Annotated in this window: 74 protein-coding genes, 1 tRNA gene and 2 pseudogenes (2 of these 77 cut by a window edge); 46 read left to right on the plus strand and 31 right to left on the minus strand. The window is 56.9% G+C overall.

Features of this window, described 5'->3' with window-relative positions; translation table 11 throughout:
- From Q363_RS03495 to Q363_RS43670, 6 genes and pseudogenes are all read right to left on the minus strand, one after another.
- Positions 1-1,223 carry the 5' portion of a carboxypeptidase-like regulatory domain-containing protein gene (locus Q363_RS03495; protein WP_035347918.1) on the minus strand. 2,044 nt of this gene lie to the left of the window's left edge, so 1,223 of the gene's 3,267 nt are visible here — the first part of the coding sequence; its start codon is at positions 1,221-1,223; its stop codon lies beyond the left edge, outside the window.
- Positions 1,224-1,358: 135 nt separating this feature from the next.
- Positions 1,359-2,456, minus strand: a complete 1,098-nt coding sequence (locus Q363_RS03500; RefSeq protein WP_035347919.1) for a YeiH family protein — start codon at positions 2,454-2,456, stop codon at positions 1,359-1,361.
- A 710-nt stretch (positions 2,457-3,166) separates the two neighbouring features.
- Positions 3,167-5,017: a phosphoenolpyruvate carboxykinase (GTP) gene (locus Q363_RS03505; RefSeq protein ID WP_035347920.1), complete on the minus strand. Its 1,851-nt coding sequence runs from the start codon at positions 5,015-5,017 to the stop codon at positions 3,167-3,169.
- A gap of 170 nt (positions 5,018-5,187) precedes the next feature.
- Positions 5,188-6,264 carry an AI-2E family transporter gene (locus Q363_RS03510; RefSeq protein WP_051978303.1) on the minus strand — a complete coding sequence of 359 codons (1,077 nt, stop codon included), beginning with the start codon at positions 6,262-6,264 and terminating at the stop codon, positions 5,188-5,190.
- Between the two features lie 476 nt (positions 6,265-6,740).
- A complete protein-coding gene (locus Q363_RS43665) occupies positions 6,741-7,193 on the minus strand; it encodes a glycoside hydrolase family 130 protein (protein WP_342667381.1) in 453 nt (150 codons plus the stop codon).
- 170 nt (positions 7,194-7,363) lie between these two features.
- Positions 7,364-7,858 (minus strand): annotated as a pseudogene (locus tag Q363_RS43670) (glycoside hydrolase family 130 protein); the annotation flags it as partial.
- Positions 7,859-8,012: 154 nt separating this feature from the next.
- Between Q363_RS43670 and Q363_RS03520 the strand changes: the two are divergent.
- Positions 8,013-8,291 carry a type II toxin-antitoxin system Phd/YefM family antitoxin gene (locus tag Q363_RS03520; RefSeq protein WP_051978304.1) on the plus strand — a complete coding sequence of 93 codons (279 nt, stop codon included), beginning with the start codon at positions 8,013-8,015 and terminating at the stop codon, positions 8,289-8,291.
- Positions 8,288-8,680, plus strand: a complete 393-nt coding sequence (locus Q363_RS03525; RefSeq protein ID WP_035347921.1) for a type II toxin-antitoxin system VapC family toxin — start codon at positions 8,288-8,290, stop codon at positions 8,678-8,680. The genes Q363_RS03520 and Q363_RS03525 overlap by 4 nt, the downstream gene beginning before the upstream one ends.
- Before the next feature lie 852 nt (positions 8,681-9,532).
- On the opposite strand, the gene Q363_RS45825 is transcribed toward Q363_RS03525, so the two are convergent.
- The 6 genes from Q363_RS45825 to tilS form a co-directional block, all read right to left on the minus strand.
- The gene (locus tag Q363_RS45825; protein ID WP_342667379.1) at positions 9,533-9,847 is read right to left on the minus strand and encodes a hypothetical protein; all 315 of its coding nucleotides are present in this window, start codon (positions 9,845-9,847) and stop codon (positions 9,533-9,535) included.
- A 131-nt stretch (positions 9,848-9,978) separates the two neighbouring features.
- Positions 9,979-11,901 carry a hypothetical protein gene (locus Q363_RS03530; RefSeq protein ID WP_169746913.1) on the minus strand — a complete coding sequence of 641 codons (1,923 nt, stop codon included), beginning with the start codon at positions 11,899-11,901 and terminating at the stop codon, positions 9,979-9,981.
- 350 nt (positions 11,902-12,251) lie between these two features.
- Positions 12,252-13,511 carry a DNA polymerase III subunit delta gene (holA, locus tag Q363_RS03535; protein ID WP_035347922.1) on the minus strand — a complete coding sequence of 420 codons (1,260 nt, stop codon included), beginning with the start codon at positions 13,509-13,511 and terminating at the stop codon, positions 12,252-12,254.
- Positions 13,511-14,029 (minus strand): LPS assembly lipoprotein LptE, encoded by a 519-nt coding sequence (lptE, locus tag Q363_RS03540; RefSeq protein ID WP_035347923.1) that lies wholly within the window; start codon positions 14,027-14,029, stop codon positions 13,511-13,513. The genes holA and lptE overlap by 1 nt, the downstream gene beginning before the upstream one ends.
- Before the next feature lie 168 nt (positions 14,030-14,197).
- Positions 14,198-16,117, minus strand: a complete 1,920-nt coding sequence (gene ftsH / locus Q363_RS03545; RefSeq protein WP_035347924.1) for an ATP-dependent zinc metalloprotease FtsH — start codon at positions 16,115-16,117, stop codon at positions 14,198-14,200.
- 370 nt (positions 16,118-16,487) lie between these two features.
- On the minus strand, positions 16,488-17,564 hold the full coding sequence (gene tilS / locus Q363_RS03550) for a tRNA lysidine(34) synthetase TilS (RefSeq protein ID WP_035347926.1): 1,077 nt from the start codon (positions 17,562-17,564) through the stop codon (positions 16,488-16,490).
- A 121-nt stretch (positions 17,565-17,685) separates the two neighbouring features.
- On the opposite strand from tilS, the gene ispD reads away from it, so the two are divergent.
- A complete protein-coding gene (gene ispD / locus Q363_RS03555) occupies positions 17,686-18,411 on the plus strand; it encodes a 2-C-methyl-D-erythritol 4-phosphate cytidylyltransferase (protein WP_035347927.1) in 726 nt (241 codons plus the stop codon).
- Entirely contained in the window at positions 18,408-19,025 is a 618-nt protein-coding gene (ispF, locus tag Q363_RS03560; RefSeq protein WP_035347928.1) for a 2-C-methyl-D-erythritol 2,4-cyclodiphosphate synthase, read from the plus strand. Before ispD ends, ispF begins: the two co-directional genes overlap by 4 nt.
- 52 nt (positions 19,026-19,077) lie before the next feature.
- On the opposite strand, the gene Q363_RS03565 is transcribed toward ispF, so the two are convergent.
- Positions 19,078-19,752, minus strand: coding sequence for an O-methyltransferase (locus Q363_RS03565; RefSeq protein WP_035347929.1), 675 nt, complete (start codon positions 19,750-19,752; stop codon positions 19,078-19,080).
- A gap of 82 nt (positions 19,753-19,834) precedes the next feature.
- Here Q363_RS03565 and Q363_RS03570 point away from each other — a divergent pair, with 82 nt between their 5' ends.
- Positions 19,835-21,715, plus strand: coding sequence for a M14 family metallopeptidase (locus Q363_RS03570; protein WP_035347930.1), 1,881 nt, complete (start codon positions 19,835-19,837; stop codon positions 21,713-21,715).
- A 56-nt stretch (positions 21,716-21,771) separates the two neighbouring features.
- Positions 21,772-23,727: a CocE/NonD family hydrolase gene (locus Q363_RS03575; protein WP_035347931.1), complete on the plus strand. Its 1,956-nt coding sequence runs from the start codon at positions 21,772-21,774 to the stop codon at positions 23,725-23,727.
- A gap of 90 nt (positions 23,728-23,817) precedes the next feature.
- On the opposite strand, the gene Q363_RS40060 is transcribed toward Q363_RS03575, so the two are convergent.
- Entirely contained in the window at positions 23,818-24,144 is a 327-nt protein-coding gene (locus Q363_RS40060; protein WP_157466503.1) for a hypothetical protein, read from the minus strand.
- Positions 24,145-24,165: 21 nt separating this feature from the next.
- Here Q363_RS40060 and Q363_RS03585 point away from each other — a divergent pair, with 21 nt between their 5' ends.
- Positions 24,166-25,239, plus strand: coding sequence for a ScyD/ScyE family protein (locus Q363_RS03585; RefSeq protein ID WP_157466504.1), 1,074 nt, complete (start codon positions 24,166-24,168; stop codon positions 25,237-25,239).
- Between the two features lie 84 nt (positions 25,240-25,323).
- Here the strand turns inward: Q363_RS03585 and Q363_RS03590 are convergent, their stop codons facing one another.
- A complete protein-coding gene (locus Q363_RS03590) occupies positions 25,324-27,384 on the minus strand; it encodes a M13 family metallopeptidase (RefSeq protein ID WP_051978307.1) in 2,061 nt (686 codons plus the stop codon).
- Between the two features lie 363 nt (positions 27,385-27,747).
- Positions 27,748-29,076 carry a M24 family metallopeptidase gene (locus Q363_RS03595; RefSeq protein ID WP_035347933.1) on the minus strand — a complete coding sequence of 443 codons (1,329 nt, stop codon included), beginning with the start codon at positions 29,074-29,076 and terminating at the stop codon, positions 27,748-27,750.
- A 207-nt stretch (positions 29,077-29,283) separates the two neighbouring features.
- Here Q363_RS03595 and Q363_RS03600 point away from each other — a divergent pair, with 207 nt between their 5' ends.
- From Q363_RS03600 to Q363_RS03615, 4 genes are all read left to right on the plus strand, one after another.
- Positions 29,284-30,405 carry a purine-nucleoside phosphorylase gene (locus tag Q363_RS03600; RefSeq protein ID WP_051978308.1) on the plus strand — a complete coding sequence of 374 codons (1,122 nt, stop codon included), beginning with the start codon at positions 29,284-29,286 and terminating at the stop codon, positions 30,403-30,405.
- Between the two features lie 77 nt (positions 30,406-30,482).
- The gene (gene fbp, locus Q363_RS03605) at positions 30,483-31,499 is read left to right on the plus strand and encodes a class 1 fructose-bisphosphatase (protein ID WP_035347934.1); all 1,017 of its coding nucleotides are present in this window, start codon (positions 30,483-30,485) and stop codon (positions 31,497-31,499) included.
- Positions 31,496-31,744 carry a hypothetical protein gene (locus Q363_RS03610; protein WP_035347935.1) on the plus strand — a complete coding sequence of 83 codons (249 nt, stop codon included), beginning with the start codon at positions 31,496-31,498 and terminating at the stop codon, positions 31,742-31,744. Before fbp ends, Q363_RS03610 begins: the two co-directional genes overlap by 4 nt.
- Before the next feature lie 106 nt (positions 31,745-31,850).
- A tRNA-Ala gene (locus tag Q363_RS03615) sits at positions 31,851-31,926 on the plus strand.
- 446 nt (positions 31,927-32,372) lie between these two features.
- On the opposite strand, the gene Q363_RS37760 is transcribed toward Q363_RS03615, so the two are convergent.
- Positions 32,373-34,118 (minus strand): malectin domain-containing carbohydrate-binding protein, encoded by a 1,746-nt coding sequence (locus Q363_RS37760; RefSeq protein WP_084079932.1) that lies wholly within the window; start codon positions 34,116-34,118, stop codon positions 32,373-32,375.
- Positions 34,119-34,734: 616 nt separating this feature from the next.
- On the opposite strand from Q363_RS37760, the gene Q363_RS03630 reads away from it, so the two are divergent.
- Both Q363_RS03630 and Q363_RS03635 read left to right on the plus strand, forming a co-directional pair.
- A complete protein-coding gene (locus Q363_RS03630) occupies positions 34,735-40,602 on the plus strand; it encodes a malectin domain-containing carbohydrate-binding protein (protein ID WP_035347938.1) in 5,868 nt (1,955 codons plus the stop codon).
- A gap of 160 nt (positions 40,603-40,762) precedes the next feature.
- A complete protein-coding gene (locus Q363_RS03635; RefSeq protein ID WP_035347939.1) occupies positions 40,763-42,373 on the plus strand; it encodes a WD40 repeat domain-containing protein in 1,611 nt (536 codons plus the stop codon).
- A gap of 461 nt (positions 42,374-42,834) precedes the next feature.
- On the opposite strand, the gene Q363_RS03640 is transcribed toward Q363_RS03635, so the two are convergent.
- Positions 42,835-45,603, minus strand: coding sequence for a TonB-dependent receptor (locus Q363_RS03640; protein WP_169746915.1), 2,769 nt, complete (start codon positions 45,601-45,603; stop codon positions 42,835-42,837).
- A gap of 1,736 nt (positions 45,604-47,339) precedes the next feature.
- On the opposite strand from Q363_RS03640, the gene Q363_RS46055 reads away from it, so the two are divergent.
- Positions 47,340-47,738, plus strand: a complete 399-nt coding sequence (locus Q363_RS46055; protein WP_084079956.1) for a LysR substrate-binding domain-containing protein — start codon at positions 47,340-47,342, stop codon at positions 47,736-47,738.
- Positions 47,739-47,966: 228 nt separating this feature from the next.
- A complete protein-coding gene (locus tag Q363_RS03650; RefSeq protein ID WP_035348027.1) occupies positions 47,967-48,923 on the plus strand; it encodes an aldose epimerase family protein in 957 nt (318 codons plus the stop codon).
- Between the two features lie 154 nt (positions 48,924-49,077).
- On the opposite strand, the gene Q363_RS03655 is transcribed toward Q363_RS03650, so the two are convergent.
- From Q363_RS03655 to Q363_RS03665, 5 genes are all read right to left on the minus strand, one after another.
- On the minus strand, positions 49,078-50,214 hold the full coding sequence (locus Q363_RS03655; RefSeq protein WP_245632015.1) for a LacI family DNA-binding transcriptional regulator: 1,137 nt from the start codon (positions 50,212-50,214) through the stop codon (positions 49,078-49,080).
- 206 nt (positions 50,215-50,420) lie between these two features.
- A complete protein-coding gene (locus tag Q363_RS37775; protein WP_084079934.1) occupies positions 50,421-50,546 on the minus strand; it encodes a hypothetical protein in 126 nt (41 codons plus the stop codon).
- A 75-nt stretch (positions 50,547-50,621) separates the two neighbouring features.
- Positions 50,622-50,885, minus strand: a complete 264-nt coding sequence (locus Q363_RS46060; protein WP_084079936.1) for a galactokinase family protein — start codon at positions 50,883-50,885, stop codon at positions 50,622-50,624.
- 115 nt (positions 50,886-51,000) lie between these two features.
- A complete protein-coding gene (locus tag Q363_RS03660; protein ID WP_084079938.1) occupies positions 51,001-52,431 on the minus strand; it encodes a sugar porter family MFS transporter in 1,431 nt (476 codons plus the stop codon).
- Positions 52,416-55,823: a DUF5107 domain-containing protein gene (locus tag Q363_RS03665; protein WP_051978309.1), complete on the minus strand. Its 3,408-nt coding sequence runs from the start codon at positions 55,821-55,823 to the stop codon at positions 52,416-52,418. The genes Q363_RS03660 and Q363_RS03665 overlap by 16 nt, the downstream gene beginning before the upstream one ends.
- Before the next feature lie 365 nt (positions 55,824-56,188).
- Here Q363_RS03665 and Q363_RS03670 point away from each other — a divergent pair, with 365 nt between their 5' ends.
- The 19 genes and pseudogenes from Q363_RS03670 (at position 56,189) to Q363_RS03755 (ending at position 90,488) form a co-directional block, all read left to right on the plus strand.
- A complete protein-coding gene (locus Q363_RS03670; protein ID WP_035347942.1) occupies positions 56,189-59,728 on the plus strand; it encodes an outer membrane beta-barrel protein in 3,540 nt (1,179 codons plus the stop codon).
- A gap of 173 nt (positions 59,729-59,901) precedes the next feature.
- Entirely contained in the window at positions 59,902-61,896 is a 1,995-nt protein-coding gene (locus Q363_RS03675) for a glycoside hydrolase family 97 protein (RefSeq protein ID WP_035347943.1), read from the plus strand.
- Between the two features lie 107 nt (positions 61,897-62,003).
- Entirely contained in the window at positions 62,004-64,199 is a 2,196-nt protein-coding gene (locus tag Q363_RS03680) for an alpha-galactosidase (RefSeq protein WP_051978310.1), read from the plus strand.
- A gap of 244 nt (positions 64,200-64,443) precedes the next feature.
- Entirely contained in the window at positions 64,444-66,786 is a 2,343-nt protein-coding gene (locus Q363_RS03685; RefSeq protein WP_051978337.1) for a glycoside hydrolase family 95 protein, read from the plus strand.
- A gap of 228 nt (positions 66,787-67,014) precedes the next feature.
- A complete protein-coding gene (locus Q363_RS03690) occupies positions 67,015-69,486 on the plus strand; it encodes an alpha-galactosidase D (RefSeq protein WP_051978311.1) in 2,472 nt (823 codons plus the stop codon).
- A gap of 307 nt (positions 69,487-69,793) precedes the next feature.
- Positions 69,794-70,960 carry an alkaline phosphatase family protein gene (locus Q363_RS03695; RefSeq protein ID WP_051978312.1) on the plus strand — a complete coding sequence of 389 codons (1,167 nt, stop codon included), beginning with the start codon at positions 69,794-69,796 and terminating at the stop codon, positions 70,958-70,960.
- The gene (locus tag Q363_RS03700) at positions 70,960-72,180 is read left to right on the plus strand and encodes a hypothetical protein (RefSeq protein ID WP_051978313.1); all 1,221 of its coding nucleotides are present in this window, start codon (positions 70,960-70,962) and stop codon (positions 72,178-72,180) included. Before Q363_RS03695 ends, Q363_RS03700 begins: the two co-directional genes overlap by 1 nt.
- A gap of 842 nt (positions 72,181-73,022) precedes the next feature.
- Entirely contained in the window at positions 73,023-77,468 is a 4,446-nt protein-coding gene (locus tag Q363_RS03705; RefSeq protein ID WP_281175964.1) for a beta strand repeat-containing protein, read from the plus strand.
- 372 nt (positions 77,469-77,840) lie between these two features.
- Positions 77,841-78,071, plus strand: a pseudogene (locus Q363_RS46065) (Wzz/FepE/Etk N-terminal domain-containing protein); the annotation flags it as partial.
- Between the two features lie 258 nt (positions 78,072-78,329).
- On the plus strand, positions 78,330-80,189 hold the full coding sequence (locus Q363_RS03710) for a GumC family protein (RefSeq protein WP_245632017.1): 1,860 nt from the start codon (positions 78,330-78,332) through the stop codon (positions 80,187-80,189).
- Between the two features lie 37 nt (positions 80,190-80,226).
- Positions 80,227-81,192, plus strand: coding sequence for a polysaccharide biosynthesis/export family protein (locus Q363_RS03715; RefSeq protein ID WP_035347946.1), 966 nt, complete (start codon positions 80,227-80,229; stop codon positions 81,190-81,192).
- 12 nt (positions 81,193-81,204) lie between these two features.
- A complete protein-coding gene (locus Q363_RS03720; RefSeq protein WP_035347947.1) occupies positions 81,205-82,368 on the plus strand; it encodes a glycosyltransferase in 1,164 nt (387 codons plus the stop codon).
- Positions 82,365-83,534 (plus strand): glycosyltransferase family 4 protein, encoded by a 1,170-nt coding sequence (locus Q363_RS03725; protein ID WP_035347948.1) that lies wholly within the window; start codon positions 82,365-82,367, stop codon positions 83,532-83,534. Before Q363_RS03720 ends, Q363_RS03725 begins: the two co-directional genes overlap by 4 nt.
- 80 nt (positions 83,535-83,614) lie before the next feature.
- Positions 83,615-84,469 (plus strand): glycosyltransferase family 2 protein, encoded by an 855-nt coding sequence (locus Q363_RS03730; protein ID WP_035347949.1) that lies wholly within the window; start codon positions 83,615-83,617, stop codon positions 84,467-84,469.
- A gap of 135 nt (positions 84,470-84,604) precedes the next feature.
- Positions 84,605-85,912, plus strand: coding sequence for a hypothetical protein (locus Q363_RS03735; RefSeq protein ID WP_157466506.1), 1,308 nt, complete (start codon positions 84,605-84,607; stop codon positions 85,910-85,912).
- Between the two features lie 27 nt (positions 85,913-85,939).
- Positions 85,940-86,962 carry a DUF6625 family protein gene (locus Q363_RS35635; RefSeq protein ID WP_157466507.1) on the plus strand — a complete coding sequence of 341 codons (1,023 nt, stop codon included), beginning with the start codon at positions 85,940-85,942 and terminating at the stop codon, positions 86,960-86,962.
- Between the two features lie 34 nt (positions 86,963-86,996).
- The gene (locus tag Q363_RS03745; protein WP_035347951.1) at positions 86,997-88,166 is read left to right on the plus strand and encodes a glycosyltransferase; all 1,170 of its coding nucleotides are present in this window, start codon (positions 86,997-86,999) and stop codon (positions 88,164-88,166) included.
- Positions 88,163-89,635, plus strand: a complete 1,473-nt coding sequence (locus tag Q363_RS03750) for a lipopolysaccharide biosynthesis protein (RefSeq protein ID WP_084079944.1) — start codon at positions 88,163-88,165, stop codon at positions 89,633-89,635. Before Q363_RS03745 ends, Q363_RS03750 begins: the two co-directional genes overlap by 4 nt.
- A gap of 52 nt (positions 89,636-89,687) precedes the next feature.
- Entirely contained in the window at positions 89,688-90,488 is an 801-nt protein-coding gene (locus Q363_RS03755; protein ID WP_035347953.1) for a hypothetical protein, read from the plus strand.
- Positions 90,489-90,547: 59 nt separating this feature from the next.
- Here Q363_RS03755 and Q363_RS03760 read toward each other — a convergent pair whose 3' ends face one another.
- A complete protein-coding gene (locus tag Q363_RS03760) occupies positions 90,548-91,675 on the minus strand; it encodes an acyltransferase family protein (protein ID WP_157466509.1) in 1,128 nt (375 codons plus the stop codon).
- Positions 91,676-91,780: 105 nt separating this feature from the next.
- Entirely contained in the window at positions 91,781-92,929 is a 1,149-nt protein-coding gene (locus Q363_RS03765; protein WP_051978316.1) for an acyltransferase family protein, read from the minus strand.
- 356 nt (positions 92,930-93,285) lie between these two features.
- On the opposite strand from Q363_RS03765, the gene Q363_RS03770 reads away from it, so the two are divergent.
- Together Q363_RS03770 and Q363_RS03775 are read left to right on the plus strand one after the other, a co-directional pair.
- Positions 93,286-94,419, plus strand: coding sequence for an acyltransferase family protein (locus tag Q363_RS03770; RefSeq protein ID WP_035347955.1), 1,134 nt, complete (start codon positions 93,286-93,288; stop codon positions 94,417-94,419).
- Positions 94,420-94,477: 58 nt separating this feature from the next.
- A complete protein-coding gene (locus Q363_RS03775; RefSeq protein WP_035347956.1) occupies positions 94,478-95,611 on the plus strand; it encodes a glycosyltransferase family 4 protein in 1,134 nt (377 codons plus the stop codon).
- A gap of 23 nt (positions 95,612-95,634) precedes the next feature.
- Here Q363_RS03775 and Q363_RS03780 read toward each other — a convergent pair whose 3' ends face one another.
- The gene (locus tag Q363_RS03780; protein ID WP_157466510.1) at positions 95,635-96,756 is read right to left on the minus strand and encodes an O-fucosyltransferase family protein; all 1,122 of its coding nucleotides are present in this window, start codon (positions 96,754-96,756) and stop codon (positions 95,635-95,637) included.
- Between the two features lie 386 nt (positions 96,757-97,142).
- On the opposite strand from Q363_RS03780, the gene Q363_RS03785 reads away from it, so the two are divergent.
- The 3 genes from Q363_RS03785 to Q363_RS03795 all read left to right on the plus strand — a co-directional run bounded on the left by Q363_RS03785 (position 97,143) and on the right by Q363_RS03795 (position 101,419).
- On the plus strand, positions 97,143-98,609 hold the full coding sequence (locus Q363_RS03785) for a right-handed parallel beta-helix repeat-containing protein (RefSeq protein WP_157466511.1): 1,467 nt from the start codon (positions 97,143-97,145) through the stop codon (positions 98,607-98,609).
- A gap of 688 nt (positions 98,610-99,297) precedes the next feature.
- The gene (locus Q363_RS03790; protein WP_035347959.1) at positions 99,298-100,461 is read left to right on the plus strand and encodes a glycosyltransferase family 4 protein; all 1,164 of its coding nucleotides are present in this window, start codon (positions 99,298-99,300) and stop codon (positions 100,459-100,461) included.
- A 181-nt stretch (positions 100,462-100,642) separates the two neighbouring features.
- Positions 100,643-101,419 carry a WecB/TagA/CpsF family glycosyltransferase gene (locus tag Q363_RS03795; RefSeq protein WP_051978317.1) on the plus strand — a complete coding sequence of 259 codons (777 nt, stop codon included), beginning with the start codon at positions 100,643-100,645 and terminating at the stop codon, positions 101,417-101,419.
- A 109-nt stretch (positions 101,420-101,528) separates the two neighbouring features.
- Here Q363_RS03795 and Q363_RS03800 read toward each other — a convergent pair whose 3' ends face one another.
- A complete protein-coding gene (locus Q363_RS03800; RefSeq protein ID WP_245632020.1) occupies positions 101,529-103,022 on the minus strand; it encodes a capsule assembly Wzi family protein in 1,494 nt (497 codons plus the stop codon).
- Positions 103,023-103,627: 605 nt separating this feature from the next.
- Between Q363_RS03800 and gmd the strand changes: the two genes are divergently transcribed.
- The 4 genes from gmd to Q363_RS40070 all read left to right on the plus strand — a co-directional run bounded on the left by gmd (position 103,628) and on the right by Q363_RS40070 (position 106,704).
- A complete protein-coding gene (gene gmd / locus Q363_RS03805) occupies positions 103,628-104,713 on the plus strand; it encodes a GDP-mannose 4,6-dehydratase (RefSeq protein ID WP_035347961.1) in 1,086 nt (361 codons plus the stop codon).
- Between the two features lie 290 nt (positions 104,714-105,003).
- Positions 105,004-105,546: an outer membrane beta-barrel protein gene (locus Q363_RS03810; RefSeq protein WP_035347962.1), complete on the plus strand. Its 543-nt coding sequence runs from the start codon at positions 105,004-105,006 to the stop codon at positions 105,544-105,546.
- A gap of 216 nt (positions 105,547-105,762) precedes the next feature.
- Complete coding sequence (locus Q363_RS40065; RefSeq protein ID WP_281175965.1) at positions 105,763-106,155, plus strand: helix-turn-helix domain-containing protein; 393 nt, start codon at positions 105,763-105,765, stop codon at positions 106,153-106,155.
- 9 nt (positions 106,156-106,164) lie between these two features.
- Complete coding sequence (locus Q363_RS40070; protein WP_051978319.1) at positions 106,165-106,704, plus strand: IS630 family transposase; 540 nt, start codon at positions 106,165-106,167, stop codon at positions 106,702-106,704.
- A gap of 13 nt (positions 106,705-106,717) precedes the next feature.
- On the opposite strand, the gene Q363_RS03820 is transcribed toward Q363_RS40070, so the two are convergent.
- Together Q363_RS03820 and Q363_RS03825 are read right to left on the minus strand one after the other, a co-directional pair.
- Entirely contained in the window at positions 106,718-107,596 is an 879-nt protein-coding gene (locus Q363_RS03820; RefSeq protein WP_035347963.1) for a hypothetical protein, read from the minus strand.
- Between the two features lie 140 nt (positions 107,597-107,736).
- Positions 107,737-109,068 (minus strand): sugar porter family MFS transporter, encoded by a 1,332-nt coding sequence (locus Q363_RS03825; protein ID WP_035347964.1) that lies wholly within the window; start codon positions 109,066-109,068, stop codon positions 107,737-107,739.
- 99 nt (positions 109,069-109,167) lie between these two features.
- On the opposite strand from Q363_RS03825, the gene Q363_RS03830 reads away from it, so the two are divergent.
- A complete protein-coding gene (locus Q363_RS03830; RefSeq protein WP_035347965.1) occupies positions 109,168-110,079 on the plus strand; it encodes an N-acetylglucosamine kinase in 912 nt (303 codons plus the stop codon).
- A 108-nt stretch (positions 110,080-110,187) separates the two neighbouring features.
- Here Q363_RS03830 and Q363_RS03835 read toward each other — a convergent pair whose 3' ends face one another.
- Entirely contained in the window at positions 110,188-111,666 is a 1,479-nt protein-coding gene (locus Q363_RS03835; RefSeq protein WP_051978320.1) for a glycoside hydrolase family 125 protein, read from the minus strand.
- A gap of 149 nt (positions 111,667-111,815) precedes the next feature.
- Here Q363_RS03835 and Q363_RS03840 point away from each other — a divergent pair, with 149 nt between their 5' ends.
- Positions 111,816-114,140, plus strand: a complete 2,325-nt coding sequence (locus tag Q363_RS03840; protein ID WP_035347966.1) for a GH92 family glycosyl hydrolase — start codon at positions 111,816-111,818, stop codon at positions 114,138-114,140.
- Complete coding sequence (locus tag Q363_RS03845; RefSeq protein ID WP_051978321.1) at positions 114,140-114,871, plus strand: copper homeostasis protein CutC; 732 nt, start codon at positions 114,140-114,142, stop codon at positions 114,869-114,871. The genes Q363_RS03840 and Q363_RS03845 overlap by 1 nt, the downstream gene beginning before the upstream one ends.
- A gap of 11 nt (positions 114,872-114,882) precedes the next feature.
- Here Q363_RS03845 and Q363_RS03850 read toward each other — a convergent pair whose 3' ends face one another.
- Positions 114,883-115,343, minus strand: the final stretch of a protein-coding gene (locus Q363_RS03850) for a ThuA domain-containing protein (protein WP_035347967.1). Its footprint extends 472 nt past the window's final position; only the last 461 of its 933 coding nucleotides appear in the window; its start codon lies beyond the right edge, outside the window; its stop codon occupies positions 114,883-114,885.

Consider the following 115,343-nt stretch of genomic DNA (forward strand, 5'->3'; position numbering starts at 1 on the left):
GTGCCGAAGTCCTCGCGGATGTGCTGCATCGGGTTCGAGTAGGCGAGTGCGATGCCCGTCGGATTGCCCTTGGCGTCGAGCAGCGCGGGCCCGTTCTGCGTGGGCCACAGGTTGAAGAGCGGCGCAACGCCGGCGGCGACGCCATAGTTCTTACGCGGGCCAGAGGGGCTGGCAGGATCAGGCAGGTATCCCTGACGAGCCTGTGTGTCGGGGACGAAGGTCACGTTGGAGAGGCCGAGGTTCTGGCGGTAGCCCTCGTAGTTGCCAAAGAGAAAGAGCTTGTCGCGCCGGATGGGGCCGCCGAGCGAGCCGCCGAAGTTATTGCGCTGGAACTCGGGGATATGCGCCTGGTCGAAATAGTTTCGCGCGTCGAGCGCAGAGTTGCGAAGGAACTCATAAACCGAGCCGTGCAGATGGTTGGTGCCGGACGCGGTGACGATCGAGATCTGCGCGCCCTGACGCTTGCCGTAGCTGGCCGAGTAAGTGTCGGTGACAACGTTGAACTCGCGAACAGCATCGACGCCGAGCAGCTGGCCGCTGGTTCCGCCCGGAGTAACGTTGATGAGCGAGGCTCCCGTGTACTCGACGCCATTGAGCAGGAAGAGATTGTCCTGCGGGCGGCGGCCGGAGATGGCGAACATATTGCCCACTGATGAGTTCGACGTGCCGATGGAGCCCGAACGCTGGCCGGTGTAGTTGACGACGGCAGGATTGAGCGTGATGAGCTGATCGTAGCTCCGGCCGTTGAGCGGAAGCTGTTTGATCTGGCGTTCGTCAACGAGTCCCGAGGTCTGTTGCGTCGAGAGATTCACGATAGCAGGCGTGTCCTCGACGGTGACCTGCTGCTGGACAGAGTCCACTGTGAGCTCAAGGTCGATCTGCTTGCTCTGGCCGATCGTGAGCGGGATGCCGGTGCGGCGCTGCGCGGTGAAGCCCGGGTGCTCGGCCGTGATGGTGTAGGTGCCGACAGGGATGGAGGGCGCTGAGAAGCGGCCGTCGGGGCCGGTCGTGAGGCGGCGCTCGTTGCCTGTCTCATCGTTGTGAACAAGGATGGAGGCGTCAGAGAGAGCAGCTCCGGTGGGGTCAGTGACCAGGCCGGACAGCGTTCCGCCGACGACCTGCGCATGCAGGTGACGCGCGGTGAGCGCGAAGAAGGCGAGGAGTGCGGCGACGAGAAGGATCTCGGCGGGAGAGAGTGAGAGTTTGCGTGTGCGGCCTTGCATGAGGGGCTCCGGAGTGTTGTAGCGCTCACCTTGCGTGGGATGGGTGAGCTGCTCTGCCTGTCGGTGAGGACGAAGGGGCTGGGTTCTCGCGCTACGGGCGACAACAACAGCGGACCGGAGTGAAGAAGGGAAGAGTCATCGCGCGACTCCGTGGCTATAGCTCCAATAGACAAGGCCCAGCGTGACGAGGGCGATGAAGATCTCACCGAGGATGCCGACGATTAGCGGACGCCAGCCCTGGCCGGTGAGGTCGCGTAGGCTCGTGCGCAGGCCGACGCCCGCGAAGGCAGGCAGGAAGGCCCAGCGCGAGAGGTTCGCCAGGCTGGTAAGCTGCGTGTGATTGAAGAAGCCCGAGGTCGCCAGGACCGAGAGCGCAATGAAGCCCAGGATGAACTTCGGAAACTTGCGCCAGAGGAAGAGTCCTTTGTGTTCGACGTCAGGAGCGAGCCCGCGCGACGACCAGTAAACCGCGTAAGCGAGAACGACGAAGCCGATGAAGCCGGAGCGCGCCGTCTTGGCGAGAACGGTCCAGCGCCCGGCTTCTTCGCCGTAGAGCGCGCCGGTGACGAGCGACTCGGCCGTATTATCGACCGCAAGTCCCGCCCACATGCCGTAGCCCTGCTGACTCATGTGCAGAGCGTGTCCGATGGCAGGGAAGGTGAAGAGCGCAATGGCGCCGAGAGTGAGGATCGCGGCGATCGCCGTGGAGGTGTCCTCTTCCTCGGGCTCGATGGCTCCCTGGGCTGCCATAATGGCCGTGACGCCGCAGATGCTGGAGCCGATCGCAAGAAGGCTGGTGAGCTTTGGCGGCAGGCGGAAGACGCGGCCGAGAAGATGCATCACCGAGAGCGAAAGAATCAGCTCAACGGCAACCAGCGCTAGCGACAGTCCTCCGATATGAAGGACGTCCTGCAGGACGAAACGGGCGCCCACCAGCACAATGCCGAGCTTAAGCCACAGCTCGTAGGTCGCGACGCCGGCGCGGAAGATTGGCGCAACACCGAAGACGTTGCCAATCACAAGCCCGAGAACGATGGCCCACAGGACGTACTCGAGGTGAGGAAAGGGAATCGCCGGATGGGCCGCACGAAGCTGCGTGGAGGCCTGTTCCAGCAGCTTACCCAGAAGACCGATTCCGAAGAGCAGGCCAACGCCCGGCAACACGCGCAGGAATCGTGTTGCGAGCGAGGGTGATTCGATGGCGGCCGGACTCGGAATCGTGTGGGCGGACATGGAAAGAAGCGCGGTTAGAAGGAGACCGGCGGAAGGATGTTAAAGCGGATGAGCGCTGCCAGCGTGAGCGCAATGGCGACGGCGATAAAGTCGACGTTGATGCGAGTCTGGGTCGAGTGAGGTGCGGCCATGCTTGCCTCGATTTCTTGAAGATCAACTTGAAGGTGAGGGATAACGCGGGCAACAGAAAACCCACGTAGGCGACTGGCGCTGTTACGTGGGTCCTGAGATCCTCTAAGACTGATCGTTCAGCTTAGGTGAGGGAGAGTCCGACGCAGCAGCAACACGTGCCCATACAACAAAGGCAACAGGTGCTGCTGGCGATGTGCTTCGATCCCATGGAAAAAGGGTAATGGGTTCGGGGCGGATGAGTCAAGCGAAGAGGTTTGGGGCTTAAAGAGGAAACCCACGCAGCGCGGTGGGGGCTGTTGCGTGGGTATTCCGGTAAAGCAACGAAGTGGGTGGACTTCGTTATGACCGACTCAACCCGAAGGGAGTCCTGTCACTTCGGTTAAGATAACGAGAATCGCGGGCGGAGTCAAGGGGCTTGCCAATCGACATGAGGTTCGTCCCGGTTCGGGAAAGCCTGTCTGGAGCGCAGTAACACTAAATCAATTTAAATCAGCAAGTTGACCGGTTCTCCGGTCTGCCGCAATAGCCATAGTTCTGTTCCGGCGGAGCAGGAGAAATCCAGATAAAACAGCGATTTGTCACAGCCGGCAGATCAGCAGCTCGCGCTCGTAGATCATCTCCGGCGGAAGATGGTCATGCAGTGCCAGAAAGAGCTCCTCGTGGTCCATCACCTCACGCCGCCAGGCCGCCCGATCGACGCTCTGAAGCTGGTCAAAGAGCTCCCGCAGTTTCTCCCGCGGAATCTTCAAGCCCTCCCAGTTAATGTCTTCAAAGTGAGGCGTCCAGCCGACCGGCGTCTCCTTACCCTGAGCGCGGCCCCGTACACGGTCGACGATCCACTTCAGCACTCGCATGTTCTCCGAGTATCCGGGCCAAAGAAACTTTCCATCCTCGCCCTTGCGGAACCAGTTGACGTGGAAGATGCGCGGCGTGGACGACAGCGTTCGCTGCATCTTGATCCAGTGCCGGAAGTAGTCGCCCATGTGATAGCCGCAGAAGGGAAGCATCGCCATGGGATCGCGCCGCACCTTGCCGAGCGCCCCACCGGCCGCGGCCGTCGTCTCCGAACCCATCGTGGCTCCGGTGTAGACGCCGCCTGACCAGTTGAAGGACTGGTAGACGAGTGGCATCGTCGTCGAGCGGCGGCCTCCGAAGATGATCGCCGAGATGGGCACGCCCCCGGGAGCCTCCCAATCCGGATCGATCGTCGGGCACTGGCTGGCCGGCGCCGTGAAGCGGCCGTTCGGGTGCGCCGCGGGCTGACCGGTCTGCTTGCCGATCTCGGGCGTCCAGAGATTGCCGCGCCAGTCAAGGCACTCGGCCGGCGGCGTGTCGGTCATTCCCTCCCACCACACTCCACCGTCGGGTGTAAGCGCGACGTTGGTAAAGATGGTGTTCTTCGCCAGCGTCGCCATCGCATTGGGATTGGTCTTCGCCGACGTTCCCGGTGCCACGCCGAAGAAGCCTGCCTCAGGATTGATGGCGCGCAGCTGTCCCGTCGCATCGGGCTTGATCCAGGCGATGTCGTCGCCCACCGTCCACACCTTCCATCCGTCAAATCCGGCCGGAGGAATCATCATGGCGAAGTTCGTCTTGCCGCAGGCCGAGGGGAACGCGGCGGCGACGTACGTCTTCTCCTTGGTGGGAGATTCCACGCCGAGGATAAGCATATGCTCGGCCATCCAGCCCTCATCGCGCGCGATGTTGGAGGCGATGCGCAGCGCGAAGCACTTCTTCCCCAGCAGCGCGTTGCCGCCGTAGCCGGAGCCGTACGACCAGATCTCGCGCGTCTCCGGGAAGTGGACGATGTACTTCTCGTCGTTGCAGGGCCAAGGGACGTCCTGCTCTCCAGGCCCGAGCGGCGCGCCTACGGAGTGCATGCAGGGAACGACGCGCTTGATATCTTTGTCGATCTCGGCGAACACCGGAAGGCCAATCCGCGCCATGATTCTCATATTAACGACGACGTACGGCGAGTCCGTAAGCTGGACGCCGATCTGCGACATCGGCGAGCCGACCGGGCCCATCGAGAAGGGAAGCACGTACATCGTGCGCCCGCGCATCGAGCCGCGGAACAACTGCTTCAGCTTGCGCCGCATCACGAAGGGGTCTTCCCAGTTGTTTGTCGGGCCAGCGTTGTCCTTCGAGAGCGAGCAGATGAAGGTGCGGTCCTCCACCCGGGCGACGTCGTTCGGAGTGGAACGCGCGTAGAAGCAGCCCGGCCACAGCTTCTGGTTCAGCGTGGTAAAGGTTCCGGAATCAATCAGCTGCTGGCAGAGGGCGTCGTATTCCGTCTTGGAGCCGTCTACCCAGTGGATCGAGTCGGGCTGGGTCAGGTCGGCCATCTTTTCTACCCAGCGGATGAGATGCTTGTTTGTTGTGGGGGGCGATGCGGGGAGGACCGCTGTTGCGCTCTTCTCAATCTTCATAGTCTGGGTGTTTCCCTGCTTCCTAGATTAAGTCTTCGCCTCTCATGACGGCCTGTCAACTTTGGGTGGGCGATCATCGGCGCATGTCGTCGGCAGCCTGGTCAGAGTCAGGTCGCCCCGATATCGTCGGTTAGCCGGGAGCAACAGCCTCGGGTTCGCCCGATGTTCAGCTACCGCAAGCGGCTGGCCATTGGATCTAGATCTTTATTTGTGTCCCGTTGCGCGGTACGTGTCTTCCATATCTCCAGCAGAGTGGACGCTGCGGCGAAGGCGAGCGGGCCAAGAATAATTCCGGTAATTCCAAACAGCGCGATGCCTCCGAGGATGGAGAGCAGGACTGCTACGGTGTGTTGGCGAAGATGCGGACCGACCATCACCGGATAGAGAAAGTTATCGATGGTGCTGACGACGCCTCCGCCCCATGCGGCGAGAAGTGCGGCCTTGCTCCAGTGTCCGCTGAAGCCGAGGAAGAGGGCGATCGGTATCCAGACAAGAAAGGCTCCAAAGGCCGGAACCATTGCCATGATTGCTGTCAGGATTCCCCAAAGAAAGGCGTTCGGAACGTCAAGTACCCCGTACGCCAGGCCTCCCAGCGTTCCTTGTATCGCGGCGATGGCCAGGCGGCCGAGGGCCGTGGCGTAGATTGTGCCGCGAAGTCGATCCATCAGCACGCTGGCTTCGTCGTCGTCCAAAGGCAGCAGCGAACGAGCGAAGGCTCCGGCGAGTGCGCGGTCGCGGTAAAGGAAGAACAGGATAAAGAGCAGGATGACGATCTGAGTGATCGCACCGATGGAGCTGCCGATAATGCCTGCGACCTTAGCGCCGAAGAATGCAGCAACGGATTTCGTCGTATTTGGCAGATCGATGCTGTTGCTGATCGCCAGAATTCGCGACGCCAGCGCTGGATGCCGGCTGAAGTAGTCGGCGATCTTCTGGTGCGTGGTCTCGCTGCGAAGAGCCGTGACCACGTTGGCGACCTGCTGGCCGACGCTCTGCGCGAGGAAGAACGTCGGCACGATGATGCTAATGACGATCAGGAGGAGCGCAACGGTGGCGCAGAGATTCGGACGGCCGATCTTTCCAGCCAGCCATTGATAAGGACGCTCGGTGACGACCGCGATAACGATCGCTCCTACGATGGCTACGAGGAACGGCTTGAGAAGAAATGCGGTGACGACGAGAACGCCGAGCGTCATGAGGAAGAGAGCGATCTGTCTCCACGGCGTCGCTTCACTGTCTGGCTGCATGAGACCTCGTCAGGATCGATTTCCGATAAAGGCTACTCCATTATGGTGCGCCAGTGGGGGGAGGGAACGGACTTCTCCTGGCAGGGGGCGGCCGAGCCCCTGGAGGGGTGCCGTGGGTTGTGGTTATCCTCAGTGTTCGCACTGTGCAGCGGATACCATCCCCCGCACTCAAGTGTGCAAAGTCTTCGATCGAGAGACTTTAGGTTGGTACTTCGGTATTCGGCTGCTGATGCAGAAAGCCCGGCCATATATGGCCGGGCTTTTTCTTTGCTTCTTTAAGTTAAGTGTAGCAGGGGGTGTCAAGAGTCCTTGGTGTGGATATCGCTGGAAATGGCCGGTTGGCGCGGGGTTTTGGAGCACGCCCCAGATCTCAGAATCGAGATGTGGGGCGCTGGCACCGGAAGTCATGGCAGCACGGCCAAAATGCGGGGGTTCTTCGCTTCGCTCAGAATGACACTCTATTTTGAGCACGAGCGCTACGGGGCGGTGACTACTCCTACGGCTGAGTCGGCGCAGCCGTAGTAGAGGAACCAGCGGTTGCGGAAGCGGACGAGGCCTTCGGCGAAGGTGGTTCCGGCGACGTACTGGCCGGTTTTTTCGTAGGGGCGCTCGGGTTTGAGGGCGGGGGCTTCGGCGCGGGCGATGAGGTGAGCGGGGTCGTGGGCGTCGAAGATGGCCTCGCCCGCGGCGTAGGCGTTGGCTCCGAGAGCGGGGTCGCCGTGGTCGGGGTCGTTTTTGCCGTTGTAGAGGACCACGATTCCTGCGTCAGTGAGGACGGGCGGCGGGCCGACCTCGGGGAAGCCGCTGTCGAAGTGGCCGGGGCGTTTGGTGAGGACCTCGATGGGGTTTCCTGCGGCGTCCTCGACGGCGGTCCAGTGGATGAGATCGGGCGAGGTGGCGAGGCGAACGATGATCTCGCCCCAGTACATCCAGTATTTGCCGTTGATCTTTGCGGCGACGAGGCGGTCACCTTTGAGCTGGGTGACGATGCCTCCAGATTTGTATTTGAGCGAGTCGTACTTGCCGTTGGCGGAACCAGGAAGATGGGGCCGTGCTTGGTCCAGTGCTCGAGGTCGGGGGAGGTGGCGAGGCCGATGGAGTAGGTCTGGCGGTTCCACTGGGTGTAGGTGAGGACGTATCTCTGGTCGGCGGGGGAGTCGTCGGATTCGACGATGCGGGGATCTTCGACGCCGCCGGGCAACTCGCGGGATTTTTGCGCGTCTTCAGCTGGGTAAAAGACGGGCTGGGGCTGGCGGGTGAAGTGGATGCCGTCGGTCGAGGAGGCGAGGCCGAGGCGCGAGGTGTGGTTGCCGATCTCCATCTTGCCGGTGTCGTCTTCGGCGCGATAGAGGACGATGATCCTGCCGTCGCGGACGATGGCGGCGGGGTTGAAGGTGTGAAGCGACTCCCAGTGGATGGGTGTTTTGGCGATGGGATCGTTGAAGAGAGAGGCTTTGTTGGGGGTGATGACGGGGGTGTCGAGGGGGCGGGTGAAGGGGCCGATCTGCCAGGCGTCGTTTGTGGGTTTCGCTGCGGCCAGGAGGGTGAGGGCGAGGGTGGTGGTGATAGCGAGGTAGGAGTTGGGGATTCGCATCAGGAGGTAAGTATGCCTCAGGCATGGTTTCGGATGCTAAGGAGTGTGGTCGTCCTTCGGACGATGTCCCACATCTCAGAATCGAGAAGTGGGGCACCCGCATTATGGTTGACCAAGTTGACCAACGGAGGCGATACTGAGCAGGGGAGCGGTCATGGCGACTTACAACATCTACGAGGCGAAGACGAACTTCTCCCGGCTGGTGGAGGAGGCTACGCATGGCGAAGAGGTTGTTATCGCCAAGGCGGGGGAGCCGGTCCTGCAACTTGTGCCGATTAAGAAGAAGAAGGCGGGCGCGAGGCGGAAGTTTGGGCAAAACGTACTGGGCATTACTTACATTGCGCCTGACTTCTATGACGATCTGCCGCTGGACATGTTCGAGGTGATGCGCGACGACAGTCCCGAGAGCAAAGGCAAGGGTAAGGGTGAATGAGCGATACAGGGAGCTCTTATCTGCTCGATACGAATATGGCGATCTGGCTGGACAGGGATATAAAGCGAGTGTCGCTTGCTGTACTCAAAGTTCTGCAGGAGAGTGACTCTAGACTCTATGTGAGCGCAGTCTCGTTCTGGGAGTTGTCGATCAAACAGGGTCTGGGAAAGATCGATGGCGACATTCGTCTGGAACGGTCCTTGGAGACGTACGGGATGCAGGAGCTGGGCATCAGTTCGAAGTACACCGATACCGTGAGAGGTCTGCCGATGCTGCATGGCGATCCGTTCGATCGGATGCTGGTGGCTCAGGCGATGGTGGAGGGGATGGTGCTGGTGACGGGCGATCGTCGGCTGGCCGGGTATCCGGTGGCGGTGTTGCAGGTTTAGGGGGCGTGCTTCGGGCGATGGCCCACATCTGAAGATGTGGGCACCGGCTAGATACGCATGGTTCATTTGTCATCGGGGAAATTCGTCTTCGGGGAAGGGGTCCGCTGTTGGCAGCAATTCTCTCCCGTCTTTGCACCCTTTGTATTTCCAGAAACAACTGTAGTTGAAGGCGGTATAACGCCGCCTATCCTCAGCCGACGTTCTTGGCGTCATGTGTACCCCAAATTGGTAGAGGCATTCTCCCGGTAACCATTCTTCTCGAAATAACTAATCCCCCAGCCTTTCTGGGTCGGTGGTTCTATGTAGTCTCGACGCGGTCGATACCACCGCTCTTTCTCTCCGATCGATACCATGGACGGAGTGAATGTATAAGGATCTATTCCAATAGCGTACCAAGCGCCTTTACCCACGACTATGGAATTCTCCACGTGAAAAGTCGATAGAGAAGGTTACACCGGAACCTCGCCACCATTGAGGCAGTTGTACATTGTTAACATCCGCGCTCCAGTAGCAATACGATCGGTCACAAGGACTGAGATTGCTTGGCTTAGCACCGAGCTTCTTGGCTAGCCGCTGTGCGTCCTCAAAGGTGGAGTTACTTAGTTGAAGAGATCCAAGCTCGTAAAAGAGATAACGAGCACGGATCGATGGACCGAGCAGATAGGCTCCGCATAGCAAGATCATCAGAGCGAGCAGGGCGATAAGGATGGAAGGACGGCGCAGGGATCCCATCTGGTTATATGGAATTTATCTGTTGAATCAGGGCGGTGTGAAGAGATTTGATTGCGATCGTCCTTCGGACGATGTCCCACATCTCAGAATCGAGATGTGGGGCACCCGTATTCGTGGACGTTACAGTTCCATTGCGAATTGCATCGATGGATCGAATGCGCTGGGCTTGGGTTCGGTGGCGAGGTCGAGGACGAGGCGTTCGAGGACGAGGAGTTTGTTGGCGGGGGAGCTGCGGAGTTCTAGGTCGGCTTGGGCTACGAGGCGGAGGGCTCGGGTGAGTTCGCGGCGGGATTTGTAGCGGCGGGCCAGTTCGATTTGGCTGCACCGAGGAGGGCAATCGCCAAGAATGCTAAGGTGATTTTTTTGTCTGGCCAGGGGTTGGAACTTCGGTGCAGAGTAGGTTGAAGACGATCCGACCCTGTGCGGCTGATGCATCCTAATCCCCCAACTAAAGGAAAGTGTACTCAGGCCCTCAAGGAGAAGCCCGGCATGATGCCGGGCTTCTCGTTCTTACCTGAGAGATTGTAACAAGGGCCCTCAAGCGTGCTGGATCTGTGGAGGTACCGCTATGGTGTGACCTTGACGATACGTGTCCCCCAGTTCCCCAAGGCGGCGCGGGTGTTGCCACAGGTTCCCAATGGTGAGGAGGAGATGTATTGCGACAGGGTGCAGGTCTGTCCGATGTACTCCTGCCCAAACCAGATCGAGTTGCCGTCGACCGCGGCGGCTCCATAGTCTCCCCAGCGGGTGCCGAAGCCCTCTACCCGATAGCCTGTGAAGCCATCCTGCGCGCCAACGCCGGCGGCCGCGATTTGAATATCGCCTGCGCCTGCGAGGGCGTCCAGACTGGCAAACCCAACGCTGGGATAGTTCGCAGGTCCGGTCGCAGTAAAGGAGAGAACGCCTCTTCCGCTCTGCGTTACGGCGACGGTCCCGTAGGTTACGTCCAGATTCGGGTCTGCAAGGTAGCCCTGGTTGTCGACGGTCGCTACTGGAGTTCCTCCGTCCGCTTTTGGATGGAGTACGAAGTAGGCTAGTCCTGAGCTTCCGTAGGTCACTCCGTCGAAGGTGATGCCGGTTCCAAGCGCGCTCCAGAGTCTTCCGTTGGCGTAGTAGACCTGCCCCATGCGTGAATCGTTCGCAGCGAGTGGGCTAATCACCTCTGTGAAAGGATCCGCAACTCCGATCAGGAGGTTCGAGCAGGCTGGGAGATTGAAGCATTGCCCCAGAGGAAAGTCGATGTTACCTCCTCCGGGAGCCATACCGACGCCATTGGTTCCTACTCCCGGCTGACGAGCAAAATCGGGAATGGCATAGGCCTGGGTATTGACGATGGAGCTGGTGAGAGTGGGCGCACCTCCGCGGGAGAGAGCCTTGGTATTGGTCAGGGACCACAACTGCAGCCGGTTATCTACGCCGCTGTCCTGAAAGACAGCGAGGGAGCTGAGGAAGTATTCGGTTCCACCGAACTCAGACGGCGATGGGCCGGCGGAGATCGCTGGCCATACCGTGAAGCCCGGCAGACCGGATGCGGTGTTGGTTGATGGATCTCCCGTGTTGTATTGGACGACGGTGATGCTGGCACCATTGGAAGCAATGGCCTGCTTGGAGATGGCGTAGATCTGGGCTCCGATAAAGCCGCCCGCGAACAAGGGGAATTCGTTGGTGGTAAGGTATATCCCGTTTCCGTCAGCGCCGATATGGGGGTAGTCTCCCAGGCATGCGCCTCCGGGACAGTGATGGTTGGGCGTACCGTCGGTTCCGTCATCCTGCGCGGGGATGCGGTAGATGGTCCAGGTGCCGAGCGGATCGGCGCTCTGGCTCACGGCCAAATCAAGATGATTCTTGCCGGAGAGTGCAGATGTCGTTCCCGTTCTGTCGAGGGTGAGAGCAAGGTGGAACCAGCGTTGCGTGTCCTGATCGAAGTAGCAGCTTGGGTCGGTAATTTGGGGACCGAAAGCGCCGGTTGTGCGATCGATGGCATGAGGATAGCCGTAGAACTGATTCAGAGAGACGACTCCCCTGACGATATTGCCCGATGAGTCGAAGACACGAAGAACATCGTTGGTCGATTCGAGAACAAAGCCGTTTCCGGCGCACAGGCCCTGATCCGGAGGCTCGACGGAGAACTGATTTCCGCCGTCGGCGAAACGTTGCTGGAAGAAGCTGAGCCCGTCGACGCTGAGATTCACTACTGGATTCGACTTCGAATGAGATTTGCCGGACATGTTTACGCCCGGTCCCTTGGGGTGATTGTCGATTCGGCGGTTTATGTGGACAGCGCCCGTTGCGTCGTTGCCGTTATCATGCTCGACGGCGGATAGAGCAGAGTCAAGCTCCGGGCCGGAGCCGATGTCCACGCCAAGGGAAGATTCGCTGAACGACCCAGTCCCGCTGGAGGAAATCTGACGTGTTTGTGCGGCTGCTGTTGCTGCCGTGAAGGCAACGATGCAGGCAAATGTAAGGAACCCAATTGGTTCCATTCGCATAAAGAGCTTCATTTTTTAGCCTCGTTGAACGTTGTGACAAAGTCTTCAGGTCGATTGTTGCTGGATGGTGGAGAAGAGGGCGCGAACCAACCAGCCACAGATTGGTGCACAAGGCGCAAGTAATTTAGGGGTAGTCCCGCTGATGGTCGTGGCGTGATTCCGGCCGCCAGCCGGCACTCATCAACTCTGAGTCCGTCGAAGACATAGGTGTCCTCCAGACTGGTTCCTAACGAGGGTTCGATTGCTGTCGTCGAAAACGCCTACTTATACCCCGATTCGCGACGGTAATGCAATGCGCAAATGTTTGCGGGGGTTCAGTTAGGCGGCAGCAGCAACAGCGGCAGTAGTGACTAGAGCTCCATCGCGAACTGCAACGCTGGATCGAATGCGGTGGGCTTCGGTTCGGTGGCGAGGTCGAGGACGAGTCGTTCGAGGACGAGGAGTTTGTTGGCGGGGGAGCTGCGGAGTTCGAGGTCGGCTCGGGCTACTAGGCGGAGGGCTCGGGTGAGCTCGCGGCGGGATTTGTAGCGGCGTGCCTGGCGGATGAGGTCGTCGGCGGCGAAGGGGGGCATGCGGAAGCCCTGCCAGAGGACCTGCCAGATGGCGCGTGAGTCGCGGACGTTCTTCTCGAGGATGATGAGCATCTGGCGGAAGGTGCGGGCGAGCATGTAGAGGTGGCCGATGGCGGCGTCCTCGCCACCGTCGGAGGCGTTGAGGAGGCCGTGGAGGAGGGCGAGGGCGCGGGGGCGGTCCTTGGAACTGATGGCGTCGGTGAGCTCGTAGAGGGAGCGCTGCTTGGCCGCGAGGACCATGGTCTCGACGTCGCCGAGGGTGACTCGGTTGCGGGCGAGGGACTCTACCGGGGGATGCTGTGGCGCTTCGGACGAAATGCGGGGGTTCTTCCCCTTCGGCTCGCTTTGCTCGCTCAGGGTCAGAATGACGGAATTTGGGACAGCGGGGGCGGAGACGTAGAGGAGGAGCTTTTCGAATTCGGAGGCGATGAGCATCATGTCGGCTCCGAGGGAGTCGACGAGCTCGCGGGCGGCGTCGGGGTCGAAGCGGACGTTGCGGGACTCGGCGGTGGAGGTGACCCAGCGGATGGCGTCGTTTTCGTCGACGCGGGCTAGCTCGACGATGCCGCACGAGTCGCCGAGGGTCTCGCGGATGCGCTCGAAGCGCTCCTTGTCCTGGTAGTCCATCTTGCGGATGTCGGTGGGGATGCGGAGGTGGTCGGCGACGAAGAGGATGAGCGCCTGGGGGTTGGGCGAGCGGAAGTAGGCGTCGATGGCGGCGAACTCTTCTTTTTTGGAGCCGCGGCCGTAGAGGGTCTTGAGGTTGCGGAGGAAGAGGACCTGGAAGGGCGCCATGAGGGATGGGGTCTGGGCGCGGTCGAGGGCCTCGAAGATGGAGGTCTCGGAGAGGTCGAGGTCGTGGAGGGCGAAGTCGCGGGAGCCCTCGGGGATGAGAGTGGAGAGGACGGCCTTACGGCAGCGGTCGTAGAGGAAGATCTCGTCGCCGAGGAGGACGTAGCCGGGGCGGAGGGAAGACGGCGAGGCGATGTCGGCGATGAAGCGGTCGGTCGGGGCGAAGCTTCGCAGGGACGTGGCCATTAGAACGACTCCAGCATATCGCTGACGATGGTCTGGGCGAAGTCTCGTGACATGCGCGAGATGGCGGGGGAACCTTCCTGGATAAATAGGCTGAGGTCCTGGGTGGACTGGTATTGCTCACGGAAGGTGATGGCGTCGTTGCGGTAGAGGACGGTGCCGTCGTGGGCGATGAGGACGACACGGGCGGTGACGGCGACGAGGTAGCTGGAGGTCTGGCTTGTGGTGGCGTCGTAGGTGAGCGGCGTGATGGTCTGGGTGAGGATGGTGCCGCGGAGGGTGGCGTCGGCGTCGGCGGAGTCGGAGTTGAGGACGCGATAGCTGGTGCGGGTGTTGAGCTCGCGGACGACGGCCTGGGTGAAGGCCATCTCGGTGCGGTAGGCCTGGACGCGGGTGGCGAAGATGGGAACGGAGAGGGTGCGGACGTTCGCAGGGATGTGTGTGGCCGAGCCGGCGGTGTGGTAGCCGCAGCCGGTGAGCAGGGTGGAGAGGACGACTAGGGTTGCGGCGCGGAGCTTCATGCGGTTGGTTCTATTGTCGCATTGGGCGCGGTTGTGGACGGCTGTGGGAGAGAAGCGGGTTTTCTCCGCTGCGCGGCTGCGGTCGAAATGACACGGATGTGAAGTGAGGGGAAAAAAGAAGAGGCAGCCACGGGGGCTGCCTCTTCTTCGATGCTGGGTTAGACGTCGTTATGCGGGGGAAGGCTGGCCCTCGTTGAAGCCGGGCTTGCGGGCTCCTTCGGGCTTGAGGACCTTCTGGGCTTCGCCTCCCGGGCCTGAATCAACGCCGGAGAGAGCCGACTTGGTGGCCGGGAGCTCCTTACCTTCGATGATCAGCTTGATCTCCGCGGCGTCCAGGGTCTCACGCTCCAGCAGTGCCGCAGCCATGCGATGCATGATGTCCTGGTTCGTGTTGAGGAGATTGTAAGCCGACTGGTAGGCCGCATCGACGAAGCGGCGGACCTCGATGTCGATCTGCTTGGCGGTCTCCTCGGAAAAGTCGCGGTGCTGTGCGATCTCGCGTCCGAGGAAGATCTGCTCTTCCTTCTTGCCGTAGGTCATCGGACCGAGTCCGCTCATGCCGAACTCGCAGACCATCTTGCGGGCGAGCTCGGTGATGCGCTCGATGTCGTTGCCGGCGCCTGTGGTCATCTTGCCGAGGAAGATCTCTTCGGCGCAGCGGCCGCCCATGAGGGTGGCGAGGCGCGTCTCGAGGTACTCCTTGGTGACGGTGTGCTGGTCTTCCTCGGGGAGGTAGACGGTGACACCGAGAGCCATTCCGCGGGGGATGATGGTGACCTTGTGGAGCGGGTCGGAGTGCTCGCGTAGCGCGGAGACAAGGGTGTGGCCGGCCTCGTGATAGGCGGTGACCTTCTTCTCTTCGTCGGTGAGGAGCATCGACTTGCGCTCGGCTCCCATCATCACCTTGTCCTTGGCTACTTCGAAGTCGTACATGTGGACCGACTTGCGGTTGTAGCGGGCGGCGGTGAGGGCGGCCTCGTTGACCATGTTTGCCAAGTCGGCTCCGGAGAAGCCCGGGGTTCCACGAGCGAGGACGTTGAGGTCAACGTCTTCGGCCATGGGGACCTTCTTGGAGTGAACCTTGAGGACCTCTTCGCGGCCACGGATGTCGGGACGATCGACGACGACGCGACGGTCGAAGCGGCCGGGGCGGAGAAGCGCGGGATCAAGTACGTCGGGCCGGTTGGTGGCCGCGACGAGGATGACTCCGTCGTTGGACTCGAAGCCGTCCATCTCGACGAGAAGCTGGTTTAGGGTCTGCTCGCGCTCGTCGTGTCCGCCGCCGAGGCCAGCGCCACGGTGACGGCCGACGGCGTCGATCTCGTCGATGAAGATGATGCAGGGGGCGTTCTTCTTGCCCTGCTCGAAGAGGTCGCGGACGCGCGATGCGCCGACGCCGACGAACATCTCGACGAAGTCGGAGCCGGAGATGGAGAAGAAGGGCACATTCGCTTCGCCGGCGACTGCGCGGGCCAGAAGGGTTTTGCCGGTTCCGGGAGGTCCGACGAGCAGGACGCCCTTGGGGATGCGTCCGCCGAGGCGCTGGAACTTCTGGGCCTCGCGGAGGAACTCGATGATCTCCTTGAGCTCTTCCTTGGCCTCGTCAACGCCGGCGACATCCTTGAAGGTGATTTTCTTCTGCTGCATGGAGAGCAGGCGGGCGCGCGATTTGCCGAAGCTCATCGCCTTGTTTCCGCCGGACTGCATCTGGCGCAGGAGGAAGAACCAGAGGCCCAGCAGGAGGGCGAACGGCGCAAGCTGGATAAGGAAGCCGAGCCAGGCGTTGGAGTTCTGGTCCTTGATGCTGATGTTGACGCCGTGGTCGCGGAGCGTCTTGTACATATCCGGGTAGTTGGCCGGGATCGTCGTGTGGAACTGAGTCTTGTCGTCGCGATACTTGCCGGTGACTTCAGAGCCGTTGACGGTGACTTCGGCGATCTTGCCTGCGTCGGCGTCGTTCAGCAGCTGGCTGAGAGAGATGTTCTTTTCCTGACCGGCTCCGGTTCCCTTGACGACGAACTGCCACAGGAAGACCAGACACGTAATCATGAAGACCCAGATCAGAATTTGTTTGACGGTCGAGTTCAATGCGTGTTCCTCATTTTCCGGCCTGCATTGCCTTGTGCTGCGCGGTTGGCTATGTCAGCCCCGGGCCACTCTCGCGGCCGAAGCCTTGAGAAGAGCCTACATCGTTAGACGATATCGATAAAGGAATGTTCCCTGGCAGTCGCCAGGAAATACCCGGCACCACAGTAACGGTCCTATCCCCGTCAACTAATTAAGATTCTACTCTCTGGTTGAAAGATTCAGGGGCCGGAAGAACGAAGTCGATGCAACTAAGGGGTGAGGGGTCCTGGGGCGGGCTTGGGTGTTAGAGAAGCAGGTTTCTCCACTCCGCCCCATTCGACTCGGCTCGGCTGCTCAGGGGCTCGGGTCGAAATGGCAGACATTTTCAGGCTCAGGAGAGATCGAGGAAGAGGCGGATCTCGCGGGCGGAGCGTTCGGCTCTGAGGCCCTGGGCGAGATGGACGGAGGCTCCGGTGCGGGCGGCGACCGTGGGCACGGTTGCGAAACCGCCGAGGGCGAGCAGACGGGTGGTGTCGTCGAAGCTGAGGCGTGATCCGAGCTGGCGGGCGGCGGCACGGAGGATGCGGCGGCGGAGGGCGGGGTCGAGCGTGCGGAGGCGTTCGAGCTCGATGGAGATGGAGGAGGAGCCGGATGTCGTTGAGACGGCACGGCCGCCGCCGCGGACGGGCTTGCCGGGGAGGAGCAACTGGGGGAGGAGACGGGCTAGTTCGGCCTGCCATCTGGACTCCTCTTCGCGGGCGAGTTCGGCGAGGTTGGCGAGGGTCTGGTCGATGGAGGGGTTGAAGGTGCGGAGCTGGGGGAGGAGCTCGTGGCGGATGCGGTTGCGGGTGTAGGCGGTGTCGGTGTTGGTGGAGTCGATGCGCCAGGCCTGGTTGCGGGTGCGGAGGAAGGATTCGACCTCCGAGCGGCGGGTGGCGAGGAGCGGACGGAGGATTCGGCCGGAGCGCTGCTGGGGGAGGTCGACCTGGACGACGGGATGGATGGCGGAGAGGCCTTCGGTCCAGGCTCCGCGGAGGAGCTTCATGAGGACGGTCTCGGCCTGATCGTCGAGGGTGTGGGCGGTGAGGACGGCGTCGGCGTGTCCGGAGGCGAGGAGGGTACGGAAGAAGGCGTAGCGCTCTTCGCGGGCGGCCTCCTCGATGGTCTCGCGATTCTGGGCAGCGCGGGCGGGGACGTCGGCGCGGTGGATGTGGAGGGGGATGTCGAGCTGGATTGCGAGGTCCTGGACGAAAGCGACGTCGGCGTCGGACTCGGCGGCCTCGCGGATGCCGTGGTGGACGTGGACGGCGGAGAGGCCGACGCCGAGCGAGTCGCGGGCCGCGGTGTTGGCTTCGAGCAGGGCGAGCAGGAGAGCGACGGAATCGGCCCCGCCGGAGACGGCCACGCAGAGGCGATCGCCGGGGCGGATGTTTTCGCGGTTGAAGGGAAGTGGTGAGAGAGCGGGCATGGAGCTTCCATCTTAGTTGCCCGCATGTTGTAGCGCTGTCGTAGTTGTTGAAGCTGCTGCCTTGATGACAATGCGGTGCGGTGAAGGATTTCGTTCGTCAATCTTGTATACTTCGCAGGTTATGCGAGTTTTTGTGATTCTTCCGGCAGCAGGGATGGGCACGCGTATGGCGGCCGGATCTCATGCCGCGGCTCCGAAGCAGTTTCTGTCGATTGGCGGGGTTCCGGTTCTGGTGCGCTCGGTGAAGGCGTTCCTGGATGTGCCGCGTGTGGATGCGGTTTGCGTGGCAGTGCGGAGTTCGGAGCGCGAGCGAGTTGAGGCGCAGTTTCAGGAGTTCCGGCTGGGGCCGCGCGTCCACATGGTGGAGGGCGGCGACAATCGGCAGGAGTCTGTGGGCAACGCGCTGGCGGCGCTGGAGTGCGACGACGACGATGTGGTTCTGGTGCACGACGCGGTTAGGCCACTGATCGACGCAGGGACGATCGAGAGGACGATTGACGCGGTGGCACGACACGGCGCGGCGATTGTGGGCCTGCCGGCGGTGGACACGATCAAGCAGGTAGAGCGGACCGCGGACGGCGCGATCATTACGGCGACGATTCCGCGGGAGCTGATTGTGTTGGCGCAGACGCCGCAGGGCGCGCGCGTGGGACTGCTGCGGCGAGTGTTTGCCGAGGCGGCGGCGGATGGCTTTACGGGGACCGATGAGGCGAGCCTGTTGGAGCGCGCCGGGGTAGAAGTGGCCGTGGTGGCGGGCTCGGCGCGGAACTTCAAGATCACGCAGCCGGGAGATATCGAGCTGGCGGAGTTTTATCTGCACCAGGCAGCAGTGGCAGGTGCGCGATGAGCATGAGGATTGGGTACGGGTTCGACTCGCATGCGTTCAAGCCAGGCGTTCCGTTGATCATCGGTGGATTGCCGATTGAACATCCGGAGGGGCTGGCAGGGCACTCGGATGGCGATGTGCTGCTGCATGCGATTACGGATGCTCTGCTGGGCGCGGTTTCGGCGGGGGATATAGGCACGTTCTTTCCGCCGAACGATCCGCGGTGGAAGGGCGCTGCTTCGAAGGTGTTTCTGGAGACCGCACTCGAAGAGGTAGCGACGGCGGGATACAAGATCGTAAATGTGGACACGGTGCTGGTGCTGGCGAAGCCGAAGATCGTTCCGATTGCCGGCGAGTTGCGCGAACGCGTGGCCGAACTGCTGGGCGTGAAGCCGGGCGAGGTTGGAATCAAGGCCAAGACGCCGGAGGGGTTGAACCAGGATGGCGTGGCGGTGGCGCATGCGACGGTTCTGCTGGAGAGCGTGAAGCTAGTGGATGCTCCGGCGCGCATGGTGGCTGCAGCGGAGGTAGAGGACGAGATCGACAAGGTGGTGAAGGGGCTGGTGGGCGACGCTCACGATATCTCGGCGCTGGGACGGAAGCGGCCTCCGTTCGACACGGACGATATCACTTAGAAGGAAGCAGAGAGGAACGCGGAGGCTTTGGGTCTCTGCGCCGTTTCTGTTTTTAAGCCTCGGCTTTGACGACGGCCATGGCGAAGCCGTCGTAGCCCTTGGTACTGACGGTCTGGATGGCGGTGGCGTCGAGCTGCGGGTGGCTGCCGAGGCGCTCGAGGAAGGTGCGGGTTCCGATGACGCGGGCGTCGTCGCTGCGGTCGTTGATGATCTCGCCCTCGCGGATGACGTTGTCTGCGATGATGACGGTTCCGGGACGCGCGAGCTTGAGGGCCCAGTCGAGGTAGACGGGGTTGTTGGGCTTGTCGGCGTCGAGGAAGATGAAGTCGAAGGGCGCGGGCCTCTCGTCGTGGAGTTTGGCGAGGGAGTCGAGCGCGGGGCCGACGCGGATGTCGACGAGCGAGCTGAGGCCGGCGCGGTGGATGTTGGCCTGGGCGACTGCGGCGTGTTTGGGATCGAGTTCGAGGGTGACGAGCTGGCCGTCGGAGGGGAGCGCGCGGGCAAGCCAGATGGTGGAGTAGCCGCCGAGTGTGCCGACCTCGAGGATGCGGCGCGCGCCCTGGACGCGAGCGAGAAGGTGCAGCAGCTTGCCGTGGCTGGGCGCGACGTCGATGGCGGGAAGACCGGCGCAGGCGTTGGCTTCGAGGGCCTCCTCCATGCGGTGGTCGGAGGAGATGAGGTTGTCGGCGAGGTAGCGGTCGACAGCGATCCAGAGGTCTTGATCCATGCAGCCAAGATAGAGTCTTGCGGTGCGAGGGGCAAGCGGATGCTAGCGTGTTGAGATAGAGCTTTCTGCTTGAGGAGATGGGATGCGGACTGGGTTGGGTGTGTTGGCGGCGTTGGCTTGCTTGTGCGGAGCGGGACATGGGCAGACGGTGGCTTCGCCACATCTTATGGATGCACCGAAGGCGGCAGAGTGCAAGGTGACGGACGAGTGGGCGACCCCGGCGGAGAACGCGTGTTATGCGACGACTCCGGACTATGCGGAGACGATGAGCTATCTGAAGCGAGTCGAGTCGGCGGCACCAACGCAGGTGAAGATTGAGGCGTTTGGCAAGACGGGCGAGGGGCGCGATCTGGATATTGTGATTGTGTCGCGGGATGGAGTGTTCGATCCGGCGGCGCTTCACCGGGCGAAGCGGCCGGTGGTGCTGGTGCAGAACTCGATCCATGCTGGCGAGATGGACGGCAAGGACGCTTGTATAGCGTTGCTGCGCGACATGGTGGTGACGAAGTCGAAGGCTGCGTTGCTGGAGCGGGCGGTGTTTGTCTTCATCCCGATGTACAACGCCGATGGGCACGAGCGGCGCAGCAGGCACAACCGCATCAACCAGGATGGGCCGCTGGAGATGGGCTTTCGCGGGAACGGGACGAATCTGAATCTGAACCGCGACTACCTGAAGGCGGAGGCGCCGGAGACGCGCGCGTTCATGGCGATGTTTCATCGCTGGCTGCCGGACTTCTTTGTCGATGACCATGTGACTGATGGCGCGGACTATCAGTACGACGTGACGTTTACGATCGACGATGGTCCGAACCTGCCGAATGGCACGGCGAAGTGGATCGATGACGTCGTGACTCCGGGCCTGGAGAAGTATGTGGATGCGCACGGGCACCTGGCTTCGCCGACTTATATCAATCTGGTCAACGATAACGATCCGGCGCAGGGGCTGGCGTTCAACGACGATCTGCCGCGCTTCTCGACGGGCTACATGATTCTGGAGGGGCGTCCTTCGATGCTGGTGGAGCTGCACATGCTGAAGGATTACAAGACGCGCGTGACGGGGAACTACGAGATTCTTGCAGGACTGATGGAGCTGGTGAATCGCGATGCGGACAAGCTGATCGCGCTGAACGCGGCGGCTGACAAGGAGGCGGAGGCGATGGGCGCGCATCCGCTGAGCAACGTGAGGTATCCGCTGGCGCTCGGGTGGGGTGGTCAGACGACGCCATTCCTGTTTCGCGGCTACAAGTACACGCGCGAGTTGAGCGCGGTCTCGGGCGCGATGTGGGTGAGGTACAGGCATGAGCCGTGGAACGTCTCGTTGCCGATGCAGACGGGATTCAAGGTGACGGCGGAGACGACGCTTCCGGCGGCTTACATTATTCCGGCGCAGTGGACGAAGGTGATTGATGTGCTTGCGGCGCATCAGGTGGAGATGTCGCGGACGACCGCCGCTTGGTCGGGCGATGTCGAGACCTATCGCTGCGCCGGAATGGCGTGGCAGGAGCCGCCGTTCGAGGGAAGGCATCCGACGTTCAACGGTGAGGCGATGCACGATCCGGGGAGGTTTGGCAGCTGCGCACTGGTGCGGGAGCGGACGAGCTTTCCGGCTGGATCGGCTGTGGTGCGGCTGAATCAGCGGCTGTCGAAGGTGGCTGTCGAGTGGCTGGAGCCTGCGGGTCCGGATTCGGCGATGCAATGGGGCTTCTTCGATACGATCTTCGAGCAGAAGGAGTACGGCGAAGCGTATGTGCTGGAGGAACTGGCTCGGGAGATGATGGCGAAGGACCCAAAGCTGAAGGCGGAGTTCGAGAAGAAGGTGGCGAGCGATCCGGCGTTTGCGGGGAATCCATATGCGCGGCTGGAGTTCTTCTACGAGCGCTCGCCTTGGTATGCGGCGAATCGGGTCGGATTGTATCCGATTGGCCGGCTGGGAAGCGTAGACGGGATTCCGGTGGCGAAGTGAGAGAGCTGCTGTAGACTGCGGTACATTCAGTTCATTTCCTCTTGAAGGTGAGTTCAATGAAGGCAGGGTTTTGTGTTGCTGCAGGACTTTTGTGTAGCGGGATAGCGGCTTTGGCGCAGGCTCCGGCGGCTGCAGCTCCGGACGATTTCGTCAGAACGCACTATGCCAAGTTTGAGTACCGGATTCCGATGCGTGATGGGGCGAAGATGTTCGCCGCGGTGTATGTGCCGAAGGCGGGCGCGTTCAAGGATGCGGGGCCTTATCCGTTTCTGATGACGAAGACGCCTTACAGCTGCGGGCCTTATGGCGTGGACAAGTTTCCTCCGCGCGTTGGGCCGAGCGCGGAACTGATGGAGTCGGGTTACATCTTTGTATGCGAGGACGCTCGCGGACGCTATGCGAGCGAGGGCGTGTTTCAGGAGATGAATCCGCATATCGTCGACAAGAAGGGGCCGAAGGATGTGGATGAGTCGAGCGATATGTACGACACGGTCGAGTTCCTGCTGAAGAACGTGCCGAACAACAACGGCAAGGTCGGGATTACGGGCATCAGCTATCCGGGCTTCTACACGTCGGCGAGCATTATCGATTCGCATCCGGCGATCAAGGCGGCGAGTCCGCAGGCTCCGATGACGGACCTGTTCTTCAACGATGACGGCTATCACGGCGGCGCGTTCATGCTGGGGGCGAACTATGGTTTCTATCGCAGCTTCAGGCCACAGAAGAATCCACTGATTCCGTCTGCTCCATCGCCGCGTGGTGTTTCGAACTCGGAGAATCCGGATACGTACGCGACGCTGCTGGCTGCGGGGCCGACGACGGATCTCGACAAGGGTAAGGAGTATCTGAACGGCGAGAACTGGCTGTTTCACGACCAGGTGATGCATACGACGTACGACGACTACTGGCGAAAGCGCGATCTGTCGCGGCACATGAAGGGCGTTCATACGGCCGTGATGGTGGTCGGCGGATGGTTCGATGCCGAGGACCTTTCGGGGCCGTTCAAGACGTTTCATGCGATCGATCAATACAATCCGGGCGCGGTGAATACGCTGGTGATCGGGCCATGGACGCATGGCGGCTGGGCGCGGACGGACGGTGATCGGCTGGGCGATGTGACGTTCAATGCGAAGACCTCGCTGTTTTACAGGGAGAAGATCGAGCTCCCGTTCTTCGAGTTCTACCTGAAGGGCGTTGGCGTTGATAAGAGCGGCAACCGCATTGGTCCGCTGCCGAAGGCTTATGTCTTCGAGACGGGGACGAATGTCTGGAAGACGTATGAGGCGTGGCCTCCGAAGCAGGCGGCGGCGAAGACGCTTTATTTTCATGCGGACGGCAAGCTGAGCTTCGATGCGCCTTCAGAGAAGACGGGCGTTGATGAGTATGTGAGCGATCCGGCGCATCCGGTTCCGTTCGTCGGGTATCCGACGGACACGGTTCCGCAGCGGTATATGGCGGATGATCAGAGGTTCGCGGCGACTCGGCCGGATGTGCTGGTGTATGTTTCGGAGCCGTTGACCGAGGATCTGACGATTGCCGGGCCGGTGAAGCCGAAGCTGAAGATTGCTTCGACGGGGACGGACTCGGACTTTGTGGTGAAGATGATCGATGTTTATCCGTACGACTATCCGCTGTCTCAGGGCACGGATGCGGGCAACAAGCGGATTGTGGGCGCTGCTCCCGTGGTGATGGGAGGGTATGAGCAGCTTGTTCGCGGCGAGCCGATGCGGGCGAAGTTCCGCGATAGCTGGGAGAAGCCTACGGCGTTAGTGCCCGGCAAGATGGTTACGCTGAACGGCGAGATGCCGGATGTGAACCACACGTTCCGCGCAGGGCACCGCATTATGGTGCAGGTGCAGAGCTCGTGGTTCCCGCTGGTGGACCGCAATCCGCAGACGTTTGTCGATATTCCGCTGGCGAAGCCGGAGCAGTTTGTGAAGGCTACCGAGAGCGTGTATCGGAGTGCGGACGCGGCTAGCGGGGTTGAGGTGCTGGTGCTGCCTCAGCCGTAGGGGTACCCCTCCCCCCCCTGATTTTCGTAAAATCTTTTGATTCAGTGGTTTATGTAAATTTGGGCGCGTAAAATATTGGATTGATTGGGTTTATGGGTCAAAATATTGATTATAAAAGAGATAAGCCGGAGGGTTTCCCTCCGGCCTTTTTCTATCTATTTCTATTTTAGGGAATTGGGTGGAATAGATCGGCGCTTTTTGAGGATTTATTTTTTGGGGTGGAAGTTGTTTGGTTTGTTGGTGTTGGGTGGATTTTGGGATGGAGTCTGTGGGGTCTGGGTCTTGACAGGAATTGAGGCATTTTCCGAGGTTGACCGGCCCGAAGTCGGGGGCGTAGAGTTCCAGTCCGTTCGTCGCCGCATCCGCTTTTGCGAGGCGAAACCCACGATTGGCGGGCCCCTCGGCTTGTTTTTTCACTCTGCATGAAGGAGCGCTGCGATGAACCCCTATTACAGAATGGTAAGGATCTGCTGTGCGGTGATGGTGTTAATGCTGTCGTGCGCAGCATGGTCGCAGTCGGCAAACGTGTCGGTGTTTGCCGAAGGTCTAAACAACCCTCGCGGACTGCAGTTTGGCCCGGACGGGAACCTGTATGTCGCAGAAGGCGGCGCAGGTGGTGGCTTATCGAGTGTCGGATTGTGCGACCAGGTTCCAATGGTTGGCCCATATACCGGCGGATTTACAGCTCGGATTTCCAAGATCAGCCCGGACGGGACACGCACAACCGTCGCGGATCTTTTGCCTTCAAGCCAGACTTCTCTGGCGACGGGCAGTTTGGTGAGCGGTGTTGCGGATGTAGCTTTCATTGGCGACACGCTGTACGCGATTTTGGCGGGGGCGGGCTGCTCCCATGGCCTTGCCGGTACGGATAACACCGTGCTTCGCGTGAATGCAGATGGCACCACGACGATGATTGCCGATCTGTCGGCCTTCCAAAAGACGCACCCGGTCGAGAATCCCGAACCTGATGACTTCGAGCCCGACGGTACGTGGTTCAGCATGGTCGCGGTCCGTGGTGCGTTGTATGCGGTAGAACCAAATCACGGCGAACTGGACATGATCAGCACCGATGGCCAGATCCGCCGCATTGTGGACATTTCCGCGACGCAGGGACATATTGTCCCTACAGCGGTTGCCTATGACGGCAACTTCTTTGTTGGAAACCTGAACACCTTTCCCATTCAGGAAGGATCATCGAAGATCCTGAAGATTACACCTTCTGGTCAACTGAAGACGTTTGCTACCGGGTTTACGACCATCCTCGGACTTGCCTTCGATCATCAGCACAGGCTGTATGTGCTGGAAAACACCACGGGCAATCCAAACCCTACGCCAGGTACGGGAAAGGTGCTGCGTATCGAGCATAACGGGGATGTGCAAGAGATCGCGTCGGGACTGTCCTTGCCTACGGCGATGACGTTCGGGCCAGATGGGAACCTTTATGTGTCCAACGTGGGGTTCGGTCCGCCACCGATTGGCCTGGGGCAAGTTGTGAAGATCGTAGTGCCGTAGCAAGAGGGCTTGCTTCGACTACGGGGTCCACGATAAGACGTGGACCCCTTCGCTCACGATGATGAGTTTCTTCCGGGTGTGCGATTACCAGATGCGGACGCGGTCGTTGGGGGCTAGATAGAGTTTGTCGGTGGGTTTGATGTTGAAGGCGGTGTACCAGCCTTCGATGTTGCGGACGGTGGCGGCGCGGTACATGCCGGGGGCGTGGGGGTCGGTGAGGACCTGCTGGCGGAGGGTGTTGTCGCGGACCTTGGAGCCCCAGTTCTGGGCGTAGGCGAGGAAGAATTGCTGGTCGCCGCTGAGGTTGCCGACGACGGGAGCGGGCTTGCCTTTGAGTGAGGCGTGATAGGCATCGAATGCGGCGGAGACTCCGGCTACATCGGCGATGTTTTCAGAGAGTGTCTGGCGGCCGTTGACGGCGACGTCGGGGAAGGGGTGGTAGGTGTCGTACTGGGCGGCGAGGGCGTCGGTGGCTTTTTGGAAGTGGGCGAAGTCCTCGGGGGTCCACCAGTTTCGGACGCGGCCGCGGTCGTCGAAGGCGGCTCCCTCGGAGTCGAACGTGTGGGAGACTTCGTGGCCGATGACGGTGCCGATGGCTCCGTAGTTGGCGGCGGCGGGAGCCTTGGGATCGAAGAAGGGCGGCTCGAGGATGGCGGCGGGGAAGTTGAGGGCGTTGTGGAGGGGCAGGTTGACTGCGTTGACGGTCTGCGGCTCCATGGTCCACTCTTTGCGGTCGGTGGGGGTGCCGATGCGGGCGACCTCGTAGTGGTAGTCGAAGAGATCGCTGCGGTAGACGTTGCCGACGAGATCGTCGGGCTTGACCACTAAGCTAGCGTAGGAGCGCCAGTGCTCGGGGTAGCCGACGGAGACCTGGAGGGCGTCGAGCTTGGTGATGGCCTCTTTCTTGGTGGAAGGAGCCATCCAGGTGATGGTCTGGAGGCGGGTCTTGAAGGCTGCCTTGAGGTTGGCGACGAGGGCTTCGACCTGGGCCTTGGACTCGGGGGTGAAGTACTGCTTCGCGTAGATCTGGCCTACGGCGTCGCCGAGGATGCCGTTGACGAGGGTGACGCCCCGGATGTCGCGCGGGCGCATCTGAGTGACTCCCTGGAGGACGGTGCCGTTGAAGGCGAAGCGCTCGTCGGCGATGGATTTGGGGAGTGTGCCACCGTAGGCCTCGAGGAGGTGGAAGGCGAGGAGGTCCTTCCAGGCGTCGATGGACTCGGATTTTACGAGTGCGGATTCGCCGGTGAAGGCGGTGGGCTGCCAGACGATGAAGGACTGCTGGTTGTCGAGGCCGGCGGCGCGGAAGAACTCGGGCCAGTCGAGGCCGGGGGCCTTGGTGGAGAAGTCGGCGGGGGTCCAGACGTTGTTGGCCTTGTGGATGTCCTCGGATTCGGCGAGGGAGAGCTGGTTTTCGGCGATGGCGTGCTCGAGGGCTAGGACTCGGGCGGCACGGTCAGGGCCGTCGGGGATGCCGGCTAGCTCGAAGATCTTCGCAATGTGGGCCTGGTATTTCTCGCGGATGTCCTTCATGTGTGGCGAGTCGGTGAGGTAGTAGTCGCGGTTGGGGAGCTGGATGCCACCTTGGAGGAGGTAGGCGGCGTAGTGGTCGGGGTCGTTGAAGCCGGGGGCGACCCAGAGGCCAAAGATGTTAGCGGTGTGGAAGTTGGTGTTGTTGAGGGCGTCGACGTCGGCGCGAAGGGAGAGGCCGAGGGCGTGGGCTAGCTCTTTCTGGGTGTGGACGGCGGCGATTTCGTCGAGGAGAGGCTTGATGGGGGTGAGGCCGTGATCTTCGATGGCCTGCTCGTTCATGTAGGAACGGTAGAGATCGGCGATGCGGCGGGCGTCGGTGTTGGGGGCGGCGTTGGATTGCGCGGCCTGCTCGATGATGGCGGCTACGCGCTTGTTGGAGCGGTCGACGAGGAGGTTGAAGGCGCCGAGGGAGGCGCGGTCGGCGGGGAGCTGGGTGCGGTTGATCCAGGAGCCGTTGGCGTAGTGGTAGAAGTCGTCGCCGGGGCGGACGGAGGTGTCGATGGAGGTGACGGCGATGCCGTGGGTGGCTGGGGTGGTGCGGGTGTCTTCGGCGTGTGTGAAGAGGATCGGGAGGGTGAGGAATAGGGTGAAGAGGGTCTTGCGGAAGGGCATAGGTGCTCCGTTGATTTTTGGTGCGGCTGGGCCGCTTTTGTTTAACGCAGAGTATGAGGGTACATGAAGGGGGTGCGGTGGAGGAGGGTTTGGTGATGAGTGGGGGGGTGGGGTGTGACGAGGGGGGTGATGGGTTGAACCGCAGATCCTTCGACTACGCGCTGCGCACTCCGCTCAGGATGACACGTGTTTTAGGGGCGAGCGGTGGGCGGCACAGGCAAAATGCGGGGTTTCTCGACTGCGCGCTTCGCTCGGAGGACACTTCACTCTTTTGTGCTTCGTACTTCGCTCGGAATGATGCGTCATCTTTTGATGCGGGTGGTGTGCAGGTGCTCGCGAGAGGGTGCGAGCACCTTCCACTTTTCAGCCTTTGGCGAAGGGTTGTTCGAGGGAGGGGCTTTGGGGGGTGAACATGTCGCCTCCGTTGGGAGTGGAGACCCAGTCGTCTTCGAGGCGGATGCCGAACTCGCCGACGATGTAGATTCCGGGCTCGTCGGAGAAGGTCATGCCGGGCTCGAGGATGGTGTTGTTGCCGCGGACGAGGTAGGGCCACTCGTGGCCGTCCATGCCGATGCCGTGGCCGAGGCGGTGGGTGAAGTGTTTGTAGTCGGGGCCGTAGCCGGCGTCGGTGATGACTTTGCGGGCGGCATCGTCGACGGCGTGACAGGGTGCTCCGGCGCGGCCAGCGGCGAGGGCGGCGGACTGGGCTTTGTGGACGATGTCGAAGACCTGCTTCTGCTTGTCGGTGGCCTTGCCGAGGACGAAGGAGCGGGAGATGTCGGACTGGTAGCCTTCGACGGTGCAGCCGTCGTCGAGGAGGATGATCTGGCCCTCTTTGATGACCTGAGGCTGGAGGGAGCCGTGGGGCAGGGCGGAGTACTCGCCGACCTGGCAGGAGGCGTCGCCGGGGAAGCCGGTGCGCTGATAGGCGGCGGCGATGAACTGGGAGACCTGGCGGTTGGTCATGCCAGGCTCGAGGGACTTCCAGGCGGCCTCGTAGACGTTGAGGGTGTTGTCGTTGGCTAGGCGCATGAGGGCTAGTTCCGCCGGGGATTTGACGGCGCGGCAGCCATAAGTGACGGGGGTTGCGCTGACGGCGGTGAGGGTGGGGCTGGCGTGAGCGATGCCGTCGGCGAAGGCAAACTGGGTGCGCTCCTCTATACCGATTCTGCCGCCGGCGCTACCGATCTTGCCGGTGGAGATGCCGGCGTCTTTGAGGGCTTTGGCGAGGAGGGTGTAGGGGCTTTCGTCCTCGTTCCAGGTGTAGACCTTCGTGACTGATGCTTCGGGAAGGGTTGGAGGCTTTGCCTCCATGCGCTCGCGGACGCGGCCCTCTTCGAAGACGGGGCAAACGACGAAGGGCGCGCCCTTGACGGGGAGGACCCAGGCGAAGAAGCGCTCGGACTGCCCCCAGCGGAGGCCGGTGAAGTAGGTCAGCGAGGTTCCGGTGCAGATGACGAGGGCGTCGAGTTTGTTGCTGGAGAGGAGTGCGCGGGCGCGCTCGACGCGGTGCTCGCGTTCTTCGAGGGTGATGGGAACGGCTTCGCTGCGGCGGTCTTTGAGGGCGGCGATGGCGGGTGGGAGTTTGAGGTCGGAGGGCAGAGAGGCGGAGGGGCGCTGGGCCTGGAGATGGAGAGACGGGGCTGCGGCTGCAGCGGAGGCGGCCAGGAGAAAGCTTCGTCTGGATGGCATGTGCGGATTGTAACGAATGCGGTGGCGAATGCTGGGAAAAGGCGAAATGCAGGTTCTTTGACTTCGCTTCGCTCCGCTCAGGATGACAGAGTTTGGGAGGGTATGGCTAGGGTAGTTTGCCCCAGTCTTCGCTCAGGTCGATTCGCAATGACACATCTTTTCAGTGGATGACACGTTTTTTGAGATTGTTGCCGTAGGCTACCGAACATGGTGAGATTGCGAGTGGTTGCTCTGACCGCGGGGTTTGCGGCCAGCGTGGGTTGTTGCGCAGCGGCGCAGCAGCAGGATGTGATTCGTCCGAAGGTGGTGATCGTTGCTTACTTTGAGGTGGGTAAGGATACGGGCGATCGGCCGGGCGAGGCGCAGCTTTGGGTGGAGCGGGATCATCTGGATCGCGTGATCGACGTGCCGGGGATGACGCATGCGGTGCGGGTGAAGGCGGATGGGTCGGAGATTCTGGCGGTGGTGGGCCCGGGGCAGATTCGTCCGGCGGCGAACCTGATGGCGCTGGGGTTCGACAAGCGATTTGATCTGCGAGAGAGCTACTGGCTGATCAACGGGATTGCGGGGGTTTCGCCGGAGGATGGGGCGCTGGGGTCAGCGTTTTGGACGGACTATGTGGTGAACGGCGATCTGCTTCACTTCATCGATCCGCGGGAGATGCCGGCGGATTGGAGGGATGGGTACTACGCGATCGACAAGAGCAGGCCGGAGGAGCAGCCGCGGGTGGCAGCGGAGTCGGCGGAGGACGTGCGGACGTGGCCGAAGGATGAGGCACAGATCAACTGGCGCGGCACGGTGGTGCAGATGAATCCTGTGTTGCTCCAGTGGGCGTACGGGATGACAAAGGAGATGAAGCTGCCGCAGACGGAGGCGACGCGGACTTCGGGAGCGAAGTACAAGGGGTTTGCGAAGGCGCAGGCGGCTCCGGTGGTGAGCGTGGGGGCGAATATTGCGACGGAGACGTTCTGGCACGGCGCGAAGATGGACGAGTGGGCGCATCGGTGGGTGGTGTACGAGACGGATGGGCGGGCGCGCATGGGGACGACGTCGATGAACGATTCGGGTGCGATGGTGGCGCTGTATGCGCTGACGAAGGCGGGACGCGCGGATTGGAATCGCGCGCTGCTGCTGCGGACGGCGAGCAACTTCGACCGGCAGCCGGAGGGGATGACGGCGGAGCAGAGCGCGAACAGCGAGAAGCATGCAGGGTTTACGGGCTATGAGGCCTCGCTGGAGGCGGGCGTATGTGGTGGGGGGCAGGGTGGCGAAGGCGATTGTGGCGGGCGAGGCACCGGCGGTGAGGTCGGCGAAGTAGCTGTGCGGTGATCGGCGTTCGCTGTGGATGGATGTTTGCGCGGAGTGATAGGGTCGAGATTGGGACTTCTTTGCAAAGGTGACGCGCGATGGCGATGATTACGACGGTGCAGCAGCATATCTTGCAGCAGCAGCAGGAGCTGCTGAGGTCGACGGGTTGCGAGGCGTCGGGAACGTTCAGCTGGCTGCTGAGCGGGATCACGCTGGCGACGAAGATGATCGAGGCGAAGATTCGCTCGGCGGGTCTGAGCGATGTGCTGGGCGCTGCGGGCGCGGAGAACGTGCAGGGCGAGCAGCAGCAGAAGCTGGATGTGTATGCGAACCAGGCGCTGCTGCACTGCCTGGGGCTGCGCGACAGCGTGGCGGCGCTGGTGAGCGAGGAGGACGAGCAGCCGGTGACGTTCAATCGCGATGCGGAGACGGGAAGGTACATCATCGTCTTCGATCCGCTGGATGGGTCGAGCAACATCGACGTGAATGTGAATGTGGGGACGATCTTCAGCGTGCTGCGAAGGATGCCGGCAGAGCTGGGGACGCTGGAGGAGTCGATTCTGCAGCAGGGGTTCCGGCAGGTGGCGGCTGGTTATGTGGTGTATGGGCCTTCGACGGTGCTGGTGTACACGACGGGCAACGGCGTGCACGGGTTCACCCTGGACCCGAAGATCGGCGCGTTTGTGCTGAGCCACGAGCGGATGCAGATGCCGGAGCAGGGAAGTTACTACTCAACCAACGAGGCGAATGCGGCGGGTTGGCCTCAGGAGTATCGCAGCTATTTGGCGATGCTGCGGGATGGCGGGCTGGGGAAGGCGTATAGCTCGCGGTATATCGGGAGCCTGGTGGCGGACTTTCATCGCACGCTGCTGAAGGGCGGAGTGTTTCTTTATCCTCCGACAGCGAAGCAGCCGAAGGGCAAACTGCGACTACTGTATGAGGCGAATCCGCTGGCGTTTATCGCAGAGCAGGCGGGCGGGGTGGCGACGAATGGGGCGGGACGCATTCTCGACATACGGCCGGAGGGGATTCATCAGCGGACTCCGCTGTGCGTGGGGAGCAGGCGCGAGATGGAGGCGCTGACGGCGACGCTTTCGGGGGCTGCGGTCTCGTGAGCTTTTCGGCGGTGGTGGTGGATATTCGCGAGGAGAGAAAGATTGCGGGACGGCAGCGTTGGCAGGTGCTGCTGGATCGGACGGAGTTTCGTGCGGGGGATGCGGGGACGCTGGAGGCGGTGGCGCGGAGTGGAGCGCGGCTGGTGGTGCTGGTGCTGGGTGCGGTGGAGGATGTTGATGGAATCTGGCACCAGGTGGACAAGCCGCTGATGGCAGGGACCGCGGTGATCGGCAGCTTGGAGTGAGGACCGATTCCGTTTGAGCGGGAAGGGGCTTCCTGATACACTCAGAGAGGAGTCGTTCGACGCTGTGGATGTGCCTGCGAGAGTGGAGCGCGCCGGTGTCGGGTGGGGGGCTGTAGCTCAGCTGGGAGAGCGCCTCGTTCGCAACGAGGAGGTCAGCGGTTCGATCCCGCTCAGCTCCACCAAAGAAATCAATGACTTACTTGTGGAATCTAGGTTCAATAAGAGTTTTTGGAGAGAGAAAGAGGGAAATAAGCAGCGTGGGGCCAATTTGGGTCCACTATGCTGCATTCTCCTTCTTCGCCAGTACAAGAGATGCGATCTTCTCTCCTGCCTCTCGTTTTTCATCGCCTACAGTCTGTGCGTACGTAGCTAATGTCATCTCCGGTGTGGAATGACGCATTAACTCCATACTCACCCGTAGACTCACGCCGCTGGAAAGCAGAAGGGAAGCATAGCTTCTGCGAAGTGTGTGCCCATCCTAGCTTTGGCTTGTTGATACCTGCTGCCTCTATCGCCGGGACGACGTTACGACGCCAGATCCCGTTTGCACTCTTGCGCGACCCACGGAGTCATCGAAAGAAGCGCTCCTGCAGGTAAAGGCGAGAAGCTCCTCGGACAAACCTTGGATTTACCGCATCGATCCGCTCGGAGCAATTTTTTCAATTGCGCTATTCAACAGGCCATCGATTCCAACAGACCTTCGCCCGCTTTGTCGATCAGTGTTCTCCTGCTCAACACTGATGGCATTGACTACAGCGTAGTTCCGATCTGGATGGAATGAAAGGACCAGCTTGCCCTGAGGATTGGGCGTCAACCCGTGAAAAGTCTTCACCAGGGCGTGGGCGACACCAGCCTCCTTCGCAATGTCTACGTTTCTTGCTAATGCAACGCCGTTAGAGAAGATATCAAAGACACGATGTCCCGGCCCGTCGGTTCCCGACATCGCAGTGCCGAAGTAGGCTTCAGCAAAATAGAGCCGTACGGTGTATGTGCCACGGTCTACTGGAATTGCATATGTGAAATTTCCATAGCGTTGCGTGAAATATAGACCAGGGTCGTCTGTATCCATGACTTGCACCTTATCCGACGCGAGAACACCACCGATGAAGTAGTTGTCTGGCTCCCAAATCTGCCCTGATGAGTCGGTGAAGAATTCGTTATGCGCCACGAAGTGAATGGGACGGATGCGTCCCGGAATACCGGGCAGCAGTTCAATCGCATTCAACGTAGGCTGCGATATCAGGCCATTGAAATCGAGGCGCACATGACCGGTTGCATCGGGGTGCACGTCCCGAAAGACGCGCACATCCGCGGTTCCTGATCCGGCATCCGAAACGATGTCAAATTCATTCAGCAACGGCTCCCCATTCAAAAGGACATTGAAGACGCGGCTATTCTCACCTCCGCCTAAGGTGCTGGCTGAACTGTAGGTCGTTTCGGAGAAGTGGAGATGAAGTTCATACGTACCCGGAGGCACGGGAATGCTGTATGAAAACGTTCCCGAACGCGTGGTGAGATAAAGCTGCTGATCGCGTGTTCCGGCGATGTACTGGTTGGAGAGCTGGATCGGATATCCTCCGGAAAAATAGCGATCGCCGAGCCAGAGATTGCCTTTGTAATCACGGTAGGATTCCTTGGAATAGCCGCATCGAATGCGAACCTCAGGCGTGGTGCTGGGCGCCAAAGAATCAAGCGTATTCTCAGACGTTCCTCGAGATACCGCTATCGCACGCTCGGACCGATGCAGGACAGTCAGGCCGCAGAGCAAAAGGAAAGCTGCGGACAAGGATATTGCGGCGATCCAGCGCGCCATCATAGACCGGGGTGATTGTGGTTTAGCCGTCGCCGCTCGAGATTCTGCTACTTGATGGCTATGCACAGTGACCGGCACTTCCGTAAGAGGAACTTCTGTCGGCACCTGATTTGCTTCACGCTCGCTTTGTTCGATGGGCTTTGTCACGATCGCGGTCTCGGCCGGCTCGTCAGCATTCTCTGGGCTGGCCGTTACTCGGGTCCGAGGAACGAATCGCGGTACATATTGTCCTGTGGCGATACAGATTTCAAAAGGTTCGTCGATCCCCTCACCGCTATAGAAACTGCGCAGTTTCTTGCGAAGGCGATGGGCCTCGACACGAACAATCGAATCCTCGGCGGGCGTGAATGAGTCGGGACGTCCAAATACGTCGACTGCAATTGAATATTCCTTCAGTTTTTGGGCGTCTCCGCGAAAGTATCGTTCGCAAATGTAGGATAGAAACCTGGTTAGATTCGGACTCTTCTTGAAAGTCGATGAGTCTAGCACTGAAGCCAGAGCAGCGCGCTCTTCTGTGAGCCCTGTATCCAGGGTACCCGTACCTCTTCCCTCACCGCCCATAAGGCAGTACTCCTATCGCCGCGTAAACTGTTACAGGTTTAATTATAGGACTTAGATTTACCGTCCCAGACGCGGACATTTGCACATAACAGCACATGATGGTCTTGTAGCCTCCCGAAGGACGTCATGTAACAAGTTAAGTGTGAGTGAAAATAAAGAACTTACCGCACCTAACAGTCTTAGCCTAGATGACCGAGGGGAAAACGGTTAAGGTGGGGGAACAGATGCCTGGTTTGCAGAGCATCTCATTCTCCCCCGCCGGAAGAAGCCGGCGAACGATTCGGCAAGGTATCGTGTCTGACCCTGCTTCGGATCGTGACACAATAGAAGAACGGGTTTGCGGCATTGCACAAGCAGAGTCCTCGTCTCCGCACACTCGGACACAAATTACATCCCAGTGCACGACTCTGAATTGGAGTTAGCAGCAGCATGGGCGCTTTCGCCCAAGAACCATCGCTGTGCGCAAAACACCTGATTTGGATTTATGCACCGTACACCCTTCCTAGCCGACAGGCCAACATCTGTCGGTGACGCGGAGGTCGACCCAGGCATGCGCGCTGCCCGGCGCAGCGTAAGTATGCGTGTGCAGTTCAGCAAGCTAGTTTTGTGAGGACCAATGAGACTCAAGTTAGTCTGCTTCTATATTGTTTTTCTTTTAGCGACCGCGATCGCCTCTGTCGCTCAAGTGGACATCACCACCTGGCAGGCGGATTTGAACCACACCGGTCTGAACAGCCATGAGACAACGCTCACACCTGCAAGCGTGACCACACCGGGAAATTTTGGCCTGCTCTTCACGCAGCAGACCGATGGACAAACATACGGGCAGCCCCTGTTTGTGAGTTCTCAAACGCTGAACAACCTGCCCGGCCAGTTCAGCGACGGGATGCCGCACAACGTCATCTATCTGGCGACCCAAGCCGGCACAGTGTATGCCTTCGACGCCGACGCTGATCCGCAGGGTGCGAATCCCAACGGTACGAACTCCTCCCCGCTCTGGTCAACGCATGTTCTGCCGGCCGGAACGCAGCAACTGCAGCAAACGGATACCGCATCGAGCGACATTATGGGGCCGCTCTCCATTACCACCACACCTGTGATTGACGCTACTACAGGGACCCTTTACATCGTTTCCACAGTCAAGAATCCCCCGCTGACGCTGCCATACCAGCAATATATCTATGCGTTGGATCTTAAGACCGGTAACCCTAAGTTTGGCAGCCCAGTGGCGATCAACGCCGCCTTCAGCGGGACACCCACCGCACTTAAAGATGGCGACAAGGATCCAGTCCCCTCTCCCGGCCCCGGCAAGATTCCCTTCTCGCCTCTCCATGAGCATTTGCGCTCAGCAATGGTTTTGTATAACGGCATAATCTATCTCGCCTATGCATCGCACAGCGATGAAACGCCCTACCACGGCGAGATCCTGGGTTACGACGCCACCACACTACAGCTGGTGAAATCGTTTATCGTCAGTCCGAACGACATGGAGGGAGGAATTTGGCAGTCCGGGGCCGGCCCGGCGATCGACTCGGAAGGAAACTTGTACGTCGTCACCGGCAACGGCGCGTTTGATCAGGCGCCTTCACAGTACACCGGTGCCACCGACTGGGGCGAGAGTGTGCTCAGGCTGCCCACCAATACCGCGGGTGAAATTCTAATACCCTTTTCCGATACCACGAGTTGGTTCACTCCAAGCGATTGGGCCCAGCTCAACAACGGCGGTCCGGGCTTGGCCAACGACCGCGACCTTGGCGGCGGTGGTATGCTTTTGCTTCCTGATCAACCTGGCAATCATCCGCACATTATGGTCGGCGGCGGCAAGGCCGGCGTCTTGTATGTCCTTGATCGCGACAATTTAGGCGGCCTCACGCAGGACGACGCAGCGGCCATCCAGGAGATCATCGAACCCGCCGGGACCTCGCTATTTGTGACTCCGGCATATTTCAACGGCAACATCTATTATGCTCCCGATGGCGGAAGCCTAAAACAGCGTCAGGTGCAATACGACCCGGCCACGGGTAACTACATCTCGACCTCTGCGATCACCTCCTCCGTGCACGCTCCATTCAAAGGCGCTGGTGTCTTCATCTCTTCAAACGGCAATAACAACGGCGTCGTCTGGACGGTCGGAAACGCGCTGACGGCCTATGATGCGCGAAGCGTTGCAAATCCCATCTACAACGTCACTACCAATGTTCCAGGAACTGGCGGTCAATGCACGACGGCAAAGTTCAGCCTGCCCATTGCGGTCAATGGCAAGGTGTATTTCACCTGCTTTAAATCGTCGCAGGTTCCCGGCCCCGGTTACCTTTTTGTGTACGGTGTGTTTCCGCAGGCTGCCGGCAGCCCGAACGCACCGAGCAATCTCACGGCTTCAGCCACGTCGTCGAGTCAAATCACACTCAACTGGACCAACAACGCCGGTAGTCAATCGGGATTCACTTTTATCATCCAGCGTTCGACCTCTCCAAACGGACAGTTCGCCCAGGTAAAGCAGATCAGCGCGAACATCACGACCTACGTCGATTCGCAGTTGACTCCAGGAACCACTTACTTCTACCAGGTACTTGCCAGCAATACGAACGGCTCAAATGGCAGCAACGTTGCTTCAGCAACTACCTTCCCCGCTTTTGTTCAGCCGGGTCTCGTGGCTTACTGGAACATGGATGACCAGTCCGCTCTGCCCACGGTACCCGACGTCACAGGCAATAGCCACAACGGTACTTCTCTTGGCGAAGCAGGCCCCAGTGGCGCCGGCTACATTAATGGCTCATGGGTCTTCCACGGCACTTCAGCGATCGATCGCATTGGCGTGTCCAACAAGCCTGACCTGCAGTTTTCTGCGACGCAGAGTTTTACGCTCTCGCTTTGGGCTAACCCAGCCGCACTCACTAGCCACGAGCAGACGATCATTGCCAAGTCTGCCGACCAGGGCAATGAATATGGCATTTACATCAATGCCAACAACCAGTGGATCGCACGTGGCCCTGCAGGGGATCTGGTAGGTCCTGCGGCAGCTCTGAATGCCTGGACCAACATCACGCTGGTTCAAGATGGCAATGCCGGCACGCGCAGCCTCTACATCAACGGAGTGCTGCAGGCTACAGGTGCGGCGCAGGCTGCAGATGGTGCCGGCGACTTCTGGATGGGCATGCAGAACGTCAATGGCAACGTCGAAGGTTACCAGGGCCAGATCGACGAAGTTCGCCTCTACAATATCGCGCTCACCCCGGGGGGAGTCACAAACACCCTCGCTCCGGCGATCGTCGATGCTGTTTCGAACCAGACTCACGGCTCAAGCGGCGTCTTCGGCATTACCCTCCAGCCTGCGCTCGCTCCGCAGACAGAACCTCGTATCCCATCGGCTTCTGGCTCCTACAGCATCGTCCTGCACTTTGCGGCGCCCGTATCGGGTGTTACCGCAGCACTTGGGGTGCAGCCTGGCGTCGAGCAAACCGCGGTTGGCCAGGTTGGCACCGTTAGCTATGACTCCACCAACACGATCGTGACCGTGCCGCTGACCGGGGTGCACAATGCTCAGGCGCTCAATTTGCATCTGACAGGTATTCTGCCTTTGAACGGTGGCGCTACCGTTGCCGGAACTGCCGATGTGCCCTTCAACATTCTTGAGGGCGACGTCACTGGCGACCACTATGTCGAATGCTCTGACGTCGACTGCTCTGACGTTGCGGCGATCAATGCCAACCTTTCACCACAGCTCAATCCATCCAACTTCCTCTACGACGTCAATGAAGATGGCGTCGTCAATACATCCGACGTCAACGCAGTCACAGCTCTATCCGGGACAAACTTGGCAGTGCAGACGGATGCGAATCTCGCCCTCTTCAAGAAGGCGTCTGCATCCACCGAGAACACCGGTGGGGGCAATGTTGCCGCAAGCGCGTTCGACAACAACTTCAACACGCGTTGGGAAAGCGTCCAGGGTCCGTCCGCCGATCCTTCCTGGCTGCAGGTGGATCTCGGCCGTCCTGCCAATATCCACTCGCTCGTCATTGATTGGGAGAACGCTGCCGCAGCGAGTTACCTGCTGCAGGGCTCAAACGACAATTCGACGTGGACGAACATTGCTCCTCCGGTGACCGGCAATAACGGCGGCGGCTTCAGGACGTATTCCGGCCTCAATGCCAATGCCCGCTACGTCCGCGTCCTCGGCGAAACGAGAACGACACCCTATGGCTATTCGATCTACGAATTCCAGGTGATCGGGTCATACGGTCCGCCGCAAAGCGGAGAACCAGGCACGGCGCCTTCGATCACCAGTGCGCTGAGCGCCTCAGGCACCGTCGGTACGCCGTTCTCCTATCAGATCACTGCCAGCCAGAATCCAATCAGCTTTAGCGCATCCGGACTTCCTGCTGGCCTTAACGTCAATGCCTCGGGGATTATCTTAGGTATGCCCACTGCTGCAGGCGTGAGCAGCGTAACGCTTGCAGCGTCCAACTCCGCAGGAACCGGAACAGCCAATCTGCAGTTGACGATCAACCAAGCAGCACCAACTGTGCCAGCCGCACCTGCGAGCGTGACCGCCATCGCCGGAACTGGGCAGATCACCCTGAACTGGACCGCAAGCAACGGCGCAACGTCCTACAACATTTATCGCGGAACCGCTTCCGGATCAGAGGCAGCGACACCCCTCGCCAGCTCCGTAACGGCAACGAGTTTCCTCAATAGTGGTCTCACCAATGGCCAGCCGTATTTCTATCAGGTGACCGCAGTCAATAGTGCAGGTGAGTCGGTCAAATCACCTGAGGTCTCGGCCACACCTCACCAGATAGTGACGGGGCCAGTGGTTTACCAGATCAACGCGGGTGGACCAGCGATCGGAAACTTTGCCGCTGATGAGCTCTTCGACACCGGAGGTACTTCCGGCACCAACAACACCATCACGGTTGCAGGCGTAACGAACGCGGCACCAGCCGCAATCTACCAGACAGATCATTACGGCGGCGCCTTTACATACACGTTACCTGCGTTGCAGCCGGGCGCAGCCTACACCGTACGCCTGCACTTTGCGGAGACGTATTGGACTGCAGCCGGTCAGCGCCTCTTCAACGTGGCGATTAACGGTTCGCAGGCCTTGTCGAACTTCGATATTCTCGCCACTGCCGGCGGGCCAAATATCGCCGTGGTTCGTGACATTAGCGCAACGGCCAACTCGGCCGGACAGATTGTCGTCTCCTTTAGCCAAGGCGCGGCAGATCTTCCCAAAGTCAACGGCCTGGAACTGCTGGCAGCTCCTGTGCTGCCGGTGGTCCAGATCAACTCTGGCGGACCTGCAGTCGCGCCCTTCACAGCTGATCAATTCTTCACTGACGGAGGAACCTCGGGCACACAGAACACAGTGTCCACGGCAGGGGTGGCCAACGCTGCGCCGATGTCTGTCTATCAGACAGATCGCTTCGGCGGATCGTTCACCTACAACCTTGGCGGCTTTACTCCCGGGGGCAACTATGTTGTGCGGCTGCACTTTGCCGAGACCTACTGGACCTCAGCTGGAAAGCGTCAGTTCAACGTCGCCATCAACGGTGCCCCTGTGCTGTCGAACTTCGACATCCTGAGCACCGCGGGGGGACCGAACATAGCGGTTGTGGAGTCCGAATCCACGACCTCCGACAGCAGCGGCAATATTTCCATCGCATTCACAGGGGGAGCTGCCGATCTGCCCAAAGTGAACGGGATTGAGGTTGTGCCAGCCAGCGGAACCACGCAGGGGCCCGCACAACCTGCCGCCATCACCGGGTTGTTCGCTACGCCCGGAGTCGGACAGGTCGCACTTACCTGGAACCCAGGGAACGCGGTTTCCACCACCTATAACGTGTATCGTGGTTCGGCTGCCGGGCAGGAGGCCGCGCAACCGATCGCCTCCGGCCTGACCAGCACCAGCTTCATTGACACCACCGTTACAAACCAGGCCACGTATTACTACACCGTCTCCGCCGTCACGAGCGGAGGCACGTCGACCGCATCCAACGAAGTTAGCGCAATTCCAGGGGCTCCAGTCACCGGCACCGCTATCTATCAGGTCAATGCCGGCGGGCAAGCCGTCGCTCCCTTTGCCGCGGATGAGTTCTTTACTGGCGGTTCTCAATCAGGCAGTAACAACCCTGTGAACACGACTGCAGTGGTCAGCCCGGCGCCCGCCGCCGTTTACACAAGCGAGCACAATGGCGGCAACTTCAGCTATGTTTTTCCGAACCTGCATGCAGGAACTCAGTACCTTGTCCGGCTGCATTTCAACGAGACCTACTGGACCCATGCGGGGCAGCGGGTCTTCAACGTCGCGATCAACAACACTGCTGTCTTGCAGAACTTTGACATAGTAGCCACCGCGGGGGCGCCGAATACGGCTCTTGTCGAGCAGTTTACCGCTACCGCCGATGCCAACGGACAGATCACCGTAGCCTTCTCCAACAGCGGGGCCGATCAGCCCAAGGTGAGTGGCATCGAGATTTACCAATAACTCTTCACCAATGATGGACTCATCCAGGTCTGCCGTCTCGTTCTCGATGGCAGACCTGGGTCCTTATTGAAGGAAATGAAAGGATTCGTAAATGTCGCCTTCCATAGCTAACGTGCTCTCTCGTCGAAGGCCATCTTGGAGCGAGTCTGTTGCAGCCCTGATGTGCGGCCTCCTGCAAGCCATAGCCGTGGGCGCACCTCTACAGCATGACCCCACCGCCCCGCCTTCTAATCCGGCCTACGTCGACTATCTGATCGCGGAAAATATGGCCGGGGATGGAAGCAGGGCTGAGGCCCTGCATAAATTAGCCCAGAGCCTGCGTCTTCAGCCTGCTGGAAATCCTGCCGCTGGCCTTGCGTTTCAGCTGCTGACGGAACAGCGCACGAATAGCAGGCTCATCCTGCACGGGCATACGGACGCTGTCCTTTTTGCGGCTTACAGCCCGGACGGAACGAAGATCCTGACGACTTCCGCTGACGGAACGGCACGGCTATGGGATGCCCGCACTGGACAGATGCTCGTTCCGCCCATGCATCACGAGGATTCGGTACTTGCTGCCGGCTTTAGCTCGGATGGCAAGCGTATCGTCACTGGCTCAGAAGACAAGACCGCACGGATATGGGAAACCGCGACAGGCAAACCCATCGGAGCCCCGTTGCAGATGAACGGTGAGGTGCTCACCGTTAGCTTCAGTCCTGATGGGAGCATAGTGGCTACCGGAGCCGACAACGGCATTGCACGCACATGGAACGGATCGACGGGTGCACCGCTTTCTCCCCCCATCGTTTACCATGAGGCGGTCTATTCCGTCCGTTTCAGCCCGGATGGTTCGCAGCTGCTGACAGCAACGGGAGACAATATTGCAGATCTGTTGGATCCTAAAACCGGAACTCGTGTTCTAAAGAAGCCCATCCGCCAAAACAACATCATCTTCACTGCTGTTTTCAGCCCAGATGGTACGCAAGTGCTTACCGCGTCTGCCGATCATACTGCCCGTATCTGGAATGCAAAGACTGGAGCGGCTATCGGCAATGCCTTTCATCACGGCTTCTCAAGCGATGCTGCTTCATTCAGTCAGGATGGCTCGCGCGTCCTCACAGTCTCTTGGGATCATACCGCGCGCGTATGGGACGCCAGGACCGGCCAGGCGCTCACTCCTCCGCTTCAGCATGCCGATGCCGTCCTGAAAGGAGCGCTCAGCCCGAATGGCTCCCTGGCGGCCACCGTAGGACGTGACCATAGCGCGTATCTTTGGGACGCCACCACCGGCGAGGAGCTTCGCCTGCCACTCCGCGCTAGGAATAGCCTCTCAAGCATCGCCTTCAGTCCAGATGGCGAGAGTCTGCTCGTGGCTGTGGACTCAACTGTTCAGGTAATCGATCTTCCCCCTCTTACCCCCGTTCCCGCTTGGGTCGCCGACCTGGCCGATTTCGCTTCGACACAGGTGAAATATAATCAGGACAGCGCGCCCGACCTGTCCCGCATCCGCCAACTCCGTCAGGATCTCCTAGCCTCCTCTTCTACTGATCTCTGGACCCGGTTCGGTCGCTGGTACTTCACCGAAAGCGATCAGCGCGCCATCTCGCCGTGGAGCCATATCAGTCTCCAGGAATACGTGAATGGTCTCATCGAGCAAGGTGATAATGAATCGCTCGAGCTAGCGGCTACACTCGCTTACGACCATCCGACGTGGATGAAGAAGATCGTGCAGATACGAGTACACCAACAGGCTGAAACTCAGCCCGGCATTTCGCACTCTCCGTCTTTTTAGCACTGATGTCAGATTTTCCGAGAGGCGCACGAATTTTCTTCATGCCTTTACGCGGCGGATACCGGCGACGAGATCAGAACTGAGAGGGCACAATCGGGAGCTTCGTAAGCCAGTCGCCGACCGGGGCCCAGGCAGGGATTAATAGTACCGGGAGCAAGTTGACGAGATTCATGGTGGTACGGCGAACCACGACGTGATTAGAGGCCTAGCGCTGTTCTGCATAATGCCAGGCCACAGGCCCTCAATGGTGTTTCTGTCGCAGTTGAGCGGCTGAACCTGCTTGCTTCGAACTTCTCGATTACTCGGAGCGCCTGATGCGCGCCCAGTTTGCTAAAGTCCAGAGCGGCATCTTCACGCCGAGGACTTCCTCGACAACAACGGCTGGTCGGAAATCATTGGAGTACAGCGCGTTTCTCGTGATTCGGTCGGTTGTTCCGGGCTACTTTCTTGAAAGTTATCTACTATTTCTTCCATAACGTTATCTTTAGGCCACCATAGATATTGAATGGAGTTCCTGGAGCCAGGAAGCTTGAACTTCGAATTGGGATCTCACCATTGCCTGTGCCGTATGGGGTGCCAAATGGCTGTGCTACGAAGTGGTCGTTATCGTCGAATGGGGTGGTGCCAAGCTGGGCACCGGTTGAGTAGTGCTTATCGAGCAGGTTATTCAACTGCACGAAAAGCTGGATGCGCGGAATGATCTGGTACCGCACACCGAAGTCGGCGATCCCATAGCCCGCGGATTTGCCGGAGCCGAGATAGAAGACACCATCCGGCTGGTGCATGTTGTTTTCATTGCCACGGGCGAAAGAGGAACCAACTGCGCGAATATCCATCTCAGCCGTTAACTTGGGCGAAGGCCTGTACTGGCCAGAGAGCTTGAATAGATTGCGCGGTACCTGCGGAATAAAATTTCCGGGAGTGATGCGAATGTCGCCTTCGGTACCAGGCATATCTGCCAGAGCACTGTCGTTCGTGCTGTTACTGCCTCCGTTAATGGTCTGCGGACTCTGGTAGGTGGCATTCAGGAAGGTATAGTTGCCGCCCGCGCTCCAGTGCTGCCAGTCTTTGGTTAGTTCGAGTTCCACACCGCTGCGACGTGTCTTGCCAAAGTTGAGAAAGTAGCCGAAGCCGGTCTGCTCAGAGGCGACGAAGAGCAGGTCATTGTGGTTTTGGCCGAAAAAGTAGTTGGCGCTCCAATGAAATGTGCCAATGTCGTTGCTGCGGATACCAACCTCGAGGGTGCGCGAGACAACCTGCTTGAGCGGAGGATCGCTGACCAATGCGTTCGGCAAATTGCAAGGCTCATTCGGGTCAGCACATCCAAGTTCGATCGATGTTGGAGACCTGCTCGCTTCGCTGTAGTTGAAGTAAGTGTTGAAAAAACGAGAGGGCCTGAACGTGAACCCAGCCGCAGGATTGAATCGCTGGAAGGCATTGTTGCTGGTCAGATTGCCACGCGCCGCCGAAGGAGGCAGATAATCCACATTGTCCAGAGAGGTGTGGTTGTAGCGGCCGGAGAAGGTAAAAGCCCACGGACCAGAGGTGAATGTGTCGGTAGCATAGATGCTCGGCGTGTTTACGGTTCCGTGCAGCCAGACCTGGGTGTCTACGGGCTCGTCATCTGCGAAGGTCGTGCCATCCAGAAAGACCGGGACCAGCGTAAAGGAGACGTTGTCCGGATTGAGATAGCCGAGTTGAGTTAGCTGGTAGTACGTCGAGGTGCCGCGGTCCCACCCGGCCCCCACGGCCAAACGGTTATGCATGGTCGTCCACGTAACCAGGCCGGAGAGGCCATAGCTGTTCTGTTTATTCGAGGTTCTTGTAATGACACCATTGCACTTTTCCGACGGCTCGCCGCCGGTGTCGTTCTGGAGCGACTGGGCGAGACAGCGCCAGTATGGAAAGGGCTGTGTTGTAGCGTTGCCTGTCGTTGGAAAATCTTTGTAGCCCGCGGCAGTAAGTGCCGCGATATCGGCTGCGCTGAGAGTGTAGAGATTCTGGTCGAAGGAGTCTTCGTTCAAATCGCCATTGGAGCTGTCAGTTCGCACGTAGCGATAGTAGGCATTGGCAGAGAGAGTCAGGTTATTCGTTGCTGCGTGACTTACATTCAACGTGAGTGAAGGAGAATGATTCCAGGTCACATCCGGAATCGTATTGACGGAGGTATAGTCAACCTTCAGGAAACGGAAGTCTGCCGTACCGTTTCCGGTCAACCAGTTATTCGCGTAAGCTCCGCTCAGATAGACGCTCGTCTTTGCGTCCGTCCATCCGATCTTTGCGGAAGCCTGTCGTACTTCAGACGGAGAATCTTGACGCCATCCGTCTTCGCGATAAAGATTCCCTGCGAGGTAATAGTTGAATCCACGAGGTAAAACGCCTCCTAGTTCTGCCTCGCCGGCGCGTCGTCCAAACTTTCCGCCTGTGATCTGTAGTGAACCACCGGGCGCAGTCAGGCCATCCTTTGACTGCACTGAGACCGCTCCTCCCAGTGTGTTCAACCCGTAGATGGGGTTAGAGCCGGGAATCAACGCCATATCCCGGATCGCTACTTTTGGGATCAGGTCCCATGCAACGATGTCGCCAAACGGCTGGTTCTGTCGCACGCCGTCCATATAGACAGAGAGCCCTTCCGGAGTCCCCAGCAGGGGAGAGGCCGTGTAGCCGCGATAGCTGATGTCCGGCTGGTACGGATTTCCCTGGTTCTCATTGACGTAGACACTGGTCAGACGCTTGTTCATCAGGTCTGCGAGATCGAGTGCATTGCTGTCCTCAAGGTTTTTTGCTGTCAATCCCTGCACCGGTACCGGTATCTGGTCGCGAGACTGAGTCGCCTCCCCAATCGGGGTGGGAGAAAAGACTGTGACGCTGGTGGGGGTGCCTTGAACAAGCAGCGTAACTTCTCGAAAAACAGGCGATGCCGAGGTTACATCGATCTCCATGAGACGAGAAGCGAAGCCGGACGTCGAGATTTGTAGTTGATACCTCCCGAAGGCTAATCTGTCCAGAGAAAGTGCGCCCTGGGCGTTGGTCTGAAAGGTAAGGTTGGTACCGGGGCCGGTGATACTGACGATGGCACGCAAACCAGCGCCCGAAGGGTCATTCACCTGGAGTCTGATCTCACCAATGTGTCCGCCAGCTTGCGCGGCCGTCGTTTGTGAGTAAGCAAGATCTCCGATGCAAAACAAAAAAGAGATCCATAACAGGCCGGAGCGCAGAATCAGCGGCACCCTGCGTCTCCTTGTGCGCCGTGATCGTAGATGAATTCTCCGTCCTTGCCTGGGTCTTTGTTCTTGCATTCCCGAAGGCTGCTGATTTGGTTTATTTCCATGAGAAGTGCAAGATTATGCTTTCGAATCCCCTTTTTTCCATACCTGTGTGGGTTGTTCAATGCACGAGAGTAAAGTGTGCCAAGTTAATGCTTTAGACGGCCGAATTATCATTTTAATGCTTTAGACGGCCGAATCATCGTTTCTTTGAAAACACTCACCGGCTTGACGGATCGTTCGGGCTTCTCCGTCTCGCCACCTTCGGCGGCAGGGGTCGGCATTGACCGGTGCTCTCGCGCCACCCGTGCGATCGATGCGCCAGGCACCAACGTCGCCTCTACAATGCGTCGCTTCTCCTCTGCCGTACGGATGAACCCGCTTGCCCGCAGTACCAGCTTCGCCCATTTCTATCGTCTCGCTCACAATGCCATCGTCGGCCGGATCAAGCCGCATGTCTACACGGCGAGGACCGGGCGCTTACGTTCATGCCTGAGGTCTTGATCTACAAGCCGTAGCGCAAGCGGGGCTTGGCCGCTTTGCCTGAGTCCTCACCAAGCTCGCGTTCCCTTGTAGTGCTCTACAAGGTCTGCGCCGTGAGAGATGAAGTCACACCCGATTGCTGCGGTGTGTTGGCTTGCTGCCTGTACTCATCAGCTTTCTTTTGAGCCTTCGCCTTCGTCAGTTCTGTGATGTCACCAAAAATCGCCTTTCGTTTGACGCCGTTTCACGCCAAGGAAAGACGTTACATCAGGTCCAATCGTTCTCTTCTCGATTGTCAAAGACCCCTGCTTATAGCGATTTCTTTTGTGCTTTATTTTCATGCTGCCTTCCTTTCATGGGGTAGGCGGCATGACCGACGGGAACAGTGGATCCGGCGCTATCCAAGCCGCGATCTCCTGCGAGTTCAGTGATGGCATGATGCCGGAGGTCGTGGAAGCGTAACCCTGCCAGCGGACTCTTGATGCCTTTAGTCGACGCTTTGTACTCTTGATTGGAACATTCATCGGTGGGGCTCTGGAGCCGCTTGCAAGAAGGGCAGAAGATGACGCGGGCGAGATTTCGCCATGACGACGCGCGCCATGGCGTCTGTGGTTCGTAGGGTCTATCCGTGCGGTTTCACAGGCCGGAAAGAGGTAATGGCCGGACTGGAGCGTGCCGAACGCCTGAGCCCGTCGGTACAGAGCGAGAACCACCTCCAGGCGTCCGTATTCCCAGGGATCATGCGTTCCCCGGCATCCGTCTTGCTCTTCCGAACCGTGAGAGTACGTTCAATCAGGTCGATATCACGCCAACGCAACTGCTTTATCTCGCAACCTCGCATTCAACTGTAATTCAGAATCGAACATCTCGGGGCAGCCTTGGCAGTCTGGACCTACTGTGGGCGCCGAGACGAATTCAACTCTTCCATGCTTCACCGCGCCCCAAAGGATTTTGGAGCGCGGGCAGTTATCGCGCCATCAATTACGGATTTGTGAGGATGTCCGTCACTGGCGGGTTCTCGTCGCAACGATCGTCGCGACGACTCAGTCCTGGAGTGCGTGGCTCTCGACGGCACCATTTCGTGAGGAGGACGCAGGGCGGCTTATGCGAAGCTTCCGTATTCGGTAAACCAAAGACGTCCGCTTCATTCCTAGTCGCTCTGCCGCACCATTCCGTCCGCCGACTATCCAATTGCTCGCCTCAAGCGCACGGAGGATATGATCAACGGAGAGGTACCTCCACTCAAACTCGGTTTCTCCCCTTTTGTAAATCCTCTTCTCCTTCAGACACTCCGCGCCGCATACGGTGTGCTCTCTCCTAGATGTGAGATTCAACTTTCCAGTGGTGACACGACACACATTCTGGATCGGCTGAATCAAAGTGGTCTGGATTGCGCCATCCTCCCCATGCCGAAAGATAGAGATCTCTGGAACGTCCTGCAAGTGACGCAGTCTCCACTCGTTCTGTGTATGCGCAGGGATGATCCGCTCACGTCTCAAATAGAGGTGGCCATTCATCAAGCCGCACACGCATTAGGATCTTTCGCGACCCGGAGTTGCATCCGTCTGCACATTCTCGACTGGCTGAGATGTTTACAGAAGTGGGAATCTCTTTAAGGCTTGCAAACTCAGCAGCCACACCAGCAGACATGCGATGAATGGTCAAGGAGACAGGCGGGCTGGCGTTGATTGACCAGCTTGCTCGCAAAAAACGCTAGGAAACCACTGGGATCTCGATTCCAGCCAGAATGAACTCGTTGGTTCCCTTTCGGGGTGTGTGAAAGGAGATGCATTCAAGGTCGCTTGTCTCGATATCCAGCGTGCTTCATACTCGATAGTGTGAGTGTGACCACGTACAAAGGTTTTGCATTGTCCAACGATTGCCTGTCGGTCCAGATTTCGCCCGAGGAGGGTGGTCGAATTAGCTCCTTGCAATCCAAGGTAACTGGGGTAGAATTCCTCACCCAATCCACGAATCGACACATCCGGCTCGAGCCCGGCTATGACGCTCAATTCCAGCACGGAGCTTGTGCCGGGATTGAGGAATGCCTGCCGACGGTCGGGGCATGCGATGACCGAACCGCAGGCGGACCCGTTCCTGACCACGGCGATTTCTGGCAACTCTCCTGGAGAGTGACTGAACAATCCGCGGATCGCATTGTCCTTTCGGCGACAGGATTCAGCCGTCCACTGTTCTTCCAGAAAACGGTCGCCTTACGAGATGTCGGTCTCTCCATCCGCTACCATGTCCAAAATATCGCGGAGACTGACACGTCGTTTCTGTACGCCTGCCACCCCTTGTTTGCAGTTGAGGCAGGCGACCGCATCGCCCTTCCTTCCGAGATCAACACCCTCCAATTGACCTACTCGCGCACAGGATGCCTGGGGCAGACGGGCAACTTCGTTTCTTGGCCTGGCGAAGGGCTTGATACCGTACTGCCGAACAATGCAGAAGAAGCGGACATGTTTTACTCCCGTCAGACAAAGACGGGACGTTGTGGTCTGTATCGCACGCGGAGCAAACAGGGTCTGATCCTCTCCTATTCGTCTGGAGTCCTGCCTTATCTCGGTCTTTGGCTCTGTTATGGAGGATGGCCTGGAGGCCAATCGCCTCAGCAATACGCGGTTGCAATCGAGCCGACAACTGCACCTTGCAATACACTCAAACAAGCACAGGCCGCACGGCTAGCACGTCTGCTGCTGCCAGGCGATCACTTGGACTGGGAGCTAACCTTTCAACCGACTTCCTCTGGAATCTCATGGCAGGAATTTCAAAACCTCATCGAGGGAGAGGCTCGATAGGCTGGCCTTGAGGCAGTCTTCAACATCGCACACACATTCTCAGTCTTAAGCAGCTTGAGAACGCCTACGCCTATCGCTTGCTGGAAAATTCAGAAGTACGATTCGCCGTTGAGCTTGTGAACTGCGGAACTGCGGTTCACAAGCGATGGATGCCCTATGTGAGGGTATCGAATTCAACATCGATCTCTTCATCAGTTCCCGAAACCCGATTGGCAAAGAGCTGGAGGTTGCTCTTCAACACAATGTGGGGTGCCAGACGCACCACCGGGGGTGTCGGCTCGCTCCTCATCAGATAGGCCACGAGATTTTCGAAAGCAAGTTTTCCCTGGGTAAAGGGTCGTTGATAGAGCGTCGCTAAGACTTTGTCCGCCTTAATGAGGGTAATGAGATCCTGAAACAGGTCAGTCGCAATCACTTGCACCTTACCGAGAAGGCCCAGCTCTTCCAATGCCTCAAGCACGGCCATACTGTTGGCGGTACTCAAGTAAAGTCCTTCAGGGCGATCCTTGCGCCGCATCAATGTCACCGCCTGACGGTATGCTTCCTTGGGCTTTTCATGGCCTTCGAGCGTCGGTAAAAGTGTCAGATGTGGCGCCTGTACTGCCAGCGTCGCCGCAAATCCACTCAACTTCTCGGCATGATCCAGTGTAGAAAGCTCACCTGTCAGGATGGCGACATTGGCCTTCCGCGGAAGCTTATGCGCTAACAACTCAGCCGCAATGGCACCGCTAACGTAGGCATGAGTTGAAACGGAACCGACACGCCCCGTGTTGGGAGCATCACTACCAACACACATCATCGCCGTACCGTTGCGCGAGATCTTCCGAATGAGAGGACTGAATCTCTGAATATTCCCCGGGAGAAAGATAATCCCGTCATATTTTCGGGCATAGGCCGCCTCCAGAGAGTCCGTATCCCCGACTCCGATTCGTGGATATTCGTGAAACTCGAGCGAGACCTGTGAGCCGATCACCGCCGCAGCCGCGGCACGAATTCCAGAACGCAAGGGATCGAAGAAGTAGGAGATGTGCCGCGGTAAGACTACCCCAATGGAAACGTGCCGATTCCGCTTTAGGGCTTGGGCGGCAAGATTGGGTTTATACCCTAGTTGCTCGGCCACCTGCAATACACGAGCCTTTGTCTTCTCACTCACTCCCCTTCGGCCGTGGAGCGCACGATCGACCGTCCCAATCGAAATATTCAATGCTTTGGCGATGTTCTTGATCCCAACGCTGTTCGACTCGTCTCTCATGTAGAGCCTTGATCCATCAAATAATTTTCCGCGAGCCATTTTCTCATCCAATTTCGGGTACCGCTATAGCACTGTCTGGAATGACGCTTGTATGCTCGGCTGCATCGTAACCACGGATCAGGCAGTGGACACCGAGCCACTTGAAACGTATTGCCACACGGAGTTCAGGTTTTCCCCACTCATCTCAGATTTGTTGGAAAACGAGCTCAATGATCTGCACATGTCTCACTGATTGCCTCCAACGGCTAGACGTATCGCCTCTGCGGCAAGTTTCGGGGGTATGTCTCTTGTGACCCGAGAGGTTCGAATCCAACCATAAAGTTACGGATCGTCGCAGAACGCAATAACGGGGGAAAGAAATGCGCATGCATCACCCATTCCGGATGACGTTTCCGCGTAGATGCAACTCAAAAGAAGGAACATCGATGCCGAGTTGCCGAAATTCCTCAAAGCACTCCGACTGGATAGTCACTCCACTGCCCGGTTGGTTCCGCAGGATAGCTTGAACGTATCGCCAGGTCATCTCCAAAGAGCTCGGTATATATGAACGACGTATCACCTTCTATCCGCCGAATGCTGGCATGTGTATAGAAAGGGATGGCCATCGGCAAGACCAACCCGCCCGTGTAGTCCGTATGCTCTCCCAGTATGTTGACCCGGGCTGGCTCTACATTCGAACCAACCTGATGATGTCTCCTCAGGCATGACAATGTTCTCCTTTCAGATCTGCCGCTTGGCTACACGTCACGCCTTCGATCGATCGAAAACTACAGTCGAATCCGATATCGTTTTGCGAAAATGAATGATTCAGTCGACCACGGTGTCCTAGCCATCCAAGACACCGGCCTCGATCTGTTCGAGGCTCCGACCTTTAGTTTCGCGAACCGAAGTAGCAACCAGAACACACCCGAGTACGCAGATCACTCCGTAGGCAGCGAATACCCAAGCTGTGCCTAAACGGCGGTTCAGGATGGGAAAGCTGTAGGTCAGTGCGAAAGAAGCCAGCCACAAGGCGCTGACGGAGATCGAGACGCCTTGTGCCCGAACGCGTTGCGGAAAGATCTCCGCAATAAGCACCCAAGTTACGGGTGCCAGCGTCAGTGCATAGCAGGCGATTGCGCTAAGTGTAAGCGTCAGAACGGCGATCCCACCAATTCCGGCTCGATAGGCAAACGCACACAGAAAATGAGACACCGCAATGCCAATACATCCTAGAATCATCAGTTTTCGTCGCCCTACTTTGTCGATCATGAGCATGGCCATCACAGTGAAGATGAGATTGATGGCACCCGTAATGACGATGTTCAGAAAGACGTCATTCGCTTTATACCCGGCATTCCGATAGACCTCGGCCGCGTAATTAAATAGAACGTTAATTCCAGTCCATTGCTGTAACACAGCCAGCGCCATTCCTAATAAAACGACACGTCGCACTGAGGGGCGCGCGAGTTCGCCCCATGAGTGGTTTGTAGCCTTCTGCTCCGTAGTCAACGCACGCTCGATGGCTGCTAATTCCGCCTTCGCATATTTCTTTCCTCCCACCCTTTCAAGCGTAAGTAGAGCGTTCTCACGACGATGGCGTGTGACCAGCCAGCGAGGACTCTCGGGTATCCATAGCGACGCAAATGTAAAGATGGCCGCCGGCACCACCAGCGCGCTGAACATCCAACGCCATCCGTACTGAACGTTCCAGGATTGCAGCAAAACGTCGGACGCGGTATGCTCCGGCACTGGCCGGGCCAACAGCCAGTTCACGATCTGGGCCATCAGAATTCCTACGACGATGGCGAACTGGTTCAGACTGACGAGCCGTCCACGAAGATTCGAAGGACTGAGTTCTGCGATGTAGAGAGGAGACACGTTCGAGCTAAGTCCGATCGCCACGCCACCAACTACCCTCCACATGATGAAACTTGAAAATGTGGAGGCCCAACCTGTCAGCACGGAAGAGATGGCGAACAAAACCGCGGACACTAAGAGCACAGGTTTCCTACCAAGCCGATCGGCCAACGAACCTGCCATCAGGGAACCCACAAGGCAACCAACGAGTGCACAACTATTTGCCCAGCCCACGAGGCTAGCCGAGGTCAGATGAAAGTAGATTTCATAGAACTCTCGCGCGCCCCCGATTACCACCCAGTCGTAGCCGAAGAGCAAGCCGCCCAGTGCGGCGACCAAGGCAATCCCCCACACGTATCCTTTGCGTTCACTCGCAACGGAAGCCTCGTTTGATATCGCGCTTACTGGCCCCTGCACATTCCACCTGCGATCAGTCTGCGCATATCGATTGCGCCCGTGTGGCTGTGGTCCATCATCTCGACCTGGCGAAGCAATTGGGTGGATCGCTCACCTTGTCCGAGCCCCAGCGCCGCCTGCGCCTCCAAGAAGCGTGCTGTAATCGTTTGGCGTTCTTTAAGGTCTACTTCAAAGAGAAGCATTGCCGGCAACGATGTCGCAAAGTAGTCGATCTTTGGTGTCTGACGATCCAACTGGAACGCATACGACTCAATCTGATGGAACAGATCGATTGCTTCTTGTTCCCGACCCAGTTTACGCAGAGCCAGGGCGCTCCAGTAGGTCATCTCAGAGACGGGTTGCACCTGCATCTGCTGGAAATCTCCCTTACGGCTCGCCGCCCCTAACCAATGACGCTTGGCGTCTTGCGGCCGATGGATTGCCGTATAGGCAACGGCATACCAGTAATCGACCATGCTGAGATTCATCAACAGATGTTTCGCCTCGCTGAGGTTGCATGGTGGCGAACTGGCGGCATGCAGGAATTCCAAAGCATTCTCAGGGTGAGTCGGGAGCACCCTTCGTGCCAGGAGAACATTCGCACGGACATATTCGGAAAGCACCAGTCCTTCGCCGCCTTCCCAGGGTTGAAATTGTCTCTTACAGAGAATGAGAAGAGCGTCTTCGGGCCGATCGAGGCTGTTCAGCAAAGAAGCGAACTCCACCGAAAGATCATCACGACTGTCAACGAGAGGACGATTATCTGCAAGTAGCGCCAGACGCTCTTCCAGAGCGAATCCTGTTCGCTTGCGAAGCTGATCCTGCTCGTATAAAAGCCGGGCATCCGTCGGAGCACAGGTGCGGGCACGTTCAAAAGCGTTGAGCGCCTTCTGCCTATCGGACAAGATGTTGAAATAAGCGATGCCAAGGTTACGCCATGCAATCGAGAAACCCGGTTCTGCGGCAACGCTCTGCTCCCACCGCACAATGGCTTCGCTATGTCGACGACGATCATACAGAAGATTGCCGAGAGCGTAGGCTGCACGAGCATCTCGAGCATTGATTTCCAAAGCCTTCTCAAGTACACGTAATTCTTCCAAGCGGTCGGGGAAGATGTAATCGGAGTTCTCCTGAGAAGCCTGGCAATACGTCTCTTTGCTCTCGCTTCCTCTCCCCATCTGTCGCAACACATCGGCACGCGCGTACATCACCATGGTGGACGGAACATCGCTGGGAGCATCAAAGACGCTGAGCGCTTCTTCGAGAAGGCCAGAGCGTATGAGATCGAAGCCTAGATCAAGCTGCATCTGATGATTCGCTGGCACTTCGTGACCCATCAGAAAGCGGCTGAACAGATCCAGAGGATCGAGCGCTCGGTTTTGTCGGAGTAGACGCTGAGCTTCCTCTTTCCGTCCAAGTCGCTCCAACACAACTGCTTTCAGGTTCCGCGCCGAGAGATTGTCGGCGCCGGCAATGAGCGAACGATCCAGATGATCGAGAGCCTTCAGCCATTCGCCGCGGACACAGTCCATCTCCGCGAGACGATGATATCCAGGCCCACGCCAGGCTGCGTTCCACGTGCTCTTGTAGAAAGCATCGTATGCCTCAGCGAATCGCTCCTGGTAGTGTAGTGTAAGTCCAAGATTATAGTACGGCTCGCCATCGTACGGATTCGGGTTTCTCCTGGTCAGGCGTGCAATCGCGGTACGCAAATAGTGTTCCGCCTGCTCGAACTCACCACGCCGCAGGTGCCAGCGACCCAACATGTGATTGCAGCGGCTGTCGTCGGAATCACGAGACAAGGCCTCTTGCCAATAGCCTTCCGGGCTACGAGTGGGGTGGCGATATTGTTCGAGATGGACACCGATGAGGAATAGTTCGTCCATGCTATCGACGTCTTTCGGTAACGGAGGCTCGGTCGCAACATTCGGCGCTATAACCGGGACAATCTCGTCCGGAACATACCGAAGCAACGTTGCGTCGTCGGATTGCACGATCACTTCCAGACCATCCGACGCGCCATCGTACGTGAATCGTTCCGACCATGTCGTTTCAGGCATGAGATCGCCCATCCTGCGACCGATCTCGCTTCCCGCTGCCCGAACGATGACGGTGCTCTGCCGTCTGGCTGCCGTCACCTGAACATGCACGGTGATTTGGCCGGCTCCTACCTCGACACGGAGAGCCCCATCTACGCTCGCCAGATTCGGAACGCCGATATTGCCGATGGGATACCAGAACTGGCTAAATGTTTTCGTCTCTCCCGGCGCAAGATACGAGAAATCCGGTTGATTGTCCGTGTACACGCCGGACATAAGTTCGACGTAGGGACCATCCTTGTCGGTCAAACTGCGGTCCCAGGCGTAACCGAACTCGTGATTTCCCCAGGTCCATTGTTTCTTTCCCGGAGCCACATGGTGGTCGGCAACAGCGACGGTTCCAGCCTTATGCTTGTGATCGTAACCGCCAAAGAAATCACCTTTCGAACCCACAATCATGTAGCTGGTTGGTACCGGAATGTTGGCATACCATCCGAGGTCGTTCGGCGGATAGGAACCGTCAGGCACGAAGCAAGGCGGCATCTCATCTGCGGGAATACCTTCGACCGAGCGACGCTTATAGTCAACACCGTAATAGATCCCCTGACTCAGGGGATATTCCGTAATTGCCCGCTTCGCATGATCTGCGACGTATCGGACGTCGCCAGGAAAAAAGGACTGATATTGTTCGTGCACACGCGTAGCGACATTTGCCCACCAGAGAAAGGTCTGCGTGTCCTGTGTCCGGTTATATAGCCGGACCCGGACCTCCACCACTGTGGATCCAGGCCGCAGGCAAACACCGTGCATGCCCTTTAGGTGGGACATGGGATCGTGATCGGAACACCACACCGTTACACTTCCGTCGGGTGCTCGCTCGATACTGGCCTCTACAGGCATAAAAGTTGCGGGCCGATGGTGCTGTGGCCAGTTGAATTCGACTCCTCCAGAAATCCACGGGCCGGCGAGGCCTACAAGGGCTGGCTTGATGACGTTCTGACGGTAGAAGAAGTCGTATCCCGTCCTTTTGTCTATCCCAACATGGATCCGTCCGCCAATCTCCGGCATTACCATCAGCCGCAGATACTCATTTTCGAGATGAATGGCCTCCCACTGTCTTGGCTCCGGTTTCGTCGCAATCAGATCGATGACGGGTAGAGGATAGACACGGCCGCTGCTTCCCTGATAGACACGTTTCTCTAGAAACAGTGGGTTCTTGTCAGGCTGGGCTGGCGCATACGTCATCATGGTGACTCGCTGACTCCAGGCCTTCACCGGACCGGTTTCAGACTCAGGAGCTGCGGGAAGGATCAACGGTGACAGCCGATCGTGGACCTCGGGTTTCTGCTCTTGGGTGGTCTCGTCAGGAAGCATGTAGATTAACCTTATGGCGGGGGCAGAAGGTGCCCCACCATGGAAAACATTTTCGTGTACGTTACCGTATCACAGATTCACGATAGTCGCCGACCGGTCCCACCTTTTCGAATTGGGCCCGCGAAATTAGACCAAAGCCCGAACACAGTGAAGCCTCCGTGCGATCGACAGTGCACACGAGTAGATGGCCCCTCCAGATGATTTCTGTTCATTTCGATCCTTGGTTCCTGGAAATCAGTTTGCCACTTGACATACGTTCACGCTCCATATTAGCTTCGCTAGCGCTTCATTTATCCGAGTATTTACGTGAACGAACACGTTTTCCTTGTCATAAAGAAAAATATGTTCAGTAAAGGAAGGCCAGCATGTCCACCTCCACGCCTAGAACGTCGAAACGACTCCAAGCATTCTTCACCACTCTTGCACTTGCCATCACTGGTCTGTTTGTTCTTCCACCAGCACAGGCTCAGATGGATCAGGGAACGATCACCGGAGTGGTTACGGATCAGAGCGGCGCATTGATTCCAAATGCAAAAGTAACACTCACCGCCACAGATACCGGACTCTCCTTTGAACGCCCGACCAATGAGAGCGGGATCTATGTTTTCTCGCCGGTGAAGATCGGAAGATACTCCATCGCGGTTGCTGCAGATGGATTCCAGACATCCAAGCGCGAGAACCTCGTTCTCAACATGCAGGCACGTCTCGGCGTCAACTTTGAACTCAAACCGGGTTCCGTGACCAGCAGCATCACCGTAAATACGGCGATGCCTCTGCTCGATACTCAAACCGGCGCTGTCGGACAGGTTGTCGATTCGAAGACCATCAATGAAACGCCTCTCAACGGCCGGAATTGGGTCTTCATCGCGCAGCTCACGGCCGGGATCGCTCCTCCCCAGGGGCAAACACGAGGTTCCGGTAAGGGCGACTTCGTGGCGAACGGGCAACGCGCAGAACAAAACAACTTCATCCTTGATGGCGTCGATAACAATACCAACCTTGTCGATTTTCTGAATGGATCTACATTCGTGATGCGTCCTCCACCCGACGCTCTTGCCGAATTTAACCTGCTGACCAGCAACTATAGCGCCGAGTTTGGTCACTCCGCCGGCGCCGTACTCAGCGCCAGCATCAAATCGGGAACGAATGCCATCCACGGCAGTCTTTGGGAGTACTACCGCAGCGATAAGATGAATGCGCAAAACTGGAACGCTCTTACCGTTCCTGCATTTCACCAGAATCAATTCGGTGCTACGCTCGGCTTTCCCATTCTCAAGGACAAGCTCTTCTACTTTGGCGATATTGAAGCAAACCGTGTCTCGTTCGGCAGTCCGCAGGTTTTTACAGTTCCGACAGCAAGAATGCGTACCGGCGATTTCACTGAACTACTGGATCCATCCCTGACTGGCTATAATGATCAGATTAATAAAGGAAAAATCAATCTGTACCAACCTGGTTCCCGGGGAACCATACCCCTAGGACAGCCCTGCGGGCGTACACAGAATGTCTTCTGCCCCTCCGACATCAATCCAACAGCCCAGAACATTCTCAACCTGTATCCACTGCCGAACGTCAACAATGGTCGCACCTACAAGAACTACAACACCAACATCGGCAAGCGCGATAACACCATTCAGTGGGACCAGCGTTTGGATTGGAATATCAGCGCCAAAGATCAACTCTTTGGACGCTACAGTTATTTTCACGAAATCGTTAACAACGGCCTCCCCTTTGGACCAGTCCTGGACGGGAGTGGCTACGGCGGCGAGCGCGATACCAACCTGGCGCAGAACGGCATGTTCAGCGAAACCCACGTATTCAGCCCATCGCTGACAAACGAATTCCGTTTTGGCTACAACTGGGGCGTTTTCCGTTTCCTTCAGCCAAATGCAAACAACTCGACCCTCGCGTCGAGTCTTGGCTTGGGCAATGTCCCGGTCAGCCCATTTCAGGGCGGCCTACCCCAAGGCCAGCTGCAGGGCACCGTGGGAGCAGACAACTGGGGATCTTCGGGTACATCCAATGAGTCTCAGAACGTCTATCAGATCCTCGATAACATGACGAAGATCGTCGGCAACCATTCGATGAAGTATGGCGTTGCTATCCAGAACGTTCGCTTCTACTACACCTACGCTGCGGCTCCGCGAGGCCAGTACAGCTTCAATGGCAGCTATACCAGCATCCCGGGCTCCAGCGCGACCAGCGGTACCGCCGACTTCCTGGCCAATCAGATGTCCACTGCCTACATCACGAACGTCCCCGCGGTCCATGACCAACAGTGGTACGACTCGGCTTACTTCCAGGATGACTGGCGTGCGAATTCGAAGCTGACGCTGAACCTTGGCCTTCGCTGGGATTGGTATCAGCCTTATGCAGAATCGCGCGATCAACAGGCCAACTTTATTCTGACTGGCCCCGTGGGGCTCAACAGCAATGGCGTGGGAACCGGAACCGCGGTCTACCAGCTACCGAAGGGTGCACAGCGCTATACGCTCAGCCCGGCGTTTATGTCGTTGCTCGCGGCCAATCGCGTCGATGTGCAATACGTCGATAACGCGCGCCTGCTAGAATCGCAGAAGGTCAACTTTGCACCGCGTTTCGGTTTTGCCTATCAGATCAATTCAAAATCAGTGATTCGGGGCGGCTATGGACTCTTCTACGGAGGTCTTCAGAGCCACGGCAATGGCAATCTTGGCGCAAACTATCCCTTCACGCTGGATGCCTACTATAGCCAACCCACCTGCGACTCTACGAGTTGCAGCCCCCTTCCATACAAGCTGGAGTCGGGTCTTCCCGTTCTGAACGCGAGTTCTGTACCGTCGCAACCCGGTTTTCACTCAACGGATCCACGCATCAAAACCCCATACACTGAAAACTTTAGCCTCTCCTTTCAGTATGCCTTGAGCCCGGACTTCGTCGCCTCCATCGCTTATGTCGGTAACGTCAGCCGCCATCTGTCGACATACTGGGCCCCCAACTCGTCTCTCGCCCTCGCGAGAGCGGGCACCAACACCAACAACCTCAACCCATTCCCTACGCTCGGATGGACCGGGCAGATTCAGTACAGCGGTGTCAGCAACTATAACTCCATTCAGACCAAGATGGAGAAGCGGTTTTCACACGGACTCTCGTTCTTGGCCACGTACACCTTTGCACACGCACTCGACAATTCAAGCTCTGCCGGCGGGCTTTCGAACGGCATTGGCGTGCGTTCGTATTATCTGCTTGGGCTCAACTCGGAGTACACGAACTCGTCCTATGACATTCGTAACCGCTTCACCTTCAATGGCAGCTATCAGCTTCCCTTTGGCCATGGCCGTGACTACCTCAACAATTCGCGTCTCCTGGATCTTGCTGTCGGTGGATGGCAAGTCAGCGGTACTTTCACAGGACAGACGGGTATTCCCCTGGGTGGCATCTCGCCCATACGCTCAACGGCCTCAGGAGGGTCGGCACGTGCTGTGAAGGTTGGCGATCCGTTCCGAGCCGGAGGGACACCACCGGAAGACGGGGCAAGCGCCTGCCCCTCGCGGGTACGAACGAAAGAAAACTGGTATAACCCGTGTGCCTTCGCCAACCCATTGCGTGGAGACGCCATCGATGAGAAAACGCTGATTACCAACCCGACTCAGGTGCTTGCCTATCTTGGTGATAAGCAGAACTTAATCTACGGACCGGGATACTGGCGTGCCGACACATCCCTATTCAAGAACTTCACCACATTCCGGGAGCAGTATCTTCAGTTCCGAGCAGACGCGTTCAATGTCTTCAACCATCCCACGCTAAACAATCCATCCAACACGAGCAATGGAAGCAATGGTGGTCAGATCACGGGGCCCAAGAACCTCCAGGCAAACGCTCCCGACGCTCGCTTCCTTCAACTCTCATTGAAATACGTCTTCTAAAGGTCCGATGCCTTGCTCAGGGCAGAGTGGCTCACACTCTGCCCTTTTTCTTCAACCACCAGACAGGCGAGTGCTTCAGTCGTTCACCCATGCTTCAGCAAGTACAACAGATTGCCAATCGAATCGGGTTCAAATATTGAGCCTGACAACTGTTCTATCGGGAATTCTCCAAGATGCCATCGCGGTTCATTGTCACTCTATCTACTGCTGTCTTCGTAACATTTGGAACGCCTCTTGTCTCACAGGCTCCCCTCTCTGTCACATCTCCTGACGGCCGCCTCACGATGACGTTCGCCGTGAACCATGGGAAGGGAACAGTCAAAGACACAGGTGTGCTAACCTACTCCGTCAGTTTTATGGGAAAGAGCGTCGTCAATGAATCTGCACTCGGTCTCAATCTCGAAGGTGGACCGCCACTCGGGTCTGACGTGCGGATCGAGGACGTCAAGTCATCTTCCGGAGTCGACGACTATCCCTTGCGCAACACCAAGACGAGCAAGGTGCATGACGTCTATAACGCTATCCTTGTCCACACGGTGGAATCCGCAAGGACGAACCGGAAGCTTGATATCGAAGCACGGGCATACAACGATGGCATCGCCTTTCGCTATCTTATCCCCGAACAGAACAATGTTTCCGATCTCAAGCTGAAGGCTGAGGAAACAGAATTTCGGTTCACGGACGATGACACAGCCTGGGTACTCGCTTTACCAAACTACCGCAGCAGCTACGAGAGTGAGTATGTACGTCTCAACCTCTCATCGCTAAGCAATCAGGGCGGCGTCTCCAGCAACTTCTTGATCGGTACTCCCGTATTACTGCACCAGCCTGGTGTGGCATGGCTGTCGCTCATGGAGTCTGATCTGGAAACGAATAGTTCCATGTATCTGACAAATCCATCGGGGAACTGGGCCGGTCACCTGTTGACTGTGAAGCTCTCTCCGCGGTGGGATGACCCAGAGCACGCCGTCATCGGAAGCCTTCCACACCATTCCGCGTGGAGAATACTCGGCATCGCCGATACGCCGGGACGGCTGATCGAATCGAATCTGCTCACCAACCTCAATCCACCGTCGCGCGTTTCGGATACAAGCTGGATCAAAGGTGGAAAGACCAGTTGGAACTGGTGGGTTGACGACGTCAGCAAGACAGGAACGTCTGGCTTCACGACAGATGTGATGAAAGAATACATCGACTTTTCCGCTGCAAACGGATTGCCGTACTTCATGCTGGATGCAGGATGGTCGAAGTCGGGCGACATCACCCAACTGAACGGCAAGGTCGACGTCCCTGAATTGGTCCGGTATGGAGCAACCAAGAAGGTTAAGGTCTGGATCTGGCTTTATTCAACCTCAGTCATGAAACAGATGCGGGAAGCCTTCCCGCTCTATGAAAAATGGGGCGTAGCCGGTCTGAAGATTGATTTCGTCAATCGCGATGACCAGGAAGGAATCCAGTTCTACTACGACGTTGCCAAACTGGCAGCAGCACATCATCTGATGATCGACTTCCATGGTTGCCGAACACCATGGGGCCTGCTTCGTACCTATCCGAATGTGCTGAGCTATGAAGCCGTCCTGGGACTGGAGAACAATAAAGTTGGACGACGGGATAGCCCCGTAGATCGCACAACCTTCGCATCGACACGGCTGCTGGCCGGACCCATGGACTTCACTCCTGGCGCATTTGACAATGCGACGCAAGACAGCTTCGTTGCCCGCAACGAAGCCCCCATGGCGATGGGGACACGAGCGCAACAGCTTGCCCTTTACGTCATCTATGAAACGCCCTTTCCCATGCTCTCGGACAGCCCGCAGCACTATGAAAATCGGCCGGGATTTCAATTCATAAAAGATGTACCGGTTGAGTGGGACGAAACCCGTGTTCTATCAAGCGCTCCCGGTGAAGACACCGTCGTCGCCCGCCGCCACAAAAACGAATGGTATCTCGGCGCTATGACGAACTGGCAACCGAAGACCCTTCGTGTGTCACTCGACTTTCTCGGCAATGGCGTCTACACGGCAGAGATGTATGAAGATGCGGCAGACGCAGCTACACAACCCAAACACCTACGAATCTCTACCAAATCCGTATCGAGCAGAAGCAATTTGTCCTTACAGCTCGCACCGGGCGGTGGAACAGCCATCCGTTTCTCGAAGAAAAGATAGCGATCCAGCATGCCACCCCTGATATCGATGCGTAAGCAAATCTGTGCGCGGTTGCATCATGGCTCATCGCAAACGCGGTATTCGACAAGAAAGCAATGGAGCGCGACATGAAACATCTCACTTGGTTCATTGTCTTCATCACAACGGCCGCTTTGGCATTCCAAGGTTCCGGTGGGACCACAAGAGCTCCACAACGCGTCTTCCGATTGGACGGCGGTGAAGTAACCTATGTGGTCGGGGTCAATGACTCCGGTCAATTGCAGATGATCTATTGGGGTAAACGACTTCCGGCGTCGCAAGAATTCACGACACCTAAATCGGGCCAATCCCTGTCGTCATTCGACATGTCCTCGAACACGACGCCTCAGGAGTTCACCGGCTGGGGTGAAGGACTCTATGTCGAGCCTGATCTCAAGATCACCTTCCCTGACGGTAACCGCGATCTCGTTTTGAAATATGCCTACCATACTACGAGTCGGGATGAATTGGACGTTGTGATGAAAGACATCTCCCGTGAGATCTATGTGAAAGTGCAATACCATATAGACCCTACAACAGGCATTGTGCGTCGATCTGCGGAGGTCTCGAATCGTACGGGCACACCATTCACGATCGAACAAGTTGCAAGTGGAACCTATCATTTGCCCCGCGCCACCAACTATCAACTGCATTACGTGACCGGACGTTGGGCCGGAGAATGGGATCTGCAGCAACAGCCCATTCATGGCGGGAAGACCGTTCTCGAGAGCCGTCGCGGTACAACGGGCTCGCAAAACAATCCTTGGATCATGATCAACCACGCGAGCGATCACGACGAGGACCAGGGAGATGTTTGGTTCGCAGCACTTGGTTGGAGCGGCTCATGGCAAATCGCGATTGTGCAGGATGCCGTTAAGGGAGTACGGGTCACGGCTGGGCCCAATGCTTTCGACTTCTCCTACTACCTAAAGAACGGTGAAACATTCCAGACCCCCTACTTCTATGGAGGCTTTTCCGACCGCGGTGTGGGAGGTGCATCGCGCTTGCTACATCGTTTCGAGGTCGATTCTTTGCTGCCGCATGCCCCCCACCCTAAACTACGTCCGGTCCTGTATAACTCCTGGGAAGCGACAACCTTCAACGTTGACGAGACCGGCCAGATGGCGCTCGCTGAAAAAGCTGCCGACATCGGCGTGGAGCGTTTCGTCATGGATGATGGATGGTTTGGACGACGCAATAGCGATCACGCTGGGCTCGGTGATTGGACTGTCAATCCTACAAAATTCCCTCATGGATTGAAGCCGCTGATCGATAAGGTTCATTCCCTGCATATGGACTTCGGTCTCTGGGTCGAACCGGAGATGGTCAATCCAGACAGCGATCTTTATCGCAAACATCCGGAGTGGGTTCTGAATTTCAAAGGCCGGCCTCGCACCGAAGGCCGCAATCAACTTGTGTTGAACCTGGCCCGGGAAGACGTGCATGACTACGTGCTCCAAGTTCTGGACAAACTGCTAAATGACAACGATATTGCTTTTCTGAAATGGGATTACAACCGCAACTGGTCCGAACCAGGATCGCCTGCGGCGCCCGCCGAGCAGCAAAAGAATGTGTATGTCAACTTCACCCGTAGTTATTACGACATTCTCCAGAAGCTTCGTGAGAAACATCCCAACCTCGAGATCGAAAGCTGCTCCGGTGGCGGCAGTCGCGTCGACCTTGGCGTCATGCACCTCACCGACGAGGTCTGGCCCTCCGATAACACCGATGCTTACGATCGGCTCCTTCTTCAGGAAGGTTTCACCTATGCCTATACTCCAGCCGTCATGATGGCCTGGGTGACCGAATCACCAACGTGGGTGAACCAGCGTTCGCTTTCCCTTGACTATCGCTTTCTCTCGGCGATGCAGGGCTCGCTTGGTGTTGGCGCGAATCTGAACAAATGGACACAAGAGGACTTTGCTGCCGCTAGAAAAATGATCGAAACGTACAAGAGTATCCGAGAGACCGTACAGCGAGGCGATCTCTACCGGTTGATGTCTCCGCGGGAGGGCGAGCAATCGGTGACGGAGAGTGTCTCACGTGACGGCAAACAGGCTGTCACATTTGCGTTTCTCCATTCAAGCTCCCAGCTATATCCGTTCCCTCGCATCTATCTGCGTGGCCTCGATGAGAATGCAACCTATACACTCAGGGTTGCCCATGGGACGATGCGTGACGATACACCACAACAAGCGACGGGAGGCTACTGGATGCACCATGGCATCGATGTCGAATTGAGAGGCGATTTGCAGGCAGCGATGTTCATTCTCGATCGGCAATGAATGGATGAACGCCAGAAGACTCCAGGCATTTCGAGCGTGACCGGTTAGATAACCGTTGTGCTGATGAAAAGGAACGAGCCAGTTTACGGGGCAGTTCAATGCTGGAACTTAAGCGCTTATTTGTACAAGCTCTCGTGAGAACTTTGAAGTGATAAGGGGCTTTACTCGTGATTCAAAAAGTGAAAAGGAAGTCCTAATGTCGACTACAAGACGCGAATTTCTGGAGACCGGGTTTTTTATGGCAATGCTTCCGTCGCGAGTGAAGCAATTGTTGCCTGAAGACACTCGTACATCGAATGAACTGTGGTATTCACGACCAGCGGATCGTTGGCTTGAAGCACTTCCTATTGGGAACGGACGGCTCGGTGGAATGGTCTTTGGAGGAGTTGACCAAGAGCGCATTGCGCTCTCAGAGTCCACTGCCTGGTCGGGTTCGTTCAGTTCGAACGATATCAATCCTGGGGCTCTTGAACATCTCTCGACGATTCGAAAGCTGCTATTTGACGGCAGATATGTTGAGGCGCGAGAACTTTGCCAGAAATATCTGTTGGTTAAGGCTTCTTCCTTTGGCACGAATCTACCGCTTCCAGAACTGCAGTTGAACTTCGAAGGCAAGAAAACCTATAACGGTTACAGGCGTTCTCTCAACTTAGATGAGGCTGTTGCGCGGGTAACGTTTGATCAAGCGGGAGTGAGATTTCAGCGCGAGATTCTTGCGTCGCATCCAGACTCCTTGATTGCCATTCGATTGGCGGCGAATCAATCTGGAAAGATCAACTTTCAACTCGGGTTTGGAAGATCCATCTTGCCTGTGGAGGTCCTTCCCGAAGGGAAGGATGTTCTCATCATGCGCGGCCATGCCTACGAGCGAATGCATAGCAATGGTCACGATGGGGTTGCCTTTCAGATCCGAGCGAAGGTTCTCCTTGATGGTGGAAACATCGCCGCGCTAGATCGAAGCCTGCAAATCGCGGACGCCAATGCGGCCACCATTCTGGTCACAATCGTTACCAGTTTTATGGGAGGTGATCCCGGCGCAGGATGCGACCGGATTGTGACTCAGGCATCGAAACGGAGCTATGAAGAGCTGAAAAGAACTCACCTTGCTGATCATCAACGACTCTTCCGACGGATGTCCTTAAACCTAGGATCGAGTGGCAAAGAGGTGGTGTCACAGCCTACCGATGTGCGCAGGAAGGCACTTGAAAATGGAGCCACGGATCCTGAGCTCGTAGCCCTTTTCTTTCAATATGGGCGCTACCTCACGATCGCAGGCTCACGGGCCGATTCACCGCTACCCTTGGCTTTACAGGGTATATGGAACGATGGCCTAGCGAGTTCCATGGGATGGACAAACGATTTTCACCTGGATATGAACACACAGCAAAATTACTGGGCAGCCGAGGTGTGCAATCTCTCCGAGTGTCAGACACCGCTCTGGGGGCTCATTGAGGGTTTGCGTCAATCGGGCCGCCGCACGGCACAAGAGATGTACGGCGCTCCCGGCTGGGTCTGCCATACGGTCACAAATGCATGGCAATATACCGCTCCCGGTGGAGGTTTAGGGTGGGGCTTGTTTGTAACCGGAGGCATATGGATTGCACTCCAGATGTGGGAGCACTATGTCTTCACGGGAGACATCGAGTTTCTGAGAGTGCAAGCGTACCCCGTGTTCCGCGAGGCGGCCGAGTTCTTTCTCGCGTACATGGTTCCCGAGCCGAAACATGGATGGCTTGTGACGGGTCCCTCGGATTCACCGGAAAACTGGTACCTCGCGCCCGATGGTCAACCCTGTGCCGAGTCGATGGGAAATACCTGCGATCGCGTCCTCGTGGACGCCTTGTTCAGCAAATGTATTGAATCGGCGTTGGTTCTTGGCGTTGATGATGAGTTGCGTCGACGGCTCGAAGAGGCGCGCTCCAAGCTGCCTCCTTTCCAGATTGGGAAACACGGGCAACTGCAGGAGTGGCTCGAAGACTTTGAGGATGCGGACCCGAATCATCGTCATACAAGTCACCTGGTCGGTCTCTATCCCGAGAACCAGATCTCGCCGCGGACCACGCCGGCATTGGCGCGTGCCGCAGAAATCACCATTCAGCGCAGGATGGCTACGCCGAATTGGGAACAAAGCGAATGGGGGAGAGCCAATTTGGTTCTGTACCATGCGCGGCTGCTCCAAGGGGATCTTGCCTACAAGTATCTTGTTGGGTTGCTGGCAAAGGCAGCAGATGACAATCTACTGACCTTTTCTAGCGGTGGTGTTGCAGGAGCAGAGCAAGACATCTTCGCGGTGGACGGAAATACGGCCGGGACCGCCGGCATCGCGGAGATGCTCCTCCAGTCTCAAGGAGGAGAGCTGCACCTTCTGCCTGCGCTTCCGGCCACATGGCCGAGTGGCTCGATCGATGGCATATGTGCTCGCGGAGGGTATCAGGTGGATATGGAATGGCGTAATGGCTCTCTCCTGTCGGCGGTCATTCGCAGTCAACGATCCGGCAGAATTCCGATTCGCTATGGAGATCGGGTTCTCAATCTGCCGGTGGAGGCGGGACGAGTGGTCAAACTGCGGCGGGAGAGCTTTCGTTAAATCACGGTACCGTACACGTGCCCTATAGTTGTTAGAAAATCCTAGCAATATTGCTTGACAAAACGTGTTCGTACACGTTTTCATGTTAGCCGGAATCGATGGCCTGAAATCTCTGGCACTTCGAGCCATCGGAAGTCTCTCTGCTCCTCCTGTTGAAACGAGACTGCGAACGAGGTTCTCCCTGTCTACTCGGCTGTAAATCCTATTGCTATCAGAGGACGTGATCGTATGAGACCAAGTTATCTCTCCCTTCTCACCGTGATTACAGGGGTTGTCGCTTTCTTGCCCTGCGCGAGCGCACAAGTCAATAACTCCGGCCAGAAACCCTATCTCGGCTGGAGCAGCTTCAGCCAGCAAACCATCGACGGCAGCTTCCTGACACAAGCGAACATGATCGTGCAGTCGGACGCCCTCAAAGCCTCGGGCCTGCAGGAACACGGCTTCGTCTATATCAATCTCGATTCTGGTTGGCAGGGCAGCTTCGACCAAAATGGGAGGCCCATTCCGAATAGCACAACCTTCCCTGACATCAAGGCGCTGGTGGACCATATTCACGCCAATGGTCAAAAGGCAGGTATCTACTGGATCCCCGGCATCCAGCAGCCCGCTGTCGACGGCAAATATCCCATCCTCGGCACGCCGTATCACACGCAGGATATCGTCGTGACGCCGCTTGCGAAGGGCAATGCCTTTGCCGGCAATCCGCCGAATCCTTACCACGACAAGATCGACTTCACGAAGCCAGGAGCGCAGGAGTACATTGACTCGGTGGTCGCGCTCTTCTCGTCGTGGGGTTTCGATTTCATCAAGCTCGATGGTGTTTCGCCGGGCTCATACTCGAACGATCTCTCCATCGATAACCGAGGTGATGTTGAGGCATGGTCGAAGGCCATTGCCAAAACGGGACGTCCCATCTGGCTTACCGTCTCCTGGCAGCTGTCCCAGGACTACGCCTCCGTCTGGCAACAGTGGTCGAACGCCCGCCGCATCGACGACGATGTCGAGTGCGAAGGCCGCTGTGCCACCCTGACCAACTGGCCGCGTATCGTGCTACGCGAGTACAACGATGTGGGCTGGCAGCATGAAACAGGCACCACCCTCGGATGGAACGACATGGACACGCTCGATGTCGGCGATGGCCCGCTCGACGGCCTTTCTGACGAGGAGAAGCAGACTGCGATTACCATTTGGGCCATGGCGAACTCCCCGATATATCTCGGTGGAGACCTCACCAAACTCGACGCTTTCGCCAACTCGGCCCTCACGAACGACGAACTCATCGCGGTCGATCAGTCCGGCCGCCCCGCCGTGCAGGTGACTGGCGGCCCCCAGCCCGTGTGGATGTCGAAGCAAGCGGACGGCAGCATCTATGTTGCTCTCTACAACCTGAATGGTCTACCCAGCAAAGTCACTGTTCGTTGGAGCGATCTCGGTTTCCGCCACGCCGTGGCCGTGCGCGATGTGTGGAACCGCATCAACCTCGGCCCGTCGCCCGTTGCCTATACCACGACCATCCTTGGCCACGGTTCACGCCTGTTGAAGATCACCCCCTTCGGCTCGGTTAAGGCACCCGCTGGCCAGGTCTATGAAGCAGAGTCCGCAACGCTCAGCGGCACCACGTATGTCTCCCCGTGCTCCGCCTGCTCCGGTGGAGCGAAGTTGAGCTATCTTGGGGCGTCGCCCACCACCAACAACGCGACCTTCAATGTCTACGTGCAGAACGCTGGAACCTACCGCATGGAAGTTGACGCGATGACACAGGGACCGCGCGCTTTGGTGTACGTCGTGAACGGAAACCGCCCGGCGACGCTTAACATGGGAGGAGGCAGCTTCAACCTTCCACAAGCCAGCACCGTGCCGGTTACCCTCATCGCGGGTAATAACACAATCACCTTCGGCAATCCTGGAACCTACGCGGCGGATCTCGACCGCATCGTCATCTCCCGTGACGGAAGCGCGGTCGCTCCGGATTTCACGACCTACGAAGCGGAAGCAGCACGACTCAGTGGCACAGCCAGCGTCGGCGGCTGCAGCTTCTGCTCGGGCGGAGCTTACGTGGGAAACTACGGCGCCGGCAGCCAGAACGCCGTTACCTTTCCCAACGTCACGGTCGCAGAGGCCGGCATGTATCAACTCGAGATCGACTACACTACCAGCGGTCCGCGAACGTTCTATATTTCCGTCAACGATGGCCCAGCTACCGCCCTTGAAGTGAATGGCAGCACCTTCGATTCGCCGGTGCCTGTCCTGCTTCCTGTACAGTTGAATGCCGGAGCGAACAAGATCGTTATCGCCAATCCCAACGCCGGGGGCTATGCGCCTGGGCTGGACAGCATCACCGTCGGACCGATCGTTGGCTCTTCCAATCTGATGGCGGCTATTACCCGTAAGACTGGCGCCGATCTACTCCGCATCTGGCAGCTTTCTTTCACCAATGCAGGGAACGCAGTTGCACAGCGCAGCCGCCTGAACAGTTTCACCCTGGTTCCGACAACGGAGGGGACCGGCTGCCAAGCGAAGCCGGTTCTTCCCACACCGCTCCCCCTCGGCACGATTCCCAGTGGGGCCACCGGCAGCATCGATCTGCCCCTGGCCTTCTCACCGCTCTGTCGCGATGACGAGACCTATCGCGTCCAGGCGATCTTCTCCGCCAACTACGGAGCGGATGTTGGTAGCCTCATGTCCACTGAAACCCACTAATCCAACCGGGAGTTCCCCCGGCTTTGCCGGGGAGGCAGTAGAAGTTTGACAGTTTCGGGAGTATGCACGGTTTGATGCGGGCCGCCGGAGGGCAGGGAAGCGCGGTGTCTGAACTTTGAAGTGTCGAAGAGATAGTGGACGGGGCATGGTTTTGGCTTTTCACGATTGCGATCAGGCCCCTTTGAGGGGCCAGCAATCGTAAAGCCTCCGGCTTTGCCGGAGGATACTTACTCCAAAGGCTAGAGGGGCCGCCTTATTGCTAAACTGTCTGTCCGATGGAATTGGCGCGAGACAGGAGGCACAGTTTTTGAACCGAGTTGCATTAGCTCGCTATGATCCAGCCGTCTCCAACGTACAAGCGCTCAATCGACGGCGCTTTCTTCAGTCGGTGGCTAAGACAGGCGCGGCTTCAGCACTGATGAGCTTCTCTCCTCTTCGGGCAGCGACTACCACGCAGCATGTCGAAAAAGTCATTGTTGTCACGTTTGGCGGAGGCGCACGTGACGAAGAGACCTTTGCTCCGGAAGGGCAGCAATATATTCCCCATCTCGTGGGCGAGTTGATTCCTCAAGCAACATTCTTTACCCAAGTCGTGAATCGAGGCATTCTTGGCCACTACGTCGCTACCGCCAGCCTAGCCACCGGCTGCTACGAGACCTTCAACAACTTCGCTCCCGTGTCGCCGGCAAATCCCACCATCTTCGAATACTACCGCCGCGATAGACATCGTAGAGCCTCCGACGCGTGGGTCATTGCCCCAAGCAACGGCTTCAACCACATCGGAGAGAGTGGACACCGAATTTACGGCAAAGGCTTGGGAGCCACGGTTGTCCTACCGAAGCAGCTTTTGGAAGTGGCGAATGGCAACCGCGGAGCCGACTACGAACATTTACTACGCGACAACTATGAATCGATCGTTCAACTCCCGTCTGACGGCGAGCATGTGATTTCCGTGCATGATCTGGCAGAACTGATGCAGCTCTCGATGACCGACTTTCTTGCGCATGCTCGGATGATTGCAAGTCCAGATGAGCTCTCGCTCTATATTGCCCAGCACCTCATGCAAAAGATTGCGCCCAGTTTCATGTGGATCACGCTCCACGATATTGATATCGCACATTCCGGCGCCTTCTCGCTCTATACGAACGCGATCCAGCGTTCAGATCGTATCTGTGCTGACCTCTGGCAATCTATCCAGAACAATCCAGAATATAAAGGGAAAACAGCTCTATTTATCCTGCCTGACTTTGGCCGGGATGGTGACACAGATGCCGGTGGCAACGGTTTTCAGCACCACCGCACCGGCGATGCTCTCTCACGCACGACCTGGATCATAGCTCTGGGGCCAGGGATTCGAGAAAATATAACCGCAGATCGCCCTGTCGAATCGATCGATCTCGTACCGACACTCGCAGCCCTTCTGCAATGCAATGCACGTTTTGCCCAGGGACACCTCCTGCACGAGGTCCTCTGATGATCGCGTCAGCTAAAGGGCCGGACTTCTCCGGATATCCACCACAAGCTCGGCAACTCGCCGCGGAACATCTAACGCTATTACAGTCGCTGCCGATTTCTTTTGCCGCTCTACTAGCACAGGAAATCAGTTCATACGACTGGAAGTTCCCTGTGGAGCAGGCGGATCTGCAGGCACAACTAAAGTGGTTGCAACCACCGAGACAGGAGCGCTTACAACAGATTCTGGATAGCTTTGCTCGACTTATGCTTTCGCCTGAATTGCAGCGTTATCCTTGGCTGTCTCAGCCAAAGCCATTCGTTGAGAAACTGACAGCATATCTATGGACCTCGGGTTCGATCGACGCTTTTCGAACTGCCGCAACAAAATACGGTCAATTCGTCGAGGACCTTCGGACCGTATCGGTTTCTCCGTCTGAGAAGCGACTCTGCATCGTCGTTGTGGGGCGCGATGCCCAATCAGAAAAGGTAAAGCTATTCAGTAAATTGAGGCCGTACGGTACTTACTTCACCAATATTGATCCAACCAATGGGCTGGAGCACTGCTTCGCAGTCGCTCATTCGCGGGCTATGGCAAATCGTGTGCCGTATGGTCACTGGTATGTGGATGGAGGAGCTGCCGAAAGAGAAGACCCCGCGGAGGGCGTCATGACAACGCTCTCCTATGCCTCCCTTACACCTCTTCGGGAAGCCCTACTTGACAAGATGCATACCGCCCGCGTCTCAGGTGCAAGCGGACCAGAAGAGTTGCGCAGTATCTTGGCTCTGTTAGAGCCATCCCATCTTGCTCAATCGGCCCGTGGACAGAATACGCTCCTACAGCATTTTCAGATGAGTCTTCTCACAGAGGGTTCAGGAACCCAGCTATTCAGCACGACGTTCGTACAGTGGTCAGCTCGAGAGATCCTCCGACGTGCCCAGCCTCAGACACTGTTGCTGCGTTATCAGCCGAGGCAGGTCGAGCGCCCCATGGATGATCTCGTGCGAGCAGGCGGTGCAATGCAAAATCTGGACCCTGCAGGATCTTTGATTGACGCCGATATGGGGGCGTACTACACCTGGTTGAATCTGACCCGCTTGCCCGGTGCCGAGAGTTCCAGGTTTGTCGCATGGTTTGAAAACCAGCGTGCAGCCATGGTCATTGCCCCAGGAATGGCGCGAAACACTGTATCTGCACAACAATGTACGTTAGACCAGGTCTTCCGTTGGATACTTAGCTAATCGAGCACGGTTTTCACCTTCAGTTCGCACAGTATGCTCGTTTGCCGTTCACGCTGTGGAACAATATGGGAACGCTATGCGGAGTTCTCGTTGTTTAGTACGAGATACGCCACCTTAGCTCCTGCATCACGTTTTTCATCCCCTACAGTCTGTGCGTATGTTGCCAGCGTCATCTCCGCAGTGAAGTGACGCATTAGTTCCATACTGACTCGGCAGGCTGGCTCCACAAGAGCAGCAAGGAGCATGGCTGCTACGCAAGTATGTCACCCCACCTTTGCTTTGTCGATCTCTGCCGATTTGATGGCTGGGACGGCATCCCTTCGGCAGAGAGTTTCAGGCCAGAGCGGATTACCCAATCATCGGGCTTAGCGAAGGATGATTTCTTTTGCCATGCCTCTAGTGCTTCGATGACTTGAGGCGGCAAGGGTAGCGGACGGCGTGAGGACTCTGTATTTGGTGGTCCTTCTACCAGACGGCGACTGTCTGACTCAGAGGTTTAAACGCGCAACAGTAACTCCTCACTAGTACAAACTTCGGGCAAGCCAAGCACCTGAGAGGCGCGATCCGGACAATCTTATGGTGGGCGTTATCCGATCTCAACCTCTCTTATCAAGGGAATACCATGCCTGTCCCGATGCCTACAACTAATCGGTGATTTCGATTTGAGAGGGGTCCTCATAACGTATGGCATGTAGGAATCTCTGCTGTTTGGGATAAGGAAATCCCAATGTTGAGATCGAGAGCGCGTAGAGACGATCGACCTCACGTTGCTTATTCTCTTTGGCCGTCCAGCCTGAAGTTATCGAGGAAAATGAATGCTTGACTTCCTGAAGTGTCTGCGAATGGTGGTCCCGTCTGAGCCAAATACAGTACGCACGCATAACAATCGGAGCCGCCGCGGTTGGCTGACCTCCTTTGCGCTCGTTCTGTTGCTTTCACGTGTGGCGAGTGCACAGTCTCACACTGTCACAACACTTACCGCAACGGCCACGGGCGCGGTGAGCGGATCTATCGTCACAATGACAGCCAACGTTTCGTCGGCCGGACAACCCGTTCCAGGGGGGACGGTCACATTTCGCGATACGTTTGCGGGAGCTGCCCAGGATCTTGGCACGGCCCAGGTGCAATCGGCGAATGGAACGCCTGGACTGGCGATCCTGAAGACTGAGGTCGGAGGAGTCGGCGCTCATTCGATCGTTGCCATCTATAACGCTCCAAAGGCGTATAGCACCAGCAGCTCGGCGCCAGCAGCGCTTACCTTTCAGGCGCCTTATTCTTCAGCGACAGCACTCGCAATAACTGGTAGCGGAGGGACTTACACGCTTACGGGTACTCTTTCAGCATTCGGTCCCATCCAGCCGACCGGCTCGCTCACGTTTACTGATACGACCACCAACACCGCGATTGGCACGGTCCCGCTGGATCCTACAACAGCGACGCAGGGCTTCACGCCGCCGACCCTGTATAAGATTGCAACCGAAACGCCGTGGTCTACAAGCTCTATGGGAACCCCAGTGAGTGGCGACTTCAATGGTGACGGTCATCCGGATTTTGCCGTGCCAACCTCTCTCGGTCCAGTAGTCGTCATGCTGGGACATGGCGACGGTACTTTTCAGCCGGGTGCCAGTATTTCGGCTACTCAGCCTTTTGGCGCGATCGCGGCAGACCTCAACGGTGATGGCATTCTGGATCTAGCGATAGGCAATAGAGGAACTAATGCTTCGATCGCAATCTACCTTGGTAATGGCGACGGTACGTTCACGGCAGGGGCGGTTTATAACGCCCCCCCAAATGCCGATTATCAGGTTGTCGGGTCGGCCGATTTCAATCAGGATGGTATTCCTGACCTCGTCGTATCCGATCACGCGAACAATCAGATGGCCGTGTACCTTGGCAACGGTGATGGAACGTTTCGAGGAACAGGCCTATTCCCCACAGCTCCCGCGCCATGGAATCACGCGATTGGAGATATCAATGGTGACGGCAATCCAGACTTAGTTATCGCGGATGATATTAACGACGCTCAGGGCCAAAATATAACGATTCTACTGGGTAATGGCGATGGTACGTTCCGTCAGGGAACTTACCTGGTGGGAGGCGTCACGTCGAGCGGTTCGGTGGCTCTTGCCGATTTCAATGGAGATGGAAAGCTCGATATAGCGGCTACCGAAGAACCTGCAAATAGCGTTTTTGTCTTCCTGGGTAACGGCGACGGAACGTTTCAAGCCAAGACAACCTACGTAATGGATCCCATGTACCCCTGTACGACGCCGGCGGCGTGCGGTCCTTACCATATCTCGCTTGGAGATTTCAATCAGGATGGGAAGAAGGACATTATCACGGCTAACGCCGAAGGCGAGAGCATTTCCGTTCTGCTTGGCAATAGTGATGGCACGTTTCAGGCAGCCAAGATGTATCCTGCCGGCGCAGCTGTGATTTACGCTGATGTTCAGGATTTCAATGGCGACAACCAGGTGGATGTAGTCGCAGTGGCGCAGAATGGGCTACAAGTCTATCTGGCTGGAAATGCTGAAACCGCGCAGTTCTCACCTTTCACTGTCACCGGATGCGGTACGCACTCTATTGTTGCCACGTATAGCAGCGACTCGAACTATGCAGCCAGCACTTCTCCGGTGCAGGGCGTATCTCAAAACGGTGTTGCCACGGCTATCAGCTTAGTCCAGACGCCACCAAATGCTGTCTATGGTCAAACGGTCACGCTCACAGCAACCCTGACACCCTATGTGAACGGTTCGAACTCGTCAGACGGTTTGTCCGTCACCTTCTTCGACGGAACTACAAGTCTGGGCACCGGTGTGCTTAGCGGCGGCGTCGCCAGCCTCACATTGACGTCGTTGACAACGGCCCCTCATAGCTTTACAGCTGTCTTTGCTGGCGATTGCGCCCTCACAGGAAGCACCAGCGTCGCTGTTCTCGGGACTGTCGGTAAGGCAACGCCAACGATCACGTGGGCGAACCCTGCGCCGATCGCCTATGGCACCGCCTTGTCCTCGACTCAACTCAATGCAACGGCTTCTGTCCCGGGCACCTTTACCTATAGCCCGGCTGCTGGAACCATTCCGGCTGCTGGAACCGACACTCTGAGTGTGACCTTTACGCCCACCGACACGGTCAACTACGCTGCGACAACGAGCACGGTGACGATCACGGTAGGGCAGGGGACGCTTACCGTCACGGCTAACGATGCAACGAGGCACTATGGAGCGCCGAACCCGACCTTCACGGGTACAGTCACGGGCGCAAGCAGCGGGGACACTTTCACGGAGAGCTTTACTACATCCGCCACGACAACGTCGGCACCAGGCAGCTACGCCATCGTCCCCAGCGTAACGGGAACGAATCTGGCTAGCTATACTCAATCGGTAACCAACGGTACGCTGACGATTACCCAAGCATCGTCGACTCTGTCGATCGTGCCCAGTGCGACGGCGGCCGTTCCTGGTCAGAATGTAACTCTGACCGCGACGGTGACCCCCGAGACCAGTGGCACGCCGACCGGAACGGTTAGCCTCTTCGACAATGGCAACCCGCTTGGTACGGCGACACTAACGAACGGTACGGCGACGTACTCGACCGCAACATTACCGCTCGGCACTCATGCGATTACCGCCAGCTACAGTGGCGATGTCAACTTTACCGCAGCCACTGCGAGTGCGGTTTCGATCACTATCGCATCTAACGTTCTCAGCGTGACCGCGGCGGATGCGGCAAGAGTCTACGGAACGCCTAATCCGACGTTTACCGGCAGTATCACCGGTGCGCAGAATGGCGACACATTCACGGAGAGCTTCACGACCACAGCTACACTGACCTCGGCGCCAGGTGCTTATGCCATTGTGCCCACTGCAAGTGGAACGAACCTGGCTCAATATCAGGTGTCAGTGGCAAACGGGACACTGACCATCAGCAAGGCTTCCGTCACTGCGACCCTTGCCTTGAGTGCTACCAGTGTCATGCAGGGGCAGAACCTAACTGTTACGGCGCAAGTGGCTTCGGCCACAAGCGGAACGCCGACCGGAACGGTTAGCTTCTTCAGCAATGGCAATCCGCTCGGGACGGCAACTCTGACCGGCGGGACGGCTACATACTCGACGACGACATTGCCACCCGGGACTAACGCAATAACCGCTAGCTACGGCGGCGATTCCAACTTCACGGCAGCCACAGCAAGCGCAGTCTCCGTAACGGTTGGATCGAACGTCCTCAATGTCACGGCAAAGGATGCATCCCGTATGTACGGGGCGCCTAACCCGACGTTTACCGGCAGTATTACCGGTGCGCAGAATGGCGACACGTTCACCGAGAGCTTCACGACCACAGCTACGCTCACTTCGGCACCAGGAACTTATTCGATCGTTCCCAGCGCAAGCGGAACGAATCTGGCTCAATACCAGGTGTCAGTGACCAACGGGAAACTGACCGTCACGAAGGCATCCGTCACCTCGACTATTGCCTTGAGTGCCGCGAGTGTCACCCAGGGCCAGAACGTCACTGTGACGGCGACTGTGGCCTCGACCACCACCGGTACGCCGACTGGAACGGTTAGCTTCTTCAATAACGGCAACGCACTCGGAACGGCAACTCTGACGAACGGTACGGTAACGTACTCGACCACTACGCTTCCAATTGGCAGCAATGTCATCACCTTCACCTATGGGGGCGATACGAACTTCAACACGGTGGGCTCGACCACTGGAGCTAATACCGTCACCGTGTCCGCGCCCATTCCGCTTGACTTTGATTTCCAAATGACCACTCCGTCGAGTGGGCTTACGGGGAACTATGGAAAGTCGGTGAAGGTCACGCTGCATGTTGCGCCAACAGCTGGTCAGTATCCAGGGACAGTTCAGTTCGCTGTCTCCGGAACCCCTGCTGTGCCCGCCACCTACACATTCTCTCCCGCGACAGTAGCAGCGGACGCCGGAGCGACTGATGTGACCATGACGATTCAGCTTCAGGCACTCGCGAATCTGAACCACGGGCCGGCAACCTCCGGCCGTCTTGCATCCATCGCGCTCGGGTTGCTCGTTCTTCCCTGGGTCTCCGTGCGAAGAATGCGGAGATCGGGTCAGCGTCTACGCAAGTCCCTGGGGCTGTCGGCTCTACTGCTGGTTGCCCTGGGAGCTGCTCTGAGCGTAACGGGCTGCGGCTCCGGTACACCAAAAACTGCCAACATCCCGGTAAGCGATTCGATTGTAGTCAATGCAACCAGTGGTAGCGTTCAACACTCCGTTACCGTCAACCTCCAGGTTCTGAAGGCGCAATAACCCCTGGTCTTCTGTACAGCATGTAGCACAATATCTCGTGGCATCGGCGTTCCCCGCCTGTGCCACGAGAACAAATTTCATCCGGCAGCGGATAGGTTAATCAACCTTGGGACCACGCGCTTATTGCGAGCTTGTTTCGCACGTCCCCTAGGCTATAAAGAGACCATAACGTCAGCAGTTACCTTTTCGGGCCCTTCCTCACGAGGCAAATAACAGTACAGGCGTAGCGTGTCCGTCAGTTCGATGCTTTTTATTCAGATCAACCTTCACAGCGAATCGCCGTCAGAGCAGACCGGTCGGCAGGGAAAACAACTCCTTCCCAAAAGGATGTAAATCTAAGGAATTTCGATGCCGTCAATCCAGGAAAGGAAGATGCAGGTTCAAGCTTACGAAGCCTCTATCTCCAAAAGCACGGACGAACTCAAGTTAAGTGACATATGGACGTTTCTGCAAAGGCGACGATGGTGGATCGTCGCCTTTGCTGTTGTCGGGCTGATGGGGGGCTTCTTTGCTACGATTCGCGCCCCCCGGCTGTATACGGCATCCGCGACTGTGGAGTTGAATAAGGATAGTTCTTCTGGTCTTGGAATCCAGGATCTCTCTGGCCTGACGTCTCAAGTGGGTGTGGGCCAAGAGTTCATGTTCGACATGTTGACGCATCAGGCAGTGTTGCTCAACGACAATACTGCCCTTTCTGTCATCAATCACCTCGGGTTGATGCAGACACATCCTTACGTCGACGTACCAACCGGCAAAATGCAGGCCGCATTTGCGCGGGAGGCAGGCCTTCCCTTGGAGCAGGCTCCGCTGACGCGAGACAGAGCTCTCGCGATCTTTCATGGAGGTCTCCGTGTCCTTGTTGTGAAGAACACTCGCCTGCTGACCGTGTCCTACACCGACACTGACCCACAGAGAGCCAGTCGAATCGCGAACGCCGTCGTTGAAGCATATCTCACAAATCACACCGAAGCCCGGTATACCGCCACATCGAAAGCTTCGGCTTGGTTAACAAATCAACTTGAAGATTTGAAGCGACGTGTTGAGGAAAGCCATAAAAAGGTCACTGCGTACGAGCAAAGTACGGGTCTTGTAGGAGTCAGTTCACCCTCGGCCAAAGGCGGAACGCCCACGCCAGATTCGACGAGCACCGCCTACCAGCGTTTGACGGCCTTGAATGCCGAGTTGAGCCGTGCAGAGGTGGCACGGATCGCCAAGGAAGCTGTCTACCACCTGACTGAAACCGGCGATCCTGATGTCGTGCTAGGTGTGGGCGAGACCAGCCTGGCGACAGGCATGGGAGGAGACAGCCCCATTGCTGCTGGCAGCAAGGATATTCAGCTACTGCAGAAATTAAGGGAGCAAAAAGCTTCTTTGAAGGTCCAGCTGGCTGCCGAGCAGGTCCGGTATGGAGCGAAGAACCCTGCGCTGCAGGAGATCCGTAATCAGATTGATTCGCTGGAGACTCAGGCCCACGAGGAACTCCAGCGAATCAATAAAGAGGCAAAGAATGACCTAGAGTTGGCCAGGGCAAACGAAGATGCGATTCGCAAGAGTGTTAATGACCAGCAGCGCGAGGTTGCCGCGCTAGGCAATAGCCTCGCAGCGCTTACGTTTCTTCAGCAGGAGGAAAATACAAGCCGTGGTCTCTACCAGGATCTTTATACACGCTTGGAAGAGGCTAATATTGCCGCGGGTGTGAAATCCTCCGATATTGTCATCGTCGATCCAGCCAGGACTCCCGGCCAATCCTCTTCGCCGGTGCCGAAGATGAACCTGATGGGTGGTCTATTCATTGGATCGCTGATTGGACTGCTTGTCGCCGGCGTCGTCCATCTGAGGGACACGTCTCTCAATGTGCTTGAGGACTTCGATGGCGTCTGGGAGTTCCCGCTGCTGGGGATTGTGAGGCGGTTTGATGGGGGAACTCGTGCGAAGCTCCGCAACGGCCTGTCGAGCGCGGATATCCAAAAGCCGCTGGTTCAATCGAGCGAAAGCGCATGGCTGTTGACTGCACCAAAATCTGGGATCGCAGAGTCTTATCGCAATATCCGAACTTCGATTCTTTTGTCGAATATTGATCAAGCACCGCAGGTCATTCTTGTTACGAGTCCGCTGAGCGGGGACGGGAAATCCACGACGGCTTATAATCTTGCGATTGCCTTTGGGGTCCAGAACAAGCGCGTTCTTCTACTTGACGCCGATATGCGGCGGCCAACAATCGGTCAGAAAACAAATTGCAATGGCAAAAAGGGCCTGAGCGATCTGCTGGCGAACGACTTGCCTCTTGATGAGGTAGTACAGCAGCATCCAAATCTTCCTAGCCTCTACGTACTCACGTCGGGAACTATCCCTCCTATGCCGGCGGAGTTGCTTGCGTCAGAGCGTTTTGGCCGGCTCATCGAGCTGCTGCGCGAACAGTTCGATTACATCCTGATTGATGCTCCGCCAGTACTGCTTGTTACGGACCCCCTTCTCTTAGCAATGTCAGTGGATGGCGTTGTCCTCGTCGTGCGTGCCGGAGTGACAACGAAACCTGTCATGAAACGGCTGAGGATTGCGTTGCAAAAGCCCAATGTGAAGGCTCTTGGTTACGTTCTCAATGGCATGCGAGATGACTCGGAAGGATATGGGTACGGGTACGGCTATGGAGATAACACGAAGCGCAGGTATTTTGAAGGTGGTTCAAGGGCGGGGGGTAGTAATGGCTACTATCCCGCATAAATCTATTGGCGGTCTCTTGATTGCGCAGGCGTTAGGCATGCTGGTCTTAGGCTCTCTGTGTAGCGCCCAGCAGGTCTCGCCCGCGATCAGCTCGAATCTCGAGCAGACAGCGGGAACCACCTCGACGCGCCGCTCCTTGAGCCCGAGCGCCGGCCCTGCGGCTCTACCGGACGATTTTGCCAAGCTGCGCCTCGATACAGGTTATCAGTTGGAATTGGACGTTTTTGGCGCACCGGAGATGAGTTGCTCACTGCGGGTGGACGATGACGGCGACGTCAATGTTCCCTTGATTGGTACTGTTCACGTAGCTGGCGAGACATTGAGGGAGGCAGAGAGAGCAATCGCACACGAGCTGGTGGCCAAGGAGATGATCAACTCTCCAAATGTCCTTTTGAAGATCATTGCCTTTGCTGCGGGCACGATTACTATGTCCGGAGAAGTACAGAGTCCTGGAAAGCTCCAGCTACTCGCTCCTCGTACATTGTTGGCCGTGCTTGCCGATGCAGGTGGAGAGACGACGGCGGCGGGTGGCCATGTGGAGATTCACCGCAGCCTGCCGGGAGGGGGCGAGCAGGTAGTTCAGGTCGCCTACGCGCCTGGAAAGGACCCCAGGGAAGCTGAGAAAACGCTCGTCCTCCCCGGCGATACAGTCTATGTTCCGCGCGCGGGTGTCATCTATGTTCTGGGGGCGGTCAACAGGCCCGGCGGCTATCTCATGGTGAACGGTGGCACTCTCGACCTTCCGCAGGCTGTTGCGCTGGCGATGGGTATCTCTCCGGTCGGGTCGTCGAAGTCTGTGGTGGTTGTGAGGAAGCAGGATGGTCGGATCGGTGAATATCGTTTACGGCTTGATGAGATGCAGCGCGGAAAGGGCGAGACTTTCGCTCTTATAGATGGAGACATGGTCTATGTTCCCTCCAGCAAAGTTAAGTCGGCACTTATTAACTCGTCGTCGGTTCTGAGTGCAGCGGCCTCGGCGGCCATAGTTTCCACAGTGCATTAAGCTTGAGGACCAATGAAACGGGTCTTGCATATCATGGGAAGTCTGGAACGTTCTGGCATGGAGATGATGCTCATGAGCAGCGCTGAGCAGTGGCGCTGTGCGGGTTACTCCTGCGATCTTCTGGCGACAAAACACGACGTAGGTCCGCTCGCTGAAGAGATGCGAAGAGTGGGATATGGGATTTGGCACATCCCATTTCGATCCGGTAGACGTTATCTACCGAGCCGCAGGCTGATTCCAGAGTTCTTTAGGCTTTGCAAGCAGAACCGGTATGACATTGTCCATATCCATACAGAGGCAGCCACTCCGATATTCGTTATATTGGCAAAGCTAGCAGGAGTGAGCAACATTGTTCTCTCGGTGCACAGCACATTTCTTTTCGATGGACTACTCCGAACTCGAAAGAAGCTGGAGCGGATGCTCATCCGAGCACTCGGTGGCCGCTATGGGATGGTGAGTGACGCTGTCATGGAATGCGAACGGGAGCGATTTCACAATCCTGGAGTCAGAGTATGGAACTGGCTAGACACAGAGTATTTCAGACCACCGAGTGCCGAGGAGCGGCAGCTGGCACGGCAAAGTCTGGGATGCACTGATGGCCAATTCGTTCTCGTCTCCGTTGGCAACTGCAGCCGCATCAAGAATCATTCAGCGTTGCTTCGAGCTCTCCCACAGCTTAAACAAGTCCCTTTCCTCTATCTCCATGTTGGGAAAGAAGAGCCAGCGAGGCCAGAGTTGGCATTGGCAGCCCAGCTCGGGCTTGAGAACGAGGTTCGCTTTATGGGGTCGCAACCCGACCCACGTCTGTTCTTTTGGGCTGCTGATGTGTTTGTCATGCCATCCCTCTATGAAGGGTTAGGAAATTCCGCTTTAGAAGCGATTGCCTCCGGCTGTCCAGCGGTTCTGTCAGACCGGAGCGGTCTGAAGGAGATTGCGAACGAAACGAAGTGGGCAATCTCAGTGGCACTGGACGAAGATTCGATCGCTGCTGGATTATTGCGGGTGGCTGGACTTCCCGCAAATACACGGCGGTCTCGTGCGTTGGAAGACAGTACACGTATCCGAGCGCGATTTTCCATGCAACGGGGTGTTCAGGTGATGATCGAAAATCTGTACATAGCGCCTACTGACGCTGCCATTCCGTCACTTCAAACCGCCAATCCGGAGCTTTCATGAAGATCGCGATGTGTGCGCCGGCAGACCTTCACGCTCTTGCTCGTTTCTGTGGGCAGGATGTCGAAGGAGTGCCTCCCGGTCTTGGTAGCACTGCCACGACGCCGCTGATAGAAGAGTTACTGCGCCGAGGTCATGAGGTCACGTTGTTTACTTTGAGCAATGAACTTGCGAAGGAAACCAGGCATGAGTGGGGTGGGCTGAGGGTCTTTACAGGGCCTAGCAGGCATTATGGAGCTGCGCGCAATCTCTATTGGCCCGAGGTTGCTTATCTTCGTCGAGTCATCGCAAAGGAGCGTCCGGCATTCGTACACGCGCACTGGACATATGAGTTTGCGCTCGGAGCACTGACGTTAGGTATTCCATTATTGACTACGATCCATGATCTTCCATGGAACGTCCTGCGCCAATTTCGTGATCGTTGCCGCACAGTCCGGTTGCTTATTGCCTATTTAGTTGCTCTGCGCTGCCATCGTTACACCGCGGTATCAGAGGACGCGGCCAATCATTTCCGGCGATATTTCAAGCCCGGGGGAGATATCGAGATCATTCCCAACTTCCTCAAAGACAGCATCTTTGAAGTTGGTCACGGCATGGCAAATTCCGATCGGCCCTTTACGTTTGGGACCATTCTCTCAAATTGGTCGATCGGGAAGAATGGACATGCTGCTCTCAAAGCATTCCATGCCGTCTCCCGAGTTGCACCGGAATCACGATTGATCATGATGGGAACCGACTATGAGCAAGGTGGGCCAGCCCATCGCTGGGCTCGCCAGCACGGGTTGGATGCGCGCGTGACGTTTGCCGGCATGTTGCCTCACGAGCAGATGCTCCGGCGCGTGCGTGACGATGTCGATGTAATTGTGCACCCGTCGCTGTATGAGGCGTTCTCGATGGCTGTGCTGGAGAGCATGGCTCTGGCAAAGCCTATAGTGGCCGGTTACTCGACACCCGGAATGCGACAAGCCCTTCTCGAAGGAGACGCCGGTGTTCTGGTCGATGTACGAGACAGCGGAGCCATCGCGCGAGCCATGATTAGTCTGATGACGGACTCCTCTTTAAATCAGCGCGTGGCGCGGAATGCTTATCAGCACGTTTCCTCCGCTTATCGCAAAGATTCCATAGTCCCACGATATGAAGAGATCTACGGAAGGATGGCTTATCGATGAAGCAAATGTTCCATCTGAACAATTACTTCCAAGAGAACCAACTTGGTGAATGTGGACGACTAGATGCATCTTGAGAGAATATGAATTCTGGACAAAAAATTCGACTCGCGGTTTTGATGACCTGCTTCAATCGAAGGAGCATGACTCTCGAAACGTTGGATTCCCTGTTCGGTCAGAAACACATTGAGAATTTGGACGTGACTGTCTATCTGGTTGATGACAACAGTTCCGATGGAACTGGCCCGGCAGTTGTGCAGCGCTTTCCGCAGGTTACCCTCTTACAGGGTAATGGCTCCTTGTTCTGGAACGGGGGTATGCGCAAAGCTTTTGCTACGGCACTGGCCACGGGCTTTGACGGATACATCTGGCTCAATGATGACACGCGACTCGAAGACGATGCCCTCCATCGCCTTGTAGCATGCGCCATGAATATTGGAGATCCACCGGGATCCACAATCGTGGTCGGAAGCATTCGTGACCCCTACACTGGTGAGTGGAGTTATGGAGGAGTCCAAAAAAAGAAATCTGGGTTGCGGTTGGATTTTGTGCACCAGTTACCAGATGGAAGCCGAGCAGTCCGATGCGACACCATGAACGGCAACTTCACGATTATCCCGGCTGCCGTGGCGTCCCGGTTAGGGAATCTCGACGATGCATTTCAGCATCAACTGGGAGATTTTGACTACGGCCTCCGCGCCACGAAAGCGGGTATTTCAATCTTCATAGCGCCCGGATATTTCGGATATTGCCGCGATAATCCACCATCCGGAACCTGGAGGGATTCCACATTATCACTAAAACAGCGGTGGAGACACCTCATGTCGCCGAAAGGTGCTCCGCCAAAAGAGTGGTTCCTCTATACCCGCAGACACTTTGGATGGCGTTGGCCACTTTATTCAATATCGCCATATTTAAAATCTGTCGCCGGCCTATGACTCACATGAGGAGGTGTTCAAGATACTTTCAGGCCTGGCAAGTAGTTGCGGGATGCGAGGCCTATCTCATAACCCGAAGCTATCGAAAAATAGCAAAGGTAATGGACCGATGGTAAAGAAGGAAAACATTCAGTGTTGTTGACAGCCCTGATTCTTCTCATAGTCATTTCAGTTTTCGCCACGTTGGCATTTTATGCCTCGCGTAACGTGCTAGTAGGCTGGTATTGTCTACTGGCAACATACGCCTTGGGGGTTGCATTTGGCTCGCAACAAACCGTGGTCGGAAGCCTACATTTAGACCCTTCCGATGCAGTCAGCCTGATTCTGCTTGCCGCCGGCCTAATACGTTTCTCCAGAGTCATGAACAAGCCCGGATTCTTCAGGGTTGTCGGTCTATGTTTTATTTTGGTTTTCGCCTTCAGCCTAATCAGGGGGATGTTGCTCTTTGGGGTCGTCGCTGCCAGCAATGAGGGAAGGAGTTACATAGGCGAGCTGCTTTCGCTACTCTACTTTGCGACTATACCAACAGACGAAGGCACTATTAAAAAATTCGTTAAAGCATACCTGATATTCGGATGTGTTCTCGTCGGTATTGCCATTCTCCACTATCTCGGGCTAAATGTTGGCTCATCCTACGAAGCGTTAGTTGACTCTGTGGGAGACATTGACAAAAATCGTGCGGTACCTGCTGCCGCGGCAATGGCCATAGCTCTTTGCTTTATCTTTAGTGTAGGTTGGATCACTCATCAGCGAAGCCCGCGCTTCTTCGCATACCTTCCGGTGGTCTTCGGCGGAATGGTAGTTCTGCTGCAACATCGTACGATTTGGGTCGCACTTCTTATTTGTGCCTTATCTACGCCTTTTGTTGATCGAGCAATGGCAGGGCGGTTGATTCCTATAGGGATCTTAGCCGGAATCCTAGCTTTTTTCATGGCCATATGGGTCTATGGAACAAACTCGAGCGCAACCGAGCAGTTTGAAGACAGCAGTACAAATCTGGGTACGTGGGGATACCGTGTCGACACGTGGGACGGTGTTCTGTTTGACGATGATGCGACAATTCTTTCAATTCTTGCGGGGAAACCGGTTGGGACGCCTACCCTTCACTTCGACGCCTACCTAGGCAGCTATGTAGAAATGCCGGCCCACAGCGAATACATTTTTCTATACCAACGGGTTGGTGTTTTTGGGCTAACACTATTTCTAATCTTTCTTTTGAGACCCGTTTCCCTCCTCTGCACGCAGCGTTTCCGGCACTCGAGTTTGCTATTCCCATCTTCTTCTAGCTGGTGTCTAGCGTCTATCGCGATCTTTGTCTACGGTGTGACCTACAACTTCAATGCAAACGCCATTCCATTTATTGGTGTTGCAACGGCGCTGTTGCTTTCGCCAGAGCATAGCTCGAACAATGTCGCTGTAATAAGAAGCGAACAATCCCCTTGATCAAAGATAGATACTTAGAAGGTTAATTTGGCCTTTGATAGCCTTGGGCGCGCGATTGAGAAAACGAGACACATTGAGAATGGAGAGCCGGGTATGAAAGGCATTAAACTCATCTCGGTATATCTAGGTCATTTACCTGCCTGGTTGCCAATATGGCTGAATTCATGCGCGCTAAACAGTGATGTTGATTTTTGTCTGATCACTGACCGCCCACAGGAGGTGCCTTACATACCGACCAATGTACAGGTAGTTGCAATGAACCTTCTCGAAATCAGAGAGCGATTTTCACACGCGGCGGGCTTTCCCGTTGAGCTGCCAAAGCCATACAAGATTTGTGATTTCAAGCCTCTATTTGGCAATGCTTTTAAGGATATTATTCTCGACGCCGATTTCTGGGGTCATATTGATATGGATATGTTCTTCGGGCGCCTCAGGCATTTTCTTACAGACGATCGTCTTGAAAATTACGTCAGACTCTATGCTGCTGGTCACTTAAGTTTATTTCGCAATGATGAGTGTGGAAACTATCTGTATCTGTTGCCAAACCAAAGACTAGATTGGCGCACTGTCTTCACGACTCCCTATTCGTGTCATTTTGATGAAAGACATGGTATCTATCAGACTGTACTTGAAAGTGGTCTGCCCTTTTTTGAAGACTTTTCTTCAGTCGCTGACATTCTTCCATCGTCGTCGCGTATCAGGTTAACGAATGTAGGTCAAAATGCGAAACATCAGGCATTTATATTTGACAACGGAAGAGTTCTGCAAATCTTCATTCGGGACGGTAAGGTACGCGAGCGAGAGTTCATCTATCTACACTTTCAAAAGCGTTCGCTTCCTGCACTTCCGGCACACGATTGGAAGGATATCCGTCAATGGGTATTCACGGCTCACGGTGTATATCCGGAGCTTGCGCCATCGTGGAATAAAAAAAGCATAGCTGCTGCGAATAGGCCCAATTTATATCACATTTACAACTTTTACAAACGGAAGCTTAGAAGTGATGTCAAGCATTGGAATCATCCGCGCTATTCCGAGTCGCAAGCGTGATCTATAAATCAATGAATGACGACAGAAGAAGGAAATGGTTAAATTTCGCGATGTTTGTCCCGACCACAAGATGGAAGGAATACAAGCGGTGATTAGAACGCCGACAGACAGGTCGGGTAATCCTGTTCCTAGAGTTTTGTATCTCCCAAACGAGGGCGATTTTCAGGGGGATACCAGCCAGATAGGAGGCCGGGCTGCATTCCATGAGATGGAGCAGGATGGAACGATTAAAGAACTCAGAGTTTATAGTTTTCTGGTTGACTTTAGAGTGGATCGAAACAAAGCTCGTTCACACCAAAACCTGGTCGATACAGTTCGTGCGGTTCAACCTGACATTATCTTCTGGCAACATCCTCAAGATTTCCCGATCGATATGGATCTGCTCAGAGCAATCCGGGTATGCGGCAGCTCGCCACTCATTGCTTACCATGAGGCGGATCCTTTCGACCGTTTTTACAAACCCTTGAACAACGCAGCAAAGACACTCTATTTCGATTCTGATGTTTTCTTTACGGTTGCCCTCGGCATGGGCCGCCGTATGTTCAATGAGATAAGGTCCCACCCTCACTTTTACTATTCTTCACACTGCTTCGACCGAGAGCGGTTTGGCTCATCGCCGCCAGACCCCTCCCTGGTGGGCAGTAAATACGACGCAGTCATGTTCGGCAACATTGGCACTCGATTTCGTGTGATTAAGCAACCAGACTCAATGCAGCGCGTTCGACTTGCTCGCGGTCTGGCTAAGCTCTTGGGTAACCGTTTCGCTGCGTTTGGGAGAGGTTGGCCGTCGGGAACCAATTGCCATGGCCCATTTCCGTATGGGAAGCAGATGGAGATGATTCAAGTATCTAGAATGTCGACAATTTGGGAACTTTATCCCGATCACACTTATTATTTCTCCGATCGATTGCCTATTGCTCTAGCTGCGGGCGTTCCTTTCATAACGAATGGCCGCAACGGTTATGACTCTCTCTTTGCCAACACACCTGGCGTTTTCTGTGTAGATTCCATAGAGGGTGCTTTGGATGCAGCACTCTATCTAAAGAGTCTACCTATCGACGAGATCGTCGCAATTGGTTCTGCAGCTCGCGCCTGGGCATTTGAAAATCTTGAAGTAAGAAAAGTCTTTCGCCGCGCATTTGATATTTGCCGCAGAGAGTGGCAGAACAAGCAGCGCGGCATCGGGGTCTTTGCAAAGCAATGACAGAGAACAGCCCCTCACTGCTCCGCTGGAGTTACTTATCTACGATATCGACTGTTACGATGCAGCTAATTGCATCGGTCACCATAACGCGCTTTTTACAACCCGCTGACTATGGGCTTGCTGCCATAGCCTCGCTTTGCTTCGGTCTGACCAGTGTTTTTACGCAGTTGGGAATGGGGCGAGCCGTAGTTCAGAAGCCCAATCTAACAGATGGCAATATTCGTGCTTCTTTTTCACTCAGCGTGGCAACGGGACTCGGTGGATTCATTATATTGAGTGCGCTCACTCCCATTCTGGCTATTTACTTTCGTGAGCCTAGACTTCCTCCTGTCGTGATCGCTTTTGGATTGAACCTGATCTTCCAATCAATCTCTTCAGTTGCGGGTGGTCTACTTCGACGGGAATTCCGCATGCGCGCGCTATTCATCTGCGACGCTCTTGGATATCTGCTGTCGACGTTTGGTCTTGGCTTGCCGCTCGCGATTAAAGGATACGGGGTCTGGGCACTTGTCGCCAGCAACGTATCTCAGCCATTGATCGTCGCAATTGCCTATTGGATTGCCAGACCGCACTCTGTCGTTCCAACCTTCAGGAAAGAGGATTTTGCTCATATCACCAGTTTTGGGGGTAAAGCGTCCGCCACTACTGCTATAGAGGCCTTGGGGGGCTCTCTGGATCTTCTGATCATGGGAAGACTCGTCAGTCCAGCATCACTCGGTATTTACAATCGCAGCCTCACTTTGAGCACCCAGCCCGGCTATAATCTCTCCATAGGATTGCTTAGAGTTTTTCATCCAACAATTGCGCGAGCTACTGAACGCAGTCTTGCTGAGTGCCACAAGATCTTGCTAAACAGTGAGCGCCAACTGATGGCACTTATCTTCCCTTCTTGTGTTGGAGCCGCAATTGCCGCGCCAACAATTATTCCAGTGATCTTTGGCGAGCAATGGGCCGCCGCAGTACCCGTTTACCAGATGCTCTGTCTCGTAGCTGTTCTGGATGCATCGTTCCATCTTCCCGCTAATCAACTGGAAGTATTTGGTTTGTTTCGTCACAAATTCCTTATGCAGGTTGCATTTGCAGTTGCTTTCGGCACGGGAATTGTTCTTGCTGCGCCTCGGGGGATGGTAGCGATCGCTACTATGTATGCTGGTCTTCAGCTGTTAAGAACCCTATACCACCATTGGTTAAGTGCGCGTTCTCTGAGACGTAGCATCTGGTCATTACTCACGGCTTGGATTCCTGGGATAATTTGCTCGGCCGTTGTGGGCACTGTCCTTTACTTTGCACAATTCAGTATTGCCCGGTCGTCTCACATCAAACCAGCCTTTCAATTAGTCGTGCTAATTGTCCTGGCGGGTGCGACAGCAATCTCCGTCTTCCGCTTCCTATTTAGAAAATCCGTATACGAGCCTTGGATGCTCATTGTTAGGGGCAAAAAAACAAAGGCTGCCTTGCAGCCAACCTAAACTGAAATAAATTGACTCTATCCATTGCTTTCCTGAGAGCACACAATCGATTATGGAAAATTTGACCCTATTTGTCAGCTCGAGCGATGGCTATGAAGACTGCTGGTATCCATTCTTTTTCTTGCTGAGAAAGTTTTGGCCTATCTGCGATCTTCCAATCATTTTGAATACAGAGGCCAAATCATTTGCGTTTGAAGGACTAAATATCACTTCCACAAAGACAGGCAAGCAAAAGAGCTTTGGCAAGACGTTTCATGCAGGCTTAGAGCAGGTAAGTACCGACAACATTCTTCTTATCATGATCGACTACTTCATCATGAAGGATGTTAATGAGATTTACCTTCACGACGCTTATAACACTTTTATTCAAGAACGGCTTGACGCTCTTTGCCTAGTGGAGATGACAACCATTAAGGAGGCAACTCCTCTTCAGGATAACGTCTCCCTTGTGTCGGGCCCAGGACAGAATCGCTTCTCTTTCCAGGCCGCTATCTGGAAGAAGAGCAGCATAAAAAAATACGTGCTCGGGCATGAAAATCCGTGGTTATCGGAGTGCTTCGGTTCGCTGAGATATAAATACACAAAAGACCGAATAGCATTTGTGGGCGAGAGTGCCGAACCCTTCAAATATCTTCACACTGGAGCCCTTCACGAGGGGAAATGGATCAAAGAGACGATTCCTCAACTGGAAGAACTAGGAGTCATTTTGGATTGGGAGAAAAGAGGCTTCTATGAGTGGAAGCATCTTTCGTTGGCGCAAAGAATTAAGAAGAGGCGGAAGACAGCTATTCAGGAAGCTAGGTCGAGAGCGCATCTGCTTGGACTAAAGTATGGCCTACTCTCTCCAGATTAAGACTCAAGCGCTTCAGTCTTATTGATGAAGGACGAGGTAAGCCTAGCCTGGATGAATTATTATGCAAACATCCGGCGGCGTATTCTAAGAAAGGGCTGTTCCAGTAAGAAATAGGAAGTGGATGCCAAAAGACCAATAAGGAAAATTCGAAAGAAGAGGTCAGGTAAATAGTTTGCGACCAGTGGTGTCCGTGAAAGTGCAAACGGTTGCTGCCAGAGATAGATACTATAACTCATAGCACCAATAATTATAATTGGTCGCTTGTTGAGAATTGATGGAGCTGTTCGCGCGGCTTTCTCCACGGAAAGAGCAATGCCGATGTTGAGTGCTGGTCGTAAAATAAGCGATTTGCATAATCCGAAGACGACGCCTCCCTTCAAAAGGCACAATGGCGAGTCGACACATGTCAACACAGGTACCAAGAAAAAGAAGCGATTATCCAGGACCCGGTTGAGATACCGGTTCTGAGGCAGTAGCGCTAATAAGCAACCGCAAGCGATTGTGTCAGCAACCGAGTAGAAAGCAAGATTCCAAAATGGCCATCCAAACCGAATTATTGCAACATTGATTGTTGGAACCAGGGCCATGGTTAGTATTAGAGCCCTCTTGCGCGTCCCTGGCCATGCTATGAAGAGCATGGGCCAGAGCAGGTAGAACTGTTCTTCGACACCGAGAGACCACAGATGTCCTACATGCCAATCTGCTGGATTCGCGTAATTCTCCAGAAAAAGAAACGAGAGGACTTTGTTCTGCAGAGAGATGGCTGATCTCTTATAGACGAAGATTGCCACCATGAACGTGATAGCTGCTGGCAGGATCCGAAAGGCTCGTCGAATGTAAAACTGACCAAGATCTACTCTGCCAGTCCTTTTCTCCTCGTTCAGCATGAGCAAAGTAATCAAATATCCGGAGAGCACGAAGAAGATTTTTACGCCAAACCCTCCTAAAGAGGTGAGAGCCGTCCCCATCAGCGTATCTGGCGTGAAGAAACGTTCGTAACCAAGGTGGTCGATGAGAACAAAGGCTATGGATATCGCTCGCAAACCATCCAATGATGAGATGCGCCGATGAGCCGGCTCGCTGGAGACATCCGTTGGCGTCGCATGTTGAACGCCGGTATTGAGAGGCAGTGCATCGGGCGAATCCATTAGACTTGCTTCGCTAGTGAGTGTGGAGCTATTCGTCATCGCAGTCTCATCCAATGAGATTCGCCTGGCCAGTATTCATGATTTCATTGGTGCCAGACCTTAATCGACGAGTAGTGAAACAATTGGGTCATATCGCAAAGTGAATCACTGTGTTTTTTCGAAGCTGGCATTACTACTGAAGAACGGCTGTGGTCTCTTTGTGGGGCTCCCAACTTCAAGCCGTCGACGGATTTGTGCAAGTGGGCGTTCAACCAGTCGGTTTATGAGATAGGCATAGGACAGGGTAAGAGCGAATGCCAAGGCAACCGCAATGTTATGTGGCTTTTCGTGGCTGAATAGTACCCTCAACAAGCTAGTGTGGACGAGATAGGCAGTATAGGAGAGCGAGCCAATGAAACGAATGACTCTTCCATTGAGCCATCGGCACCAGTTCTTCGAACAGCAAATCGCGAAGATAAAAATCGGTATCAAAGCTAGGCCCTGCAGTGTGTAGTGCAGCGTGATGCGATAAGCGTTGTTGCGGATACAGAAGCTAACCAGCAGCAATAGTACGCCTAACGCAGTCCATAACTTTGATGGATATACACCTCGATCCAATGCTGGGTTGGCGGCTAAAGCGAGGATACACCCAAACAAAATACTATCCATTCGAGCATCGCTCGCATAGAGGAGATACGCCATCGAAGTATCAGGAAAAAGAAAAACCAGCAGGAGTCGCCATGCAAGAAAGATCAGGCAGAGCCCACCGAGCAGCCTGGCCTGGCTCTTGTACGAGAGAGCCAATTTGTTCATCAGGATAAAAAGAAAAGGAAATAATAAGTAGAAATGCTCCTCGACAGCAAGAGACCAAAGGGACCCGAGGCCAGAGTTACGAAGGTCTTTGAAGATAATCCAGTAATTGGTGATAAAAGTCGATGAAGCAAGAAAAGACCCACGGTCGACAGGTTCATTCAAGACGTGCGTGATGACGAGAGTCAGGATGAAAGCAATCGTTAGATAAAGTGGAGGAAAGATTCGCAAGGTGCGACGGATGTAAAAATTGCGAAGCGACACTGATCCTGATAACTCAAATTCGCGTCGCATCAATGTAGTAATCAGGAAGCCGCTCAAGAAGAAAAAAACTGTCACGCCGAACATTCCAAGATGGGTGTCCCATCCATGGGCGATAAAAACGAGACAGAAGGCAAGTGCGCGAATGCCATCCAATGACGGAATATAAAAGCGCTCCAGTTTCGTTTCTGAGTTGACGTCAGACCGGAGATCGCCTGAGAGGGAGGAGAAAGCCTTAATCACGGAGGTTCATCCCGTTTTGCTTGGGTTAAATGCTCTCAATCGGTTGTTACTAGTTCGCCTTTGCCTCTGTGAGTTGATCAAGAGTTTTGGGCTCCTAGGAGGCGGGTCAGCAGGATATTGATGCCCAGTCCGGGCCGGCATTCGAATGAAGACACTAAAATCCTTTGGCGGCGGAGGCTTGGTGGGATGAGATTCACCGGGGCAGTTAGCCATGCCCTCCATTACTACCAGACTTGAATCGATGAGGCAGTGACACGAATGGGTTATAACAGCGCGGAGCAAGGTGAGATATATTGAACTAGCACTGATATTGCTTAGCACAGGGATGAACGCCTTGGATTTAGGAGCAATCGTATATGCAGCATGCGGCTGCGATAAACGAGCAGAGGTTTGACCAACTCGACTCATTTCGCGGTATCGCGGCAACCATGGTGGTGCTCAGCCATTTTTTTGGGGCGACGAACTCCACAGGTAGACAAGAAGACCTGTTACGAATTCTGGTATACCCCCTCAAAAATGGTGAGGCAGCTGTTGCACTTTTTTTCCTTCTAAGCGGGTTCGTCCTTTCGCTTCCAGTATGGCGGGGTAAGCCGCAGACTTATTCGGTTTTTATCGGACGGCGCATTTGCCGCATCTATCTTCCTTATCTTTTTGGGCTTGCCCTGAGTGTTCTCGGAGCGTCAATCTTTGCTTCTCACAAGGTATCAGGCCTCGCGCAGTGGTTTTACCCAACCTGGACTGGTCCAGTCGACTGGACTCTTGTTTTAAAACACATTCTCTTCATTGGCCCGAGATACAACGTTCGGGAGTTCAACTTTGCGTTCTGGACTCTGATTATTGAAATGCGTGTGTCGATCATCCTGCCTTTTTTCCTGTTGTTTATGCGTCGACTTTCGTATGTAGGAATGTGGCTGGTTTGCGCTATAACCTTTATGATTGGTTCGATTGGCGAGTCTCGCGTAACCCCGCTCCAGATTATGGGCTGGACCAGCTTCTTCATGGCCGGCGCCATCGTTGCAAGAGCAGTTACTCAGGAGTCGAGCTATCTCTCTCGCATCTTCTCGCGAAGGTCAGTGACGCTTCTATCCCTCACTGTCTTCTTCTTTGGAGGCCTTATCGAGCCGATTTTGCACCTATCTGGGCTTTTGGGCCGCCTTCCCAGTGCAGTGGGAGGGCTGGCCACGATTTGTGCGGCACTTTACAACCGTGAACTCAGCAGCTTCCTTAAGACGAGGGCCCTTCAGTTTTTGGGCCGAGTCTCATACAGCCTCTACCTGCTTCACGTCACGGTCCTCTATACCACGTTTCACTTGTTCTACGGGTTGCTTCCGAAGACAATCATCTTCGTGATTTATATGGCTGGAAATCTTGTGCTGGCGACAATCTCGTACAAGCTGATTGAGCAACCATCCATGGAGCTTGGCCGTCGCCTCACGAGGAAAAGCATCACGGTGCCAAAAGAAAGCAGCACCCTCATACCCGCTGCTTGAGCGTTTTCCAGGCGACCATCTCTTATCGAGATTAAGCGATGAAGAAGGAATATTTGGGGTGAACAGCAAATCAAGAGTCGCGCTGCTTACAAATTTCTTGCCGGTTTACAGAGTGCCACTCCTGGAGTGCCTCGCTGAAAATGTGCGCGAGCTTCGCGTCTTCCTGTCCGTCAGGATGGAAGGGAATCGGGACTGGCCGGTCTTCTGGGGACGGCTCAATGTCGTCGTAAATCGTTCGATTACCATTCCACGCAGGTTTCGCAACGTTCACGGCTACACGGATCAGACATACACCCATATTCCCTATGACACCTTGCCTCAATTGTGGAGCTATCGACCCGACGTCATTGTCTCGAATGAGCTCGGGGCGCGCACTCTCATGGCGCGGATTTACAAAATACTTCGCCCCAGTACCAAGTTGATCATCTGGGCGACTTTGTCAGAGCGCACAGAGGAGTCACGTGGCGGCGTAAGAAAAATACTGCGCCGTTTGCTTCTTCGCGGCGCCGATGCTGTGTATGTCAATGGGGCAAGTGGATCTCGCTATATCCGCTCGATGGGATACGATGGACCGATCTCAGTCGCGCCGTATGCGGCGGACAACAGCGTGTTTCTCGATCCCGGCACTCGGCAGCGATGTGGCGCGTTGCGGTTGCTTTATACTGGTCAACTTGTCGAAAGAAAGGGGTTATATTCTTTCCTTCGACATCTGGCGCGCTGGTGCAAGGTCCATCCTGCACGTTCGGTTGTACTCTCTGTGGTTGGAAGCGGAGATCAACTCGATCTTCTGAAGCAGATCGAACTTCCTCCGAACCTTCAGGTCGACTTCAAAGGAAGCATGAGGTTTGAACAACTGCCTTCGCAGTATCACGGCGCCGATTTATATGTGTACCCAACCCTTGCAGATGAATGGGGACTCGTTGTGAATGAGGCGATGATCGCCGGTCTTCCCGTATTGGGCAGCCGCTACAGCCAGGCGGTTGATGAGTTGGTTCAGGACGGCATTAATGGGTGGCTCTTTACTCCGACCAGTGAGCAGGATACCTACGACGCCGTCGGGCGCGCTCTGGAGTCAAATGCTGAGACCCTCGATGCGATGAGTCGCCGAGCGATTGAAACCGTCGCGGGAATCACCCAGCAGACTGTTGCTGGACGAATGAGCGAAACGATCTGCCAGGTTTTTGGTGGCTGAATCCGACCGCAGCTTCTAGTCAACTATGTGGTGCTATTGCGACGCCTGAGCTCTGACAGCTGCGGCTCGCAGGTCCACGAAGGCAGCGATCCATACTCCAGAAGGTTCGCCATTGGATTCTTTGCCAATAGCCTGCGCCGCAGTTGCGTCAAAAGACCAACGGGGAAGGTTCCTCCTATCTGCATTGCGTATCCTCGAAACTCGGACTCCCACAGCGAGCCCGGTTCAATCTCTCTGACGCGGGTTGCACTCAGGTCGGTAAGGGATCCCTTCAAACGCTGCTGCTTTTCCATACCCCATAAACTGTACATTCCATCTATCTGCGTGAGTTGCGGTTCATACCAGAGATAAGGGCCATCGGAAAGGAAGCTTGCAACCAGGCTATAGGAAGAGATCGAGCAGATACGTAGATCGGCTTGCGCCATCAGCACAAGGTCACTACACTCCGTTAACCCAGGCTGGCGGACCTGGCCGGGATTGAAGCGCCGCACGGCCTCATCGAACTCGGGACCCCCGCGATCGGTGAAGAAGTGGAACTGGACTGAGTCGCCCAGTTCTTCCACAAGTGCCTGACAGGCGCGCAGATACCACTCTCCTGGAATGAAGATATTGAATTGCCCACGCGCGCTCTGGCCTTCGTTCAGCTTGGTGAAATCCCCTCCGAAGCGCATATGGACAGCGACGAACAGTTTGCGGCGGTCGAGCCTCGACGCGATCTGGTAGACATTGCTGATCGCGTCGCGACTATTCAGAAGCTTCGCCCACAGAAACGGCCGGGCGTTGTGAATGGCTGCATAGCCGCCATACATCCCATCGACCGTTACGATGAAATGCTTTTTCCGGAGTAATCCATGTCTGATGGCCCAGGATTGAATGGCAGCTCCGAAGTCCACCTCGCCGCTCTCGATGTAGTCACGTCCCGTAAAGCAATAGTGAGGCAGACGCACCAAGGTATCTTCCAGGAGAAAGTCCAGCCTGCTGGTCTGGAAGTTTCGATGGTACCTTCGCTTGTTCAGACCCCACGACGGACCGATCAGAGTTGCATTCAAAACCTGGCTCGCGATCATGCCCTTGGCCCACGGGAGCATCTCATTGCCCAGGCCCTCGCCTCTTCTACTAAGTCGGCGTGCAACAACATATCTCATCTCGTCGCTCCTCGTTCGGCGGAAAGAAAGTGAAACTGCTATCAGCGTGTGCTGCAAAAAATGCAAAGCGCTACAGTTGATGATAGAGGACGGGAAGGAGCCGTCCTTTTAGTGGTGGCTTCGAAGCGCATTGGGGAAGGTGAACTTCCGGCGCGGTGAGCGCCTTGCCCGTCGGGAGCTTGCACAAGATACATGTGCCTTCGCTCGGCTCGCTCTGCGTCAGCGTTGATTCCTCCAATTGATTGAATTCGAAACTGCAAGCAAAAGTACCGTGACTAACGTGTAGTTCTAGGGGAATTCGCAGGCTGGGGTTCATATGCGCATGCCGATGAGGAGGGCATGCCACCCACCCACCCCCCCCCAGCTATCATAAGAGAATGTTCCTGTTGCCCACCGCCCTTCTGGTCTGTTCGAACCTCCTTCTCTCGGCCGGTTGCGGCTCCTCGGCAAGCGGAGGTCTGAATCGTGCGGCAAACTCGGCTCAGGGCGCCTTGCAACTGTCTCCAGCTATGGCGAGTCTGTCGCCAGGAGAAAGTGTGCGGATCACACCAATGAGGGATGGGATCGCGGTCCCACTGTCTCATTGCGTATGGGAAGCAACGGACAATTCCGTTCCGTCCTCAAACGATAACGGCGAATTTGTGGGCTCTGGTGTTGGTTCTTCTCCTGTGACGGCGACCTGTGGTGGGGACGTCACTTCGGCATCCGCGTTGGTTTCCCCGACCGCAAATCCATCCGCCATTCGGATCACCTCAGGGGGAACCTACGGCGGCAACTGGAGCAGCGCGGACCCTAAAGTTCCCGCTGTGACCATACTTACGAATGATCCAGTCATTCTCCGGAATGCGACGATAACGGGGCGAGGCGACCTCATCGTCGTTTATGGCCGCAATGGCGGCGCTAATGTGACCATCGACAACGTGACAGGTATAGCGCTCGATCCTGGGGTAACGGGACAGGGGAGAGGAACGTTCCTCGGCGCGGAGCGCATATCCCACCTTTCAGTGACGCATTGCACGATGCGTGGTGTCAGCTTTGGCGTGTATATCGTTTCATCGACGCTTGCATCGCTCCAAATCAGAGATAACGTTGCGCGCGATCTTGAGGATCGGAAGAGTGATGGGCATGGTGGTTTCCTTCTCAACCAGCGGCTGCCGGGCCACCTGATTCAACTCAACAACGTTTCCCTGCCAAATGGAGGAGAGATCGCCTGGAACCAAATGATCAATTCAGATGGAGCATCCTCGGTTGAAGACATCATCAACTTCTATGAAAGCCGCGGATCAGCAGGAAAACCTGTTCGGATTCACGATAACTATCTTGAAGGCGGGTTCTCAGCGGGACTGACAACATCGTACTATACCGGTGCAGGCATTCAGTTGGATGGCGAGTCAAACGACCCCTCCAAAGCGAACGGCTTCGTGATGATAGCGAACAACACCCTCGTGCATCTCGCCGGAGATGGCATCTCAATCGCGGCGGGTCACGATATCTACGTGATCGGTAATCGAATCGTTTCCTGCGGCAAAGACAGCTCTGGACGCTGGATCGCAAATCCAGGCTCGAATGCTCTGGGAATGTGGAACTACTATAAGACCAACCAGTATTTCAACAATTACATCGCGAATAATTCGGGAGGCTTAGTTAAGCCAGACGCTAACGGCAATCCATCCCCTGGGAACATCTATGCCCCTAGTGCCTCCGGCAGCTTAAACAATGTTGTCAACACAAACGCCTTCGAACAACCTTGTCTCGTAGGATCCCATCTGAACCTCGCTGCAGAATCGATTGAAAGGAATAGGTGGCTGAGTACCGTTGCCGAGGCCGGAGAGTTATTGGGAGATCAACATTAAGGATCGTAGCTTACGATTACAGGACTGCAGCGCTTGGAAAAATCTTGTGCTTAGTGCCGACGTTATGCAGGCTCTGGCTAAAAGATCATAAAGGTGTTACCTGATCGGGTTATAACAGCACCAAACGAGGTGAGATACATTGAACTCGCATGAATGTGCCTGACGGCCGCATTGGAGTAAGGATGGTCCACTTGGGTTGGGAGTTGAACTATGCAGCTTGCGCAGGCGTTGAACCGCCAGAGATTCGGCGAACTCGACTCGTTCCGTTGCAATTACCTTGTACAGCATATAACCCATGTATACTCTTTGCCGGATGCGAACTGCATCATCAGCTTCTTTGGCCATGCACGGCCACAATCCAGGCTTATTGACGTTGCATCGTCACACTCTGTTTTTGAGGCTCGATCTCCGTCAGTTTGCCTCGCGAATCACGAAGGCAGCGCTCAATACTCGGCAGACTGGCCATCGGATTCCTTGTCTTGTACCGTGAATAGCAGCAATCGCTCTGGTTAGGCCTGAAGTATCGCCAGATGTTCATAAGCGTCGCATCACTGCTCTCTCAGTACCAAAACAAAGACTTGCAATATGCGTGTGTCCATTCAACACTGGACTCTCGACCGACCATCCAGATTGCTCCATCGCCCACAGTGCTCCTAATGCAAGCCTCAAGAGCTTTTCCGATACAACAATGAAGATCCTCGTAGCCCACAACCGATATCAGCAGGCCGGCGGAGAGGACATGGTTGTCGCCGAAGAGGTGCGGATGCTTCAGCAACGCGGCCACCTGGTCCGTCAGTACACCGTCAATAACGACGGTATTACCAATGTTTGGCAACAGGCTGTGGCGGCGGCGCGCTTCTTCTATTCGGTACAAGCGTCCCGCGAGATCTCGAATCTGCTTGCATCCATCCAGCCAGATATACTGCATGTCCATAACTTCTTTCCAAGCATCTCACCCGCGATCTTCTTTGCCGCGCGCAAATATGGAGTACCGGTGGTGCAGACGCTTCATAACTACCGCCTTCTCTGTGCCAATGCGACGCTGTTTCGCGATGGGCAACCTTGTGAAGACTGTATTATTCAGCGATCCTTCGTTCCGGGGGTCAGGCACGCCTGTTATCGTGGCAGCCGGGCGGGCAGCGCTATCGTCGGAGCGTCTACCTCTGTCCAGGCCGCCCTGGGGACGTGGTCGAATCGAATAGATCGCTATATCGCACTCACTCAGTTTGCCGCACAGAAACTCGGAAGCTACAGAATCCCTTCGAATAAAATCCGCATAAAGCCGAACTTTGTACCCGATCGTGGGTACGGGGAGGGGCAGGGTGGCTTCGCTCTCTACGTTGGCCGGCTGAGCCCCGAAAAAGGAGTGGAGACCATCCTTGCCGCCGACCGTCTCGGGAGTCTTCCGCTTCCGGTGCACATTGCTGGCGACGGTCCATTGCTTGCCGAGATCGAGCGCGCCTGTGCCCGTCCGGGCTCTCGTCTTATCTATCTCGGCCGCATGCCGCGCTCTCAAGTTGCCGAGCAGATGAAGTGCGCCACGGTTCTCCTCGTTCCTTCTCTCTGGTATGAAGGCTTTCCCATGGCGATGGTCGAGGCTCTCTCCTTTGGCCTGCCAATCATCGCTTCGCGAATTGGCGGCCTGCCGGAGATCGTGCAGGACGGCCACTCTGGCCTGCTATTTGAGCCGGGTAATCCTTCTGCTATGCTTCAGGCGCTTGGCTCCTTTGTAAGCGATACAAGCCGGATCGAAGCAATGCGCGAGGCAGGTCGCAATCAGTTCGAACTCCACTACACCGAGCAAAAGAACTACGACATGCTCATCGGAATCTACAATGAGCTTCTCGACTAGCCATCGAATGGCGTCCGCTGAATTCAAATTAAGAGATGGCCTCAGAAAATCACGATCAGCAGCGACTACCACTTAAGTTGTAGGGCGCGCCCCGCTGGTGTTAGTCCACCGCGCCAAAATGGGTAATAGCTCCTCATCCTTCTGCATGTTTTCATAGCCAAGAATTACGAGGCTGGAATTCGTGCAGACCTTCCAAATATTTGATACCCCTATCGGTTTGCTCACGATGCCAGAGGCCATCCGAACGGTTGCTCAATGGCTCAAGGAAGAGGGCCGTTGCCGATTAGTTACCTTTGCAAATGTCCATATGCTCGTGGAGGCTCGGCTCAACCCGGACTTCGGCGATATCCTCCACCAGACCGATCTGAACTGTCCCGATGGCAGCCCCATCTCATGGATCGGCGCGGCGCTTCACGGCGACCATGTTTCGCAGGTTGCCGGTCCGGATTTTATGCCTTTGTTCTGTGAGCAGACGGCGAGCCAAGGCTATCGACACTTTCTATACGGTGGCGGAGAGGGTATCGCCGAAAAGGCAGCGTGCGAATTGGTGCGCCGCTATCCAGGCATTCAGATCGCAGGGCAATACACTCCTCCGTTCAGACAGCTCACACGGCAGGAAGACGAACATGTGTGTAGGCAGATCAACGAGAGCGGCGCGGACATCGTCTGGGTATGCCTCGGTTGCCCTAAGCAGGAGAGGTGGATCCTTGAGCACCGGGACCTGTTGAATGCGAAGGTCATCCTCGCTGTCGGGCAGGCGTTTGATATTGTCGCCGGAGTCAGACCGCGTGCGCCCAAGGTATTTCGAAGGGTAGGAATGGAGTGGGCCTATCGCCTTATTAAGGAACCGGGCCGTCTCTGGAAGCGATACCTTATTACGAACGCGCTCTTCATCGCTTGGATACTTCCAAGTCTTCTTCGCGGCGAGATAGGAATCGATCGCTCCGCCGAAACGTAAGTCTCGTCCTCCCACACCAAGCGTGCCCGATTGACTCGACTCGCCGAAGAGGAGATCACGGGGTATGAGCTCCTTTACCGTGGACTCCATATTATCCCCCGCGGTGGAATCAATGGATCGCACGAGTTTGTTGTCTTAGCTTCGGGAACCACGTGACTTGTATCGAGGTAACCAGATCCTGTTGCTGTCCCGAACGGTAGATCGGCGCCTTCCACCGCTCGTATTGCATCGAGCCCTGCACCTCAACATCACTGCCGATGCGTTTCACGGTGCCGATGGAGAACGAGTTCTGTGTGACTCCTCCAGCAATAAAGTCGTTGGGGGTCTTCTTAGTGAGGTACTTCGCCTCAATCCATTCGTTGCCCGAGAGGTGGTAGGTCAGCCACGCCTGACCTCCTTTGGCTTCACGGCCCATCCAGTCCCCCATAATGAAGCCCTTGTTGGTGTATCCCTGCACTTGGATGCCTTCCCAGTACGTGAACAGGCCTTGAGTGCTACGTGATACGGGCTGATCTGTTGTAGCCCCCTCAACCCTTAAGTCCAACCTTCGCAGCCCAGGAAACTGTGAAAGATAGATGCCGGGGCGATATGCCGCGCGGCGGGGTGCGCTAATCGGAGTCACATCGTCATGCGAAAGAGCATCCACGTATAGCGTGAGATATCGACGCACATACGGCAGTCTCCAGGAGAAATTGAAGACGCTGAAGCGCGCTCCAGGGTCGTTTCTCCCGGCCTTTTCCGGTCCTGTCGTATCGTTGATATCGAAGAAGCCTTTGAGAAAGCTGTGCAGGGTGACAGGCGCATGCCCCGCGCCTCCCCAGATGATGGTTCGTTCAAACCCAAATTCGAAGTTGTTCGTCGGCCGGAATGCAAACATCTCCGCGTGGACCCAGGGGCTGTTGGGATTGGTGTGCCCCTTCAGGCTTCCTACAAAGAAGTCGTAGCGCATGGGTCCCAGCACCTTCGAGACTAGCGGGATATTCAAAGGTTCAACGCGATTGACTCGGAAGGAGTAGATGTTTTCCGCGTTGTTGGTCCACGCCATCGCGCCACCCGCAGCCGGACCGAGCCACGCATCCGATTTGCCTCCTGAGATCTCATGGCCGAGCATATGAAACGACAGCGTGGCCTCCTGCAATCGAAACGTATTCTGTGCTGCAATCGGACCTGCCGGAATGGTCGCCTGCGGTGCATTGGGCGCAGCATAAGAGCCGACCATGTCCAACTTCGAGAGACTGTTCGCCAGCTGAGGGCTGTATCCCTGCGACGCAGGGGCGTGCTGGTACTCGCCACGAATATACAGCGAGAAGCGTCCATGTTCAATAAGTGTCGAGGTGCCAGTTATGTTGTTGAAGCCTTCCTGATATGGACGTCCATAGTCGTTCACGATCGTTTGCCCCAGATGATAGCTGTCGCGAAGGGGAGTTCCGGCGATCCCCGTCATCCGTGTGTAGACGCTCTGGAGTCCAGAGACTGTGCCGCGTTCCCTTCCTTCCTGGGGCATTTCGGCAGAGAATTCGGTGTCGAGACTTGCGAGGATCTCCTTTACTTCGTCTGGCCCTTGAAGGATACGGTCTCTTGACAACTGAAAGGCGTGAACCACGCTCAAACGAGTCCACGGTCTCATGCTCAAAAAGACGCCGTCTACATAGCCCAGCGAATATAACCGCAGCATTGCTGGATAAACCCAGCTGTCATTGGGAATATAGGCGGAGCCTGAAGAGCCAGAAGAAATCCTCTCGGAGCTTGCAGGACGTGAAACTATTGTCGAACCCTTGGTGGATGGGGCCTTTGGAGCATTATCCAAAGGCGAATCATTCGAATGCGTTTCACTATTGTCCAGGGCTCCGCACTGGATGGTCGCAGCAAAAAGTCCCGCCAGACACAGTACGACGTAGAAAAAACGTTTCCCCATGGGCACCTCAAGCCGCAGCCTTGCCTTGCGCCGGTTTACGTTCAAATCAAAGGACGACGCCGAGCGGTGCATTTCTCTTGCGTGCGCCGCCCGCCGCTTCAGCGAACAAGTTTAAAACCATTATGTTGAAGGCGGGTTGGGTTAGAAATACAACTTGAGGTTGATTCCAGATGATGCAATCAATCGAGATTATGAGATATGAGGAAACAAAGACTCGTTACATTGTTGTCTTCGCTATTTTCGATCTGAACTCAGCGCAGCCACGCCGAACGATAAAAAGGAGAGTCCGCGTTTTGAAGAAAGCCCTGATTACAGGAGTGACCGGCCAGGACGGAGCTTATCTTGCCGAGTTTCTCCTCGCCAAAGGCTACGAGGTCCACGGCATCAAGCGCCGCGCATCGCTGTTCAACACCAATCGCATCGACCACATCTACGAGGACCCGCACCAGCCCAATCCGCACTTCATCCTCCACTACGGCGACCTCACCGACTCCTCCTCACTCATCCACATCGTCCAGAAGGTGCAGCCCGACGAGATCTACAACCTCGGCGCGCAGTCTCACGTCCAGGTTTCCTTCGAGCAGCCCGAGTACACCGCCGACGCCGACGCCATGGGACCACTCCGCCTGCTTGAAGCCATCCGCATCCTCGGCCTCGAGAAGAAGACGAAGTTCTACCAGGCTTCTACGTCCGAGCTCTACGGCCTCGTCCAAGAGATACCCCAGCGCGAGACCACGCCCTTCTATCCGCGCTCGCCCTACGCCGTGGCCAAGATGTACGCCTTCTGGATCTGCGTCAACTATCGCGAGGCCTACGGCATCTTCGCCTGTAACGGCATCCTCTTCAATCACGAGTCGCCCTTGCGCGGCGAGACGTTCGTCACCCGCAAGATCACCCGTGGCCTCGCCCGCATCAAGGTGGGCCTGCAGGAGACGCTCTTCCTCGGCAACCTCGACGCCAAACGCGACTGGGGCCACGCCCGCGACTACATCGAGATCCAGTGGCTCATGCTCCAGCAGAACAAGCCCCAGGACTACGTCATCGCCACCGGCCAGCAGTACAGCGTGCGTGAGTTCGTCCAGCGCTGCGCCGCGCGTCTTGACCTCGGGCTGACCTGGCAGGGAAGCGGCGTCGACGAGAAGGCGCTCGACAAGAACGGCAAGGTCGTCGTCGCCGTCGATCCCCGCTACTTCCGCCCCACCGAGGTCGAAACCCTGTTGGGCGACCCATCCAAGGCACACCGCGAACTCGGCTGGACGCCGCGCACCAGCTTCGACCAGCTCGTCGAAGAGATGGTTGCGGCCGATCTCAAATCTGCACAGCGCGACGCCTTAGTCAGGCAGCACGGCTTCGAGGCCTACAACGTTCGCGAAACGTGATATTTACCCGCAACAAGCTAATGAAGTCACGAGCCCATCTGTGCAGACTGGCTCTACCGCCACTGAAATCATCTGTCGTTACACCAAAGTTGTAGGCCAATATGGCCAAAGTTACAGAGGAAAAACACGAATGGCACGCTATGATTCAGAAACATTTCGAACGCACTCAATCTTGAGAAGCAATTCAGTTGTGTGATTACGTTCCTTCATCTATTGCCAGTCAAGTAGAGATGTACGTTCTGGCAGCCGGACGAAGGTGATTTTATGAGCTTATTGACCTCGGAGGGTGTGTGTTACGTCAATTCCTCGCGTCGCTGATATTCGCGTTGACTGCAAGTGTCGCGCTTCATGCCCAGGCGATCCCGGCCGCAGAGCGGCTGGCTGTCGTTCAAGTAGGAGCCGGACTAAATATTGTTCGGCCCGATTACAATGCCGGTACCATCTTTGGCTACAGCATCTATGGGGACTTTGATTTCACGCCCCATATCGGAATCGAAGGCGATGTTCACATCGGCAACGTTATTACGCCGGGCGATGTCGGCGAAAGCTCGTTCCTTTTGGGCCCTCGCTACGTGTTCCACCATGGCCGATTCCACCCGTATGCAAAGCTGCTCCTCGGAGTCGGCATCTTTACCTTCGAGCCGGTTTACTACTACTCAAAGTCATCATCTTCAACCCACAAGATGTATGCCTTCGGTGGAGGGGTCGATGTCACGGTTAAACGGCGGTTGAACGTTCGAGCCTTCGATCTGGAATATCAGCGATGGCCGGGATTCACTGCCAACGGCCTCACACCTCTCGCAATGACCGTCGGGGCCGCTTACAGGTTTTAGAATCACTCACGTGCCTCTCTCAAATTTCTGCCAGGCTGCAAAATCGATGGTCCTACTTCACAAAACATGATTCACCGCAGGACTTACTAGTGCTGCTTACATCGAAGCAGGTATGTCCATCGATTCCGTGGTGCTCAGCGAAGACCGGCAACTGGAACTCAACCGTATTCCCAGTCCCGCTCTCTGCCCGCTGGATATGTCTTCCGCGCCAGGCTGATTCTGATGCTGGCCGAGGGAGCGTCCTTCCGCACGATCAAGCAGAGGTTGAGGACCACGGCGCCGACGATCAGCCGGTGGAAGCAGCGCTTCCTTTCTTCGGGAATGGATGGCCTGGATACGAATCATCCCGGACAGTCGGCTTCCGTGTTGACTCCGAAGCTGCGAGCCCGGATTCTCTCGGCTACCCGCAAGGAGCCGAAGGACGGTTCCACTCACTGGAGTTGTCGCAAGCTTGCCGCAGCACTGGGCGTCAGCAAGGACGCTGTGCATCGGGTGTGGAAAGAGGCCGGCCTGAAGCCGCACCGCCTGGAGCGCTACATGGCCAGCGACGATCCGGATTTCGAAGCCAAAGCCGCTGACATTATCGGGCTGTACCTGAGCCCTCCGTAGCATGCCGCCGTGTTTTGTGTCGATGAGAAGACCGCCATTCAGGCGCTGGATCGACTCGATCCGGTGCTGCCGCTTTCGCCGGGCCGCGCCGAGCGCCATGGATTGGAATACTACCGGCACGGAACCCTGTCGCTGTATGCGGCGCTGGATACCGCGACCGGCCGGGTTCGCGGAAAGACCGCTGCACGCCACACCAGCCGCGACTTCGTCGTCTTCCTGAAGGAAGTCGTGGCCCTGTGCCCGCCCGCTCAGCAGATCCACATCATCCTCGACAATCTCTCGGCTCACAAGACCGCGCTGGTGCGGGAGTTCCTGGAGCAGCATCCCCGCGTCCGGTTCCACTTCACACCCACCTACTCCTCATGGCTCAACCAGGTCGAACCCAAATGGTTCAATGCAAGTTGCACCGGCATCAACATCCTTAACGTCCCCGAGCGGCGGAAGGCAGGGTGGGACTCACGGGGGATTCGGATTGGGCCGAGAAATAAGCAGGTGAGCACAAAGCCGTTGTTCAACGGCGTCGTGCCCCATCAAAAGTCATCGAATTGACCCTGGAGCGTCGCTACTTGCTGGCCTTTGAGCGCATGAGCCTGACCGCTATCAAAATTACAACCAGAAGCACGGCCAAACCGATCCAAGGGAGGTAGCTTGGCTTTTCCCGAGCCGGTTCGACAGGACCAGCAGGTGATTCCGCCTCCGCCGGAACAGCAGTGGGCTCTCCCTCGGCAATGAGCAAAGGAGCATCGGGTGGCGGAGAGGGCGGAACCGTACCAGTCGCGGGCTTTGGCTTCGTCGCCGTCGGAGGCTCAGCGCTCTTCGTTGGCGCCGTCTCACCCTTTTGCGGCGTCGCGGCCTCCTGCGGCATCGTGCCAGTCACATTCTTTTCCAGCGACGAAACCACGGTCGGAACCTCCACGATCTTCGTCGCGGTGACGATCATCCCCTTCTTCAAGGCAAAGGCGTCGACCATTTGGCCGTCGACGTTGAATTTCTGGTCCTGAGGGATCTTGAACTCCTGGTTCGTGTTGTTCTCCAGTGTCAGGATGACCGACCTTGGTGGACTGACATGCCAGACCTTGCCGGTGACCGTCTGGATTGTGGTGACGGTCATAGGAGTGGTTGTGGTAACGATCGTACGCTGGAGCTTCATGCCCGGCTTCAAGTCGTGAATGCCAAGCTGTTTCCCATCGACCGTGGCTCTGGCCGTCTCCGGGACATCCGGAAAATGCTGGAAAGAGCCATCTTCCATCTTCACGATCAAATCATTGCCGTTCACAGCGTAAACTTCGCCGCGGTCGACCTTAACTTTGTGGCTGCTCTCGCCTGCCGTCGTCGTTGTTGTCGTCTGGACCTGCGCGCTGGTTTGAACAGCAAATGCGAGACCGAGTGTTCCGGTAGCGAGCAAGAGTCCCTTCTTGATCCAACTGGTACCAAGCATCATGGGTCATCCTCCGTGAACTCAATTCCTCGGCCCAACCGCTGTGATGTACTTAACTCCGCCCCGTACATGTGTGTCGACTAGGGAAATACCCAGTTTTAACGAAACATTGGTAATTGGCGCTGAGCCCGTTTGGCCGCCCGTCAGTAGGTGATGCCGAGCTTGTGTTGAAGCTGCTCGAGGGTGATGCCCTTTGTCTCCGGGTAGAAGACGAGGACGACGAAGAACTGCAGCACCATCATGGCGGCGAAGAAGGCGAAGGGGATGCCTCCGGATTCCTTGGCGAGGATGGGGAAGACGAGCGAGACGATGGCGTTCATGATCCAGTGGGCGGAGGAGCCGAGGCTCTGGCCCTTGGAGCGGACGCGCGTGGGGAAGACCTCGGCGATGTAGACCCAGATGACGGCTCCCTGTGAGATGGCGAAGAAGGTGATGTAGGCGCAGAGCAGCCAGACGAGAGCGGACTGATGGGAGTGGGTGAAGAAGTCTGCCGCGACGCCTGCGAGGCAGGCCGCCATGCCGAGGCTGCCGATGAGGAGAAGCGTCTTGCGACCAAGCCGGTCGATGAGCGACATGCCCAGGAAGGTCGCGAGAAGGTTGATGAGGCCGATGATGACGGTCTGCTGCGAGCCGGAGATGTTGCTGAAGCCGGCGGCGCTGAAGATGTAGTTGGAGTAGTAGAGGATGGCATTGATTCCGGAGAGCTGGTTGAAGAGCCCGATGGTGATGGCGAGGAAGATGGGCAGGCGATAGCGGCGCGTGAAGAGAGGCTCGTGCGCCATGCCGCGCTCGAGGTGGATGGAGTCGATGATATCGCGCAGCTCGGCCTCGGAGTCGGGCGAGCCCATCATGTTGAGGACGTCGAGGGCTTCGTCGGTGCGGTTCTGGGTGACGAGCCAGCGCGAGCTGCGCGGGATGGCGTAGAGCAGTGCAAGGAAGAGCGCGGAGGGGATGGCAGCGACGCCGAGCTGCCATCGCCACTGCGCGTCGCCGAGATGCATCAGCGAGAGGAGGTAGTTGGAAAGGTAGGCGAGCAGGATGCCGATGACGACGTTGATCTGGAAGAGGCCGACCATGCGGCCGCGCCACTTGGCGGGGGCGAGCTCGGCGATGTAGACGGGGCCGAGGACAGAGGAGCCGCCGATGCCGAGGCCGCCGATGAGGCGAAAGGCGAGCAGAGACGGCCAGTTCCATGCGAAGGCGCAGCCAAGAGCGGAGATGGTGTAGAGGACGGCCATGATGCGGAGAGCCTCGCGGCCTCCGAGACGCTGGCCGAGTACGCCGGCGCTCATCGCGCCAATGACGGTGCCGACGAGGCCGATGAAGACGGTGACGCCAAGGGTAAATGCGGTGAGATTGTAGATCTGGGTGAGCTGCTGGGTGGTGCCGGCGATGACGGCGGTGTCAAAACCGAAGAGCAGGCCGCCGAGGGCGCCGACGAGCGTGCTGCGAAGCAAGTAACGGGTCATCTTCATAGAGGTCAATTCTCTCCCGGCATGATGGGCTTCTGCATGAGGTATGAAGAATATAGGATGGTGCGTGCGCGATGGCGCGCTTTTAGGAGGAAGCAAGGCTTGGCTTTTTTTCTTGCGGTAGACTTGGGCGGGACGAAGACGGATTATGTGCTGGCCGATGAGACGCGCGAACTGGCGCGAGTGAAGGGCGGCACGATCAAGCGGATGCGCACGGATGAGGCGACCGCGGACGAGAACTTTGCCAAGGCGCTGAGCGAACTGGAGGCTGCGAGCGGCGTCTCGATGCGCCATGTGACGCGAAGCTGCGTGGGAGCGGCGGGCATTACGGTTGCGCTGGTGACGGAGTGGATCCGCAGGGTATTTGCCGAGCACGTAGGCGGATCGCTGATTCTGGTGGGCGATGTGGAGATTGCTCTGGATGCGGCGTTCTTCGGAGGTCCAGGCGTTCTAGTGATGGCGGGGACGGGATCGAATGTTGCGGGGCGCTCGGCGTCAGGAAAACTGACGACGGCGGGCGGCTGGGGACCGGCGCTCGCGGACCAGGGATCGGGCGCTAGGATCGGGCACCAGGCGCTGCGCGATATGGTGCTGGCGCGGGATGAGGGGAGGGAGACAGCGCTGTATCCCGCGGTGATGAAGCTTTGGAACCTGTCTACTTTTGACGAGCTGGTCGGCTATGCGAACCAGATTCCTTCGCCTGACTTTACGAAGCTGGCGCCGGTGGTGGTCGCCTGCGCGGAGGCAGGAGACGAGGTTGCGAAGGGGGTTCTGCGGCGCGAGGCCGAGGAACTGGCCCACCTGGCCCGCGTGGTGATCGACAGGCTGCGGCGCGAGGACTCGCAGCCGGATTGGGTTCCGGAGCTGGCCTTTACGGGGAGCATCCTGGAACATGTCGCTCCGATTCGCGAGGGAATTGTTGAGGCGCTGCGCCGCGATCTGCCGGCGCTAAAGGTGGTGCCGGGAGTGGTCGATCCGACGCTGGGTGCGTTGTGGCGTGCGCGGCACGGATAGTCTGCTCGCCTTAGCAAAAAACATGCGGCGGACAGGCGAAATACAGGTCTTTCGACTCCGCTGCGCTTCGCTCAGGATGACAAATCTTTATGACTGCGTAGTCTAAAGTCAGCTACGAAGAAGTTCAGGGTGTGTGACTGTCAGTGAGCCCAGCAGTTCGCCGAAGAGGGTGTTGGCCCAGGCGAACCAGGCGCGGGTGAAGCGGCGCGGGTCGTCCTTGAAGTAGCTCTCGTGCATGAAGCCGAAGTTTGCGGCCGCGCCTTTGAGCATGGTGAGGGAAAGTCGAATCTCCTGCGGACTGGTGCTGGTGAGAGCGTACATGATCTGCGACATGGGCCAGATCATGTCGCGGCCTATGTGCGGGCCGCCGATGCCCTCGCCGGCGGCGCCGCGGAAGAACCACGGGTTGCGCTCGCTCCAGCAGAAGGCGCGGGTGCGGGCGTAGAGCGCGGGGTCGGGCGAACTGGAGAGGTAGGGAAGTCCGAGGAGGCTGGGGGCGTTGGCGTCGTCCATGAGGAGCTGGCTGCCGTAGCCGTCGACCTCGTAGGCCCAGATGGTCCCTTCTGGTGTGGCTGCGATGGCGTGCTGCTGAAGTGCCTGTTCGATCTCTTTCGCGAGCGTGGTGGCTTCGGTGGCGAGCGCTTCATCGTGCGCGATGGTGTGGGCCATCTCGGCGAGCTGGCGCAGCGAGGTGACGGCGAAGAGGTTGGACGGGACGAGGAAGGGGAAGATGCAGGCGTCGTCGGAGGGGCGGAATCCGGAGGCGATGAGGCCGACGGGTTTGACGGGATTGCCGAGGCCGGCGGCGGGAAGGGTCTCGGTGGAGACGTCGGATTGGCGTTGGAAGCGGTAGGGGCCGTCACCGTGCTTGCGCTGCTGAACACGGAAGGTCTCGACGATGAGGCGCATGGCTTCGCGCCAGCGCTGGTCGAAGGGGCCGGTGTCTCCGGTCTGCTGCCAGTAGCCGTGCGAGAGGCGGATGGGATAGCAGAGCGAGTCGATCTCCCACTTGCGCTCGCCGACGCCGCGCTTGAGCTCGGTCTTGTCCTTGAGGCTCCAGGGGAGCGGCGGCGCGTTGAGGTCGGCCATGAAGGCGTTGGCGTAGGGGTCAATGAGGATGCAGCGCGCCTGACGGCGGATGACGCCTTCGAGGAGATCGCGCAGAGGCCGGTCGTTCTTCGCGAGCGGAAGATACGGCCAGACCTGCGCGGAGGAGTCGCGCAGCCACATGGCGAGGATGTCGCCGGTGAGAACGGCGGTGTCGGGCTTGCCTTCGAAGGTGCCCGGTTCGACGGTGGTGTCGAGTGTGTTGGGGAAGCAGTTGACGAAGAGGCGCGCGAGTTCGGGGTCGGCGATGCGTGGGCTGCGCTCTTTGAGGAAGGCTTCGACGGCGGTGCTCTGGAACTTGCGTTCGGAGGGTTTGGGGCGGCCTTGCGACATGTCCCATGGGGCCTTGACCTCAGGGAGTTGGATGCCTTGCTGCTGCTCGAGCGCGCCTGCGGCCTGAGCGAAGGGGTAGGCCAGGCCGGCTGCGGTGGCGGCGCGGAGAAAGGTGCGTCTGCTGGTCGGAGAGGTGAGGTGTCTCATGAAATTTTGCTTCGAGCCATTCTGTCATAGTTGCGGGTCGTTATCAGGTACGCGAGAATGGTTGTCATGTCGGCCGCATGTCTTTCGAAAGAGTCGCCGTTCACGGTGACAGTCAATGCGGCCGAATCCCAGCACAACATGGAGAATGCATGATCAGCCGTAGGAGATTTCTGGAGCGAAGCGCCGCTGTGTGTGCCGTAAGCGCGCTTCCGATGGGTAAGCTTGTTCACGCCGCGGTTGCCGGTTCACAGGCGGAGGACCCGCTGCGATGGGTCGATCCGCGGATTGGCACAGGTGGGCATGGGCATTGCTTTCCCGGCGCGGCGATGCCGTTTGGCGCGGTGCAGCTTAGCCCGGACACGTTCAACGACGGCTGGGACTGGTGCTCGGGGTACCACGTCTCCGACAGCTCGATCATGGGCTTCAGTCACACGCATCTGAGCGGCACGGGATGCGGCGATCTGCTGGACTTTCTGGTGATGGCGGGAACGGGCACAGCGCATATCGTTCCGGGTGACCGCAGCAATCCGGACGAGGGCTATCGGTCGCGCTTCGATCACACCGATGAGCAGATGGAGCCGGGATACTACTCGGTGCTGCTGAAGGACTATGGGGTGAAGGCGGAGCTGACAGCGACGGAGCGCACCGGGCTGCATCGCTACACGTTTCCGTCAAGCGATAAGGCTTACCTGATTCTCGATCTGCAGCACGGATACGGTCCGGATGCGGGGCCGGTGGATTCAGCGGAGCTGAAGCAGATCGCGCCGGACACGCTTGCGGGGGGGCGGAGGACCTCGGCGTGGGGCAAGGGGCGTCATGCGTACTTCACGATGACGGTCTCGAAGCGGCCGGAGCGAATCGTCTTCTACTCGGATGACCAGGAGGTTGCTGCGCCTGCGAGCGGTACGGAGCTGAAGGGGAAGCATCTGAAGTGCGTTCTTTACTTCACCACGAAGGCCAACGAGACGATTCTGGTGAAGACGGGAATCTCCGGCGTGGATGTGAAGGGCGCGGCGAAGAACCTTGCGGCGGAGGCTCCGGGGTGGCAGTTCGACAAGGTGCGTGCGACGGCTCGCGAGGCCTGGCGCAGGCAGATTTCGAAGGTGAGCGTGACGAGCGCGAACGAGACGCACAAGCGCATCTTCTACACGGCGTTCTATCACATGTCGCTGGGCCCGTCGCTGTTTGATGACGTGGATGGACGCTATCGCGGGATGGACAACGAGGTCCATACGCTGAAGACGGGAGAGAGAAACTTCTCCACGTTCTCGCTGTGGGATACCTTCCGCGCGGCGCATCCAGCCTACACGCTAATCGAGCAGGAGCGCGTGCCGCTGTGGATGAATACGCTGATTCGCATGGCGGAGCAGAGCCCCGCGGGGATGCCGGTGTGGCCGCTGATGTCGACCGAGACGGGAACGATGACGGGTTACCACTCGGCTGCGGTGATCTCGGAGGCGTGCAGCAAGGGCTTTACCGGGATCGACTACGAGAGGGCCTACGCGCTGATGATGAAGCGCGCGATGGTGGACGACTATCGCGGGCTGGGGTACTACCGCAAGCTGAACTACATTCCGGCGGACAAGGAGAGCGAGTCGGTCTCGAAGACGTTTGAGTACTGCTACGACGACTGGGCGATCGCGCATGTGGCTCGCAAACTGGGCAAGAACGATGATGCGGCGATGCTCGTGAAGCGCTCGACCAACTATCGCAACTACTACGACGCATCGACGGGCTTCATGCGGCCGAAGCTCGAAGACGGGAGCTGGACGACGCCATTCAAGCCGATCGATATGGGTCACTCGAAGAAGTGGCGCGACTATACAGAGTCCAACGCGTGGCAGACGACCTTTGGCGTGCAACACGACGCCGCGGGGCTGATCAAGCTGTGTGGAGGCAACGCCGCATTCGTCACGAAGTTGGACGGACTGTTCAACGCGGCACCCGATCTGCCGGAGGATGCTCCGCCGGATATCGCGGGCATGGTGGGACAGTACGCGCACGGCAACGAGCCCTCGCATCACATTGCGTATCTCTACGTCTATGCAGGCGCTCCGCACAAGACGCAGGCACGCGTTCGCAGCCTGCTGGAGACGATGTATGCGGACAAACCGGATGGCATGCAGGGCAACGAGGATGTGGGCCAGATGTCGGCGTGGTATCTGCTGAGTTCTCTTGGCTTCTATCCGGTTGATCCGGTGAGTGGCAACTATGTCCTGGGCTCGCCGCTGTTTGATCGAGCGGAGGTAGAGCTCAGTCGCGGAAGAAAGCTCGAGATTGTCGTCGAGCGCAAGGACCCGGCGCACCAGTACATTCAGTCGTTCACGCTGAATGGCAAGGTGCACGAGCGTGCGTGGTTCCATCACTCCGAGATCGCGCAGGGAGGCAGGCTCGTCTTCACGATGAGCGCTGAGCCGAATCCTGCGTTCGGCGCCGATGAGCCTGTGCTGCCGCCCTCGCTGACGCTCTCGTGATGCGGGAGGTCAGCTTCGAGCTGTGCGCCGAGACGCTCGATGCCTGTCTTGCCGCGCGAGAAGGCGGTGCGGACCGGATCGAGTTGTGCTCGGCGCTCAGCGAAGATGGGCTGACGCCGAGCCATGCTCTCATTCGTGCGGCGGTGGAGCACAGCGGGCTTCCGGTGTACGTCCTGCTGCGTCCTCGCGGCGGAGATTTTGTCTACAGCGACCGTGAGTTTGCATTGATGCGTGACGATCTGCTTCATGCGCGTAGCCTCGGAGCCAGCGGCTTTGCGCTTGGCCTGTTGCGGGCGGACGACACGGTCAATGTGGAGCGCACGCGCGAGCTGGTCGCGTTGGCCGCGCCACTCGAGGTGACGTTTCACCGCGCCTTTGACGTTGCGGCGTCGCTGGGGGCCGCTCTTGAGGATGTGATCGCCACGGGCTGCCGTCGCGTGCTGACCTCGGGGGGCGCGTGCGACGTGGTGGCTGGAGCCACGAATCTAGGGCGGTTGGTGGAGAGTGCTGGCAAGCGTATCGCTGTAGCGGCGGGTGGAGGACTTCGTATCGAGAACGTGGCCTTCGTCGCAACGGCAACGCGGGCGAGGCATTTTCACGGCTCCGTGCGCCGCCGAGTCGAGGACGCAACCAGTCCCGCGCGAGAGAAGTCCGGTCCGTTGGCTACGGCAATGTATGTTGTCGATCCGGGCGACGTTCGTGCGTTGATCCAGGCCCTCAGGCAAGCTTGAAGCAATCAGACTTACTGCGATCGCAGGGGATGCGGCTTGGGTGTGTATGTGGTGAGGCCGAGCGACCAGCGAATGGCCTCGAGGTACATCTGCTGAACGCGCGGGTCGTCCCAGCTTGCATCCAGATGCCCGAGCGTGCTGTAGAAGACGCGCCCGCGGCCATAGTACTTTACCCATGCGATGGGGAAGTCATTGTCGGTGCGATGCAGGTCGGAGACCTTGAGGTTTACCTTTGTGGCGTCGAGCCGCGCCAGGACATCGACGTTTGCGCGGGAGTAGGGAGCATTGGTGGGGACGTAGATCTCGTCACGCAGAGTGAACTGCGGCGGCAGCTGTTTCATTCCAGGAAACGTCGGCTGCTCGATGAGGATGGGCGCGTCCATTACCCCCCAGGGATGATCGTCGAAGTAAGCTCCCGTCATCTCTCCGTACTCGGGCCAGTTGTAGAAGGCATCAATGGCGGAGTGCGCGC

The organism is Edaphobacter aggregans DSM 19364, assembly GCF_000745965.1.
Lineage (GTDB): Bacteria > Acidobacteriota > Terriglobia > Terriglobales > Acidobacteriaceae > Edaphobacter > Edaphobacter aggregans.

Bases quoted from the DNA above. Each gene is read 5' to 3' on its own strand.
- Q363_RS03500 (WP_035347919.1), bottom strand. From the start codon at position 2,456: ATGTCCGCCCACACGATTCCGAGTCCGGCCGCCATCGAATCACCCTCG.
- Q363_RS03505 (WP_035347920.1), bottom strand. From the start codon at position 5,017: ATGAAGATTGAGAAGAGCGCAACAGCGGTCCTCCCCGCATCGCCCCCC.
- Q363_RS03510 (WP_051978303.1), bottom strand. From the start codon at position 6,264: ATGCAGCCAGACAGTGAAGCGACGCCGTGGAGACAGATCGCTCTCTTC.
- Q363_RS43665 (WP_342667381.1), bottom strand. From the start codon at position 7,193: ATGTACTGGGGCGAGATCATCGTTCGCCTCGCCACCTCGCCCGATCTC.
- Q363_RS03520 (WP_051978304.1), top strand. From the start codon at position 8,013: ATGGCGACTTACAACATCTACGAGGCGAAGACGAACTTCTCCCGGCTG.
- Q363_RS03525 (WP_035347921.1), top strand. From the start codon at position 8,288: ATGAGCGATACAGGGAGCTCTTATCTGCTCGATACGAATATGGCGATC.
- Q363_RS45825 (WP_342667379.1), bottom strand. From the start codon at position 9,847: ATGCATCAGCCGCACAGGGTCGGATCGTCTTCAACCTACTCTGCACCG.
- Q363_RS03530 (WP_169746913.1), bottom strand. From the start codon at position 11,901: ATGCGAATGGAACCAATTGGGTTCCTTACATTTGCCTGCATCGTTGCC.
- holA (WP_035347922.1), bottom strand. From the start codon at position 13,511: ATGGCCACGTCCCTGCGAAGCTTCGCCCCGACCGACCGCTTCATCGCC.
- lptE (WP_035347923.1), bottom strand. From the start codon at position 14,029: ATGAAGCTCCGCGCCGCAACCCTAGTCGTCCTCTCCACCCTGCTCACC.
- tilS (WP_035347926.1), bottom strand. From the start codon at position 17,564: ATGCCCGCTCTCTCACCACTTCCCTTCAACCGCGAAAACATCCGCCCC.
- ispD (WP_035347927.1), top strand. From the start codon at position 17,686: ATGCGAGTTTTTGTGATTCTTCCGGCAGCAGGGATGGGCACGCGTATG.
- ispF (WP_035347928.1), top strand. From the start codon at position 18,408: ATGAGCATGAGGATTGGGTACGGGTTCGACTCGCATGCGTTCAAGCCA.
- Q363_RS03565 (WP_035347929.1), bottom strand. From the start codon at position 19,752: ATGGATCAAGACCTCTGGATCGCTGTCGACCGCTACCTCGCCGACAAC.
- Q363_RS03570 (WP_035347930.1), top strand. From the start codon at position 19,835: ATGCGGACTGGGTTGGGTGTGTTGGCGGCGTTGGCTTGCTTGTGCGGA.
- Q363_RS03575 (WP_035347931.1), top strand. From the start codon at position 21,772: ATGAAGGCAGGGTTTTGTGTTGCTGCAGGACTTTTGTGTAGCGGGATA.
- Q363_RS03585 (WP_157466504.1), top strand. From the start codon at position 24,166: ATGAACCCCTATTACAGAATGGTAAGGATCTGCTGTGCGGTGATGGTG.
- Q363_RS03590 (WP_051978307.1), bottom strand. From the start codon at position 27,384: ATGCCCTTCCGCAAGACCCTCTTCACCCTATTCCTCACCCTCCCGATC.
- Q363_RS03595 (WP_035347933.1), bottom strand. From the start codon at position 29,076: ATGCCATCCAGACGAAGCTTTCTCCTGGCCGCCTCCGCTGCAGCCGCA.
- Q363_RS03600 (WP_051978308.1), top strand. From the start codon at position 29,284: ATGGTGAGATTGCGAGTGGTTGCTCTGACCGCGGGGTTTGCGGCCAGC.
- fbp (WP_035347934.1), top strand. From the start codon at position 30,483: ATGGCGATGATTACGACGGTGCAGCAGCATATCTTGCAGCAGCAGCAG.
- Q363_RS37760 (WP_084079932.1), bottom strand. From the start codon at position 34,118: ATGGGCGGTGAGGGAAGAGGTACGGGTACCCTGGATACAGGGCTCACA.
- Q363_RS03630 (WP_035347938.1), top strand. From the start codon at position 34,735: ATGAGACTCAAGTTAGTCTGCTTCTATATTGTTTTTCTTTTAGCGACC.
- Q363_RS03635 (WP_035347939.1), top strand. From the start codon at position 40,763: ATGTGCGGCCTCCTGCAAGCCATAGCCGTGGGCGCACCTCTACAGCAT.
- Q363_RS46055 (WP_084079956.1), top strand. From the start codon at position 47,340: ATGATCAACGGAGAGGTACCTCCACTCAAACTCGGTTTCTCCCCTTTT.
- Q363_RS03655 (WP_245632015.1), bottom strand. From the start codon at position 50,214: ATGGCTCGCGGAAAATTATTTGATGGATCAAGGCTCTACATGAGAGAC.
- Q363_RS37775 (WP_084079934.1), bottom strand. From the start codon at position 50,546: ATGCATGCGCATTTCTTTCCCCCGTTATTGCGTTCTGCGACGATCCGT.
- Q363_RS03665 (WP_051978309.1), bottom strand. From the start codon at position 55,823: ATGCTTCCTGACGAGACCACCCAAGAGCAGAAACCCGAGGTCCACGAT.
- Q363_RS03670 (WP_035347942.1), top strand. From the start codon at position 56,189: ATGTCCACCTCCACGCCTAGAACGTCGAAACGACTCCAAGCATTCTTC.
- Q363_RS03675 (WP_035347943.1), top strand. From the start codon at position 59,902: ATGCCATCGCGGTTCATTGTCACTCTATCTACTGCTGTCTTCGTAACA.
- Q363_RS03680 (WP_051978310.1), top strand. From the start codon at position 62,004: ATGAAACATCTCACTTGGTTCATTGTCTTCATCACAACGGCCGCTTTG.
- Q363_RS03685 (WP_051978337.1), top strand. From the start codon at position 64,444: ATGCTTCCGTCGCGAGTGAAGCAATTGTTGCCTGAAGACACTCGTACA.
- Q363_RS03690 (WP_051978311.1), top strand. From the start codon at position 67,015: ATGAGACCAAGTTATCTCTCCCTTCTCACCGTGATTACAGGGGTTGTC.
- Q363_RS03700 (WP_051978313.1), top strand. From the start codon at position 70,960: ATGATCGCGTCAGCTAAAGGGCCGGACTTCTCCGGATATCCACCACAA.
- Q363_RS03705 (WP_281175964.1), top strand. From the start codon at position 73,023: ATGGTGGTCCCGTCTGAGCCAAATACAGTACGCACGCATAACAATCGG.
- Q363_RS03715 (WP_035347946.1), top strand. From the start codon at position 80,227: ATGCTGGTCTTAGGCTCTCTGTGTAGCGCCCAGCAGGTCTCGCCCGCG.
- Q363_RS03720 (WP_035347947.1), top strand. From the start codon at position 81,205: ATGAAACGGGTCTTGCATATCATGGGAAGTCTGGAACGTTCTGGCATG.
- Q363_RS03725 (WP_035347948.1), top strand. From the start codon at position 82,365: ATGAAGATCGCGATGTGTGCGCCGGCAGACCTTCACGCTCTTGCTCGT.
- Q363_RS03730 (WP_035347949.1), top strand. From the start codon at position 83,615: ATGAATTCTGGACAAAAAATTCGACTCGCGGTTTTGATGACCTGCTTC.
- Q363_RS03745 (WP_035347951.1), top strand. From the start codon at position 86,997: ATGGTTAAATTTCGCGATGTTTGTCCCGACCACAAGATGGAAGGAATA.
- Q363_RS03750 (WP_084079944.1), top strand. From the start codon at position 88,163: ATGACAGAGAACAGCCCCTCACTGCTCCGCTGGAGTTACTTATCTACG.
- Q363_RS03755 (WP_035347953.1), top strand. From the start codon at position 89,688: ATGGAAAATTTGACCCTATTTGTCAGCTCGAGCGATGGCTATGAAGAC.
- Q363_RS03760 (WP_157466509.1), bottom strand. From the start codon at position 91,675: ATGACGAATAGCTCCACACTCACTAGCGAAGCAAGTCTAATGGATTCG.
- Q363_RS03770 (WP_035347955.1), top strand. From the start codon at position 93,286: ATGCAGCATGCGGCTGCGATAAACGAGCAGAGGTTTGACCAACTCGAC.
- Q363_RS03780 (WP_157466510.1), bottom strand. From the start codon at position 96,756: ATGAGATATGTTGTTGCACGCCGACTTAGTAGAAGAGGCGAGGGCCTG.
- Q363_RS03790 (WP_035347959.1), top strand. From the start codon at position 99,298: ATGAAGATCCTCGTAGCCCACAACCGATATCAGCAGGCCGGCGGAGAG.
- Q363_RS03820 (WP_035347963.1), bottom strand. From the start codon at position 107,596: ATGATGCTTGGTACCAGTTGGATCAAGAAGGGACTCTTGCTCGCTACC.
- Q363_RS03825 (WP_035347964.1), bottom strand. From the start codon at position 109,068: ATGAAGATGACCCGTTACTTGCTTCGCAGCACGCTCGTCGGCGCCCTC.
- Q363_RS03835 (WP_051978320.1), bottom strand. From the start codon at position 111,666: ATGAGACACCTCACCTCTCCGACCAGCAGACGCACCTTTCTCCGCGCC.
- Q363_RS03840 (WP_035347966.1), top strand. From the start codon at position 111,816: ATGATCAGCCGTAGGAGATTTCTGGAGCGAAGCGCCGCTGTGTGTGCC.
- Q363_RS03845 (WP_051978321.1), top strand. From the start codon at position 114,140: ATGCGGGAGGTCAGCTTCGAGCTGTGCGCCGAGACGCTCGATGCCTGT.